Genomic DNA, 115,343 nt, shown 5'->3' with positions numbered 1-115,343 from the left:
CCGCCCTTCACAAGCACAATCTTCTGGGACAATTTTTTACCTTGGATTACCGGCTTTTGGGGAGACTTCAAAGCTGGATGCATCGACAAAAACTCACTTTCACACTTGAACCGAAGGTAACAACCAAAACAAAAAAATAAAGCGAACCTGAACTAACGAAAAAATACACAATTTATAGCAGGGGATACTTTCATTATAGTGTTAATATTTTAATTGTTATACTCTATTCGGTTGATTTCACTGGGTTTTTAGAATTTCAGAAATCTGACAAGTGAGTGTCCATGCTTAAAATTGGCGTTATCGGTTTTGGTTATTGGGGCCCCAATCTGGTGCGAAACTTTCACGCCGTGGAAGACGCGCAGGTGGTCATGATTTGCGACCGGGACGAACGCGCCCTGCAGCGAGCCCACAAGATGTTCCCCGGCATGCCCACCTGCTCGGACAGTGAGGATTTGCTACACTCGCCGGGAATCGACATCGTGGCTATTGCCACCCCGGTTTCTGCCCATTATCATCTGGCCAAAGAAGCCCTGATAAATGGCAAGCACGTTTTTGTGGAAAAACCGTTTACCGCCAATTCTCGTCAGGCGGAAGAACTAATCGCCCTGGCCGATGCCCGGGGACTGCTGATTATGGTGGATCACACCTTTTTGTTTACCGGCGCGGTTTGCAAGATTAAAGAACTGCTGGATGACAACGTGATTGGGGACGTGATGTATTACGACTCATCCAGGGTCAATCTGGGATTGTTCCAGTCGGATGTCAATGTGGTGTGGGATTTGGCCCCGCATGATTTTTCGATTATCAATCACCTGATGCCGGACGCACCGGTGGCTATTTCGGCGCAGGGCATGGACTTTTTCTCCGATGGTAGTGAAAGCGTGGCCTACGTGACCGCTCATTTCAGCGGCAAGCGTATTGCCCATTTCAATTTCAACTGGTTTTCCCCGGTCAAGATTCGGCGCACCCTGATTGGGGGAAGCCGAAAGATGCTGGTCTGGAACGATCTGGTTCCCGATGAAAAAGTCAGAGTGTATGACAAAGGGGTCATTCTGGATGTTAATGACGGAGACCTGGCCTCCATTGTGCAATACCGGACGGGCGACATCTACGTTCCCAAGCTGGATGGGCATGAGGCCTTGCTGAAAGAGTGCGAGTATTTTATCGCCTGCATCAAGTCGGGGCAAAAGCCCATCAATGATGGCCTTGCTGGCCTGAAAATCGTCAAAATGCTGGAAGCCTGCGACGCTTCCATGAAACGAAATGGACTGCCCGTTGAGCTGGATTTGGCCGGTCTACCGCTGTAGCCCGTGCTTGATAGATGGTGATTGATTGCCATTAAGTGAGCCCCTGAATGGGAGTCGCCACGCAGTTAATGTTGGGGCTTGAAAAATTTTGGACTGAGTCGGCGCACGGTGGAACCTGAACAGTCTGCCTTCGTCAAGGCTGAGAACCCTGCTTCGTATTGCCCCCTCGTCAGCCAAGGAGTTCCCCGCATGCCTGAATTATGGCTTGAGACCCTGTCCGTTGCCGCTCACTGTTCCGCAGACTGGGAGAAGATGACTGGCGATCATCAAAAGCGCTTTTGCCAGCAATGCCAGTTAAACGTCTACAACTTGTCCGGCATGACCCGAGACGCCGCCGAAGCACTGATTGCAGACAGTGAAGGACAGCTGTGCATCCGGTTTTTCCGACGGGCCGATGGCACCTTGCTGACCCGGGATTGCCCGGTCGGGCTGAAAACGTTGCACCGAAAACGGTTCATGAAAAGGTTCGGGAAAATAGCGGCGGTGGCCAGCATGGTGACCGTTGCTGGACTGTTTTATGTGCGACCCGCCTCGGCAGTGGAGCCCAATCAGGGAAATATGACCCTGGGGGAAGCGCTTACACCCCGCAAAATGGAGGCAACTCAGGGCGGCATGGCCTCAATGAAAGCTACTGAGCCCAAAGGGAATATCCCCACTTCGAAAAAGCCCTGCAAACTGCCCCCAAGACCCAAGAAGCCTGTCCCCGGAACATCGGTCACCCCCCCGCTCAAATTGTCCCCCGCCGCTGAACCCCACCAGGTGATAATGGGGAAAGTGGCCGCCCCCCGGGATTAACGCCTTTCAGTCATTCTGAACAAACCATTGGCGAGCCAATGCATCCTGGCGTCAGGTTTTGGCGAGCTAAACACTCGTTCTATAATCGTTTTATTAGGCTTTTGTCTGTGTTTGACATGCAAAAAGCACTTATTGTACGGTAACCGTAGTATTTAAAGCGGGCTCTCTGACTCTAAACCAGACTTTAAGCGCTCTCTACTTGCATTTCGCCGATGGGCGACCCATCTTGTCACAGGTATCTTTCTCTATGTTCACTTTGGATTCCCATTCCCCGTCACTTCCGCTCCGGAAGCGATTTTCTCCGCGCTTTAAAGGACATCAGGCGGAAAACAGAAACCGCCAATTTTCCAGCGAGCAGGCTGAGGCTCTGGCCACGTTGGTGCTTCAGCAGGATGCCACGGCCAACCCCTTACTGGATCACCAAAAGCCGCGTGGCTACGCAAAAATACCTGTGCTGCTTGAAAAAGGCGGAGAAAAACTCTCCAGCATGACGGCCAGCGTTGATTTTTTACCGCATCACGTATCGGCAACCACCCAAAGTCTCCTGCAGTGGGCTCAGAAAAAAATCAGCCCCTCCAGCCGCAGGGACGAGTTGAAAGCCGCCCATGAAGAACAAAGAATGGCTGATATCGAGCGTTTACTGAAAGCTGTGGAGCGTCAACTGCCCTTGGCAGACCTGTACGATCTGGAAGCAGGGATGCCGACGGCCGAAACCAGACGACTGCTGACTCAGGCTTTTAAGGACGAACCCAAACTGATGACGGTGATCAACAACGCCCTGACCCATCCGGCCATCGCCACGTTGATGTGGCCAGTAGTGGCCAGGCCGGATCTCCGGCAGAGTCTGGAAAGTATCGTAGCTTGGCAGCAGGAGCGAGAAAGTCACGCCCTGCCGCAAGATGACCAGAGCCTGCCTGAATCTTCCACCCTGCCCTTGGCGGCTGCCTCGTCCGAAGGTGGTTCAGCCCCGGAAAGCGGCGCTGAACTGTCCCACCGTTTACAAGCGGCAGCCGCCTTATCGGCACGAGGGGGAAAGGCACTGGCCCAAAAGCTACGGCAGTCCGAGTCCTTTCAGCTTCGCCCCATGTCCGATGCCGAGTTGAAAGCGCAATACTTCCAGAAAAACCAGTATCCGCCCCTCAAGGATCCCCACGAGTTTATGGTGCTGGAACCGGGAGAATCCAGGGTCAAGGTGACCAATCGACTGCCGCAAGCTGCGGAAGCCCATGCGGTTCAACCGTCCTGGTTCAAGCGCTTCCTACCCCATCCCAGAGCGCTGGTGCTGGATCATGCCCTGCCGATCAAGGTCACATCCAACGATCCCAACGCCCAGCTACTGATCGCCGCCTTGCTCAAGGATCAGGATTTACCGCCCATACAACCCAACACCACCGTGGCCTTGCGTTTAAGAAATGAGGCTCACTTCAAGCAACACGTCTTTCGCCCCATTGTGGATACCTTTCGCATCAGCGAAGAGATTGAAATCCGGGACCCCGGCAAACCGGGCGCGTTTAAAAAAGTGCAATTAAAAGAGGCCTGCCTGTGGCCCTTTATCGAGGCTGTCCTGCTGAGAGGGAAGGCGGGCCTGGGCCCCAACTGCAAGGTAAAAGGCAGCCAGACTCCTTGCTTCGACCTGTTGGCGGACGCCGATATTTATCAATTTACCGCCTCCGATCCGGCAGTCGCCAAGCTGCTGAACGATCGACTGCACAATAAAAACGATCCCAAATTACGGGAACTGAAAGCGAAACTGGCGGCCATTCAACTGGCGGGACTGCAATACGCGGAACAGGTTGATGTGCTGGACACGGTGGCCACCTTCTCCAAGGGGTTTGCCGCCGGGGTGGCCGGTGAACAGATTGCCAGCCACATTGGGGGAGAGGCGCAGCCCGGTGAAAACGTGTGGAAAAACCCGGCCATGTGGATTCGCTTGGCGTTTTTGAGTCTGGTGGATACCATTGATAACTGGTACGGGGAACATGGTGTGCTGGAAGCCGATTTAAAAGGCATGGACCTGAATAACAGTCACGAAGACGTTTTCGGCAACGCCCCGCCGGAGGATCCGCTGCCAGCCAGTCACTATTTTTCAGCCCGACACGCCACCCATCTGCCGGGCTGGCTGGAATCCCTGCGTCGTCGGGTTCTTCTGATGGGCGCCGGTGATGCCGACGGAAAAGCGTCTCAAGCCGTGGCCACCACCTATCGCTCAGTCGCCATGGGTGGGCTGGGAGGCATGGCCGCCTCCCTGTACGCCGCCAAGACCTTTACGGAAGCGCAACCCAAGTTGTACGAACAAATGCTGTCCACCTCCATCGGAACGCTGGGCGCCTTTTCCATTCCCATCAATTTTGGGCTGACCCTGCCCCGGGTCATGAGTTCTTTCAACGAACACCTGGAGGCCGGTCGGCTCAGGTTGCCGCCCCACGTCAAGGCCGATGATGAGAGCGCCGTTCAGACCTATATCCGGGAAATCGCCATGCAGGAAATGATGTCCAGAACCGGGCTGCAGGCATCCCTGAAATCCTACACGGTCATCCCCGCCTTGGGGCTGGTGTGGCCCGCGCAACTGGTTATTCCCCGGCCCATTTTGCAATCGGTTCTGGCCCCCTTTATGCCGGTGGCGGAAAATTTAACCCGCATGGGCATGATGCTGCACCGGGTGGATCGATCGTTCCCCAAAAGTCTTGCGGATACCGAGGGCATGGTGCTGACCGCGTATATCAACGATGAAGCGAATCTGGATCGCTATCAGCATGCCATCCGTGGGGCCTTCAACGGCACCTGGTCTCAGGTCACCGCCCAGGGCATGAATATTTTCACGTATCCGCTACAGTTGGCCATGACCCATCGAAAACACATTGATTTTCATGACGGGCCCGAATAACAAATCGAACAGAAAATACCAGGTCACCCGAATAGATTGAACCCAATTTTTTTCAAAATTTTTAAGGACAGTCAGCCTTCCCATTTTTAAAAACCCTGCAGGCAGGATAAGGCCCGTGTGGCGCATTGGTTCTGAGTTTGAGGTATGCTAGTATTTCCGGTATTCAATGACTGAGGTGAGGATTATGGATTTGGTAACCGGTGGGGCCGGTTATATCGGCAGCCATTTTATCAAGGCTTATCTGGATCGTTTTCCCGAAAGCGAGCTGGTAGCGGTAGACAACCTGTCGCAAGGGCATGCGGAAGCCCTCTCATTTTCACCTCGTATTCACTTTGAAAAAGAAGACATTGGCAATACAGAGGCTATGGTGGAAATCCTTCGAAAATACGAGGTCAAAACAGTCATACATTTTGCGGCCAACTGCTATGTGGGAGAGTCTCAGGAAAACCCGGCCAAGTATTTTCAGAACAACTGCGTCCATACTTTAAACCTGTTCAAGGCTATGCAAATTTGCGGCGTAAAGCAAATCGTTTTTTCCTCCACCTGCGCCACGTATGGCAACCCGGTTTATTCGCCTCTGGATGAGCAGCATCCGCAAAATCCCATCAATGTGTATGGGTCCACCAAGTTAATGATCGAGCAGGCGCTCAGGGCCTATTCACTGGCTCAAGGCTGGTCTTACGTGGCCTTGCGCTATTTCAACGCAGCCGGTGCGGATGAAAGCGGCCTGATCGGTGAGCGTCACGATCCGGAAACGCATCTGATTCCGCTGATCCTGCAAACCGCCCTGGGTAAACGCAAGGCCATCCAGATTTACGGCAATGATTACGAGACCCCGGACGGAACATGCATTCGGGATTACATCCACGTCAACGATCTGGCATCAGCCCATATCGCGGCGATTCAATACCTGAGAGCCAACCCCGGTGGAGAGATTTTTAACCTGGGCAGCACCCGGGGTTCATCCGTACTGGAGGTGATTAACACCTGCCAAAGCGTGACGGGCCGGGAGATTCATGTGGACTATTCCGCCCGCAGAGCGGGAGATCCCCCCATGCTGGTGGCCAATGCCGAAAAAGCCCAGCGCTTACTGGGATGGACAACCCAGTACGACTTGCGGAAGATCGTTGAAACCGCCTGGCAGTGGGAGCAGCATCCTCAATTCCCGAGCGGACGATAACCGCCAAGTGACGGTGTTTTCTCGTCGAAGCCCGGCATCCAATTGCGCTTAATTGGGCTTAAAAATTTCTTCGTTTTGGGCATAAGCACTGTTGATCGCCGAGAAATTTTACAATTTGAATTCGCCTGACCGGTTGATGCTAAAATATCAGAAAATTGTCTGGAGACTGCCACTGTGACTGTTATGACCCCACTCGATACCTTGTCCGCCATCGAACAACGGCGATCCGTTAAACATTATGATCCCGCCTTTGTCATGCCAGACGATCACAAGCAGCGTCTTCTGTCCCTGGCCTTACTTTCTCCCAGTTCATTCAATATCCAGAACTGGCGCTTTGTGGTGGTCGATGATCCAGAAATTCGTCAAAAACTCAAAGCAGCCGCCTGGAATCAGGATCAAGTGACCGATGCGTCCTTGCTGATTGTGCTGTGCGCCAACCTGAACAGCTGGGCGGAACAGCCCGAGCGCTACTGGCAAACCGCTCCCGAAGAAGTTCGTCACTTTTTAGTCACCGCCATCACCAATTTTTATGCGGACAAACCCCAAACCCAGCGGGATGAAGCAATGCGTTCCTGCGGAATTGCCGCCCAAACCCTGATGCTGGCCGCCAAGTCCATGGGTTATGACGCTTGCCCCATGGTGGGTTTCGACCCGGAAGCAGTGGCCCGGATTATCCGCCTGCCGGAGAACCATGTGATTGGCCTGATGGTGGCCATTGGCAAGGCCGTGCAGCCCGCTCGCCCCAGAGGTGGCCAGTTACCGATGGACGATGTGGTGATCCACAATCAATTTCCATAGTCGTCTCATGCCGTTCAGCCCATTTTCTATGATCCCGACCCAGCGGTGACCAACGCGGGCTCTGGGGCTTGATCCGGACGGCTTGCCGGAGACCCCAAGCGGCTTGCCAGAGGCAAGGTATAGGCCACAAAGGATTTGGTCATTCCCAGACAGCGCTCCTCATACAACTGGGCGTCCGGGAAAAAGCGCCGAACTTTGCCCTCATCCAGCAAACGCAACGAATCGACACGTTGCAGGCAGGTGTCCCAGGACTCACACGGCAGGCGATTCACCGGCTGAAGGGTGAGGCGTTGTTTCCAGGTCTCCACTGTACGGCCAATCCCGCCGCCAGTCAGATCAAAGTAATACAATAAAAACGCCTGTAGCGTTCTGGGCAAAAACTGATAGAACGGATAACAGGAGTGAGATTCTATCGGAAAATACAAATTGGGTGTTTGCACAAAATAAGCCTTGCCCACCCGGCGAATTTCCCGTGCCATTTTCAGTTGCTGGGCATCATCCCCCACGTGTTCAATCACCGAATTGGAAAAGACGATATCAAAGGCCTCATCCTCAAACTGGGACAAATCCGTGACATCGCCCGCCATACTGACAAAGGCGGGATGATGGCTTGGTGCGGCCTCCAGATTCAGCAACACAATCTCCAGTCCCTCGGTATCCTCGAATCCCATACTCTCCCAGAAGGACAAGGTTCCACCGGCATCCAGAATTTTCAAGGGTCGGGGAAATTGCGCCAGCCAGGCTTTAAAAAATAAAAATCGCTTTTGTCGCATTTTCCAGGCCAGACTATTGGGATTATAAGAGTCAAAAATTTTCTCTCGCAGAATATTCATGGGATGATCTCAAGCCTCACAACACTATTTTTCCAGGATGCCCAGCGGCACTTTCGGTCACTAAAAGTCTATTCAAGTGTTCTGTTCAGGAGGCATGTCTGGCATTGCAGCAAGCAATTCACACAAGCCCGTTTCTATTGTTCCTGAGCCAGCCCATGAAAAAAACTGTACAGGTAGCCAGACACCGCAGAAAAAACTAGACGCCTCGGCTAGGCAGCCTGGTGAGCATATGGGCCAAAACACAAGGGACGCAAGGCTGTCATAGATTTCCTGAATTCGCTATGCTTGCCCCCAAAAGTTGGCTGAACGTTTAACCCGTGAAACAGGCGGCTGGTTGGCCTATCCCTTCTAAAGTGATATGGTATGAAAGTGAAATTCCCCAAACCCTCCCAGTCACACAAATCCCAGAGAAAAGCCCCAATGTCCCGCCCGATTGATCCTGAAACCACCGGCCTCCGCTGGAATTTTGACAACAGCTACTGCCAGCTGGCACCCTGCTTCTTTACCCGGCAAGCCCCTAACCCCGTCCGTGACCCACGACTGGTGATATTCAATCATTCCCTCAGTCAGGAGCTTGGGCTCTCAGGTACCACAGAAACCGAGCCCTCGATAGCGCGAGAATTGGCCGGAAATCAGATTCCAGTGGGTGCCGAGCCCATTGCTCAGGCCTATGCCGGTCATCAGTTTGGGCATTTCGCCATTTTAGGCGATGGGCGGGCGATTTTATTGGGAGAGCATCTCAGCCCCAGCGGACAGCGCTTTGATATTCAACTGAAGGGCGCTGGACAAACGCCTTACTCTCGGAGAGGCGATGGGCGGGCCGCCCTGGGCCCCATGCTGAGAGAGTACATTATCAGCGAAGCCATGCATGCCCTTGGAATCCCCACCACTCGCAGTCTGGCCGTGGTAAGCACCGGCCAGCCCGTCTACCGGGAAACCCCACTGCCGGGAGCCATCCTCACCCGCATCGCCGCCAGCCATATTCGGGTTGGCACGTTTGAATACGCCGCCACCCAAGGGGATCTCACCCTGCTTCACAGCCTGGCCGATTACACCATACAGCGCCATTACCCCGAATGCGCGGAAGCCGAAAATCCCTATCTGGCCCTGTTACAGGCAATTTCCGAGGCACAGGCCCGCCTGATTGCCCGCTGGCAGCTGGTGGGTTTTGTTCACGGCGTCATGAACACGGATAATATGAGCATCGCCGGAGAAACCATTGACTATGGCCCTTGCGCCTTTATGGATGCCTATCATCCCCAAACAGTGTTTAGTTCCATCGATCAACAGGGGCGCTACGCTTACGGCAATCAGCCGTTAATGACTCAGTGGAATCTGGCCCGACTGACCGAAGCTCTGCTGCTCCTCTTGCACCCCGATCGTGAAGAGGCCTTGGCGTTGGGACGCACAGTGGTTTTTGAGTTTCCAGAGCGCTTCCAGCATTACTGGCGAATCGGGATGAGCGACAAACTAGGCCTGTTTACAGAAGAATCTTCAGACCAGGCGCTGATCGAAACGCTACTGGCCTGGATGCAAAACACGGCGCAGGATTTCACCCACACTTTTCGCAGTTTGGGTTCGGAATCTCTGGCCGATCAGCCTTTTTTCCAGGATGCCGCTTTCACCGACTGGCACGATGCGTGGCAAGCACGATTGAGCCGACAGCCTCAAACACCCGATCAGGTTCGCGCACACATGAATGCCCACAACCCGGCCATTATTGCCCGCAACCACCTTGTGGAAGAGGCCTTGCAAACTGCCAGTGAAAAAAACGATTTGAGCCTGCTTCACCAATTGCTGGAAGCACTCAGGCAACCTTATCGGGATCTACCCCAGTTTGCCACCTATCAAACACCACCGCCCCCCAGCGTAGAACCTTACCGTACTTTTTGCGGCACCTAGTTCCAAAAGCGTGTTGTGAAAAAAAATACTCGTCTGAATTTTATTTTTCTAATGAGCGCCAAGGCTGCTATCTGCACTGGCACTTGGTTTTCCCAAAAAGAAAATCAACCACATGGAAACCAGAAACACCACGCCCATAAACCAGAAAATATCGCCGAAAGACAGAATAGCCGCCTGCTGGTTCAGCATGCCATCCAGCAAGGCATAAGCCTGATGCTGGGCCTGGGCCATCGAGCTACCTTGCTGATGCAGATACTGAACCATGCCCTCAAAGCGGGCACGGGTGGCCGCGTCATACAGGCTAATGTGTTCACTTAATATGGTCCGATGAAAATTTTCCCGCTGGGCCAGCAAGGTGGTCAGCAAAGCGATGCCGATACTACCGCCAATTTGTCGGGTTAAGTTGAAAAAACCGGAAGCGGCGGCAATATCCGCTTTTGGGATGGGCCCCAGCGTGGCCAGCGTCAGAGGCATAAACATCAAGACAGTACCTGCCCCACGCCAAATCAATGGCCAGTAGAGGCTTTGCTCATTGGTATCCGGGTTGATGCCAGACAAGACAAACATGGTCACGGCCAAAATACTGGACCCAATGGCCACCAAAACCCGAGCATCGATCCACGTGGTTAATTTGGCCCCTAAAATCATAAACACCGCCGAGGCCAAGGCTCCCGGGAGCAACAAAAATCCGGTTTGTTCCGCGGTGTAGTGCAGCATGGACTGGGCAAAAATGGGCAGGGCAAAAAGCGCCCCATACAAGCTCATCCCCAATACCATGGAGTACAAACTCCCCGCCATCAGGGAACGGTGCCGCAACACCCGTAAATTGACCGCCGGATAATCAATACTCAACTCCCGCCAGATGAACAGGGCCATGCCCACCAAACTCAGAATCGCCATGGTTACAATAAAAGGCGAGGCAAACCAGTCATCCTGCTGCCCCTCTTCCAGCAAGGTTTGAAAACAGGCGAGGCCCACAGTCAGTAGGCCAATGCCCCACCAGTCCACCCGTCGGTTCATCTCTTTATTGACACGATCCGGGGCGAAGAAGATGTAGGCCGCCACCACAGCGATAATGCCAAAGGGTATATTGATAAAGAAAATCCACCGCCAGCCCAGGGCGTCGGTTAAATAGCCTCCCAAAGTTGGGCCCAGTGCCGGCCCCACCATGACCCCCAACCCAAAAACGGCTTGCGCCAAACCCTGCTCGTGCGCCGAAAAAGTTTCAAAGATAATGGACTGCCCCTTGGCCAGCAAGCCCCCGCCCGTCAACCCCTGAATCACACGCGCCACAACGAGCATGGACAAACTGGTGGAAAGTCCGCAAGCCACCGAGGCCAGCGTAAACCCGATTAGGCAGAAAATAAAATAGTTTTTCTTCCCAAAATAATCGCCCAGCCAGGCACTCAGGGGAATCATCACCACGTTGGCGATGGCATAGCCGGTTACCACCCAGCCGATTTCCGAAAGCGTGGCCCCCAGATTACCCTGCATTTCGCTCAGAGCCACGTTGACGATGCTGGTATCAATGACCTCCAGCAACGCTCCCAGAGAGGCCGTAATGGCCACTGCCCATTTCCACCAGGCCGGTCTGGCCGAGGGCTGATCCTGAGTCATGGCCATTACATCGGCGGTCATCGCATCTCCTTTTCATGGCCAATGGCTTGGGAAGGAGAAAGCCCCTGAATAAAAACTGACAGCGCCGTGTGCAGGTAATCATCCGGGGTGAAGTGGGTGGGCACCACTTTACGACGCAGCATAAACCCCATCAGCATACTCACCAGCATTTCTACCAGTTGCGTGGAATCCAGCTCCGGGCGTACTTGCCCCAGTTCTTTTGCACGATCCAGATAGCTGATTAAATGATGTCGCACCGGCGTCCAGGCGGCACAGGCAATCTGGTGGGCCGCTTCAGGCTGGCGATGGGCCTCCCCCACCATCATGCGCACCATGGGTTCATGCTGATACAGGACCTCCTGATAAACCGTGGCGTAGTAAGTCAGGTCCTGACGCAGATCGTTATGGCCCATATTGGAGCTTTCCAGCGCCTCTCGAATCTTTTGCGCGGCTGACTCCACCAACGCCTTCAGCAGCAACTCTTTACTCTGAAAAATACGAAATAAAGTGGTTTCATTCACACCGGCCACCTGGGCGATTTCCCGGGTGGTGGCCCCTTTAACGCCTCGCTCGGAAAACACCTGCAAAGCCGCTTGCATGAGGCGATCTCGGGTACTCATACCACTGGACTGGGCAGACATTCGAGGCGTCATTTTTTGTCTCCTGCGCCTTTGGCGGCGGACTGATCCGGCTTGTACCCTACATTCACGGTGACCAGCGTTGACATGCCTGGCACCAACAGTTGCTCATAGCCCTTGAGGGTATCGGCACTCAAGAGAATTTTGACCGGCACCCGCTGTACGATTTTCGTAAAATTTCCGGTGGCATTCTCCGCCGGAAGCAAGGCGAATTCGGCGCCAGCGGCCGGAGAAAAACTGGCGACCACCCCCTTAAAGTGGTGTTGAGGAAAAGCGTCCACCTCGACCTCCACCGGCTGACCGGGCCGCATGCTCCGAAGCTGTGTTTCCTTGTAATTGGCCACCACCCACAGTTCAGGGCTAACCACAGCCATCAGTGGTTCTCCAGCCTGAATGCGCTGGCCCACTTCCACCGTTTTCTTGCCAATGCGTCCAGTGACAGGGGACACAATACGGGTGTAGGAGAGATTCAACCTGGCCTGACGCACTTTGTCCTCTGCCATTTTCACGGCCACCAGCGCCGCTTCATACTCCCCTTGCGATACCCGCACCTGCATGCCTTGGGCCTGGGCGCCCTGAACCACCCCTTTGGACTGGGTCAATTTGGCGTAGTTGCCATTGAGCATACTGCGCATTTGTTGCGCTCTGGCCTGGGATTGCTTCAAAGCCGATGCGGCGGCGGCCTCAGCGGCCTGCGCATTTTTCAGCTGCGTTTCAATGGCGTCGCGTTGCTGAGCGGATACCGCATCGGGGTTGACCCCCTGATAGCGCTGAAAATCACTCTGGGCTTTATGGAGTAACACGGTTTGCTGCTGTAGTTGAGCGTAGGATTGCTGCACGGCAGCCTGAGCCTCTTCCAATTGTTTTTCCACCTGAGAAATACCAGCCCGTGAAGCGCTGAACCCTCCCAAGGCCTGAGTCAGTTGAGCGCTACTCTGCTTTTTGGAAAACGCAACAGCGTTGCCAGCCGTTTCAGCCCGGACCTTGGCATTCAGGAATTCATGCTCAGCCTGAGCAAGGGCCAGTTGATAATCCTGATCATCAATAATCGCCAACAACTGTCCTTTTTGAACGGGAATGTCATCATCAACCAGCACCGTCGTGATGGTGCCGGGAATCCGGGCCGCCACCGGATGAATGTGCCCTTGCAGGCTGGCGTTATCGGTTTGCTCGTACTGACTGCTGTGCCAGTACCAAACCAAACCCAGCAGGCCAACCCCCAGTAAACCAGCCACCACAAGGCCAATGACCTGAGCAGAGGCGAGCGCTTTGCCTGAAAAGGCTCTGGGGGTTTTGACGGCGGGAGGAGAAATCGTATTCAACATGATTGAAGCCTCATACTTATAAATCGCGGTGTGGATGGCAGGCCTTAAAATCCACCGCCCAAAGCCTTGTATAGGCTGATGGTGGCAATGGCGGCATCGGCTTTCTGTGCCAATAAGGCTTGCTGATACCGATTGAGTTCACTTTGGGTTCTCAAAACATCCAGCCTGGCAATCAGCCCCTGTCGCAGCAGGGATTGATTCAGCAGCCATTTCTGCTCAGTGACTGTCATTTGCCGCTGGGTGGCATCCTGTTGAGATTGCAGGCTTTTTAATGCGCTCAAACTGTCTTCTACTTCCTTCAGTCCCGTCAATACAGCCAGACGATAATTTTCCAGCGCTTCTTTTTGTTTGGCCTTTTTGTAATTCAACTCCGCGCTCAATTGTCCGCCGCGAAAAACCGGTTGATTGAGCAACAGATTCTGCACATTAAACACATTGGACCAGTCCCACAGCTTGCTGAATTGCAAACCGGCCGTGCCCACCAGCGATCCTATATTCAGGGTGGGCAAAAAGGCCTTGCGAGCCACTTTGACATCAATCCGGGCGCTTTCCAGCAAGGCCTCTTGCGCCAGAATATCGGGTCGACGGCTCAGCAGTACCGCGGGCATACCAGCGGGTGTTTCCGACGGTAATTCCATTTGCGTAAGGGTTCGGCGCTCCAGTTGCCGGGCCATCGCCGGGGGTGACCCCGTGAAAATGGCCAGTTGATGACTCCACAGCGCTTGTTGAGACTGCAGGCGCTTGACCGTATTTTCCGCCGCCAACGCGTCTCTCTCAGCATCCAGCACAGTTTTCTGATCGGTCAGTCCCGCTTCATACCGAGAAGTTTCCAGGGTGGCGATTTGCTTTAGCAAGGTCACTTGTTGTTGCTGGTGATCCAGCAGTGCATCAGTGCGCAGCAAGTTGATATAGGCGCCGCTCACCTCTCCCAGAACGGCGGTAACAGCGGCCTTGCTCTGTAGCTCAACGGCTTCAGTTCTTTTTTTTGCCGATTGCACACCATCCCAGTTTTTACCAAACCAGTCGACTTCATAAGAAAGCTGCAGTGGTAAATTGTACAAAAACTGGTTGCGGCTCAAGGGCAACTGCTGGGTGAGATTGCTCGGCAGGCCCAAGCGGTAGACGCTGGGGCTCAGGTTGACGCTGGGCAGTTCTTTGGCCACTGCCTGGCGCACCAAAGCCCGGGAAGACTCCAGTTGATGCAGGGCTATCTGAATGGACGGACTGTTTTGAATGGCCGCCTGAATGTAGACCGTCAGCTGCGGATCGTGGAAGCTCTCCCACCACAAGCGATCCGGAAACTGGTTGCTGAAGGTGTGAGCGGACTGATGCTTCCCCGAATGATCCAGAACCGGATTTTCCAACTCTCCCCAGGATTGATAGACCTTGACGCCCGCTTGCTTGACCTCGGCCATCGCCGGCTGAAATAAGGAAGATAAGAATAAGGGAGATAAAAGGATCAAGGCCGAAACGGCGCCAGCAACACTTGCAACTTGTTGAACAGACCTTGCCCCTATGCGGGAGGGATTTAACATAAATCACCCTTTGGGTTACGTGAGGATGCAAAATCAGGTGGATACCAGTGACACGGAGCATCTTGCTGGATGTGGAAACGAGTCATTTCATCACCGATTGATGAGGTATTTTCACTTTAAACCCACCCGTGTATAAATGCAAGCACTTGCTTGCATTTAGTTTAAAAAAATCTTCCCTCTCTAAATGATAATCTCTGACAAGCACAGACCCGCCCCCTGCCAGCAGACCCGAGCAATCACGCCCCGAGACGTTCCGACAATAAGGCGTTCCGAAATATCCGCCCAGACCGGGCTTCTCCGTTGGGGCTTTCCGTTCGAGCGGCGGCTGCGTTGGCACGATACTCAGCGTTGATATTGCGCCGCACCGATATCGCTCCATCTCAGCGCCTTGCTTGCGCTGTGCGGGCAAGATTGTTGCAACCATACTGCCAACGACGATCTAAAACTGTTCGGGTCGTCTCTAGTGACTGGCAGGTTCATGGGCCTTGCGCAATGCCGCAATATGCTCATCCGTCAGGTGGGCCGTATCGAATATGGAAAACCCCTGCGCGCCCGAGGCGTGTGCCTGCTTGATCTGCTCCATCAGGATTTCAGGGCCGCTGCCATTAAACGGACTAAAAATACCGGACACAATGGGCACCTTATCACTGGTGTACCCCTTCACAAAAGCGGTGTCCTGACCCACCACCTTCACGGAACTGGTCAGCAACATGGGCGCGAGAAAATCGATCCAGCCCTGCTCGGCCCACAAGCGCCAATCCTCGTGCTTTTTCACCTTGGATTCCAGCAATTTGGCAAAGGCCGTGGCCGACACCGGCAGGCCGGGCTTGCGCTGTCGGACCGTCTGGGCGGTCAGTTTGACGAAGCGATTCACCTGTTCTTCCTTGAAAGCGGACCACTGCCCCCAAAGCACGACATTCTGCGGGTTCAAGGTAGCCGGGTCCACGCCAGTGCGCTCCTGAAACAGGCGGCGGGCAGTGGGCGTGTACCCCCAGGTACTGCTCAGAAAACTCGTACGATCCGGGGACAGACTCAATGGATAGTCCATATAATCCAGTTGCAGGCCATCAATGTCGTAGCGGGTCACAATTTCATCGATCAGTTTGAGCAAAAAGGCCTCAGCCTCGGGGTTGGCCTGATCGGCAAAATAAGCGCCTTTCTCAATCGTGGAAGGCGTCAGGTGAGGCTGAGCCATGCTGGCGTATTGGACATTGGCCCACTGCGGGTATTGCTTCAAAATAGGGCCGGGGCCATGGAAGGAATCCGTTCCCACGTAATAGGACTGATACCAGACATGCAGCTTCAGCCCCCGCCGATGGCACTCCTCTACCCACACGGCCAGGGGGTCCCAACCGGAAAATTTGGGGTTCTGGGTATCACTCAAGCCATACAGCTTGTACGTATTGGACGGAAAAATCGTGTAGCCGTGGAAAAAAGTTTCCAGAAAAACCGTATTAATCCCGGCTTTGGCCAGACGATCCAGCGTGGCCCCCACCGCACTGGGGGATTGCTCCACGGGGCGATGCCAGGCGCCCCGAATGGCCGTGGCGGGAAACACATTGTAATGCCGCCAGGCTTCGCCATCCAGTCGCTTCATGGTCTCTTGTATCCGGGTCAGGGCCACGTCCTGCGGCATCCGCTCGATATTGCGAATCAACCACTGGGATTCGTCCCGCAGTGGTAAACTCACCAGATCCTTGAAACCATCCAGCTTTTTGGCCAGTTGATAGGCGTAGGTTTTCAGGGTCACATCACTGATAATCACCTGTCTGTCGGTATCCACCTGAATGCTGGCGCCCAGCGGGGCATGCTCAATCAGCCACTGTCTGGCGGTACCATGACCACTCAACACGTAGCCCCGATCGTTTGGAATCAGCGAGTCCGAGCCTTCCTGCTCCACCACCCGGCCATTAATCACGGTGACCTCAAAACCAAATTCATTAGTCTCCGTGCGGGGCTTGCCGTAGGCATGGCTATACAGAATCAGTTGATTGGAGGCCCGATACCCGGGAAATCCACTACCCGTGCTGTTGTTTGTGGAGGATGGGTTGATTACCGAAATCGGAAATTCCGACCGCGCCAACGGGGATTCCTCAGCCTGAACCGGGACGCCCCGCAACACACCCAAAGCCATCAGCCCGGCAGTACAAACAAGCAAAATTTTTCGGTACGACATGAATCTTCTTTCAGCTTAGTCACCAAAGCGGACGCTGGCAATCCCGTTTGAGTCCAGCCCGGTCGAGCTTGGGCAGTTTGGGTGATGCGCCGTGGCGCTTGATCCATTTGCGTTGGGGTCGCTCACAGCCAATCATCCTGACTGAACCATTCTACGCCAGTTTCAGTCAAAATGCCCCAAACGGTTCAGGCAACCTGAAATTGCAATGGCTCCAGGGCTGTCCAGTCATTTTCTATCCACTGAAAGGTCTTGCCGCTGTCGGGGTCAAACACCGTCAGGTGAATCCATTGATTCTCAACCAGATTCCGAACCGCCGCATGGGCGGCCACAATCTCCTGAACCCGGGCCAGAGGCGCCTCCACGAAAACCATCAGGCGCTGCGGATAATGATAGGGCGTGCCGTCATTGTCAAAAAGGGATTCATACGGCAAGCCCAACTGCAAATCGCTGCCGTTGCCAATGTAGGTCCCAAACAGACCCACCACGTTGTGCAGATACTTTTTTCCACTGCCAAAGCGATGCTGGTTCAGTGTTGAAAAATTGTATTGCAGGTTAATCCAGGCGCCCACCACCATGGGGGCGGTCATAATGGTGGTCAGGATACTGGCGTCAGCATCGCTTTGCCAGTCGTAGGAGTGCAGGAAGCATCGTCCCTCCAGATCCAGGGATTTAATGGATTCACGATTGCAGATCACAAAGGCCTGATTTCTGGACAAGCCCCACTCCGGCCGTGTTTGTGACCAGTCAAAACTCAACTCCTGGGCCTTGTTGGAATCCGGTCGGAAACCCGGTGTGCTGAAGCGTGTTTGCCGATTCATGCTGTTCAGGCGTGTGGCCTGTTCAAACACTTTTTTCAGCGCCAGAAAATGCTGCTGCTGCTGGCTTGGAATCACGTCCTCATTCAGGAAGGCAACCTCGTCCGTGGTGGTGTTATGCTCGGCGGCGATAAAGCGGGTATGCTCCGGGATAGCCCAGCCCGAGAGAATCAGGGCCTCCCGCACGTCGGGATGATTGAGAATCTGGCACAAGACCAGCGCGTTATACCCGCCGCCGTTGGCTCCGCAGGCACCACAGTCCAGAGCGGAGGCATAGGGGTTGTTACGGCTTCGGGCGTTGTGTCCGCAAATAATGACGAATTCCGCAAACGGTTGACGCAGTCCCAGCAGTTTGAGGATTCCCCGGGCCATTTCCACCTGCTCGGGAATGGCCATCCCCACGGTCAGCGGAGAATGCGAACAGGTTTGCACCTCCAGCTTGGGCATCAGGCCCAGCAGGGGGCTCAAGGTACTAATGACCGATTGCCGGACCTTGCCCAGCGGTGTGGCCCAGAAGGTATCCTTCAGCAATGTGGCGGCATGAATCAAACCAAAACTTTCTACGTAGGAAAAAGTGGCAAAGGTGTCCCGCTTGATTTTTTTCAGGGCGTAAATCCACTGGTTCCGCAGGGGAATGCCCTGTCTTAACCACTGGCCCAGGGGATTTTTCTCCAGAAAGGGCGAGGGGGATTCTGGAATCGTGTACTGAGGCTCTAGCAGGATGGGGCAAAGGGGCACAGCCTCGCTGCTGGCGTAACTGATTTTTTCAATGGGCAGGCCAAAAAAACCGGCGAAGCCGTAGGTTTGAATGTTTCCGGCACTTTCCAGAAATTTTCGATAGGGCTCTGAACGAACATCAATACAAAAGACCGCTTGCGCATCCGGGTGCATACGCACGGCATTACCCGTCTGCTTGGGCTGTTTGAATTGCTGGGTCAGGCTGGCCAGTAAATCACGGTTCTGGGAGAACTCCAGCGTTCGCATCATCAGCGTCAGGACCTGAAACGCATCTACCGTCTCACAATAATCCAGTAGCGCCGGGACAAGCGCCCGCCAGTCCTGCTTTCCCCCGGCGGGCAAGTGCGCCTGAACAGACGCGGTTCGACTGAGAACGCTGATGCGGTCGGCATAACGCTGAACCGACGCAGAAACCGTGGCCTCTTCCGAAGCGCCCCGGGGCCAGTCAGCCTCGACACAAGCGCAATGATAGAGAAAACAGATCAGCAAATAGTCAACCAGCAAGTCCTGATAATCCGGATTCTGGGCCTGGCGGTACTGCATGTAACCCACCCAGCCAGGCATCTGCTTTAAATGGAACTGGATGTAACGTTCTTGTTCCTCAACGGATAAACCCACCTCCTGGCATAGTTTTTCCAGACAGCCAATGCCTGAGTCGGGCGCTTCGGCATCCAGTATCAACCGCTTGACTCGGGCCCGCAGTGATTTTTTCACGGCGCCGGGCATGCTGTTGTCGTGCAAGGTCAGTCTGGCCCAACTGGTTCGCAGGGGCAGCTTCTGATTGGGCATCATCCAAATGGCCTGACCTTCATCCAGATAGGCGGCCAGCCACTTGGTGACCTGCTCATGAATCCAGCGACTCTTCACGGGAGGAAGCGGCTCCGGCTTTTCCAGCGCCTCCGCTGGCAAAGTTTCCGCCAGCGCCGCCATCATTTCCGCCCGACTGGCCCCACTTAACGGGATGGCCTCCCGATCCGCGAGAAGGGTAAACAGTTCCTCACGCAGCAACTGCTTATGACGAATGGACTGATTCCCCAAACAGAGCCTGCCATCCAGCCCTCCTTCAGACTCTGCCGCATCCAGAACCCGTTCGATGTCGGCCACGGAAAAGACCTGTTTTTGAAATAACCGCCGAAACACGTCCTGAGCCTGACTGACCGAGAATCCGCCATCCAGAGACGCCTCCTTCAAGGCCTGCGGAAAGGGCAAATGCTCCGAGGCCGCCAATGGGTTACAGGCGTTAAACGTTTGCAGGGGCCACAGTTTACCGTACTTTGCGGTGTAGCTCTGAATCAGGGCCATCAACGATGCGGATGCTTGCGAGTGACTCATGGGAATTGCTCCTTTAAGAAGTCAGAAAACTGGTTCTAGAAACGGGCCGAAAAGGTGCTGCGCTGTGGATTGCCACCAGCGGCGTTCAGCAGCAGCACGTAGCACTTTTCTTTCAGAGACGAGGGGATGGGCAACAGGTTTAACGAGGCCAACCAGGCCAACAAACCAGCCGTCAGAAAGGCCACGTTGGTCAGCGCCAGCATCATTGGCGGATCTGAAACTGTTACCTGATGAAAAACGGGGAGGGCACCAATGGCCAACCACTCATACATCAGGTAGGCCACCACCAGCAAGACACTGAACAGGGTGGCAACGCCCAGACCTTTGAAACCACTGCCCTTGGTTTTAATGATAGTGGTCTGGATAAACAGTGAAGACAATACCAGCACGCTCAGCAACAACGAGGGCAGTTGAGTCACCAGATTTCTCAAGGCTTCAATTTGCAGCAGGAACAGCCAGCTCACCGCAACGCTACCCGCGATAATCCCGGCGGTTTTGAGGCGCTGGGAAACGGTTCCCTGTGTGCCGCTCCGTTGAGCCTGCTCGCTTTTAACGTCCCGAATGGCCTGCCGGTACTCAATGACACTACCCGCGGACAGGAAGAGGCGAGCCTTGAAAAAACCGTGAACCACCAGGTGGAAAATAGCCAGATGAAAAGCGCCCAATCCGCACTCCATCATCATAAAGCCCATTTGGCCCACCGTGGAAAACGCGAGATAACGCTTGACATCCGATTGGACCAGCATGGCGGAACTGCCGTAAAGAGCGGACACCAGCCCCATAAACAGAATAAAGGCCAGAACCACCGGCTGCGAAGCCAGCAAGGGCGCCAGCTTGGAAAAGAGAACAGCCCCGGCGTTCACAAACCCGGCGTGCATAATGGCCGAAACCGGGGTAGGGGCCACCAGCGTGTGAACCAGCCATTTATGAAAAGGAATAATGGCCGTTTTGGAGAAAGCCCCGACACTCACAAACAGCAAAGAGATCAACAAGGTCAAGTTGTTGGGCTGTGCCGCCAGACCGTACCAGTCGGAGAGAAACAGGCTATCACTCAGGTTAATCAGGCCCGTGACGCCGATGACCAGAAACAGATCGCCCAGTAAAAAGCGGTTGAGGGCCATGCGCGCCGAGTTGATGGCAGCGGGCGTTTTGACGTGGCCGATCAGGAAGTACATCATCACGCCGGAAAACATCCAGCAGCCCACCGTAATCAGGGCGTGGTTACTCAACACAAAAAGCAGCAGGGAGGCGATCAGCAACTTGATTTTCAGAAAAAATAAGGGATAATCGGCATCCGTTTGCAGGTAATGGTAGGCAAAACGCTTGACCAATAAGCCCATTAACAAAATGTAGGGAACCAGCAAGGCCTGAAGGGGCCCATTTAAAAAATAACCCGTTGAAACGGGGGAAGCCGTGGTAAACGACTGAAAACTCCATAAAATTCCAAGAAACAGGGCCATCCAGGCGGAAATTTCACTCCACTGGCGCACTTCCGTACAGGGGCCTTTGGATTTCATCAGGTATAAAGCCAGGGCGCTGATTCCGTACAAGGCGACAATAGCGACTAACAACAGGTTTAAAACCATTTAAGCCGGCCTCAAAAGTAATTAACGAATACCCACAGTATGAATCAAATCAATCAATAAGTAAAATTAATGATTATTATATTTTTCATAACAAATTCTAATGAAAGGTATCTATGGCAGCCAGGGAGTCCTGAATAAAATCCTGAAAAGCCTGAATAGCCTGCGAAGGCTGGGGTATGGCCAGTAACTTGATCTGGGTGGCCTCCAGCGGTGGAAGTAAATCCTGAGCGTGTGAAGAATGTAACAATTCCGGGGGAACGCTGGTGATGGGTAAAACGGTCACACCCAAACCACCCCGGACAGCGGCAATATTCCCGGCGATACTTTGGCTGGTGTAGACCTGCTCCCAACCGATATTGTGACGTTCCAGGGCTTCAATGGCCCGGGAACGGTATACGCAAGGCTGCGGCGCCAGAACCAGACGAACGTTGCCAGCCTCCAGGGCCTGTTCCAGATTGTATCGCTTGCCCTTGACCCAAACCAGTGGCTCTTCCCACAGGGAAACGGCCCGATCCAGCTGATGTGACGGCTCCTGTTTAAAAACAATCAGGTCATAGTCCCCTTGTTCATAAGCCTCCAGCAGCTTCAGGGTCAGCTCACAATTCACCTCCAGATGCACCTGCGGGTATAGATTGGTGAATCGGGCCAGAATATTGGGCAAGTAAGCGGTGGCAAAATCTTCGGGGGAGCCGAAACGGATACGGCCCGCCACATTGCTCTGGTTGAACTCACTGATCAGACTTTCGTGCTGCAGTAACAGGTTTTCCGCCTTGACCAGAAAGGCTTGCCCCTGCGGAGTCAGGTTGACGTTTTTCCGGGTGCGATCGATCAGCGCAACACCCAGCAAGGCTTCCAGCTTCTGGATTTGCTGACTGACCGCGGACTGACTGAGGCCCACCTGATTGGCCGCCTTGGTGAACTGACCGGCATAGGCCAGCTTGACGAACGTATAAAGCAATTGCGGATCAATAAATTTCATCGGGAAATTTCATACAGGGGCGGGGCCTATGGGACTTGCTTTTCCATCTGACCGAGGGTCATTTCCGGTCGAGCCTCTTCCTCAAGCTGGGCAATGATCGTGGACAGAGGCTCCGGCTTACAGGAAAAAGGATCAATCAACATGGTTTCACCCGTTTCCAGACGGTATTTCCAGCCGTACAGGTGGAGCTGCCCTTTCGCCAGACGACTGGCCACTTCCGGGTAACTCCTCAGGTTCTGTAACTGTTGAATAATATTACGACGAATCAGCTCATTGAGCGCTGCCTCCAGATCCTGCCGCTCTTCCAGCGCATCCAGCACTTTGGCGTGGGGGGCCAGCCACTGATGGATGGCGGACTCCCCGGGCATTCCTTCCAGATTGAAGAGCGCCTTCAGGGCAGCGCAATCGGTATGCCCACACACAATAATGTGATGAACATCCAGCACGGTCAGGGCGAATTCTATGGCCGCGGCTTCGCTGGTGCTGGCCCCCGCCTGATATTCAGGCACCAGATTGCCCGGATTTTTAACCATAAACAGCGTGCCGGGAGGCGACTGGGTAATAATGGCAGGCTCCACCCGGGAGTCACAGCAGGTAAACATCAGGGCCACCGGGTGTTGTTCCTGGGACAAAGGCTGAAAAAACGCCTTGTTCGGGTTAAAGACCTTGTCTTTAAAGACAAGGGTGCCTTTCGCCAATCGCTTCATGATCGACTTTTTGCCTCTTGATTCGACAGCCAATGGCTCAATCATACAACGGTCGAATCGTAAACGCCCCCCAGCCTGGCTTTCTTTTCTGCTGCTTTCTCGAATGCCTTGTGAGACACCATTAAAATAAAAGCCCCTTCAGAGCGAACCCTTGGGCGTCCCTTCCTAGCGGCTCGTTCTCAGCAGCCATTCCGCCCTGAACCGCCTTCGCATTGTGCCATTTACGCTTCAGAATCCGCCAGACGTTGCTGGTAAGTGGCCAGAGCCAGAGAGACCAGATCCTGAAAGGCCGCCGAGGCTTTTTGCGCGCCGTAGTTTTCGTGGTACTCGGCGGTAAACAGACCAATCAGGCCAGCCAAAACTTCAAACACGGCCTGGGTGTCAATTTCATCATCCTCGTCGGTGCAGTTTTCCAGCAGAAGCGGGTACAGCTCCTCCATGATGTCCAGGGCCAAATCACTCTGAAATTCGGGAGCTTCGGGTGTGGCCCGAGAGGCGGCTTTGCGGGCGAAAGCGTTCTCGGCGGGAATGACCCGGGCGGTCACCGGTCTTGGGGCTGAAGCCTTCTTGTCTGTGCCCTTCTTGCCTGTCGCTTTGTTGTCTGCCGTATTCTTGTTTTTCGTATTCTTGCTTTTCGTATTCTTATCTATGGCCTTCTTGTCTGACGCCTTTGGATGGTGCTCACCGGTTTTCTCCCCGGAACCGCCTCCTTTTTTAACAGCCATGGCCGCCTCCCCTGTCACAATCATTTTTGTCAGTGTACCTGTTTTCGGGCTTCCGTGCCAGCCCTGAGCCCCCCTCCGTGATACAGTCCTCGGCAATACAGCCCCCCCTGTTTTAAAATCACCTGCTTCAGACTGGGCGTTCAGGGCATCAAGCCGGGAGTCCGGCCCGCTTCCTGAATAAGCCCCTGCAATTCGGCCTCCGTCCAGCCTGCACTCTGCGGCAGATTCCTTAAAAAATTAGCGTAGACCAAATCATCGGTACTGCCTGCGTGACTGGCGCCCCACTCAAAGGCTTGCTGAGACATGGCCAGACGTTCCGGAATCCAGCCAAGCTGAATATGCGGGATTTGAGACCCCAACAGCAGACGAGCCACCGAAACCAGCTTCAAGGCGTCCAACTCAGTGGTGAGTCCGGCTTGCGCCCCGGGCACCGGCTGATGTGGGGGCTTGGGCCAAAGCTGAATGACCAACCGTTGGAAAGCACCCGGATGGGCGTCCTGAAAGGCCCGCAGCACCGCCAGATGCGCCACCCGTTGCTCCCAATTTTCCAGGGGGCCAGCTTCCAGCCGGGCAATGGTCGGTAGGCCCCGCCCCTGGGCCAAGGCCACGATTTCCAGCCACCGTTTGACCGTCAGCTTCTTGGGCGCCACCCGGACCCGGTGGGCGTCTTCCAGAATTTCCGCCCCAAAGCCTTCCAGCACCGCAAGCCCATGATCCTGAAGACAGTCCAGAATGTAGGACTCACTACGATCACTCACCACCGCTAAAAAAGCGATCTCCTCCGGGGAAAAGCCCCGAACCCGACAGAAAGGAGCCTGATCCTGAATATGGTTCAGCACCCGTAGATAGGTTTTCAGCACGGTGGGGGCCTCTAATCCGGGAATAACCAAGGCCGAATGAAAACCGCCCCCGCTCAGGGTCAACCACCGGGATTGACTCGATTTCGCCGCTTGCAAGGTGGCGTCAATGGCATCAATGGACATCACAGCCTCGTGAGCGTTACCCAAGCGGGCTGGATACGGATAAAGCGCCGGGGCCATTTCGCAAATACTGGTCAAAAACAGGGATTGTCCCGTCTCATAGGCAATGGCCTCACCCACCTGATGCGTTTTGCGGCCATCGGCGACCCACCGCAAGCGGGCGCAATCGGCGACCGTCGGCAGGGCCAGCAAGGCCAACGCCTGCGCAACGGTCAGGGGCTGGTCATCCTCAGCCCTATCGAGCGCAGCGGAAGCCCGCTCCCGAATGGCACGTGACAGGTCGGATTGTTCGGTCAAAGTCTGGGTCATCATACTGCTATTGTAGAAGAAACAGGGCGAGTTTAAAGGTTAGCTCCCTCCGGTCAGGCGGAGGCGCACCGACCCAGCGCAAAAAAAAGGCGGTTATCAAAACCGCCTGTATCTCATCATCATCATTCAGTGGGGGTCAAATCTTTCTCTCTATCCAATCAAGGAGGGGGTACTTGAAGACGAGCGTACTTGCCCGGTTCAGGCAATCCAGGCCGGAACGCCGTTGGGTGATTCCAGCTGATTGACGCCCACGCCGTTAATCACGGTGCTGAGAATATTGCCACGATCCACCACGGGAGTCTCGGGCTCTGCCAGCAGGTTCATCAGACTGTCCTGCTGCTGAAGCGGGAACACCAGCGCGCCACTGGCCAGCCCGAAGGGAGGGCCCGAGAATACGCCGGGAATCACACCCACCGGTTTTTCCTGAGGCTGGGTCACCCGAGCCTGACTGAGCAGGAAAGCCAATTGGGAAAGTGTCTGCTGGGCGTTTTTCAACTGAGCGGTTTTTTCAGTAATCTGGGCCTGCAACTGGGCGGCCTGCCCCTGCACCCGGGCTTTGTCCTCCTTGCCCGTCTGGTCAGTTCGCAACACTTGGTCCCGCGACGCTTGCAAATCGGCAATGTCTTTTTGCAAGGTGCTGATTTGCGTCTGCACTTGCAGGATAGCCAGACCAAGCTGGGTGATATTGCTGGAATTGCCCACCGGAGGCTGAGTGATTGGCTCCAAGAGCGGAGAGCCATTCAGGAAGGTATTGGGGAAGAGTTGGGCCTGCGAGGCCACAGGGGTCACAAAATTCTGGAAGGGCGGAATCACCGGTGTGAGAAAGGGATACAAGGGCGGCACCAGATTGGGTTGAAAGAGGCCGCTGCCACCAAAGATCTTGTTGGAAGCGTCCATGGTCCCCAGCAGCACGTTCAGGGAGTTGGGATTTTGCCAAATCAGGGGGTTAAACTCCGCCAGGTCTTTGTTCAGGCTGGGAGAAGGCGTAAGGATATTGCTCCCGAAGCCGGCGGAGAAGATATTGCCGATCAGTCCGGTGGTTCCGTTTAAAACACTGACCGGGTTGGCGTTTTTGGGGATGGGGTTGTTTCCCAGTAGCAGAAACGGAGCGTTACCGCCGCCAGCGGAAATACTGCCGGAGAAATCATTGACGGAGCCCAGAATATCGCGGGGATGTAAAAAGTCGTTGCCCCGGCCATCGAAAACATTGCCGGACAGAACACCGGCATTCACCGTGGTGCTGGCAAAGGCGCGCGGGTTGGTGAACGGGGTAAACGAACTAGACAGAGTCGACATAATGCGGTGTCCCTTCTGATGATGAAACTCACTGAGCTTGAATAACTACGGGTGAGTGCCGAAAGCGATGGATGAGCGAATTTTACTGGCGTGAAAGCGGTGATGAGGAAAAAAATCAAATGGATCGGGGAATCAAGAATTGGAGATTAAAATGCCGGGAGGGATATCTGAAACTTATCCCTTATGAATGAATAAAAAATCCAAAGGATATAAAATTGATCCCATTGCTCGATATTGCTCAATATAGTTACAAAAGTTCACAAAATACCTGAAGAAAAGCGAGCGCAGGACGTCCCAGCGTCCATTCGGGAAACGTGACCCTAAGCTGGGTTGGCGACCCTATGCTTTCTTCTGCGGTTTCACCATTTCAAACAGTAAAATGGCGGTGGCCGTAGCCACGTTCAGGGAATCCACGGTACCGTGCATGGGAATTTTGACCAGAAAATCGCAGTTCTTGCGAACCAGCGAGGCCAGCCCTTTACCCTCGCTGCCCATAATCAGCAACAGGGGCATTTGGTAATCCTGCCGGTGATAATCCACGGCCCCGGTATCATTGGCCGCCCCGGCCACCCAGAAACCGGCGTCCTTCACCTGTTGAATGCCCTGATTGAGATTGGAGACCACGGCGATGGCCACGGTTTCCTCCGCCCCGGAAGCCGTTTTGGAAACCGCCGGGCCAAAACCGGCGCTGTGCTGCTTGGGGATAATCACCCCGTCAATACCAGCGGCATCAGCCACCCGCAAAATGGCCCCAAAGTTCCGAGGATCGGTCACCCCGTCCAGCATCAACAGGCGGGGGTGTTTGCCCGTGGCCTTTCTGGCCTCACAAAGCTGGAGCAGGGCAGGCAGGTTCAACAGGGTTTTGGGAGCCACCGAGGCCATGACCCCCTGATGGCTGATGCCACCCTCCTCCCGATTCTCAGGAAGGTCAGGATTGGCTTCGGCCAAGGCGGCCTCCTGTCCCCGCAGCATCTGATCCAGCTTTTGGCGGGGTACCACCTGCACCGGAATTTTGGCTTGTCGGGCACTCTCCTGAATGGCCTGCACCCGCTTGTCGGGCTTTAACCCTTCCGCCAGAAACACTTTGAACACCTTGGTCGGGCTGGTATCCAGCAGGGCTTTAACGCTATTTTTTCCGTACACATACCGGGAGCCACCGCTCATGACAGACCTTCCTTTTCAGTGCTAACGCTTCGGGGTTAGGGCGTTCGGGGGGGATGAAGCAGAGTTATCATAACTGAAAGGATGGCGGATGCGTTCCTTCAAGGATTTCTTTTGCTCCGCTTGGGGCGGCGCTGGCACCGGGGCGGGCAACCAGCCATTGGCAGCCACGGCGGGGGCCATATCCGTCAGGGAAAGCAACTGGGTGCGCTCACTGGACACATCGTAGCGCCACACGCCCAAAAACCTTTTTTCCTTCAAATCGTAGGCCCAGGCCTTCAGCAGCACCCCTTCATCGCTGTTGGGCTCCCACCCCAAGGGCTGGATATCCCAGCTCAGTTTTTCCAGATGCGGCAAGTTCCCGTGCTGAGCCCAGTAGTGCTGGATGATCCGCTGTACTTCCGGGTAAATGGTCACCGTCCCCCTGGCCTGATCGTAAATCAGGATATTGGAGGTGCGCACCCCCAGGTGCAACGTACCGCTGCGCTCCTTAAACAGCAAGCGGTTGCCCGTATAGGACCAATCCACCACGGTCAGGGTTCTGAAATCGAAGCGGTTGACCCGTTGAAAACCCACATCGGCAATAGCTTTCCGAATGCGGGTGGTCTTGCGGGGGTCAAAGCGGGCCGCATAGGTCTCAAAGGCCACCGGAGGCGCGGGCTTTTCCTGCGCCGCCTCACTGGGCAGTCGCTCCAGCGGGCGTTGTGGAAGCGGAGTGACCGGCACCCAGTACAATTTGGAAAAGGTCTGGCGATCATCGGGGGTAAACATGACCTCGGTGTAAACGAAGGCGCTTTTGTCCGGGGTCACCACCGGCGGGCTCTGGATCAGGCGACGCCCCTCCAGATTCCACAGATCCAGTTCTCGGGGAAAGGTGTTGTAAGGCTCGTAACGAACATAATCGGGGATATTGGACGGACTATCCACGGACAGCAGGGCGTTGCTGGCCGGTACGCCATAAACAGGAAGCGTCTCCGGGGCCACGGCAGGCGAGGGGGTAACCTGAATGGGCACCCCCGGTTTTTTGGCGGCCTCCACCCAGCTCAAAGCCAGGACAAGGATAGCCATTAGCCCACACACGCTCCAGCGCCAGAAACGCTTCATCATCGGAATACGCATAGCCTCATTGTGGCATGGCGGTGGAATGTCGCCGTCCTCAATTCAAAGGAACTTCTGGCCAAAGGCTTCACAATCCGGGAGCATCGGGGTGGAAGAACTGACAAGAAAACAGAAGAAAAAAAAAGACCTCTTTTTACAGAGAGGTCGATCCATTTTTTTGGTTGGGAGTGAGGGGGAAAGTGAGTGTTTTTGTAGGGATGTTAGTGTGTTACTAACTTTTGATAGCAATATACCGCTTCAAAAATCGCAGGCAAGAAAATCTCTAGCTCAACCGTCATGTTGTAATATTTCGTTACACTCCTCAAAAGTCCAGCAGACCAGAAAGCGTTTGAAGGCTGAAAAGTCAGGGCGACAACGCTTGGACGAGCAAAAAAAAAGACCTTCTAACAAGTTAGAAGGTCGATCCAATTTTTAGGTTGGGAGTGAGGGGGAAAGTGAAAGATTTAAGAGTTAGATCTAACGCTCAAACAACTGGTTTTGCTTTGCTATTAGGCTGAAAGCGCTGCCGTGTTTGAATGTTCAAGTAGAATATCGCTTCAAATTTCGGGCGCAACTGTTTTCGTATAATTTGACCCCACGTGTTTACAATTATTTACATAGAGTGTTCAAATCACACTAAAACCGTCGCTTTTCGATTTCAGCCGAATCGCCATTGACAGCCCTTTCCAATCAGGGGCATTTTGACAGCCGACTAATTGACAGCCGCCCTAAATTTTCTCCAGTGAGAAAATCGCACCATGACGGGTAAGTGTTTCTAACACACGGGGTTCTGGCTGTTACATTTGCTTACAGAACGGCCAGCTTGGTGTTTTCAGGACACGGACTCGGGCAAGCCGCCCCGCCCACCGGAACTTTTGCCGAACCCAGAGCCCTCGACAACGCGAAGGCCACCAAAGAAAAGTCGAACCAGGCTGGCCGGGGTGCGCTAAAATAAGGCATCAAGCAAGAGATTGACGAACCCCATGGATTTTTCTGGACAAACCATCGTCGTAGCCATCACCGGGGGCATTGCCGCCTACAAAGCCTGCGATCTCATTCGGGAACTATACCGCCGGGGCGCTCACCGGGTGCTGGGCATCCTGACCCCCACGGCGGAAGCCTTTCTGCCCGTCCTGACCGTGCAGGCCCTGACGCGTTACCCGGTGTACACCTCCGAATTGTCCGTGGATGATCACGGGGTGCCCATTCACATTGTGCTGGCCCAACAGGCCGATGCCCTGCTGATTGTCCCGGCCACCACCGATACCCTGGCCAAACTGGCCCACGGTCTGGCCGACAATCTGGTGACCACCACCGCCATTACCTTTACCGGCAAACCCGTCCTGATGGCCCCGGCCATGAACACCCGCATGTGGGATCACCCCCTCAGCCGCAAGAATCTGGAAACCCTGCAGGCCGTTCCCCATTACCATATCATTCAGCCCGGCTCGGGCAGTCTGGCCTGCGGAGAAGTGGGGGAAGGCCATCTGGCCGATCAGGAAACCATTTTACAAGCCTTGTACGCCGCCCTGCACCCTCAGCGAGGGTGCTACCGGGGTATCAAAGCCCTGGTAACCGCCGGAGGCACTTCTGAGCCCATTGATCCGGTGCGGGTCATTTCCAATCGCAGCTCTGGCAAAATGGGGCTGGCTATCGCCGATGAACTGGCGGCCATGGGGGCGGAAGTCACCCTGATCACCACCCGCCCGCCCAGTGGCAGGCGCTATCCGGTTATTACCGTGCAAACCGCCGCCGAGATGCAAGCGGCTGTGGAAGCCCAAGCCCCGCAGAGCCAGTTGATTCTGATGAGCGCGGCCATTTCCGATTACCGGGTGGACAACCCTTCCCCGCAAAAACTGAAGCGCACGACCAATGAGCCCCGACAGCTGGCCTTGAGTCCCAACCCCGATATTTTAGCCGGTCTGGGCGCCAAGAAACCGGGCGGGCAAATTCTGGTGGGCTTTGCCGCCGAGTCGCAGGCCCTCATTCATCACGCCACCCAAAAGCTGCAGGCCAAAAACCTGGATGCCATTGTGGCCAATGATATCAGTCGCAGCGATATCGGCTTTGAGGCCGATCACAATGAGGTGACGGTCCTGTTTGCCGATGGCCCGCCACAAATTTTATCCCGCAGCAAAAAATCAGACATCGCCCGGCAACTGCTGGTGCTTTTGCACGAACGCTTTTTCACCCAAACCCACAGCCCTTCCCGGGCAATCTGAATGGGGATTGCCTGAAAACGGCTGTGAGGAAATACCGCAGGGGAACCTGAATTCTTTCGGCCCCTCGCTTAAGTGTACAGGCTTCGCCAAGCCTCATCCGTGCCACGGGGCTGGGTCTCGAACTTGGCGATCATCTGCTTGTAAAGGTCTGCCATGTCCTCACTCACAGAAGGCTTGACCGTTTTGAGGGCCTGCTTCAGGTGGGCGTCGGAAATTTTAGCCCGACTCTGCAAAGCCAGCCGGGCCCCCTGATTGACCAGCTCCCTCAAATCGGCGATGGAATAGCCCTGCGTTTTTCGGGCCAGCCCGGCCACATCGATCTGTTCATCCAGCACATGGGCGGCCCGTTTCTGGAGATACATCCCCAAGACCTGCTGGCGACTGGCTTCATCGGGCGCTCCCACGTAAATTTTGGCGTTCATACGCCCGGAACGCACCAGGGCCGGGTCCAGCATATCCGGCAGGTTGGTGGTGGCCACCACAAACACGTTTTTACGGGCGCATTCATTCAACTGGTTCAGAAATTCGGCCACCTCCTCGTTGTGATGCAGGTTGACCGATTCCCCCTGTCGCTGCGGGGCCATGGCATCCACCTCGTCAATCAGTAAAACGGTGGGACGTTTGGTTTTTTTGGCCATTTTGGCGGCGGCATCAAAGGCCTCCCCAATAAACTTGGAGGTCTCGTGAATATAAGGGGAGGCGATGCTGGAGGGGTGAATCTCCAGAAAATTGGCCCCGGCCTCCTCCGCCACGGCCTTGGCGAAAAAGGTTTTACCATTGCCCGGCGGCCCATACAACAGCACCCCGGAGGCGGAATGCTCCAGCCCGTAATCCTTGTAAATTTGAGGATGCTGGATCTGATCCACCAGCAGACGATTCAAATCCGCCTTCAAACCCTCCATGCCAGCGATTCGCTTGAAACCCAGCCGCTCTGCCCCGGGGCCAAAGGGACTTTGTTTGTAGGACACAACCTGAATCTTCCCGGAGCCTCCTGCGTCCTCACTGTCGGAATCGCTCGATTCAGGGCCATTTGGGTTAAAGGCCATGGGCGTTTTTAAAAAGTCGGCAAACGCTTTATTCACCGTGGTTCGCACCAGCAAGCGCAAGTTCGCGTCATCCGCCACGGGTGGCGCGTCCGGCAGGCGTCGGGACGGGGGCACCGTCGTCGCCGCAGAATCCGCGGGCGGGGCAGGCTTTTGGGTCACTGACGTGTCCACTTTATTTCGTTTTCGCAGGTTATAACGGTGCCCCAAAAGGTCTTGATTGCTCTTTTCATCACTCAAGGACCCCGAGCTGAACGAGTATTCCCGAGACGAGGAAGTCGAGGGGCTTGCGCTTTCCTCGGCGTCATAACTATCCCCTGAATCACTCTCGCTGGGTTCCGGGGTGCGCTTGCGACGCCCTGCGAAATGAACCTCATCCCGCTGCAAAAACGGCCATAACGGCGCGGACTTTGCCAAACGCCCCGGTTCAGGATTACTTTTTTTCAGGGCGATGCCCTGAGGCTGCTTGCCCAAAACGGCACTCGAAACTCCAATCATTAACGCTCCCCTTCCCTTATCTTGAACTCACTTGAATCAATATGACAGTCTAAAACAGATACGCGAATGGCAAACTTGCTGCAAACATCGGCTTTTCAGAGAATGAAAAGCAAAAATACCTGGCGCTGGTTGCGACCGGTTAAAAACCCACTTCGAAATTCACTTTAATATACTGGAAACAAACATACACCAAAAAACACAAAACTCAAGTCTGGATCTGGCACCCCGTTCAAAAGCACCAGAGATCACCACCCGACCAAAGAAAACGCCCGGTCAATGGGCCGGGCGTTTTCGACTTTGAGGCGAATGTCCTAGACGGAACCAGCCAGTTCCGGCAGCACGTCAATGAATTCCGGCTCGATTTTGTCCTGAATCACCCCAATGGCCTGTCCCCGCCAGAGCAGCAGCTTCACGGCCTTGCGGATTTCCACATCGGCATCCAGGGTCATCTCGTTCACGTACATGCCCACAAAGGCGTCCGCGGTCTTTTTATCCAGACCCCGGGCGAATTGCAGGGCGTATTCCAGCGCCTCTTCCCGGTGCTTCAGGCCATGCTCGATGCTGCGCTTCAGCACCCGGCCAATTTTCTGGATCATCTCCGGGCCCAAATCCCGACGGATGGCGTTCCCCCCGAGGGGCAGGGTCAGGTTGCACTCTTCAAACCACCATTCGCCCAAATCTACAATTTTAACAAAGCCCTGTTGCTGATAGGTCAGCTGGCCTTCGTGAATGATCAAACCGGCGGCAAACTCACCGCTTTCCACCCGTTCCATGATCTGATCAAAGGGCACCACGGCGGTTTTCAGTTCCGGCATCCAGATTTTCAGGGCCAGGTAAGCGGTGGTCATTTCACCGGGGACGGCCACCGTAATCTGCGTCAATTCATCCCGGGTCAGGGGCTTTTTGGCAATCAGCACCGGGCCGTACTTATCCCCCACGCTGGAGCCGACGTTGAGCAAGGCGTACTTGTCATGCAAATGGGCATAGGCGTGATAGGAGATGGCGGTCAGCTCGTAGGTGCCCTTCAGGGCTTCCCGGTTCAGGGTTTCAATGTCGGTCAGGATATGCTCGAAGGTCAGTCCTTCGGCATCAATCTTGTGGTGCGCCAGCGCCCAAAACATAAAGGCATCGTCGGAGTCCGGGCTGTGGGCAACTCGAATGACAGCCGGGGCGGGTTTGATTTCGCTCATAATTAGCACTCTCCAGTTAAAGGGTAGGGGGATCGAACTTGATAATAGGGTACCCCAAATATCCCCAGACCCAAAGCACCAGCCTCACAGCATCGGGTTAAGTCTTTTCGATGGAGTCGAAAATTGAAAAACAAGCGCTGCCGTTTTCGATTTCGCTTGCTTTTTGAGCATTAACCGGGTAATACTAACTGAAATTGGATTTTTTGGTTCAGGTTTGTTTTTCACTATGGCAACGGGCCTCATCTGGAAATCTGGTTGTATATATCAAGTAATTTTTGAGGTTCCTAACATCGTGACCGTAACCGAACTCATTTGCGTCAACTGTGGCACTGGTTTTCCCTTTACCGCCGAAGAGCAAGAATTTTATCAATCCAAAGGGTTTCAGCCCCCCAAAAAATGCAAACCCTGCCGGGATGCCGCAAAGCAAAGCCGTGGCGGCGGTTACGGTGGTGGTAGCAGCTATGGCGGTGGCAGCCGTGGTGGCTACGGTGGCGGCGGTTACGATCGTCCCCAGCGCCAGATGTACGACGCGGTTTGCGCCAGCTGCGGCGTAAACACCCAGGTTCCGTTCCAACCGAACGGCAGCAAGCCTGTGTATTGCCGTGATTGCTACCAAAATACCGGCTCTTACTAAAATTTAGGCAATTCTCGATATGGGGGTGGTTTGTTCCATTCAGGAAAACCATCCCCATATCCCTGTTTATCCATCCTCCGAAAAACCGAGTGGAAAAATCCGATAGTCGTTACTAACCGTGGTTAACACCTGCAACGTGTGATGAAAGTCTGATTTTTACTCTGTTCATCGAAAAAATCAGTACCAATCACCAATTAAAGGTAACCACATGACAGCTATCCAATTTCAGGACTTGCCGTTGAGCGAGTCCCTTCAAAAAGCCATTGCCGATATGGGCTTTGAAAACGCTTCCGACATTCAGGGGCAAGCCATTCCGCCCCTGCTGGAAGGCAACGATCTGATCGGGCAAGCCCAAACCGGTACCGGCAAAACCTGCGCCTTTGGCATCCCCATTGTGGAGCGCATCGATCCGCTCTCCAAAAACGTGCAGGCGCTCATTCTATGTCCCACCCGCGAGCTGGCCGTTCAGGTCTCCGAAGAGTTCAAAAAACTGCTCAAGCACCACAAACAGATTTCTGTGGCCACCTTGTACGGCGGCGACCCCATGCCCAAGCAATTGCGGGCCCTGCAAAAGCGGCCTCAAATCGTGGTGGGCACCCCGGGCCGGGTCATTGATCACCTAGGCCGCAGAACCTTGCGCATTCAGGCTTTGCAAACCGTGGTTCTGGATGAAGCCGATGAAATGCTGAACATGGGCTTTGTGGATGATATTGAAAAAATTCTGGCCTACACTCCTAAAGAGCGTCAAACAGTCTTTTTCTCAGCCACCTTGCCCCGGGCCATTCTGGAACTGAAAGATCGCTACCAGCGCAACCCCATTCACATTAAAGCGGCCCACCAGGCCAAGACCGCAGCCCTCATCGATGCTTCCTACTACGAAGTGCATCGTCGCAAGAAAGCGGAAGCCCTGGTCTTTTTGCTGGAGCAACACCAGTTCCAACTGGGTCTCATCTTCTGCAACACCAAAATGCAGGTGGAAGAACTGGTGGATTGCCTGCAAAGTCAGGGTTACCCGGCTGAAGGACTGCACGGTGGCATGCCCCAACGCAAGCGGGATAAAGTCATGCAGCGCTTCCGCAAAGGAGCGGTTCGCTTCCTGATTGCCACCGATGTGGCCGCCCGGGGCATTGACGTGCGGAACATCGACGCGGTGTTCAACTACGATTTACCGCTGGATCAGGCCTTTTACATCCACCGGGTCGGGCGTACCGGACGGGCCGGACAATCGGGACGGGCTATCACTTTCGTGGAAAAAAGCCAATTGCCACGACTGAGAAGCTTCCTGCGCTGCCCGGAAATATCCCTGCGCAAGGAGCAACTGCCTCACGCGGCCAACGCTTAGGCTCATTCCTTCATATACTTTCAGGGGGCGTCCCCAGAGTGCAATCTCAGAGTGACGCCCCCTTTTTGTCGCCTTGGTCTATCAGGCCGGTAACAGGGCCTCCAGCGGTGTAAAAGGCAAGCCGTGGGCTTCCGCCACCGAGGCGTAGGTGATATGCCCGTTCAGGGCATTGACCCCTTTGGCCAAGGCGGCATTCTTGCGCACCGCCCTATCGAAGCCCTGATTGGCCAGGGCCAGCACGTAGGGCAAGGTGGCATTCGTAAGGGCAAAGGTGGAAGTCCGGGCCACGGCGCCCGGCATATTGGCCACCGAATAATGAATCACCCCGTGTTTCACATAAGCCGGATCGGCGTGGGTGGTGACCCGATCGATGGTCTCGATGGAGCCGCCCTGATCAATGGCCACGTCCACAATGACCGAGCCCGGCTGCATTTCCTGCACCATGGCTTCCGTCACCAGCTTGGGGGCCTTGGCCCCGGGAATGAGTACCGCCCCAATCAGCAAGTCGGCCTGCCGAGCCTCTTCCCGAATGTTAAAACTATTGGACATCAGGGTTTTCAGACGCCCCTGAAAAATATCATCCAGATGCCGCAAGCGATCCAGATTCACATCCAGCAGGGTCACATCGGCCCCAAAGCCCAGGGCGATTTTAGCGGCGCTGGTGCCCACCGTCCCCCCGCCCAGAATCATAACCCGGGCCGGATGGGTGCCCGGCACCCCGCCCAGTAACATGCCCTTGCCCCCATAATGCTTTTCCAGCAGCATGGCCCCGATTTGCACGGACATCTTGCCCGCCACCTCGCTCATGGGGGTGAGCAGGGGCAGGGAGCGATCCGGCAACTGGATGGTCTCATAGGCGATGGCCTTGACCCGGTTGCGAATGAGGGCCCGGGTCAGGGCCGGTTCGGCGGCCAGATGCAAAAAGGTAAACAGCAACTGATTTTCCCGCAGCAGATCATATTCCGGAGCCAGCGGTTCTTTCACTTTCACGATCATCTCGGCGTTGGCATACACCTCGGACGGCGTGGAGACTATCTGGGCGCCCACCTGCTCATAATCGAAATCGTTAAAGCCGCTGCCCACCCCGGCGGTACTTTCCAGAAGCACCGTGTGTCCCTGCTTGATCAGGGCTTCCACCCCGGCGGGGGTCATGGCCACCCGATGTTCGTTGGGTTTAACCTCTTTGGGAACGCCAATGCGCATGTTTTGCCCTCATCACAACGTGTCGCCAACGGTTTATATAGTATCAGGCCCCACCCCCGGAATAAAGGAGCCCGCTCAAGAAGCGGGAAAACATTCCCAAAAACGCCACTTATGGGCGACTTTCAAAAAACGCCTTGACCGCCTGAACCACTGCCTCGGCCTCGGCCATGCGCAGTTCCGGGCAAATGGGCAGGGATAAACACTGCTGACTCAGGGTTTCCGCGTTAGGAAAGGCCCCAGCCTGATAGCCCAGATGGGCAAAGGCCGGTTGCAGGTGCAACGGAATGGGATAATGAATGGCCGCCTGAATGCCCCGGGCGTTTAAGAATTGCAGCAAGGCGTCCCGCTGGGCGGTTTGCACCACGTATAAATGATAAACATGCGTGCGATTCGCACCCACCCGGGGTAATGTCAAGTCGGGTAAATCGCTCAAGGCAGCGTTGTAAAACGCGGCTATCTCATTGCGACGGGCGTTCCATGCATCCAAATGCCCCAGCTTGGTGAGCAGAACAGAGGCCTGCACGGTATCCAGCCGACTGTTGACCCCTTCCACGGCATGCTCATACTTGCTCAAGCGGCCATGGTTAGCCAGCATACGGATTTTGTGGGCCAAGTCGGCGTCATTGGTGGTGATGCCGCCCCCATCCCCGAAGGCCCCCAGATTTTTACCGGGATAAAAACTGAACGCGGCCGCTTGCCCCCAGGAACCGATGCGTTGCCCGGCGAATTCCGCCCCGTGAGCCTGAGCGGCGTCTTCAATCAGAAACAGGCCGTGCTGATGGGCCAACTGCTGCAGGGCGGCCAAATCGGCAGGCTGACCGTACAAATGCACCGGTAACAGCGCTTTGGTTTTGTCCGTAATCAACCGGGCCACTTGCGCGACATCCAGCGTGTAGGTCAAGGGATCGATATCGGCAAAGACCACCTTAACGCCCAGCGGGGCGAAAATCTCGGCGGTGGCAATAAAGCTCATGGTGCAGGTAATCACTTCATCGCCCGGCTGTAGGCCCAACGCCCTGAAAATGAGGTACAGGGCATCCGTTCCGTTGCCCACCCCCACGCAATGCTGCGCCCCGCAATACTGGGCAAAGGCCTGCTCAAACTGCGTCACGGCGGCCCCGCCGATGAAATCGGCCCTGTCCAGCAAATCGGTAAAACTGGCCTGAAAGGCGTCTCGGTAAGTCTGTGCCTGACGCTGCAAATTCACCAGAGGGATACTTGTTTTCACCGCCATACCGCTGCCACTCCGTCTTGTCCGTCTCTCAATCCTATCTTACCCCACGATACGGATTTGATGATAATCCCCAAAAAACCCCAGCGAATTGTTCGGCCTGAACAGCCTGCTTTTCACCCGATCCCGGTACTTTTATTGCTCGAACCACCCAACCGGCGGATCAATTGGTGGCCCCAGCAGGATTCGAACCTGCAACCAACGAATTATGAGTTCGCTGCTCTAACCGTTGAGCTATAGGGCCTCAATCTCACAAAAATCAATCACTATAATAGCCTGAACCGGGCCCAATTGAAAATGGCTGGGCTCAAATCCGTTACCCTGCCCCCGCCCGTTGGCAATTGACCGTCTCTCTTCCCGGCGGAATTCGATATAATAGAAGGGTCAGCCATTCAGCCATACCAGGGCAACCACGGCATGACATTCCTCAGGCAGGCATTCACCCAAAGTCAAATCAGACGGAGAGGGCGCAAAAACCGTGTTTAGTATTTTTTGGCCTCTGAATCTGGCCAAGGGATTGCTGGGCTTTGTCCTGAACGGGCTTGTCTTTCTCTCTTGCCTTCTGACGGCCATGGCCCTGATGGGTGACAAAGGCTGGGTGTGGAGCCTGACCACCCACTTCCGGGTGCAGTACCTGTGCGTGCAAGCGCTGGCTTTTCTCTTCGCCAGTGTCAGTTACTGGCAAAAAAGCAAGCCGGACGGCCCCCGCAAGATCGATCAGTGGGTCAGCCTGATTGTGCTGGGAACCTTTCTAGGCATCAACCTGTCCGCTGTGCTGCCCTACTACCTGCGGCAACCCAGGCCGGATTTATCCCAAACCTCAGGCCGCCCCCTGAAACTGATGCACATCAACGTGTTTGGCAACGTCAATTCCAACACCGAAGCGGTCATAAAGACCATCCAGACCGAACAGCCGGATATGATTGACTTTGTGGAATACACCGAACGCTGGCTGCAGCAACTGGAGCGGTCATCGACCCTGAAACAGTACCCCTACCGCCTGTCGGGCCGGGGAAATATGGCCCTGTACAGCAAACGCCCCCTGATCAATGCCCGACTGGTCTACGCCGGACGCCAAACCGTGGCCAATCAGGCCAACATCATCGCCAAAATCTGGCTCAACGGGCAACCGGTAACAATATTGGTGGCCCATCCGGCCTCGCCCATCCGGCCATCCCACTTAACCTGGCTGCAGGAGAGCTTTGGCACCTGGATTAAAGAGCGTCCCCGCCTGGGAAAAAACCTGGTGGTGGTGGGCGATCTCAACACCACGCCCTGGTCTGTGGAGTTTAAGACCCTGATTGAAAAAACCGGCCTGCGGGACAGCCAGCTGGACTTCGGGATTCAGCCCAGCTGGCCCATGCTGCTACCCCTGATTGGCATTCGCGCCGAATCCAACTGGCTCACCCAGCTGATGCAAATTCCCATCGATCACGTGCTGGTCAGTGAGCGTTTGGTGGTCACCGACCGGCATACCGGCCCCTTCGTGGGTTCCGATCATTTGCCGGTGGTGGTGACACTGGCCGTTGGCCCCGGCCAGTCACCCCCTCAAAAAACCCACGGCCTTTAAAATGGCGAGGCGGCCTTCAGTACAGGCCTCTTAGGGCCTGAATACGGCTCAACAATGCCCAATACTCCTGGAGCTAGCCTACAGCACAAACAGGCTTTTGACCATGTGCTTCATGTAAGCCACCCGATCGGAACGCTCGGTCATAATGCGATTGGCCGTCTGGGTGCCCACCTCGTGCAGCAGAAACAAAAAATTCATGGCATGCTGGGCCCGGGCCTTGGGATGAGGCGCCTTAGCCACCGCCTTGGCCAGCGATTGAATGGCCTCTTCCTCCAGCACCACCAAATCCTTAAAGCCAATGACCTCTTCCACCAGTTTATGCTGATCCTTCAGCGATTTTCCGGCAATCACGCTGTCGGCCAGCTTGCGCGCGGTCTCCCGATTCAGTTGTCCGTCTCCGGACAGATCCCGAACCGCCGGAATCCGGGGAACCATTTCGGACGGTAAAACCTTCAGCACGTAAGCGGCCATGACCCGTTTGCCATGCCAGGTTTTCATGGCCTGATTGATCACGCACTGGCCCACGTTATCCCGCAGAAACAGGGCCCGCATGTGATTTTGCTTGACCTGCTCCGGACTGCTCCCCTGGTTGGCTTCATCCAGCGCCTCGGCAATGGCCCGATCCGCCGTCAAAATATCCCAGGGTGTTTTGACCTTGCTCATCAGCTCGGGGCGCTCCGGGAAATGCTTGCCTTCAATGGCGCTTTTGGCCAGACGCAGGGCCTCCCCATGATTTAACCGGCAATACGGATGCGGCTCCTCATCAATGGAGCCATCCGTGCGGCAGGCAGGCCCACTCATGGTGAAACCGGAAGCCGCCTTTGCCTTTTGAGAAGAACGAACCTCTCCCTTCTTGCCCGATTGGTTCCAGCCAGCCTGATTGAAAATCTCCAGCCCGCTGGATCGGGATTCCTGCTTTTGTGAGAATGTTCGCGCCCTCTGCAGTGGATTTTCGCTTCGCAAGCGCAGCGGGCGGATAAACCCGCTCTTCAGAACGCCGGGCGAAGCCTCTCCCCCTTTGGATTGCCTGGAGCGCTGCTCTGCGGACTGCTGATACGGCACACTTATACGTGTTAATACGTTCATATCAATGAAACCCTCCCTCACAAAACTTCAAGAGCCCCCAACGTCGTTGAATGAATCCCAAAACTGATAAAAAGAACCCACTTAACTATAGAAAGAATGACTACCTGGCTACTTACGATGAGAAAAACGAATTATAGCACAAGCAACGCAATGTCAACATTATTCAGAGGGGATATGCAACCAACGCGCTCAGGGCGACCGATCCTGAAACAGGACGGCCACGGCGTCCCGGCGCAGCACCAGAACGGCGGACAAGCCCAGGATAAAGCCCAACGGCGGCAGGCACAGGCACTCCGCGCAACTCAGCACCATGCAGCTCAACCGATTTTTGCGGCGGAACAGGCACCAGCCATTCAAACCCATCACACTGACCTGAATTAAGCCCAGCAGCAAGCCCGCTAGCAAAAGCTGGGGGGCTAGCGGCTTGAAGATGCCCATCACCTGATAGTAGCCGGGCCCGATCAGCAGGGGCAGGGCATACATCAGCAGCACCAGCAACAGAAAGCCACCGGTAATGACACCATGATAAAGTCCCAGCAGGCGCAAATGCTCGTCATTGCGATCGACCAGTTGTGCAAGCGGTTTGGAGGGATGGGACATGACTGTATCGAATGAATCCAATCTGTAGCGGGCCAAAAGTCAAACAAGAATCAAACAAGAATTCACCTGGTGAAAAGGGGAGGAGCAACAAAAGGAAAAATGATTATGCCGAGTGACAGTCCTTTTGCTTCTAAAGTATCACAAAGGGGCCTGTCCAGACACAACAGCCTTGGCCTCGGGCCTTACAACTGGGGAATGGCCTGATCCACCTTTTTAACCTGAGCGATATGCCGCAAATCCAGCCAGATTCCCTTGGCCTTCAGGAAAAATTCCACACTGCGGGTCAGGTACTTGCGACTCAAATCGGCAGGCATATCCTGGGCCAGCGCTTTGTAAAGCTGACCGATCTCAAAGGCGCAAGCCGCTATCAACGGTTGCCAGCGAGCCTGAACCACTTGCGGCCACAAGGGCTCCAGCACCTTGCCAGCTTCCTTGGGTTGCCCCTTGGCCAGAAGCGCCCGGGCACACAGCAGGCTTAACTGAATCACCTCGAACCGGTTCTGAATATCAGGCTTTCGGGCCACTTCCAGGGCCTTCATGGCGATTTCATAGGCCACATCAAGATTGTTCAGGGACAATTCGAACTCGGCCAGAAAGCGCCATCCCAACAGGGCTGCGGAGGCAAAACGATATTCCGAACTGAGCCCGATGGCCTGCTCCATTAACTGGCGACCTTCCCGGATTTTACCCATACGCCCGGTAATATACCCGGCATAGGCCTGTGACAGTACCCAGGTGAGGTAGTCCCGAGCCGCCTCGGCCTTGGAAATCACCGTCAGCACCAACTGGGAGGCACTGGTCCAGTCCTCCTGCTCGCAGTGATACATAATGGCCAGCAGTCCCCATTGAGCCAAAAACCAATCGGAGTCCGGCATTTGCTCAATGGCGTTCAGCAAACTGTCCGCTTCCCGGTTGCAGCTTTCAAAATGCCCATTGCGCAAATGCGCCTGCGCCAGGATCAGGCGCAGGGCAATGCCCAACTCCTCCTGCCCAGAAAATGCCGCCAGCTGCCGGGACGCTTCCAGCTCGGACAAGGCCGAGGGATCACACTGAGCCAGTAAAATCTGGGCCTTGAGCAAGCGGGCCTGCATAAAGGCTTCCATAAAATCCGGATGGCCACCGCCGTGGGTTTGAACCATCGGCTCCAGAATCTGCTCCATAATCTCGCGGGCCTGATGGAGCCGTCCCAGCGTGTAGAGATATTCCATACGGGTCATCTGCAAAGAGGCCGCCTCCAGCGGATAAGCGGCAGCATCAATCAGCGAGATCGATTTTTCCAGTGTGGACAGCGCCTGCGTGTAATCCCCGGCATTTTCACAAGCCGATGCCAGAAACCCCAGCGGCTCCAACTGCTTGATGGGCTCGCCTTCCTCTTCCCGGGCCTCACACACCCATGTCAGCATCCGAACCGCAAAGTCGGCGTCCTCATCCATATTGAGAACACCGGCGCTTTCCAGCATCCGCAGGGCCAGTTCCCGGTTCTCCCTTCTGGTTTCCTCCGTTTGGGACATGAGATCCAGGGCGTGAAACAAAGCCGTGTTCAAACCGGTCAGCGATCCTACCTGACCACAGTAAATGCCGGTCAGATTCCAGTAGGTAATGGCCCGGTTCAGCAACCCGCCCTGCTGGGAATGGTGGGCCAGCAGGGAGGCTGGCACAGTAAGCCCCCGGTTGAAGTCCCCTTCCAGGGCTTCGCTGATCAGCTGGTGCATTTGCTCCCGAAGCCCGTCCTCAATGCCCTGATAAACCAGGGACCACAACATGCCATGACGGAAACGACCGCTATTGGCCGCGTCCGGTATCAGGAAGCCGTGGTTGAACAGCAGGGTCAGGGCCTCGTTAAACGCCTCCTCGTCCATTTGGGCCAGGGTATACAGCAGGTTCACCGCAAATTTTTCGCCCAGAATGCTGGCCAGTTGCAGCAGGTACAAGCTCTGCTCACTCAGGAAGGACAGGCGTTCGGCAACCACCTCCCCAAGCTGATCGGACAAGATCAGATCCGCCGGGTTAAAGTCCGGGTTCACCAGAAACTTGCCCGTATCGGGGTCCACAATCAGGGCTTCTTTCAGGTGCATCAACCGCAGGGCCTCTTCCAGGTAAAGGGGAAGCCCCTTGGCCTGACGGGTCAACAGGCTCGTCCACTGGGAAGGCAGTTGGGACAACTGGCCGCCCAGAGGCCCATCATCCAGAAAGCGCTCCATGGCGGGCGAATCCATACGGCTCACCACCCATTCGTGATAGGCCGATTTCTGGAAGCATTCCGCCAGACGCCCCTGAGCGTAACAATCTCGAGGATGGGTCAACACCAGATAGACAGGCAGCTGAAGCAAACCCGCCTCCAGCAGTGTTACCAGCAAATCGAGACTGGGCGGATCCGCGAAATTTAAATCCTCAAACACCAGAATGAGCGGACGTTTGGTGGTAATAATCCTGAAAAAGCCCAGAAAGAAGGATTCTATGCGCCCCATGAAATTCCGGGTTTCCGCCCCCAGCGGTTGGGGCGGCTGCACCAGCAAAAAGTCCTGCAAAAAAGCCACCACGTCCGGTGGGGGGCTGCCCTCGTAGACATAATCCAGAAACTTGTCCAACGCCTGACGAACATCCGGGGAGGGGTGCCCCTCAAAGACCAGACTCAGGAGGTTTTGCAGCAATTCCAGCCAGTACAGCAAGGGCAGACCGGGAGGATGGAAGCAGCGGTAGTTACCCCCGCCCATCCAGATGCCCCGCTGATTCTCAGGATCGGACTGGGCACGGGCCATGTGAATGATGCTGGACTTTCCCAACCCATCATCGGCGCACAGGGCCACGATTTTACCCTTCAGGGTCATGGGATTCTGGGACAGGAAACTGTTAAAGTCAGCGCTCAGTGACTCAACCAGCTGATTGTAAGTGGTGTTTTCCGGCCGTGGGGATTTTAAAACGGTGAGGGCCGGCGGACTGTAATCCGGAAAATTGTTTAGGGGGAGCGATTCTCCCTTGACCGGCGGTTCAAGGGCCTCCGACGGGGAGAGTTCAGAAACCGGTGCGGGTCCACTCAGATCCACCGGGCCTTCCCCCACGGGCAACGCAGTAGGCGGAGAAAGTGGAACCGGCGAAGGCGGCGGCAGTATGGCCTCAGGCGGCCTGCCCGTATCCAGGGAGGTCACCGTGGGGGTGGCAGTGCCCGGTGACAAGGTCACAGGCGTGGCCGCCATGGCTGGTGGGGCCTGATCCGAAGCAGGCTGGGCCTTTGCCAAATCGGGTGCCGACAGGGCCAACCGATAAAAGGTTAAAGTGCGGTTGCCAACCGTCACCGGGCCAACCGGGGCAAAGGAATAAACGGCTTGTAGCCGGTCATACACTCGCTGACTGACGGTTAATGAGCCGGGCTCTCCCATGGAACGTTCCAGGGTAGAGGTTAACGGGTTACGGGCCTGGGCCAGCTCCAAATCCAGACCGATTCTCAACTGAAGGGTGCCCGCCCCTGACAGGTAGGTCTGGGTCAACAAGCGTCTGGAGACGTCTACGGCCTTTTTAAGGGAGGTCTCCGGTGAGCTTTCCCGCCGGAAGGAGGCAAACAGCACCCGGTTCTTGCTGGCGTTAATCTGCCCGCCCGCCGCGTGGATCTGATCGGCAATGGCCGTCATCACTTCCGATTGATAGGCCTGTAGCCCCTGGGGATTGGCGGACTCCGCCAAAGCCTGCTGCCAATTGGCCACTTCCAGTGAAAGCAGCGCATAAGTCTCCAAGACGCTGGGGGCCACCGAGGCTGGCGTTCCTGACTGAACTCCTTGCGGCTCAGTCCGTACAGTGTCAGCGGCAATCCCACCCGGCAGGCCTTCCGAAACCTGAGCCCCACCCAGCGCCCCATCGGCCAGCAGTTGCTTGCCGCAACTCCCGCAAAATTTTTGCTGCATCAAATTTTTGAAGCCGCAATCGGGGCAATTGTTATTGAGCCGATTGGCGCAATGCCCGCAAAAAATACTGTCTTCTGAATTGTAATTGCCGCATTTACCGCAAGGCTGCATTCAACACCCTCTCTGGCACCCTCTGTGGAGGACAGACAAACGCTCTCTACCTTTGAAACATCAGTATAGCGCAATTCCCCCAAATAGAGTTGAAGGTCAAGACAAGGGTTACAAAACTATAGGAATCCGAAACCCGTACCCACTGAAACCGGGCCTCGGCATCTGGGGCCAAAAGCACCGCTACACCAGTATTTTTTGCCAATCCTGTTCCGTTTTTTCAAATAAAAGCCCCACCAGGGTATCGTTGGTCTGCTCGGACACGGAAACAACCCGAACCGGGGCTGACTCAGTGGCAGCGGGCTCCTCGACCTCCGCCGCCATCAGGGCGTTCTGCGGAAAGGCTTGCGAAAACAGCTCGCAGGGAAGCCCGAACAGTCCCTGCCCCACACAGGTCGCCTCCAAAGCATGCCCCGTAGAGGTCAGTATATGAGCAATCAGCGCTTCTATGGACTTTCCGGTTCCGGCACAGGAGGCCAGCATTTGCCACAAGGCGGGTTGGGCCAGCATGCCCGGCAGGGACTCCTTCACCCAGAAGTCCCCCTCATCCACCAGCCACCGGCTGGTTTTGAACACCGTCTTCCGAAATCTGGTCACATCGCCTGAAGCGGACAGGCAGCGATTATAGACCATGCGATCGCAGGGAATTTCATCCATCACGGCAGCCTGGCCCTGCACAAAACGAAGATTATCGCAGTAGCCCACAGCGGCCCGGGCCGCTTCAATTTTTCGGGCATCGGCATCAATGCCCACAATTTCCACCTGCGGAAACAGCAGGGCCATAGCCAGTGTAAAAGCGCCGGTTCCACAGCCAATTTCCACAATACGCCTGAGCCCGGGCGGTGCGGACAGTACAAAGGCGGGCGGCACCCCGGATTCGGCCAGCCAGGACTGCGCGCCCCATTCGGAAGGGCCCAGACGCTCGCAGACGTTGGCCAGCCACTGGCCCAGCCCTCGTGGCTGGTCCGTCCAGTCGACCAGGTTCCACAGGGCTTGTCTCCAGTGACCCTCAGGCATGACAGGCCCTCCCGAATTCCTCTCAGTCAGCGCTTGCCAGATACCCATTGCCATACACGCTCCCAAACCACGATCCAACGGGGGCAACCCCGCACAGGGGAAATCATAGCAATTGCAAGGCGTGGCAGGCTCCCCTGAATGCAGGAGCTTGGCAAGCCCGGGGAAAGACCAGGAATAGTCCGGTCAGGCTAAAACACGTGGACTTTGCGGTCGGCGGGGTTGAGAAATCGGGTGATGCTGTTGCGGAACAGCAGGGAAATTTCCCCGACGGCCCCGTTCCGGTGCTTGGCGATGATGATATCGGCGGTACCGGGGCGCTCGCTGTCCTTGTTGTAATATTCATCCCGATAGATAAACATCACCAAATCGGCATCCTGCTCAATGGCGCCGGATTCCCGCAAGTCGCTGAGCATGGGCTTTTTGTCCTGACGGCTTTCCACGGCCCGGGACAACTGGGACAAGGCCATCACCGGCACTTTTAACTCCCTTGCCAAGCCCTTCAACCCCCGGGAGATGGCCGAAATCTCCTGGGTACGGTTGGCATCCGTACCACCGCCGCCGCCCGGCCCTTGCATCAACTGCAAGTAGTCAATCACAATCAGGCCCAAATCCCCGCCGGATTCCATCTGCACTTTGCGAGCCTTGGCCCGCATCTCCATGACCGTCATGCCGGGGGTGTCATCGATGTAAATGGGGGCATCGCCCAGCTTGCCCATGGCTTGGGTCAGCTTGGGAAACTCGTGTTCGCTAATTTCACCGGTTTTAATTTTCTGGGCGTCAATTTCCGCTTCGGCGCACAGCATCCGCAGCACCAACTGCTCCTTGCCCATCTCCAGACTGAAAACCAGCACCGGGCGTTGCTCCCGCAGGGCCACATGACTGACGATGTTCAAACAAAATGCGGTTTTCCCCATGGAGGGACGGGCGGCCAGAATGATCAAATCGGACTTTTGCAAGCCGGAGGTGTAGTTATCCAGATCGTAAAACCCGGTGGACACGCCCATGAGACTACCCTTGTTGGCGCAGCGCTCCTCAATCTGCTCCCAGGATTCCGGCAAAATATCCTTGATGTGGGTCAAATCGTTGGGAATGCCGTGCTGGGCCAACTGGAAAATACTCTGCTGGGCCATGTCAATGGCCTGCTCTGCGTCGTTGGTCTCATAGCAATGGCTGGCAATCTCGTTACCCGCTGAAATCAGGGAACGCAACAGGCCCTTGTTGCGAATGATCTTGGCGTAGTAAACGATGTTTTCCGCCGTGGCCACGGACATGGCCAAATCCATCAGGTACGGACGGCCCCCGGCGGCTTCCAGCACCCCTTTGTCGCTCATCATCTCGGAGACGGTAATGATGTCGATGGGCTCGCTTTTGTTATAAAGCTCGGTCATGGCCTCAAAAATGTGCTTGTGCGGCCCCCGATAAAAGTCATCGGGACGGATCAGCTCGATGATCTTGTTGAAAGCCTCCGGGGAAAAGAGAATCCCCCCCAACACCGATTGCTCCGCTTCCACGCTGTGCGGCGGTAACAGGCTTTCCACCAAAGCCAAGCCGGGATCTTCGGCATTGTTGTAATTGGAGGGGTAATTCCGTTTGGTGGCCATAAAACCTGACTCTCTTTAACTGAAATAACTGGCAGGGCTGAAGAAGAACCACGGGGCAAATCGCCATCCGGCCACGCCCCGGGCCAACTCTTTTTAAATGCGGGAAAGGCCGTTGGAATCTTCTTACGTAACGGGGCCCATAATGCTCTGTTTGTATCATAGCAAAATGAAGGGCTTGCGCCGAATACGAGGATCATAGTTTTTACACAGCCACTCTCATTACCACAGTGAAAAATCCCATTGAGTGAGACGGCCCTCAAAACCCGTTTACAACTGTATGAGTCCAGCGAGTTGAAATGAGGGGCTGGGGGCTGCCTTGCCCCTAGCCTTTCCGATGATTGCCCGATCTGCACGCAGTTTTGTAAATGGGGTTTGAGGGCTGTCTCACTCAATGGCAAAATAACGAATTTTTCCCGTTGACGTTGCCTGCTGTGCAGGGGGTTCCCTCTGTTATAGAATGCAGGAATTGTATCCCCATCGTCCGCTGAGATCATTTTTTCATCGGCTTTGGTGAGCATTCAGCCTGATTTTCTCTCCGACATCTCTCTCCGATGCCTCTGTCCCCTATCTGTGTTTGATTTGTGAAAAGGATTTTCGCCATGGCCAAACTGGAAATTGAACAAGTCTACTGGCTTCCCTATTGCAGCACCTGCGTCAAAGCCGATCAGTACCTGAGGGACAAGGGCGCCACCGTCAAGCAATACATCAACGTGAAGGAAGAACCGGTTTCCATTGAAACCCTGAAAACCCTTTGCGAGCGGATGGGCGGGGTGGATAAACTGTTCTCCAAGCGGGCCATGAAGTACCGGGCCTGGGGCTTGAACGAGAAAGAACTCTCCGATGAGGAGATGCTGCAGTACATGCACGAGGAATACACCTTCATCAAGCGCCCCGTGGTGGTGACCAAGGACAAGCAAGTCTTGGCCGGTTTTTCCGCCAAGCAATACGATCAGTTGTTCCAGTAAGCGCCGCCGAATCGGTAGGCTGACCCGGGGTTACACAGCGCTGACCGGCTCACGGAAAAAATAGGCCCAGCATTTAATGCCGCCGCATTCCTTGCACACGGCAAACTGATTCATAAACATCAAATCGGCAATAAACTCCCGTTCGCCCACGGTGACCACTACCTCGTTAAAGGCATTGGCGGAAACGGTCACCTGACCTTGCACGTTTGCCTGAAGTACCAGCTGAAATTCCGTACCCTGACATTGCTTACACTTAAACATGCTCACTTCCTCTACCAGATCCTGGGCCATACCCCCACGGCCCGGCCTGACTCCCTTGTTTACGCCTCAGTATGCTTCTTCAGTATATTTTTTCAGAATTTTCTCCAGTCTGTTCCTCAGCCTATCTCCCGAGGGCGGTGAGGATGATTATTGGAATCGAACATCACACGCTTCTATGATACCCTTTTAGCGGTTCATGCATAGAAAAAACAACAGTTATTTTACAAAATATGACAGAAGCAATCGCTCTACTCGGCTCTACCGGCTCCATCGGCACCCAGGTGCTGGATGTGGTTCGTCGCATGCCGGATCGCTTTCAGATTAAAGTGCTGGGCGCCGGAAAAAATCTGGAGCGGCTGGCCCAACAGGTGGCGGAATTTCGCCCGGAAGCCATCGCCATTCAGGCGGAAAGCGATCGCCCGGCCCTGGTGAGTTTACTAAAGGCGCGGGCCCCCGAATTTCAGGGGGAGATTCTGGTGGGGACAGAAGGGCTGAACGCCCTGGCCCTGTGGCCGGGTATTGACACGCTTATCGTGGGTCTGGTGGGCCTGATTGGACTGGAGCCCTCTCTCTTGGCCTTAAAAGCGGGTCGCAAGCTGCTGACGGCCAACAAAGAGACCTTCGTCACCGGCGGACATCTGGTACAACCGTATTTGTCCCAAGTTGTGCCCATCGATAGCGAGCATGTGGCCATCCACCAGTGCCTGAAGCAGGAACCCCCGCAGGCCATCTCCAAGCTGTACCTGACCGCATCCGGGGGCCCATTCAGAACCCACACGCGGGCCCAGTTGAATCATGTCACCCTGCAAGAGGCCTTAAAGCACCCCAACTGGGTGATGGGCCGCAAAATCACCATCGATTCCGCCACCATGATGAACAAGGGGCTGGAAGTCATTGAGGCCCACTGGCTGTTTGGGGTGTCCTACCCTCAAATTCAGGTAATCGTCCACCCGGAAAGCATTATTCACAGCGGGGTGGCCTTTCAGGATGGGTCAATCCTGATGCAATTGGGGGCCCCCGATATGCACGGCCCCATTCAGTACGCCATGACCTATCCCCAGCGCTTGCCCAATCAGGAAGCCGCCGTCCATCTCGATCTGATGAGCCTGTCGCAATTGAATCTGGAGCCACCGGATCTGGATCGCTTCCCCTGCGTGCGGCTGGCTTACGAGGCCGGAAAACTGGGCAGCGGAGCCACCTGCGTTCTCAATGGGGCCGATGAAATGGCCGTTCAGTTATTTCTGGATGGCAAAATCGCCTTTATGGACATTGCCCGCCTGTTGGAAGAGACGCTCATCGCCTATCAGAAACAAGGGGTTGCCAGCCATCCAGACCTCAACGAAATCCAGGCGCTGGATCGCTGGGCACGGGAATCGGTGTGCCGACTGGCTGGTTTAACAGAAAGCACTCTGTCCGCCATTTAAGGGCGACCTTTGTTCAAATGAGGTTGACACCTCCCCTTTTTAAAGCGCCAGCCTGTGCCCGGATTTGGCACATCCTCCGTTGGGCGGAGTGCTTTTCTAATGGGTATTTAAATTTGACACAACCCAGCAATCAAAGCCCTGCCGTGAAAAATCAGGGCTGGCAAGGCCCTTCAGAAAATGACATTCCACAGGTGGTGGAATTTTTCAAAAACAAAATAACCTAATTGTTGTAAAAACAAAAAAGACGTATAATAAGTCTTGTAAATGTATACCCCTTCGATTGGCCGGACTTTTTCCGTAAAAGTCCGGTTTTACTTTTGGGTTAAAATTCAAATCTCCCGAAGATTTGAATTGAAGCGCCGCAGTAATGCCCACTCTAGTGCGTTTCTCCTTGTTGTAAAGCCCTGCGACATCATTACCGACTGTGCTAGATGTCATTCCCGGGCAGGTGTATGCTTTCGCGGGAATGACCGGGAATGACAGAGTGAAGCGGAAATAAAAAATGGTAAGGCAGCCTTGCCTAAAAAATTCCAAAAAGAAAGCCGGAGGGGACTCCGGCTATTGAATCAGCTTCATAGGGGGTTACGCTTTTAAAATCCGTTTAATACTGGCTAAGGTAGGGCAGCAATCTGTCCACCCGCTTGGGTTCGGGATGTCCCAGTGTCTTGAGCAAAACCGGCACCACCTTGTTCATCTGGCACACAAAGGAATATCCGCCCTTGGGAATGGAGCAATTACCACAATCGGCATTGGTCACGTAGCACTTGATGGCCTGATCCGTCCAGGTTTGGGTAATAGAGGCCGATACTTCCTCATCCAGCGGTTGTGTCCAGAAAACACTGCCGGTCGTTGTTGTTGCCGTTACCATGCCCGCAAGCCTCCTCGCTCTATCCTCTTAAAGAACCAAAGCCCATTTTCAGCCCGCCTTGAACCAGCTTGGGCTCTCTTTAAAATCCACTCACCACAAAAACTTCAGTGTGTTGTAACCGTTGTAACCATGGTAAGCGTTTGGGTGTCTCTTTCCTTCCCCCGAATAGAGGACTTTGTCGGGGCGATCCTCATTTTTGGCAGCTTGCCGATCTCAATTTTTAAACACCTGAAAATAGGCGCGCATTTTCATTCAGGTTTTTAACCGGGCTGCCGAATATGCCTACATCCCCCCTGGCAAGAAGAAAAATATAAAGCCTGGAAAAAAAATCCTTCCTGTCTAGCGCCCCCACCGGGTTTCCCCGTTTTTCGTCCCAATGGCAGAGGTTCCCCATGTTCAAAATCTTCTCGGTTGAATCGATAGATAACCAGCATCCGGGTTTGTGCGAAATCTACCGGAAATTGCAGGGGCAAGGCTACCAACTGGTCTCTCCACGGGGCGAAACAGGGCTGGTTGCCGAAATCAAAGCCGAACAACCCGACCTGATTCTGGTGGACCCCATTCTCTCCGAGCAAAAAGGAACCCAGGTCTGCCAAGGCCTCAAAAACGACCCGGAGACCGAGAATATCCCCATTATTTTCATCCACAGCCAGCTAAGGCCCAATACCAAACTATTGGCAAGTCTGGAAAACGGAGTCAGCGACCTGATTTCCATCGAGACGGAAGAGGTGGAGATTCTGGCCCGGCTCAAATCAGCCATTCGCAACAAACGGCTGATCAGCCAGTCCGTGCAACTGGCCGCCCAGCTCAACAAAATGAACACGGAGCTGTATGAGCGCAACTTGCAAGTGGAAAAAGAGTTGTACGTGGCCCGTCAGTTGCAACAAAGCCTGCTTCCCCCCTTTTTACCGGATGCCACCCTGCCCGCCGAGGATGTTTCCGCCTTTAGCAAATGCCATTACCGAAACGACAAACTGAAAATTTCCGGTGTTTACCTGCCCTGCGACGCCCTGGGCGGGGACATCTACGATGTCATTCAGTTCCCCGGCGGCACGGTGGGGGTGGCCATTGCCGATGTGTCCGGACACGGGGTTCCGGCGGGCTTTATTACCGCCATTTTCAAGTCATCCTTCTACCGGATTACCCACAACCACGATTGCCCCGCCGACATCCTGTACCACCTGAACAACGAGCTGGCCGATATCATCAAGACCGGGGAGTATGTCACCGGCATCTACGGACGCATTTTCACCCCGGAGGATCAGCCGCACAAGCAGGTCTTTGAGTTTTCCGGGGCCGGACATCCCTACCCGCTTTACTACAAGGCATCCGAACACAAACTGTACCGCCTGAAAGAAAACGGCACCCCGCTGGTGTGGATTAAAAACATGGAATATCCGCTGGGCCGGGTGGATTTGGCACCGGGGGACAAGATATTCATGTTCACCGATGGGGTCAGCGAAATGCGGAACATCCACGAGGCCATGTACTCCGAAGAACAGCTGGAGCAGACCTTTATAGCCCTTATCGAGCAGAAGTCGCCCCGCATCCTGGATGAGATCATTCAGCAACTCTCGGATTTCACCGAAGGTCACCCGCTGGAAGACGATCTCAGCGTGGTGCTGATCGAAGCGCTGTAAGATTAATCTTAATTATGCCTTGTCCAGCTTGGCGAACTTGGGATCGAGCAGCTTCTTTCCGGCGATGGTGTCAAACTGGATGCTGTAAATGGCCTTGTCGCCATCGCCCAGCACCTGACTGACCGTACCCTCCCCGAATTTGGCATGAGTTACCCGATCCCCCACCTTGAAGGCTGCCGCCGAGGGGGCCGGTTGCGGGCGATTGGAACCGACGGTGGGCAAGGCGGAGGGCGACGACTTTTTGGGCGTGACATTCCGCAAGTGCGAACTGACATTGGAGTACCCCGAATTACCGCTGCCATACTGGTAGCCACCGCCGCCGGATCGCCCGGCCGAGGACTTGCCGGATTTAAAACTGCTTCCGCCGTAATCAGAATCGGTGAACCGCTCGGACGAGTACCCGCTACTACGCCCCTCAGAGGAAGAACCGCCCCGGCGCAGGTCGTCCACCGCCTCATCGCTGTAACGATTGGTGCTGGTCGATTCCAGCGTATAAAAGCCCGAGAGATACTCTTGCGGGATCTCCTTCAGGAAGCGGCTGGGCTGGGAGTAGCGCAATTCGCCCATAATCAGTCGGCGGCGGGCGTAGGTCAAAAACAGGCGCTCCATGGCCCGAGTGACGCCCACATACATCAAGCGGCGCTCTTCTTCCATCTGGGTAGTGTCGTTCAAGGAACGGAAATGGGGGAACAGTCCCTCTTCCAGGCCGCACACGGCCACCACCGGGAATTCCAGCCCCTTGCAGGCGTGCAGGGTCATCAGCACGATCTTGTTTTCCACCGGCTCCGAGGTATCAATATCACTGAGCAGGGACATCTGGGTTAAAAATTCGGCCAAGCCCGGCTGGCTGTCTTCGGTGGGCGGGTTTTCAATCATAAACTGGCGGGCCACGCTGATAAATTCCTGCACGTTGGCCTGTCGCCCCTCCGTATCGGTGGGGTCTTCCAGCTTCAGTTCATCGAAATAACCGGTTAAATCCAGAATCTGGGTGACCAGTTCATCCAGACCCACCTCGGTGGCCAGCCGTTTGAGGCGTTCCATGACCGAGACAAAGCCCTGAATGGCCTTGACCGCCTTGGGCTTGAGATCCGGCACCTGATCGGCCTGACGCAAAACCTGATAAAGTGAAGCGTTGTGCTGGGCGGCGGTGGCTTCCAGATACTCGATGCTGGTTTTGCCCACTCCCCGCTTGGGCACATTCAGAATGCGCTTGACGCTGTAGCCGTCCTGATCGTTGAAAATGACCGTGAGATATGCCAGAACGTCCTTGATTTCCTTGCGCTCGTAGAACTTGAGGCCGCCCACCATGTTGTAGGGAATGCCCCGAGAGATCAGCACATCTTCCAGCACCCGGCTTTGCACGTTGGTGCGGTACAAAATACAGCAATCGCCGGGCTTGTAATTGCCGGTGTTAATCATCTGCTGAATACGATCCAGAATGTAGAACGCCTCTTCCCGATCGTCCTTGGCCTCGTAGCAGTTGATTTTCTCCCCGGCCCCCCGCACGGAAATCAGCTCCTTGGGCAAGCGCTCCTGGTTTTGCTCGATGATGGCGTTGGCCACTTCCAGAATGTTGGCCGTGGAGCGGTAATTGTGCAGCAGCTTGATGACCTTGGCACCCACAAAGCCGCTTTGGAAGTTCAGGATAATGCGGAAATTGGCACCCCGCCAGCTATAGATAGACTGATCCACATCGCCCACCACAGTCAGGCTGCGGTTCAGCCACAAGGCCTGTTGGGATTCCGGGGTGCTGTCCTCTTTCAGGCAGCCTTCCGCCAGCAGGCGTACCAGCTCGTACTGGGCATCGTTGGTATCCTGAAACTCGTCCACCAGCAGGTGCTTGAACTGATCGTGATACCGCTGCAAGACATGCGGGTTCTGTTGCAGCAACTTCACCGTGATCATCAGCATGTCATCAAAGTCCATGGCGTTGTTGCGGGCCAGTTCGGCCTCGTAGCCATCATAAATCTGGGCCAGCTTCTCGGTGCGGAAGTCCTTGGCCGTGGTGGCGTAATCGTAGGCGTCCAGCATCTGGTTTTTAAAGCCGGAGATGGAATAGCGGATGTTCTTGGGGGCGTACAGCTTGTCATCCAGGTTCAGGGCCTTGATCACCGTTTTCACCGCCGCCATGGACTCGGTTTCATCGTAGATGACAAAGTTGTTGTTCCAGGTGCGCCCGGCCTTGGAGGTGTAGTGGCTGACATCCCGGCGCAGAATACGCCCGCAAATGCTGTGGAAGGTGCCAATCCACAGGCTGCGGCCATTGGCCTCTCCCACCAGGTGCTGCAAGCGTTCCCGCATTTCCCGGGCCGCCTTGTTGGTAAAGGTCACCGCTAAAATTTCCGCCGGATGAACGCCCGATTCAATGCGATGGGCGATTTGGTGGGTCAGGACTCTGGTTTTACCGCTACCGGCACCGGCCAGAACCAGCAAAGGCCCCAATTGATGAGTCACCGCCTCTAGTTGGGCCTCGTTTAAATTCTGGAGCAAACCGTTCATTGCTATCGCCTAACCTCTCTAAAACGTCATCATCGACTCAAAAATTCAGGATTGGGGATTTTCCCGAACATTTCCGGGGAAATTCTGTGAAACACAGGGCCCCCTAGAATAGCACCCATAAGAAAACATGTTAAAAACAAAACTGGACAAAAACAAAACGCAAGCTGCCAGCATGAAAGGCGGATCACTCGGGGTTCCTGCAAGTCGGCAGATGGGGAGGCGGGGCATCACGGTTCCAGCGTCCGCAAGGCTGACCCGATGAGACTGACTTGGTCAGGGTGAATCGGTGAAACTGTCCTGAGGAGACTGACTTGGGCAGCGCTTGAAATGCGCCCGATAGGGGTCAGAGGGGGCCGTGCTTAAAAAATCTGAAAAGAAGTAGCACAATCAGCGGGGTTTTATATAATATAATGTTCAAATCAGTCGCTTGTCGATGGCTTGTTGGGAAAACGTGGGATTGCACAATCTTACGGGCGTTAAAACAAAGCCCAACGGGTTGTTTCATGGCAAGTTGACCCTGAGCATTTACACCCATTTTCCAATCGAAGCCCCCTAAAAAGCGGCAATCTCAACCCAGGCAAATTTCGTTTTTTGAACATTCCAAAAGGATGGAAGGGACCCCATGACTGAGCATTCCTCGTTTGAGGCCAAAGCACCCGCCGCCATGGCCACTGTCGGTATCCGCAACATGTTTGACGACCCGAAGCAGGAACAGACCATCCTGGTGCCCATCATGCCCAAGGACGAGCTGGATCAGGACACCCCCGATCCCAACGACGACCTGGCAGCCGAGCTGAGCATGTTGCAACAAAAGTCCAAGGCCATCGCCATCATCGGCAGCCGGAACATTCCCCTGCCCCATCAGCAGATTATCGAGATGCTGGCCTTCTCCCTGACCCACAACGGCAATCAGGTCATCACCAGTGGGGGCTCCTCCGGGACCAACGCGGCAGCCATTCGGGGAGCCATGAAAGGCAACCCGGAACTACTGAAAGTCATCTTGCCCCAAACCATCGGCCAACAGCCTTCCGATGTGCAGGATCAACTCATCGGCATTCCCAACATCGTGGAACACCCGGAATGGAGCATGATGAAGCTGGCCGATGCCAGCCGCCTGTGCAACCGGGAGATTGTGGATGAGTGCCAGCAACTGATTATTCTGCTTTCTCACGACAGCCCCACCCTGCACACGGCCATTGATTACGCCAATGAAAACCACAAGCTGGTCACCTGCCTGTATCTGGACTAGCTTCCCGGTCATCCGCAAAAAGTTCTTTCATAGAGTGAGTCTACCCGGCTCACTCTATTCGCATGTACCTATATCCGTCCATATCCGTCCACCGGGTAATTATCTCTAGCCGTTTGGGAAATACCAGAATCATTTTTAATCCAATATACTCAATCATTAAAAACCAGCTCTGTCATTCCTGACTCTGCCGATCCACAGGTTCAACCACCATCAGGCCCCGGCCTGAAAACCCGACTGTGCTTCAGCCCGACATTGCATTCCTGAACCTAGCCCGAACGCCCTGAAGCACGGAATCAGCAGGGGCGCAAACCCGAAAATCACCCGACATACCGGTTTGCCAGCACCTTACCAAGCCAATACAAAACCGGATAAGCACAAAGCAGACAGATCAGCGCTGGACGCCCACCGCGAAAGGCAATGAGCGACGCAAGCCGGAACAGAAAGACAGGGAAGGAAAACTGAGGAGAACAATCGAGGAGGGATATTCCATGCAACAGTCTATGGTTTCGGGACTGATCATAGCAACAGCCATCAGTCTGGGCATCTCACTGAGCGCGTTGGCCGAAGACACCATGAAAACGCAGACCAACAGCGTCACCCGCACCAGCCAGTACAGTTCAGAGCAGACCCAGGGCCCTGTGGTCGCCCAGCCCGGGCTGAGCAACCTGGCGCTGAGCAAGCAATTTGGCTATACCCAGGACGCCATCATCATTGGCAGCAGCGATGGCAGCAGTCCCATGTTCCTGCCCAAACTGACCATTGGGGAAGGCAATACCTCCATTCTGGCCTTAAACCCGACCCCCCGCCCCGTCAGCCTGAGCATTCCGCAGCTCAATTCAACCATGGTCATTCCGCCCAACGGCGCGCGGGTCATTCAGCTGGATAAGTCCCAAACCGCCAGCTTGACGCCCGGACAGGAGGTTGCCTATTATATCAATGACGCCGATGGCAATCAGATCGCTTCCAGCAACTTTGTTAATACGCAGGAAATTGTGTCCATGATTGACATCAACACGCAGATAGCCAGCAGCACCGAGGAAACCCGTACCCCCATCCGTAAGCCCACAGAACGCAAATCCACCGTGCGGGGCTACTGGTAAATCGCCAGATCTTCGGTTAAAACGAGGCTGGCCCCTGACCACCGACTCCGGGACATTCATTATGCCAGTTCGTTTGATTCAAGGTTCATTCATTTCAGCACTCACGCTAACGCTGGGCTTGTGCCTGGGACTAGGCGTGGGTGCTGAACCCCTTTCCGCGCAAAAGACCCCGCCAGCGGACAACGGAAAATCTGCGGCGGCGGTCACCCCGGTCAGTCCCACCGAACCTATTCACATCAAGATCAATATCCCCAGCCGCACCCTGTGGGTTTACGAAGGCGACCGCATCATTCGCTACTTTCCAGTGGGCGTCGGTCGAGTCGGCTTTCCCACCCCCCTGGGCCGCTTCAGCATCATTCGCAAGGTGGAAGATCCCGGATGGGAAAATCCCTACATGGCTTCCGGGAAAATGCGACTGTCCCCCGGCCAGAACAATCCTTTGGGTACCCGCTGGATGGGCTTTCTGAGAGATCCCGGCGGCGAGTACGGCATGCACGGCACCGATAACCCGGCATCGGTGGGCAAGTTAAGCTCTCATGGCTGTGTCCGCCTGCGGGTTCCGGATGCTGAGGCCCTGTTTGAGCTGGTGGATGTGGGCACCCCGGTTGAAGTGGTCTATCAACCCGTGGTCATCCGTCGGCACGCCGATGAAGTGAAGGTGGCCGTCTACGGGGACCCCTTCCGCAAGGGCATGCCCTCCGTGGAAAAAGTAAAGCAGGAGATTCAGCAGCAGTTCCCCAACGCCCGGGTCGACGAAGAGAAGCTGAGAGAAGCCCTGCGTACCCCGCAGGAAAAGTATGTGCTGGTGGGTTCCATTGCGCCGCAAAGCGCTGAGAATTAACCCCCTCCCGCTGCAGTGCCTGCCTCCCATTTTGCTGGTAGAGCGCAACATTAGATCCAGCTCCAGATCAAGCTCCCAACACTAGCGGCCAGTTATATATCCGACGCTTTTTACAGGCTCCCGTTTCCAGCGTCAGGCAATTTCTGTCAATAAGCTGTTTTTATTTTATTGTGGAATTTTAAGCCACACCTCCCGCGCAAAATTATCATAGGAAAGCTGAGAGAGAGAAACAGCCATGTCTCAAACATTTGCCGGTTCCTACACCAACCTGTTCAGCCAAAGCCTGCTCAGAGCAGTCATGCAGATGGCGATGACCAATCCTCAGGCTGCTGCCATATCTTCCCCTATGGTCAATATGATGGACATCAGCCTGGCTCAGAGCGTACTATCCGTGGATGGTATGTTATCAAGCGTCGGGGTCAGCCTTAGTGCGGGCATTCCCACCCCACAAACACCAGTTTTCGGCGGGATCGGGGTAATCGCCTGAACCCTTTGGTGCATTCATCCCACGGCGTTCATCATTTTTCAAACCCTGCCGGGTGAGTGGCTTCAGGCCTCGCACCTGGTTTGTGCTGTTTGCGCCTGATTGCGCCAGAGCCAACCACCCGCTTGTGTTCCCGTTTTTATTCCGTTGATTCCGCTTTGCTAGCCAGAAGGGCGCTCTCCATCTAGCCGATAGGCTAATTGAACCATTATCAATGATTGCTTAATGTATAGCTGTATTAAATAGCTGGGTCAGGGAATTAACAGCTACCGTCAGTCCAATTTAACTTTTCCACAATAGCGCCAAACCCATGGATGCCCAAAAAAATTTGGCATTGGGCTTTGCTATTTTGGGTTGAGGGTCGTTTGGCAACGATTGAGACTGGCAAGGTTTCCGGATAATTACCGGCTTTTTCGCCTGTCAGCAAAAGGCAAGCCTTTGGCTGGCCAGACCGGGCACACCCGCTACATACACGAGAGTTCACTGAAACAAAGGAGTACCCACATGAAAAAAAGTAATCTGATTACCCTGTCGCTTACATTGGGTTTGGCCTGCGGTATGGCCTCTGCAGCAATGCCTCCTGCCGATATCAGTGGCAACTGGGCTCAAAGCGACATCAACACCATGATGGACATGCAGGTGATGAGTGGCTTTAATGACGGTAACTTCCACCCGGACGCCTGGCTGACCCGCTCCGAGTTTTCCCAGATGGCCGCCAGAACCCTGGGCCTGGAAAGCAAGAAGGCCAACAGCGTCCCCAGCTTCAAGCAGGTCTCTCAAAACGGTTGGGCCTTTGGCAATGTGGAAAATCAGGACTGGATTAACAACTACCCGTCGGGTGTCTTTCGTCCCACCAACCCGGTACGGCGGGTAGAAGCCCTGGCCGCTGTGGGCGGCGCCCTGAACAAGCCGCTGCTGAGCGAGGCTGAAACCAACGCCGTATTGAGTAAATACAGTGATGCTGATCAGGTGCCCAACGCGGCCCGCCGTCAGGTGGCCACCGCCATTCAGTACGACTTATTTGAAATTGATCCGGCCAGTGGCCCCAACAAAATTGAGCCACTTCGCCCCATCAACCGGGCAGAAACAGCGGCACTACTCAACGATCTCTACCAGAACCGGGATATCGCCATCGTTCAGAATGGAAAGGTGCTTGCCCAAACCGAACAAGCGCCTTCCACCGGTACCAGCGCCGTTTCCGGCGGGTACAGCACCACGGAAAGCACCGAGGCCGAAAAAATCGGCTATAAATCGCCCCCGTTCAGGAACAGTGCCGACACCATCGTGGAATTCCGCAAAGTAAACACCACAACCACCCCCACCAACCTGGAGGCGCAGGGGCCCATCAGCCTGCCCGCCAACACCACCTTTACCGGCACCGTGGCCAAGGCCCTGTACTCGGAATTCAACAAACCCGGCGATCCAGTGATGCTCATTCTGGATCACCCCCTGTTTGACACCAATGGAAAAATCATTGCCCCGGCGGGCAGCAAGGTGCTGGGCGTGATTAACAGCGTGATTTCCAAAAATCAAACCAATGACAACGCCCAACTGGGAATTACCTTCAATGGCTTTATTACCCCGGAAGGACAACGGATTCCCATGAGCGCCACCATTGCCAATACCGACGGGATTCTGAAAGCCACCGAACTTCAGGGGGTCGTCTTTCACCCCGATCGTTCCACGGCGGCCTTGTCCCGGGAAATCAGCACTTCCGCAGGCGCCCTGTATGGCACCAAAATCGGCAAGGCCGAAGTGCTGGATGAACCGCTGGTTCAACAGCTCAGCAGCAAGGAAGTGGACCCGCTGGACAAGCGCAACAGCAACATCGTAATCGGGGTGGGAGATCGGTTGCAAATCCGCATTGAAAGCCTGGGTGTCAGCACCACGGGCACCGGTGCCGGTCGCACGCCATAATTTTTATATAGAGAGCGGTACGACGATGCACCCGGTCGGGAGACCGATCGGGTGCTTTTCTTTTGAGAAAAAAATTAGATGGCACAAAACGGACATCAATTGTTTTTATGCTCATGTACAAATAATCAATGGTTGTACACATTGGGACAGGCTGATTATTCTTGACACTGAGCGGGCAGGACACTGAGCGAGCAGAATACTATGCAAAGTTCAGTCTGAATGGCCGAAGCAGGCCGGATGAATGACACAGGCCCGTTCTCATCAAGATTTCAGACTCTCAACAGTCAGACTCTCGAAAAAAAAGGCGTTAAGCCTAAACCGTGGGGCATACAGGGGGACAGAATGACTTCACCGTATATCAATACTCAATCCGTGAGCTATGCGGCCACTGGCGCGGGAAGCCCAGTCAGTGGACCAGCACCCGGCGGCACGACCGACCCAATGCTGGCCAAATACTTCGGGGGCGGCGCTGGCGCATCACCGCAATCGGTCAGCGCTTACAACTATGCCTGGGGCGGCAGTTACGGTGGTTACGGTGCATACCCTTACGGCTCCTACGGCGGAGCGTTCCCCTCCTCACCCTGGGGCAGCTACCCGCCACCACCGGTCGGCGGGCCCTGGCAACCACAGCCTCCTCTGAACGATAATACGGCATTGGCCCGGATTCAAAGCATTTCCGGCAAACTGGACGCCCAGAACGCCGGGCAGGGCGATGGCATGATTAACGTCAACGATTTGCGCAGCGCCCTGGATGACAAGAGCGGCAAATACTCCAAAGCGGACAAAGACGCCATTCAATACCTGCTGGACAACCAAAACGGCTTACGGGGCCGGGTGGATCACTTTGATGGCCAGGATGACGGCCAGTTCAGCGTGGACAGCCTCAACAAGATGGTGGCGAATCCCGGCGCCCAAGGGGTATTGCCTTTGGATCAGAAGATGACCAACACCCAGGCACTCATGGCGCTCCAGAGCTTCATGAAGGATCACAACTGGGGCATCCTCAATCGGGAAGGCTTAAGCCACATTGCCCAGTACGGGGACACCGAAGAGCAAAAGGCCGCCGCCAAAAAATTGCTGAACAACGCAGACCTGTTCAAAGCGGCGGACACGGGTGAAAAGAATGATGGCCGGTATGATGGCAAAATCGACCACGCCGATTTAAGAGGCCTGATCAACCGGGCTGACGTGGATAAAATTGGGGCCAGCAGCGCCCCTCCACCGGCGATGACGCCCCCCTACTCGCCAATCTATTCGGGCAACTATTATGCGGACGCCTATTACAACAACATGTACGCCAGCACCCTGGGCCCGGCCACCGCGTTGTACCAGAACGCGCCCGGCGCGCCCCCCCGATAATCTCCGGGTAATGACTGGCATCAAATCTTCTGAAGCGGCGCTGATTGCAGTGCCGCTTTTTTACGCCTGCCAGCCGTACAAATAATACAACAGGGTGCGGACGCCAAAGCCGGTGCCCCCCTTGGGCACCTCCGGCGTATCACTGGTGGCCCAGGCCGGGCCCGCAATATCCAGATGCGCCCAGGCCCGCTTTTTGTCCACAAATTCCTTCAGAAACATGCCGCCCGCCGACGAACCCGCTTGTCCCTTGGCCCCGGAATTGATCAGGTCGGCCACATCGCTTTTTAAAAAGGCCTTGTACTCGTCGTACAGGGGCAGTTGCCATAGTTTTTCTCCCGCCTGCTCCCCCGCGACCCGCAAGCGTTCAATCAGGGGGTCGCTGGTGCCCATAATACCGGCGGCCACTTTGCCCAGGGCGGTCACACAGGCTCCGGTCAAAGTGGCGATGTCCACCAGCTCATCCGGATCCACCTGTCGCTGGGCGTAAGTCAGGGCGTCACAGAGAATCAGCCGACCTTCGGCGTCCGTATTATTGACCTCAATGGTCTTTCCATTCATGGCCGTCACGATATCGCCCGGCTTGCTGGACACCCCACTGGGCATATTCTCGCAGGTAGGAATAAAGCCATGCACCTCAATGTTTAAATCCTTCAACGCCGACACAGCCTTGAGAGTGGCCAACACCGCCGCGGCACCGGCCATATCCATTTTCATCAGCTCCATGGAGGCCGCCGGTTTGAGCGATAACCCGCCGCTGTCAAAGGTAATGCCCTTGCCCACCAGGGCCACCTTGCGGGAGGGGGTGCCGGATGGCTTGTAACACAGGTGAATGAGGTAAGGCGGTTGCTCGCTGCCCTGAGCCACCAGCTGGAAAGCCCCCATACCCAAGGCCTTGATGGCATCAAAATCCAGAACCTCACACTGCAAACCTGGAATGCCTTCGGCCTGTTGCCTTAAAAAGGTGGGCGTGACGTAATTGGCGCTGTCATTCACCCAGTGACGGGCCAAATTGGTATGCTCCGCCACCACTTGCCCCACCCGTAACCCCCGCTGGATCGCCTCCAGACGGTCTGCCTGCGGCTCAACCACCGTCAGCACGTCCAAATCGGTCACGCCATTGGCAGCCGATTCTCCATTGTCCTCACCGGCCTTGCTCAGGGTTTTACGAAGGTGAAAGTCGTATTGACCCAACAGGGCCCCTTCCGCCAACAACCGGCAGGCCGCCTCCGGCCCCAGTGCCCGAATTACCGGCTCCGGCAAGCCCATGCCCAGCGTTTTCGCTTTCAGTTTCTTGCAAGCCCGCACGGCGGCGGCAACAGCCCGACGCCACTGATTGCTTTTCAGTTCCTCCACCTTGCCCAGGCCCACCAGCACCACGTGCGCCGCAGGAAGTTTTCCGTAAGTGGGCAGGGTCAGGGTTTCTCCGGGCTTGGCTTTAAACACGGACGTTTCGGCGTTCAGGCAGCCGCTAATATACTGTCCCAATGCGGCATCAACCACCTGAACAGTGTCCTCCAGAGCCGGGCTGCCCTGCGTGATGCCCAGTACCAGAACCTCTCCCGAAAACTGGGCCACTTGCCCGGTAATTGCTTCAAACCGCATACAGCCTCTCCTTTGCAAAAAACGCTACTTCCATTATACGTGAGGGGCTCCATCCGCAAATCGCAGGCCATACACACAAAGAACCGAAGAAGCGCACCCGCCCCGGTGTCATCTGGTACCGGAAATCACAGGCATTTCTCTGCAGGCATTTCTGTACCTGCTTTGGTTTTCACTGTTTGAGAACGCTTGCGTCATGCGGATTGTCTTGAGTCACAGTTTTTTTTCAAGTTTGGTGTTGATTAATTCTGTTGACCGGGCACCATGATGACGTCCGATAATGACGTTCGTTGCTTGCCCCCATGAACCAGAGAAAACTGTCTTGAAAAAAGCCCCTTCCCAGTAATCTAAACCACCCGGCAAACCTTGCCTTGGACAGCCCCAATCAGCTTCCTCCCATCGGACTCATCCCTTATTTGTATTCCTTATTTATTAGCCCTTCATCCCTTCCGTGTTCCCTTGTGAACCCACTCAGCGAGCCCCTCATCATGCACATCACCCCGACCTTACCCCGCCCCCGAAAGCCCAAGAACAAGATTCTCCCCAAGCCGCAAGCCACCTTGAAGCAGCCCCCTCAACCAGTCCGGTTCGCCGGAGGGCCCACGCTGGAAACCGTCGATCCCAATAACCTGGAACAAATACAGCGACTGCCAGCCAGCGCGCCCCTACGGGCCATTGCCATGAAAGTAGCCCCCAAAACCAGCAGCCCGCTGGTCATGCAGTATCTGGCCCAGCAATTTAAACAACACTTTAACGATGTGGATTATCCGGTCAACCCCATTCACCAGCAAACGCTACTGCATATCGCCGTCTCCGCGGGTCGCCCCAAACTGGTGGAAGTGCTGCTGAACGCAGGGGCAAACCCCTTAACGGAAAGCGCAAACAAACAGGATGCCCTGGATTGGGCTGAAACCAAGATGAGCCGGACCAGTACACCCGCCGATCGGGACGCCATCCGGCAAATGCTGATTAAACGGGTAAAGGCACTGTCCAAGCAACAACAACAGGGCGCTGGGCCTTTGTCCGAACCCGCTGTCCAAAGCGGTCCCGATGCGGCAGCACCAGGCAAAACAACGTCCTGGTTCAGCGGTTGGGGTCTGGGCACCTTGTTCACGCCCCAGCAAAAAGCTGATAAGGCATCTGCCGATCCCCTGCCCACCGAGGTCGACGCGACGAAACCCGACAGCGCCGCCCCTCACCGCTCACCGCTCTCCCGACAAGACTCCGGCCTGAAAGGCTCGGATCACCCTGAGTTGGCCCAGCTTCAGCAAGCCCAACAGCGATTGCAAACCCAGCTGGGCACGGCCAAGGAAACCATCCGGCAACTGGAGCAAACCACCCGACAGGCTTTACAGGACAGCAATCTGCTGGCGCAAGAAAAAGCGGAACTGGAGACAGCGCTGGCAGAAATCCGGGAACGGATCGCCCGCTCGGAAAAATCGGTCAGCCAGAGTCAGACCGACCCAGCGCAGACCATAAAGCGGCTCTCTCAAAAAGAGGAGAGCCTGAGAAAGCGGCTTGAGCGAAAAACCGAAGCGCTGCAACGCGCGGAACAAACCTTCAAAGCCGAACTAGCGGCCCGGCAGGAGGACCTCAACGCCCAGCAACGCGATTCCGCCGCGAAAATCGCCCAATTGAGCCAGCAGCTGGCCTTGGCTCATACCATCAAGGCCACTCCCGCTTCATCAACCACGGAAGCGGCCACCCAAACGCTTCCCCCCACCGAAGCGCCATCTGGCCACCCAGAACGAAAACAGGACCGAAAAAAAATTGGCAAAATGAATGCCAAAATCCGGGAGCTGCAAACGGAACTGGATCGGGTCAACGAACAAGGCCAGCACCTGAGCGAGCAGCTCACCCTGGTTCAGGAACAGTATCGGGACTGGATTGCCCGCTTACTGAGAGAAAAGGATTCCCTGAATTTTCAACTGGCCCAGACCCAATGGCAACGGGATGAAAGCCCCCTGATTCTGCCGCAGGTGCATCAGGTCAACAAACAATTGATGGCCAATATGAACCATCAGGGCAGGGAACTACAAACCCTGCGGCAGACGCTCCATCAGCAACAGACAGCGCTGTTAGCCCAGCAAACCCAACTGGTCCAGCAGGCAACCCAACTCCAAGCGCAGGCGGAGATCATTCAACAACAAAAAGCCAAGAAAAATACCCTGTCCAAGACCGTGGCCCACTTGATGGCGCTCAGCACGTCGCATCGCAGTGAACTGCAACGGCAGGAGCTGAGTACCTACCAGAGCGTGCTGGACCTGGTGGCTCAAAAACAGCAAGGGGCCTCCAGCGAGCAACCGGCCTCCGATGTCCTGACCTCCCTGGAAGCCGACTTGAAAACGCTCATCAACTACCGCCGAAAAGAACTGGAAAGTCACACGGTACTGTCCACCGCCATGGCCTCCCTGCACCCCTCGGAAGCCGAAGGCTCCTCGGAGCCGGACAGCCCGTTGACAGCCCGACGCTTTCCCTTGCGCTCCAAATCTTTTCGCTAGCCCCGCGCCACCAATAAACGGTCAATCACTGTTTGCTGAGGGCTGACAAACAGGGTTTGCTCCTGCCTGTAATTCACGTGCCCCGGGTAGGACTGGGGAATTTTACGCACGTATTTGCAAGCGGTATAAATGACCGGCACATTTAAACTATGCCGGGCGGAACTGTAATAGACGGCCAACATGGCCGCCTCCAGCAAGGTATTATCCGGCACCGGCTCCTTGCCCGAGCGAATGAGGACATGGGAGCCGGGCATCTGATGCACGTGCAACCACCAGTCATCCGATCGGGAGAGCTTGCCCACAATGGCATCGTTGCCCTGGGCGCTTTTGCCCACCAGAATTTCCAGTCCATCCGAAGATTGCAGGGTCAGGACGCCCGCCTTCTCGTCCGTTTTGACAGTTCCCTGTTTTTGCTTTTTGTCCGCCAGCAGTTTGGGCGAGGCATTTATGAAGCCAGCCGCGATCATTTCCGCTTCCAGCGTGTCAAACTCGGCCAGAGTCTCCGCCTGAGAGACCAGTTGCCATAAACTGGCCAGATAATCCCGCTCCTCGTTGAGCTGGCTGAGCATTTGCTCAGCGGCATGCTGTCTGGCCTTGGCCTTTTTGGCCCGACGATAGTACAACTGGGCGTTTTCCACCCAGTCCGCCGCCGGATCAATCTCAATGGGCCACGGGCTGCCATCGTCGTAATGGGTCAGGATCACCGTTGTCTGGCCGGGTATGGGATGGGCGGGTACTTCCCGGGCGCTGAAGGCGGACAGCAGGCGATCCCCAGTGGCCTGAAAGCTGCCAATCTGTTCCTCTGAAACCGGAGTCAACTCTTTCTCTCTGGATTGACGGCGTTTTTCTCGCTGATCCAGCTTCAGCAACAACTGCTCCCGCCTGCGTTGGAGTCGGAGGGCCTTGAGGTGACCGATGAAGTAGCGTTCCACCAAAGCGTTCACGGACTCACAGGGCACCACCTCTTCCGCGGCGTGAATATGTCCCAGCAGGCCAAAGCGCTGCCCATCCCCGGAAATCACGGGCTGCAAGGCCTGGACGCTATCCAGCGTTTGCAATTGCCCATACAAGGTCTCTTCAGAGCCCTCCGCCATGGCCCAGGCGTCTTCCAGCATGCGCAGTCCAAAACCGGCCAGATTGGCGTTCAAAAAGCGCAATAGTGGCTCATCCGCTGGTTTGTGCGCCAGCAAAGCCGCAAAATCGACAAAGGACAAACTGGCCATCAATCGCTTTCCGGCAGGCTGAGGTGGAGGCGCGTAAGGCAAACCCGCCGCCAGCTCCCGATGACTGCTCATGCGCTCGCCCACCCCATGGGCCACCGCCAGAATCTCGCCACGCGCATCATCGTAAAAAATCATGTTGGTGTGCTTGCCCATTAACTCCAGAGACAAGACCAGTCGCACCGGCTCCCCCAGCTCATTGAGATTCTCGAACACCAGATTCAGCACCCGCTCTCCCGGTAAGGTTTTCACTTGCGATAGATTGGCTCCCTGCAAGTGCTTGCGCAACAGCATGCACAGGGCGGTGGGCTTGGCGAAACTGTTCAGTACGGTGTCCTGCCGGACTCTGGGCCGGGTCAGCACGCAAAAGGGGGCTTCCGGGCTCAACTGGATGTAAAACAGGTTGAGCTGTTCCGGGCGAGGGGCCCCACCCCAAAAGGTAAGCAGAAACTCATGCGGGCTGGGATGCTGAACTTTACTGACCTTGGCGTTGCGCAGCAGGGCATCCAGCTCCAGGGCCAGTGCTTTCAGGGAAAGGGCATCCAGTTGTTGCATAAGTGATGGTGTCGATTTCTAGCGCCCGGTGGTGGGCTGAGCGGCAGCGGCCAACCGCTGCTGGATGGTCTCAATGACCGAGGAGGTTGAACGGTTTTCCACCATGGGCACAAACTTGACCTGCGTGCCAATTTTACGCAAGGTGGCCATCTCCGGCAAGTTGCCTTCGTTGTACTGGGCCCCCTTGGCGTGAAAATCGGGCACGATTTTTTCCAGCAAAGGCTCCGGGGTGTCCTCGTCAAACAGCACCACGTAATCCACGCAGCCCAATCCGGCCAGCAGTTCCGCCCGATCCGCCTCGGTGACGATGGGCCGCTGCGGGCCTTTCAGGCGACGAACCGAGGCATCCGAGTTCACCAGCACCACCAACGTTTCCCCCAGGGCCTTACAGCCCTGTAGGTAGCGTAAATGACCCACGTGCAGGATATCAAAACAGCCGTTGGTGGTCACAATAGAAGACTGGCCCCGCAAGGGGGCCAGTGCTTCCATCAAGGTCGTTAGTGAGACGACTTGTCCCATGGCTACTGGTGTCCAGCGGCGCTTTTGCCAGCGTCAGCCGATTTTTCGGCAGGCTGACCGGCAGCCGGGGCGGCACCGGTTTCAGCGGAGGCGCCCATTTCAGGCTCTTTGGGTTGGTAGGCTTTTTCCACGTCGATTTTGGCGGCAGCCCGTTGTTGCTGAGCCCACTGTTGCAGGAAAGCCTGTTTTTTCTGCTGGGACATTTGCTCCCGAATGGCGGCTTTGGCCTCATCAAAGGTTTGCTGATGGGCCGCCTTGCGGTCCAGTACCTTGATGATGTGATAGCCGAACTGGCTGGTCACCACACCCGGATAGAGCTGCCCTTTCTCCGTTTTTTCAGCGGCGGCCCAGAAGGAAGGGTCCACGGTGCCTTCCGGCATAAAGCCGAGATCTCCGCCTTTCACGGCGGACATGGTGTCTTCTGAATTTTTCTTGGCCACTTCCTCAAACTTGGCCGGGGTGGCCTTGACTTCCTCATACAGCTTTTCGGCTTTGGCCTTCAATTCCTGCTTTTTGGCGGCCACCCCTTTTTGCAAATCAGCGTCCGAGATTTTCTCGTTGGCCTTTCGCAATTCCTGCTTCAACTGGGGTTCAATGGCCTTCACCAGAATATGCTCGGCCCGGATGCTTTCCGGCATCTTGAACTGCTCCACGTTTTTATCGTAGAAGTTTTTCACTTCGGCATCGGTCACCTGAACCTGCTGCCCGCCTTTGGATTCCATGAACTTGTTCAGCAGCAGATTTTCACGCAGCATGGCGTCAAAATCGGATTCCTGCATCTTGTTCTGGCTGAGGAAGGCTTTGAACTGCTCTTTCAGAGCCGGATCGTTAAAGATCTTGTCCTGTTTGTACTGCTTCACTTCTTCATCGGAAACCTTGATACCCGCTTTATTGGCTTCCGTATTGATCAGGGTCTGCAAAATCAGCTTATTCAGGGTCATTTGCTTCAGGTAATCATCCAGCATGCCCTTTTGCGCTTCAGGAACGTTTTCCAGGTGGAAAGACTTCTGGAACTCGCTGTAGGTCTTGTCATACTCTGCTTTGGAAATCACAGCGCCATTGACCGTGGCCACTTTTTGCCCGCCAGCCAAACCGCCACTGGCGCAGCCGGATACCATTACGGTAACGGCCAGCATACCAGCCAACAGGGATACTTTCATTTTATCCATGGAATACTCCTTAAGAACTCGGGGTTGACTCTCTCACTATAATACGGGCTTCAAGCGGCGCTCACTGTGGATGAAATCCGGGCGAGGGGCGACAGTTATAAAGTCAAAACAATCATTGCCTCAAAAACACGTTGCCCAATGCTGTAGAGGAACCTCCTCCAGATTTCCACTCGCGTAAAAACTCCCTCCTATTATATACAAAAATCCCCTATAATGAAGTGTATGGAAGATGCTGAAGCTGGACAGAGAGTTGAGAAGACCATTGAGAGGCCCGTTCAGAGGCCCGATGTTCAACGCGTCCATGACTTTGGGCTGGCCCGCTTTGAGGAAGGCGCCGAAGCCTTTTTCAGTTACCTGGATGTCACCCGTGGATTATCGCCGCACACCCTGCGGGCTTACCAGTCGGATATCGCCGCCCTGCTGGACTGGCTGAATCGATTCGTCCTTGAGAAGCAGGGCTTTGAAGTCCAACCCCAAACGTTTTGGCGAGAGATTCCCACCGCCTATATCGCCCACCTGGGCGCCCAGCAACTCTCCAAAACGTCCCTGGCCCGAAAAGGTTCTTCCATGAAAACCTTTTTTAAATTCCTGATGAAAGAGCGCTATTTTGAGGAGAACAGCCTGCCGCTGGTCTTCCACAGGCCCCGGTTATCCCGTCGGCTGCCCAATTTTATTTCCCCTTCCGAAATTGAGCAACTCCGGAAGGCCGCGCTCCTGGAGCCGGAATCCACGCTGAAATGGCGCAATCTGGCCATTCTGGAATTACTCTTCTCCTCCGGGGTGCGGGTGGGTGAACTGTCCTCCCTGAATCTGGGACACGTCAACTGGGAAGAGCTGGAGCTGCGCATTCAGGGAAAAGGAGGTCGGGAACGGCTGGCCTTTTTCAGTCAGCGAGCCCTGCAAGCGTTATTGCAATACAAAGCGTGTTGGTCCGCCCTGTGCCCGGACCCAATGACCGCCGAGAGCCCCTTGCTCCTGAATAAAAATGGCACCCGTCTGGATGTGCGCAGCATTCGGCGGGTTTTACTGGCGCTGGGCCAACAGGCCGGGGTGGATAAGCCCCTGCACCCGCACGTCTTTCGTCACAGCTTTGCCACCCACTTGCTCAACAGCGGGGTCGATCTGCGGGTTGTGCAGGAGCTGCTGGGCCATGTCAGCATCCGCAGCACCCAGATTTACACGCACGTTAGTACGGAACGCCTGAAACGGGCCTACATGAAAGCCCATCCCAGAGCGGCTCAAGGCGGAGCCGCCCAAAGCGGGGCTGGTCAAAACTCCCGGACAGAGCAGGGAGGCAGGGTATGAGCATCCCCCATCGTATTCGTTTAAATACCGGAGTTACAGGGCCTCATGGATAAAGGATTTTCCCCCCGGGCGTTTCTGCCCGAATTAACCCTGTTTGCCATTATGGCCCTGTTGTTGTTCATCAACCTGGGGGTGTTCGACATCGATCCCTTCAGCGAGTTTTTCCACCTGGAATCGGCCAAGGAGACCCTGAGCCTGAACCGCTTCTGGATTCCGAGCCTGAACGGGCACGATTATGTGGTACGCGCGCCCCTGTGGACCTGGCTCACCATGATCAGTTTCAAGCTGGGGGGCATTGGGCTGTCCGTGGCCCGTTTGCCCGCCGCCCTGCTTTCGCTGACCGCGCTGGGCGTTACCTACCTGATGACGATGGAGCTGACCAAAAGCCGGTTCTCGGCCTTGTTCAGCACCGGTTTGCTGGCAGTTAGCTGGGGGTTCTTTTACCTCGGTTCGCTGGCTACTGCCGACATCCTGACCCTGACTCTGGATCTGGTTTTTTTGTGGACTTTTTTAAAGTGGAAGGATCAGGCCTCCCGGCGGAATAACCCGGCAGAGGAAATGAACCGCAGTATGCTGCTGATGGGCAGCGTGCTGGGGGTGCTGCTCCTGAACAGCGGCAGCCTCAATGTGTTGCTGATGATGGCCATCGCTTCCCTGTACCTGATTTTGGGCCAAAACACCCTGCTGTTTAACCGCATGAATTTCCGGTCACTGCTATTGCCAGCGATCCTGATTCCCTTGCCCTGGCTGCTATGGGTGTCCATTCAGCCTGGACAAAGCGGGTTTATGCTCAACTACCTGCTGGTTTATCCCCTGCAGAAAGCGCTGGGTCTTGGTCTTTGGGCCAGCCTGAAAGGGGATTGGCTTTTTTACGCCAAACGCCTGTTGTTTGAGCTGTTGCCGTTCTGGTTTCTGGTTCCGGCGGCTTTCCTGGACCCGGAAGCCAATACCGTCAATACCCGGCATCAATCCACGTCTCCCACACTTTGGCTTTTAAGCTGGTTCTTGGCAGGCTTTGCCGTCTGTTCGCTGTCCGCCTTTCAGGAACCCACCCTGATTTTGCCGTTTATTCCACCGCTGGCCATCATTGCGGGCAGTTACCTGGCTCAGGTGGTGGAGGCCTCTCATAATAAAACCCACGCCTACTATGAAAAAGTCCTGATTGCCTACATCATGCTCCTTCTGGTAGCCGCCGTTCTAATGACCATTGTGATTTTTCAGGTGGTGCCCAGCAATTACGTGGCCGGGTTCTGGAAATTACCGGGCATGGCCGTACTGGAATCCCTGACCCTGAAAGACAAGGTATTCCCCCTGCCGGAAGCCTTTCCCCTCTGGAAGTTCTGGCTGATTCCGGGGCCCTTTATCTTGCTGGTGGGCGCTTTTTCCCTGTTCTTTCTGCAAGTCTCCAGAAAACTGAGCCTGACCCCGCTGGCCCTGACCAGTTCCCTGCTGATTTTTATGCTGTTTCTAAAGGCGGTCTATTTGCCCATTATGCACCGTCCGGTCAATCAGTTTCTGGCCCAGCAGCTGAACCACAATCTCAAGGCCGGGGATCGGGTGTTGCTTTTCTCCCTGCACCCCGCCGTCAAACGCATTCTGTTTTACATTGACCCGCAACACCGACCGGCCGTTCACGTAGTACACTCCGGCCAGCAGGTGGCCCAGGCCCTGGAAAATGGCAACGGCATCATCTACGGGGTCATCCGGGAAAAAAGCTACTTCAACGAGCTGGATTATTCCTACAGAAACCTGTTTCGGGTGAACCAGTACAACTGGCAATGGGATCTGGGGAATCTGGGTGAAATGGGAAAACTGCTGACCGGTCGCCTCCCGGAGTTCGACAAAATGCGTTCGGAAATTCTGACCTTGCAAAGCCTGCCCGCCGATACGCTTCGGGTGATTCAGCAAGAAGAGCAAACCCGGCCTGAAAAAAAACGGAGAGAAAGCCGACGCACTCGAAACTAGCGTTCTCCGGCCTGTTGTGAGAATGCGATGCCTGTTTTTGCCACAGCCCCTCTTTCAGCCCCGGGAATTTAACCAGAATTTAGTCATTGCGCTTCCGGGTTCAGGCCGTACTATTAACGGATAATAATTCGCAATGGGACAGCAATCTTGCTGGTTCATCAAGTGGTTTTCGTCGATCTGAAACAGTGGGAGGGTCTGCATTATGCTGTCAGGGGTTCAAGCACCCATCAACGCCGCCGGGAATATCCGAAACGTCAAAAGCGCCACAGGTTCCCCCACCCCCTACCCGGCAGCAGGCCGACCGAAGAAATCGCAACGGGCTGGCAGCCCGCTTTCCTCGAAATCGGGCCTCTCTCAGCTCTCTCCGGGTAGCAATAAAAACCTGTTTCAGCGAATATTCAACACCCCCTGGATCAAACGGCCCGGGGCCTCTCCCGGCAGTAAACGCAACCAGATTGTCGCTGGCGCTCAGCACGATCGCAAGGAGCCCCGCAACCCCATTTCCTTCGAGGCGCTGGATAGCATGTTGAAAGAGCTGGACAACGACGTGGACCCCCGCATTGGCTCCATCCTGAAAAATGGCTACGCCAGCGGGCTGAGACATCTGCTGAAAGTGGGAAACCAGATTATAAGCGAGATGAATCAAGTGACCGCCCCGGGGCAGCCAAAGCCCGAACTGGTCATCTATTACGATCACCCCGCCCAAGGGCACCTGAAAGATCCCTTTAGCGCACGGCGTTTCGCCTACGAGATGGCGCCCGAAACAGAAATCCTGTGCGAGGTGTTGACCCCTCGGCGTCTGCCCGCTAAATTCAGCGCCATGAACCACTGGTCAAACATCGCCCGGGGCAAGCAGGGCCTGAGCGAACTGGAGTACCTGGAATTCAGTGAGGGCGACCTGAAGCGAATGAAAGACACCGTGCGCCAGCACCACGCGGTGCCGCCCAGTGAGCGCTTCAACCTGAACAACAAGGAAGAGCTGGCCGATTATGCCTTCCAGCTGTTTAACATGCTCTACAACCTGCATCTGGCCAGAGAGGAAATGGCCCTGCAATTCCAGCGGAACCCTGCCCATTACAAGGTGGGCATTGCCACACGGCACTCCGGGGGCGACACGAAAATCCACGATCTCAGTCACCTGTTTCCGGGTTGCCACCTGAAGGCCGCCAGTCATCATCCACAGCCCGGGAACGCCGAGACGCCGCTGCCCCTGGAAGCGCAACGCGCTTTACTGGAGCGGCTTTTCCGGGGCGATACGCAGCCGTAAGGAACGTTCAGCCGCAACGTTGGCTGGGGATGGCGCGTTTTTCAAACCCGATCGATGGATTCTATTTTAACGCTTGGATTATTTTGTTTTTAATTTATAATGCCGTTTTGAAGGTGAGGTTATCATTACCAATCGGCAGGGGAGAACGCTTGTGATCGTACAAGGGGTATTTTCGCATTCAAACCCGTTAAGCGGGATACATCAAACCACACGGGCAAAGGCAAACGAAGCCACAGTTCACCAGTACCCGGCACCACCATCCGGCCAGGATAAATTTCAGCGGCAGGCAAAGGGACTGACATCAGGGCTCCCGCCCAAACCATTCCTGGGGCAAGTCTTATGGCCCCGTCAGACAGAATCCCCCAAACGTCAGGTCACTGCCGGAAAGAGCCCCAAGGCCAGTGCGGAGAAGGCCGATCCACAGCCCATACCACCAGCCCCTCCCCTTAACCCCATTGCCTTTGAGCGGGCCAAGGCCCTGCTGAAAGCCCTGAGTACAGAACACGCCCCCACCGCCCGGGCCCTTCTGAAAAACGGCCATCCGGAAGGACTGAAGCAACTGCTGTTGATCAGCAACCGACTGGTCAGCGACGTGAACGGCCTGCGCAAACAGGGCCGCCAGAACATTCGCTTTGTATTCTATGTGCATGATCCCGCCCTGAAGGCCATTCGCGATCCTGAATTTGATCAGCAAAACCCGGAACTGTCCGATGATCTGTCGCTGCGCTACTACTTCAGTAAACCGCAAATTCTGGCCGATCAGGATCGACTGCACCCGCCCTTGAGATATCACGGCCCAAAACCGCTGACGCCGGTGGTGGATGCCAAGAATCGGGATAACGGGCTGAGCCATTTGGACTTCACCCCGGAGGAACTGCAAACACTGAAAGCCACCGCCCGCAGCGCGGGTTTTACGGACAGCGAGGCCCATTTTAACGAGTACCTCAAGCAACTCTTTAACCAGGTGGAAAATCTGTACGCCCAATGGCTCACCCTGTCGCAACAGGATCACGGCATCCAGCCCCTACGGCTGGGCCTGTACTCCGATAATTTACCCACCATGCGCTACATTATCCGGGGCAAGCGAAAAGAACCGCCCATACGAGATCCCAAAGGCTGGCACCGACTGGATGATCCCCGCCGACACTGGCAAATCCATGAGGTCACCCAGCTCTTTCCGGCCTGTGATGTCCAGGGCTATCACAAGGCCCCGCCGCAGGCCCGCCTGAATCTGGAAAGTAAAATGCCCTTCTGGTACGAGCGAAAGCAGCCCAGGCAATAAGGGTCAGGGCTTGGGCTTGCAGTTCTTTTTCAGGTATTCCCAAAGCTCGGCCGTTTGGGCGTGGTTGGCCAACTTGACGGCATTGTAAAAAATCTTGGCCTGTCCATAGTCATCCGCCGCACAGTAGGCCGCGCTCAGGTTGTACTTGGCCTGAACGATATTACCCGGGTCCATAAACCCCGTCTTCAGGGAGAGGGCCTTGCGGGCATTGAGGAATACCTCTTCCCACTGGTGCTTGAGCAAATAGGTCGAGGACAGGCCCACATAGGCATCCGCCAGTTCGGGATTCTTGCGAATGGCCTGCTGATACTCCAGAATGGCCTCTCTCAGCTGGTTGGCATGACCATAATAGCTGGCCCGGTTGTAGTGAGACAGGGCCTCCTGATGCTTGCCAGAAACCACCACGATGGAAGCGGGTAAATAAGGACGGTAACCCACCGGATAAAAGCCCGCTTCCATCGCCGATTGGGCGGAGCGGGTATCGGCCAGTTCTTGCGGAAAATGCACCAGCGGCTTCTCACCGGAGGAACGACTCGCGGGGGCGGCCACGGCTTGCAGGGCAAAGGCGTCCTCCTCAAAGAGAAGACCATTTTGGGGCGTGGCTGACAGGTGGAGAGGATGATTAGGGTGCAATGCGGGGGCTGCTGACCTGGCAGGCTGGGCTGCCGGTGTCATCACGCTGGACTGCCAACTGGGGAGACCGTCGTGCAAATGACTTTGCGGCTGTGTGGAGCGCTGTCCTCGCACCGGTGCGGGCTGAGCGGGTCTTGCCTGCGGGGAATCGCTGGGCGCCTTTTTTTCCGGCTGCCAGGACACCGGAACCAGATCAGAATAAACCGACGGCGGGGGCGTGTGGTGAACGCGATTGTCCCGCTTTAAATCCAGCTGGGGAGCCAACAGGGGAGAGGGCTTGGGAACTTCCGCCCTCGTCCGGGGCGTCAGCCGGGGTGACTTGTGGTACAAGGCTTCCGCCTGCACCCGAATCAGGCCAAAACACAAGCCGTACAACAGAAAACTGAAGGCCCAAAACGCAACCGAATGCTCAACCCGCTTCAATCTCACCGGAAAAACTCCCTGCCATTGGGGCAAGCGCTTCCGGAAAAATCACGGTTCAGTCAGTCACTATTCCCACTCTACCGTGGCCGGGGGCTTGCTGGTAATGTCATATAACACCCAGTCTACATTGGGTTGCCCGGAAAGTTCCTCGGCCAGATTGCGGATAAATTCCACGGGAATGTCCGACCCAAGGGCGGCCGGGCGAGCGGTCATGTAATCCGTGGTAATGACGGCCCGAATGACCGCCGAGTGCCGCAACGGGCGATCTGCCTGCGGATCGCTATCCACCGGCAGCAACACGGTAAAGAGCTGGCTGATGTGGTCATGAATGCCCTCGGCCCGGAAGCCATCGGTGACCAACTGATCCAGCACCCGCAGTTTTTCAAGCGAAACGGGGCTTAACAGGGTGGGGGTAATGGTCTTCAGCTGCTTGGGCAGGGGCTTGTCATTCAGCAACAGGGCCACCCGGTTGATGGCATGAATGCGGTTGGGGATTTTTTGGACTACCGACCGGATTTGCGCCCAACTGAGCTGCCCCAAGTCGCCCTTGATGGCCGCCAAATAGCGATAACTACGGCTATCCCCTTGCACGCCCACGCTTTGCACCGGCACCAGCACCGCCTCAAAGCCATCGGCCTCAGCCAGCTCTTGCAGCTCGGCGTTCACGCAGGCGTAGTCCTCGGTTAAATAAGGCCTTTGGGCGCACAGCACCCGAATCCCCAAACCCGGCCCTGGGAAGGGATGCCGCATCACCAGTTCTTCCGGCAGGCCCAGCATGCGGCCCACCTTGCGCACTTCATCCTTGTGCCAGTCCCGGTTGGGCTCAATAATCAGGCCCTTTTTGCGCTGCTCCTGAATCAGGGGCACATCGTTGTGATGGGTTTTAATGGTATGAGCCTGACTGCTCACCTCCCGGTTGCCGCTTTCAATCAGGTCCGGGCGCAAGGTGCCCTGGGCGATAAAGGTTTTATCCAGATCCAGCCCGCTTTTGCGGATGGCGTCACTAATCAGATGGTAGAAGACATCCCCGATAATGCGGCGTTTGGCCTCGGGATCGGTCACCTGATTCAGCGGCCCCACGGTTTGCCCGTCAATCTCCGTGGTGGCGTTCAGGAAAATATCCTCGGCGTCAATGCGCTCCAGGTGGCGCAGGCCAATGGCCTTCAGGGCTTCACAAACCAGATCGCTCTCGTTGGCCCGCATCATGCCGGAATCGATATGCACGGCGAACACCTGTTCCGGGCGCAAGGCCTTGACCAGCAAGGCGGCGGTCACCGAGGAATCCACCCCGCCGCTGACCAGCACAAATACGTTTTGATCGCCCACGGTGGCCTGAATCTGGGCCAGGGTGTCCTCCAGCCGATGGGACAAATCAAAGGCCCCGGTCAAGCCGCAGGCTTTATACAAAAAGTTCTCCAGCATTTTGCCGCCGTTCACGCTCAAGTCCACTTCCGGGTGGAATTGCACCCCGTAAAAGCGCTTTTCCCGGTTCTCAATGGCGGCCACTACCTCGTGCTGATGGGTGGAAACCGATCGGGCCACCACTTCAAAACCCTCTGCGGGCTGGCCCACGCTGTCTCCATGGCTCATCAGCACGTGTTGGGCAGGCTCCAGCCCGGAAAACAGCACACAGTCCGTGGAGACGGTCACTTCGGTCTCCCCGTACTCCTTGGTGGGAGAGGGCAGCACCGTCCCCCCGAAGGTGCGGTTCATCAGCTGCATGCCGTAACAAATGCCCAGCACCGGAATGCCCAGCTCAAAAATGGCCGGATCGCACTGGGGGGCGTTGGCCTCATACACGCTGTTGGGGCCACCGGACAGAATAATCCCGGCGAAGTCCCTACCCAAGTCAGCCGCTTTCACATCCACCGGAACAATCTCGGTGGCCACGTTCAGCTCCCGCACCCGGCGATCGATCACTTTGGTGTACTGGGCGCCACAATCCAGCAGGGCCACTTTTTCCAGGGGCTGTGCGGATTGTGTTTTCTCGGAGGGAGCGGGTTGTTCGGCGAGTAAATCCTGAGACATGGGGCGACATCCTTCTTTGACGGGTCAAGACTCAAGGGGCAAGCGGGTTCCAACGGGGAAAGCGCACGAATCACGAATGGGGTAAAGCCAGAACGAATAGACCTGTGCTGCGCATAATGCCTGATTATAGCCCGAAGAAGACGGATTGTCTGTGGGCGGGCAAGGCCAGCGGGTTTAGCGGGCCAGCAACACCTGATGGCGGGCCAGTTTGGCCAGAAAAATCAGGGGGTTCCCATCCCGGTGAAAGGCCGAGAAGCGGGGAATCCTGAACCGATGATCCGTAGCCTGCCATGGCCGGGTTTCCACGGTAAAGGCCGCCTGATACGGCGTTTGGGTCAGGGCCTCCACTTCCCGGTCACTGTGCGTGCCCCAGGGATAGGCGAACACGGGCAAAAAGCGCTCCCCAAACTCCGCTTGCAACAGGGTGTAGGACTTCATCAGCTCCTCCCCCAGATCCGCTGGCGCCAGTTGGGTCATATCCCGGTGCAGCATGCCGTGGCTTCCCAGTGCAACCCAGCCGGACGCCACCATCTGGTGCATTTGCCGTACGCTCATCAGGCGATCCCGACGCGATTCGGGCAAATGACCCTGATCCCAGGCGTTGGTGCCGCCGTACCGTCCCGGCAGTACAAACACGGTGGCCGGACATTGCTCCGCTTCTAATACCGGCAAGGCCTGCAGCAAATTGTTTTCATAGCCGTCATCGAAGGTCAGCAACACGTTTCGATTGTCATTCAACTGCTGGGGGCTCATGGCCAGGGCCTCACTCATGGACACCAGTCTAAAACCCAGCAAGCGCAGGGTGCGAATCAGGCGGCTCAAGCCCACCGGACTGATGCTGATATGCTTGCGCTCCGGGTGCGAAATTCGGGCTTCCACGTGATGAAAGTTGAAAATCAGCATGACAGTATGTCCTTTAGGTAAGGGCGGGCGGCGGGCGGTAACAGGCAAGACAGGGGAATCCAGCGGGTGAGGGTTTGCACCAGCGTGCGGGCCGCATAAAGTACATTCCAGCCGGTACGCACACTGAGCAGGGCCAGTTGACTTTTGCGACCCTGAAAGCAGGCCTCCCACAGGCGGGCATCCGGCCCTTGGGGCTTCTCTGAGCAAAGGGTCTGGTACAGGCGCTGGGCCGATGGCAGGTAGCCATACATGAGGAATCGGCACATTAAATTGCGGCGCTGTTGCAAGGACAAAATCGCCAGTTGTGCGGGGCTCAGGCTGCCCTGCAGGGTTTCCACAATGGAGAGTTCCGCAGTCAGGGCCGCCGGGTAATCTTTCAGCACCGAGCGACAACGACCGGATTCGCTTTGCCGGTACAACACCAGTCGTTGCCCAGTGGCGTAAACCGGAAACTGCTGGCTGGCCTGAATGAAAAAGACCCGATCCTCATGGTAGCAACGGGACTGAAATCCACCCACCGCCACCATCACCGAGCGATGCACCAACGTGGTGCTGGGCAAGAACAGCCCCTCATCCCGCAGGGCCAACTCACCCACATCCCCCTGATGGGTGCTGATTTTGGGCAAGTTCAGCAGGCGGTTTCGATCATCCACGGCGTAATAGCTGCTATAGACCAGACAGGCCGGTTGCGCTGGCTCAGTCTCTCGGCGAACGACTTTCAGTTCCTCGCTGAGCTTATGGGGCAACCACACGTCATCCGCGTCAATAAAGGCGATATAGTCGCCTGTGGCCAGTTGAAAGGCGTGATTTCGGGCGGCGGCCACCCCCTGATTGGGTTGGGACACCACCCGCACCCGGGCATCGGAAATCGTGGACAACACTTGCCAGGTGCCGTCGGTGGAGCCATCATCCACCACTATCAATTCCCAGTGGGAGTAGTGCTGGTTCAGCACCGACTGCACGGCCCGCAATACGCAATGGGCGCCGTTGTATACCGGAAGTATGACGGACACCGAAGGGATGAGGTTTTGATAAACAGCCCCTAGGGTTTGCACGGTGGCCTCCAGGGTGAAGTGCTGCGCCCGGTCGCGCAGGGCGCTCTTTAATGACTGCTCCTGTTGTGGCTGTAAGTGCAGCCACGCCTGAACCCGATCGGCCAGCGCCTGCAAATCGCCCAGCGGCACCAGACAGCCCTCCGTTTGCGGTGTACCCAAAATCTCCGAAGCGCCCTCGCTGGCATAGGCCACGCAGGGCACGCCAGCGGCCATGGCCTCCACCAGCCCCAACCCGAACCCTTCCCGCCGGGATGGATAAACCAGCACGTCACTCAAAGCCAACAGGGCGGGCACGTCCGCTCGGTAGCCCACCACTTTCAGGGCGGGCAAGCCCTCGGCCCAGCCCTCAAGCTGTGTTTTCAAGGGGCCATCCCCCACCAGTAAAAACTGAACTTGCGGATGGCTGCGGGCAAAGCGCCGGGCCAATTCAACAAAATCAGCGGGATTTTTATTCTCATCCAGCCGATTGATAAACGTCACCACCGGACGATCCGCATCCAAGCCCAAACACGACCGCAGCGAGTTCAAGTGGCTTGCATCCGGCGGGGCCTGAAACTCAGCCAAGGTCACACCATTGTGGATGACTCGTGCTGGGGCCGATTCCGCCAAAAAGCCCTGAGCCAACAAGCGCTGACGTTCCGCTTCACTGACCACCAGCAGGGCGTCCAGCCGAACACTGGTGAATCGAAACACGGCGGCCACCATGCGTTTGAACCAAGCCTTGCCGCCTGCAGACTGCTCAGAGAGCGCGTACAAACTGCCGTAACCATGAAAGGTAAACACCACCGGAAAGCCCCACAGGCGGGGCAGCAGGGTTTCCATCAGTCCAAAATGCACATGGACGATATCGGGTCGTTCCGCTTGTAGAATCCGCCGGAGTTGACCCCAGGCCCCCCAGTCCAGCGTTCTTAAAAAAGAGGGCTTGAAGAAGGCGGGACTTTTCAGCCCGTAAACCGTAAAGCCCCGCTGCTGAAGGCCCTGATACAAGGCCCCCCCGGCGGAACACACAAAGACCGGTTCAATATTGCCCCATTGAGCAAGCCCCTGTCCCACTTGGAGCAAATAACGCTCAATGCCCCCCATTTGCCCAAAATCCTGATAGAAAAAAAGCACCTTACGCCGCTCGGCAACCGACCCACAGCCAAGCCCCCGATCCGCGGTGGGCTTGGCGTTCTCTATGTGGTTCGCGGTAGGCAGGGGGATCATGGGTGCGGGGTGGGTATCCACGGTTGGGTCTGGGTCATCTTGCGGTTCTAAAACCGGTCACAAAAAATCGGGAACTGGCACTGTTACAGGACTTACTCAGTTAAGCATCATGAAAACAGGGCAGCCTTAAAATTGCCCGGCTCCAGTCTCCTTTGCCCTGCCCCGTTCATCTATAAACTGTCATGCCCGCCCATCCTCTGGATTCTGTAGTGTGTTAAAAATCAGGCCGCCTTGCCAAAAATAATTCGCTAAGCAACTTTTAATCTGGAGTGGATTTTAGTAAAAACAGCAATTATTCCCTTTGACGGGTCTTATCTTTTTATCGCACCTGTCTTCTCACATCTTTCTCTTATTCACATCTTTCTTATCGCAACTTTCTTATTGTATCGTTCCCCTTACCTCCACTTTCCCCTTCTAATCATCAGGAAGTCCAGCATGTCAAGCCGAGCGATTCGCCGATTCCAACGTATTTTGACCCCATGCCTCATGCTTTTCGCCTTGATAGGGCTGCTTGCTTGCCATCCAGACAGTGGCCATGCCGAAAACTTTACCGGACAGCTGCAATTTGCGGAAGGCAGCTACCGCATCAACGTCGGCGATGTGCTGAGCGTCAACGTCTATAATCAGTCCGACTTATCTGCCAACGGCATTCTGGTACGCTCCGATGGCAATGCCTCCTTCAACGGCATTGGGGAAATTCAGGTGGCCGGTAAAACCATCCGGGAAGCCACCCAACTGCTGGAAAGCCAGGTTCGGGAACTGGTTCGGGAACCCCGCATCAGTCTGACGGTCAGCGAAAGCAAGCCCCCCAGCGTCTATCTGGCCGGGGCGGTCATGCGTCCGGGCATGTTACAAGCGGGTAACAGCACGGCCACCCTGAGCAACACCAGCAACAACACAAGCGGACTGCCCGGCGGCAATGGTTCGGCCACTAGCCAAAGCGGCAACGGGCTGTCCGGCAACCGCATGGATTTCCGCCTGTCCAGTGTGCTGTCCGCTGCGGGCGGGGTCAAGCTCTCCGCTGATTTGGCCAACGTCACCGTAACCCGAGACGGGCAACTCTACAAAACCGTCAACTTGTGGGAACTGTTAAAAAACGGCAGCAGTGACAATGACCTGATGCTGCAAAACGGCGATTCCGTCTATGTCCCGGAACTGCCCCATCAGGCCCTGGATGACGCCACCTACCAACTGCTGCTCAGCTCGGCCATCGGGCCCCAGATCTTTCCGGTGCGTATCATCGGCGATGTAAAAACGCCGGGCGTCTACGACCTGAACAGCACCAGCCCCTACCTGAACTCCGCCATCGCCAAAGGCGGCGGCTTCAATTACGGGGCCAACATCAAGGTGGTGGCCATTCGACGCTTCAGCGGCGAAAACAAGTTCAGCACCCTGATGGTCGATCCCAACCGCCACGATTTTATGCTCCGGCCCAACGATGTGGTGTATGTCTCCGAGCAAAAAATCTACAAAACCGGTCGCTTCGCCGACAACGCGGCCAAAGTGCTTTCACCCTTCACCAACATGGCCTCCGCCGTGTTCGGACTGGCGGTTCTGGGAGGCATCCGCTAACACCCCCCGCTTCCCCTCCCTCTGCCCAAAAAGACTTCACACCCTGCTCCCACTTGCCGATCCCCCTGATAAAGGACATCGAGATGGCCCCTGTATTTTCCCCCGCACACCTCAAACATCACGCCCTCCCGGAGCCCCCGGAGCGTCTGCTGCCCGGCGTGGCCAGCTTCTGGCGACGGAACACCGCCCTCATTGTGGGGGTGGGTCTCTTTGTGTGCTTCTGGATGCTGATTTACACCTTTTTTGTGTTCAAGCCGGGTTATGCGGCCAAAGCCATGGTCATCATCAAGGATTCGGCCATCACCAGCCGTTACGTGGAGCCCGATCAATACTACGCCTTGCAAACCACCTCTTCCAGCTCCTCCAACCCGGTGCTGAACACCATGGGCATCCTGAAGTCCTCGGCCATCAGCGAGGCCCTGTGGCAGTTTTTTCAAAGCAAACACCCAGAACAGCTTAAAAAACTGAAAATCAAAACCCCGGCGGACTGGAAAGCGTTCTATCAGGATGGCTCCGCCTTTATTAAAGCCAAAAACCAGCCGGGCACCGACCTCATTTCCGTGCAATTCAGCTGGAGCGATCCAGTCATTGCCAAAGAGGGACTGGGCGTTGTTTTAAAGGCCTTTCAGAATGCCAGCCGGGACTTGAACCGCTCGGAGCAAAGCACCCGCACCCAATTTTTAGAGGGTCAGGTTCGGGAACTTGAAGCCCAGCTTTTAGCGGTGCGAAAACTCAAAAGCACCTATCAAATCAGCAACAAAACCGTCAGCGTCCGCCGGGAAGGCGATGATCTGGCGGGTTCCCGCATGGAGTTGAGCAACCGGCTCAGCCAACTGGAAGCCCAGGCCCAGGGGAAAGAACGGCTGGCCCGTCGCTATCAGCAACTGTTGGGCATGAACCCGGAAAAAGCCCTGAAGGCCTCCGCCCTGGGACAAAACGCCACCATCGCCCGGTTGCAGGATGAGCTGTATCGCCTTCAGCAACAGTACGCCCTGCTCAGCGCGTCCCTGACCGAAAGCAACCCCAAAGTGCGCGAAATTGAAGCCCAAATTGCCCAGGTCAAAGCCAACCTGAGCGCCGAGCAATCCCGCACCATGGGCACCGCCAACAACACCCAAACCGTGGTCGCCGACACCACCCGTGGCGATCTGGTTCGCAACATGCTGCTGGCCAACGGAGAAGCGCAGGACTTGCGGGCTCAGGCGGCCATTATTCGGCAACGCCTGGGGCAGATCAATGTGGATATCAGCCAATTCCCCCAAAAGGCGGAAGGGCTGGCCCAGATTGAGCAAAAGGAAGCCTCCCTCAGCGTGGCCCTGGATCATCTGCGGCAAAAAGCGCTGGAAGGACGGGTGAAAGAAGCCCAAACGCTGAGTAACGTTTTCATTGTGGATGAGCCCAGCCTGCCGCAAAAAGCCCAGTTCCCCAACCGCACCCACCTGATTGTACTCAGCCTGCTCATGGGGCTGGGTGTGGGCATGGCCACCGCTTTCGCCAAAGAGCAGCTCAGTGGCCCTTCCGCGGGTTACAGCATGCCGGAGTGGATGGAACCACTGGAAGGGAGCCAGACCACGGCAACCATGGAAGAAGTGGCAGAAGTGGCAGAAATGCCAGAAATGCCCGAAACAAGGCAGCCCTCCACCCGTCCAGCCGGGCCCCGGACGTTTGAACCGGAGCCCGCCGAGTTAAGCGGAGGAGCCACCCCCTTTTCTCTGGCCCATACCCTCATGAGTGAGCCAACCTCCGAAAAAATGGGCTTACCCGCAGCCGGATCGCTGTTTGATTCCCTCATTCCCGTGGCGGGCCCCATTACCCAGCAATACCCCACAGCCGCCACTTTTCGCAGCGATTTGACCCAGCCCCTGACGGCGGAGTCCGTGCGTCCCTCCCCCAGCCAGCAGACCGAACGTAGCAGCAGCAGTCCGCATCGGCTTCAGCCCCTTTTGGCGCATCCCCTGGAAAATCCCGAAGAAATGCCAGTCCCCCCTTCCGCCATATCGCCTGCCGCTTCGGTGCGGATGGCCCATGCGCCCACCCCGCATCAATTGGCGGAACTTCAGGCAGCACACCTGCAAAAAACAAATCCGCCGCTGACGGAACAGGAAGGGGTGCCCGTGCTGCATGCGCCACCCGTTGCCGCCGAGGTGATCACGTCCGATCTCAGCGCCTCTGACCTCCCTCTGGACTCTGAAGATCCGTCGATGGCGGAAAACCGACCCATCACCCACGAACCCATCCGCTTCAAGGCCCCCTCACAGGTCACCGTGCAGGCGGAAGCACCGGCCCCTCACTCCGAAAGTATGTTGGAGGCCGCTTACGATTCCCCTTCCAGCGCTGAGCATTCGGAACCCCAAAATTCGCTTTCTCAAAACTCCCTCTACGATCAACAGGCCCTGAAAATGCCCATGCCCCGTCGCAAGCGGGGAGTACCCGCCTTTCTGCTGAGCGATGAGACCCAAAGCAACGGACAGAGCCAAGATGGCCACAATAGCCTTGACGGCTACGATCCAGAGGAAACCGGCTTCAGCCAGCCCTATACCCTCATCCCCAAAAAGCAACGCCTCAGCGCCGATGACAACCTGCTGGAAACCGTGGCGCCCCTATCCGCCCCCAGCCCGGCGGCCCCGGCCAGTGAAAACCTGCCTTTCCCCGATCTGTTTTCCGAAACCGATCTGGCGGAGACTGACAGCAGACCCCGCCCGCCCGCGTTGAATCCGCCTTTAAACCCCATGTGGATCAGTCGAAAACCGTATGAGCATCCGGAAGCCTACTTCGGGCTGGGCCGCCGCAAGAAAAAGCGGATGGAACCCTCCACCTCCCTCAACCGGCTGATGGCCGCCCTGCAACAACAGGCTGGCGTCCGTAAGCCCTGAGCCTTGACGGGCCCAACACCCTACCCTCCCCCTTCCAACCGGATGCGCTGACCATGACCCCCTCTCCCCCCACGGACTGGAAATCGGCACTCCCCAGTGGCAAGCCATTGGTGGCGCTGCTGGCCGGGCTGGGCATGCTGCTAGCGGTTCTGGTGTATTTGATCCTGCCCGCCCTTGGACTCTCCAGCCTGTCGGAAAGCCTGAACTACCAGCGACTGGTCCTGTTGTTCGGAGCGGGCGTCGGGGCTATCGTTTACTGGCAATACTGGCGCTTCATTATCCCCCGGCCTCAATTGCTGGTGGCCTTCGTGATACTGGGGTGGCCGCTGGCGGCGCTGGGCAATGGACATCTGCTGGCGTTGGGCGTCAACATTCGCTTCACCCCCCTGCTGATGCTGATGCTGATGTTGCCCATGCTTCGGATTATCGTGCCCCACATTGGGCTGCTGTGGCGGCAATTGCCGTGGCTGAAATACTACGCGGCCTTTGTTGTCTGGCTGGGGCTTTACTACGTGTTCTACAACGCCAACGCCACCGATCCTCGCCTGAGTGGGGGAGAAAGCGCCATGGGCGATGGCGCGGTCAGTCTGGTTCAACTGGTGGCCTACGTCTACTGCCTGCTTTGCGTGGCCTTATCGGCGGTGACCGTGCTGAAAATCAGGAATTTCCGCGGCTTTTTTGACGCCCTGAATCAGGCCCTGCTGTGGGTCAGCGCCCTGGAGTCGCTGGTGACCATCGCCGGTTTTCCCTTCCAGCTCACCAGTATGATGCTGGACGGTTTTTTACGGGCCATCGGTATTTTTTCCCACCCCAACCCCTTTGCCCATCACATGGGCATCTTGATGGTGTACCTGCTGGGCCTGTACTGTTATTATCAGGGCGATCGAAAACACCGCATGCCCACGGCCCTGCTCTGGGGCGGGCTGGCCATCAATCTCGTGGCCTTTTTACTGGGCCTCTCCAAAACGGCCATCAGTGCCTTTGCCCTGTGTGCCCTGATCATCTTTTTGCTGAACCTGGCCGTGCCCGCCATCCGTCGCAGCTTCACCCGGATCGCCATCAGTCTGGTCACCCTGCTTCCGTTGGGCCTGTTTATTTTTGAGGCCCTGTCCGGTAAAAGTTTTTTCGGCATTATGGAATCCCGAATCAACGAAACGGAAAGCATGAACTGGCGGGCCATGGTGTGGCAGGACTTGATGGCAGACATTGATCTGACCACAATCTGGCTGGGCCACGGCTTTACATCGGCCAACCAAACCGTGTTTAACCTGACCTTCAACGACGCCAAAAACGCCAATCCCCTCATGATGGTTCACAACGCCTATATCGCCCTGCTCTACGATCTGGGGCTGATGGGCTACCTGATGTTTGTGGCCCCGCTGGGTTTAATGCTGCAATCGGCCCGGGGCTGGATGAACGCGGCAAAACCCGCCTTGCGCACGGAGCATACCATCATCATCGCCCTGACCGTGTACTTTTTATTCGCCTGCGGTTTTGATGAAATGTCCTACATGTTTGACGCCCCGCAACTGTACTGGACGCTGGTCAGCATCCTGTCCTGCATGGCCCTGCGAGAAACCCGGGAGTGTCCGGCATGAGCCTGGGGCAACGTTCCTTGCTGGGCATGCTGACCGGTGGCCTGAGCGTGGTCATTAAAACCGGCCTCAACATTATTCTCATCCCCACGTTAATCGCCACGCTGGGCCTGGATGTCTTTGGCCTGTACGTACTGCTCATCGCCATTTTTGAAATTTCCACCCTGCTGGATTTGGGCATTACCGACGCGCTGGTTACCAGCCTGAGCGGTAAAGCCCACAACCCCCAGGCCAAGAACAGCTACCTGACAGTGGGCCACCTTTTGTACAGCGCGCTGGCCCTCCTGTTTTTGCTGGGCGGGGCTGCCGTATATCCGGGCTTTTCCGGCCTGTTTCACGTTTCACCACAGTTAAAACCGCTGGCCCAAACCGGATTTTTGCTGATCATGCTGGAATCCGTACTCATGGTTTACGGGGCCTATTATCAGGCCATTTTACTCTCCCATTGCAGCCAGCAATGGACCAATCTGGCGGATAGTGTTTACGCCATCCTCAGCAACGGAGGGGCCTTGCTGGCCCTGTGGCTGGGCGGGGATTTAACCCTGATCTTCGGGCTGCGCCTGTTGGCCGCCCTGCTTCGCCTCAGCATCATCGTGGTGCGGGCCAACCGAGCTGAGCCCCGGCTGTGGTGCAGGAACACCCCCTTCTGCCTGCAGACCCTGCAAAAACTGTTTCGCTTGAGCGGCCATGCCATGATGATCAACTTCAGCATCATCGTTTCCCATAAAATCGATGACATTGTCATCGCCAAATTCCTTCCCATCAGCGCCGTGGGGGTGTATGAAATTGTTTTCCGATTTCTGGGAGTCACCCTGCAAATCTGCCTCAAACTACAAGAAGGCATTTACCCCCTGTTTGCCCGCATGGCCGCCCTCAATCAGACCGCAGAAGCCCGGCAACTCTTTTTAAGGGCCAGCTGCTTCCTGAATTTTGTGGGAGCCTCCACCCTGATGCTGATCGTCCTGTTTTATCCCGAACTGTTCGGTATCTTCTCCGCCGGAAAAGTCCCCCTTGCCCAAACCCTGCCCATTCTGGCGCTGGCCGTGCCCTGCGTCCTCAGCGGCATTCTGCAAATGCCAGCCAACGCCCTCCTCTTTACCTGGGGACAACACCGCTTCCTGAGCGTCACCAGCATTCTGGCGGCACTGGCCAACCTGGGTCTCAGTTTTATTCTGGTGCAGCACTGGGGCATTGTGGGCGTGACCCTGGGCACTCTCATTCCCCAGCTCCTTCAGCACCAGTGGGGATTGATTGGTCAAGCCTGCCGCACCCTGAAAATTTCCGCAGGCGACTACCTGAAGTCCGTTTACGGGGCAATTTTCTTCCCCCTTCTTGTTTCTTTTGGTTGGGCCCAGCTGGGTCGCTTCCTCATGAGCTTCCGCCCCTGGGCCAATGAAGCCATGGCCCTGGGTATCATTGCCCTGATTGCCCTGAGCGCCCTGGGCCTGGGAGCCTGGTTGTGGCTCCGCCGAAATACCAGCGCACAGGAAAAAGCACAGCTGCGCCAGTTCATCGCTCAAAAATTTTTCAGACAAAAATTTTTCAGACAAAATGAAAAAAACACGCCAAACGCCTTAACCCTGGATTCCCTGTCATGACCATCGTCCCCCATCCTGCATCACCACCCACCACACCCGAGCAGGCCCTGCCGCTGGTTTCCATTATTATGCCCACCCACAACGCGGCTGCCTATATTGGTCAATCGATCCAATCCGTGCTGAATCAAACCTACCCCAACTGGGAACTACTGATTGCCGATGACGCTTCCACTGATGAGACCGGGCACATTGTGGCCTCCTTCAACGATGTCCGGATTCATTACCAAAAACTGGCGCGGGTGGGACATCCGGCCGGGGTGCGCAACGCGGCCCTGCGCCATGCCAAAGGAGAACTCATCGCCTTTCTGGATTCCGATGACTTGTACTACCCGGACACGCTGGCCAAACTCTCGACTCCCCTGTTAAACAACCCGAATCTCATCTCGGCATACGGGTTTGCCGATCAGATCGATCATCAGGGGAACCCCTTGCCCAACCCCATTCAGCTGGTGGAAGCGCCCCCTGAAAAAAGTGGGCCCGAACAGCCAGCCCAGCCCCACCGATACCCCGCCAGCCACTACGCCCACAGCTGGGATCGCATTGTCACCAGTCAAATCAGTTGCCTGTTGGCCGGACTGATGATCCGCCGCAGCGCCTGGGAACAGATCGGGTATTTCAATGAAACCCTGTGTGGCCCGGAAGACTATGAATTTTATGTGCGCATGTTTTTACACAACCATGCGGGCGTCCTGTGCCTGAACGACTACGTGTACCAGTACCGCATTCACGCGGCCAGCCTGACCAAGGCCCCGGAACACTATGAAAAATTGCTGAGCAGCTGCCTCAAAATCATGCACTGGATGTTCACGGAAGCACCCATCCCGGCTGAGGTGCGACCGCTGAAGTCGAAAGCCTATCTGGGTTGTTACCGCTATCTGGCCCGGGAGCGCCTGTTGCAACATCAGCCTCACATCGCCCGCAAACTGGCGCTGAAAACATTCCGGGAGCCAAACATCAAACTCGGGGACGCCCTGTTGGGATGCGGCCCCTTGCTCATCCGGTCTTTCCTTCCCACCGGGCTGGATGACTTACTGGTGTCCTTGCGGCGGCAAGCACGCCTCTGGAAAAGCCGCCTTAAAACCAGCCCCATCAGTCCTTTATCCGCAGGTTCCCCATGAGTTCAGCCACCCCAGTCTCAAAAATCAACCCGGCCCCGACCTCGTGTCCCGTGGCGCAGCCTGCGGATTTCCGGGTTCAGGTCATTCGCTCGCTCGCTGAATTTTTACCCCTGAAAAAGCAATGGGACGACTTCCTGAACATAGCTGGCGTGGAAAACCTCTGCCTCACCCACGCCTGGCTGACCCAGTGGTTGCAGCACTTCCCGGCTCAGGAACTCCTGATTATCATTGTTCAGGATCACCGGGAAAACTGGTTGGCCGTGGCCCCCTTAAAAATCAGTCTGGGGAAACAGGGCTTCACTTGCAAGCGATTGAGGCACCTACAATTCATTGGCACACAGCCCAACGTCTACGACTGGATGGAAATCGTCATTGCCTCAGAACAAAACGAACTTGCCGTGCTGAATACCATCGCCAGCGTCATCCGTGACAGTCGCTGGGATGTTCTGGATTTGCTCTTCATGCGAAATCGCGCCCAGTGTGAGGCCTTGGCCCAGGCCCTGGCCCCCCGGCAGGTCGAATCGGCCATCCACACGGAAACCGTGATGCCCTGCTTGCCCCTACCCGACTCGGTCAAGGCCTATGAAACCACCCGGCGTAAAAAAACACGTCTGGAGGTCAACCGTCACAACAACCGCTTTGAAAAAGATCGGGGAAGCCGCCCTCAGTTGACCTTCCACACAGAACCGAAGGTCAGTGACGTTCTGTTGAAAGCATTTGTGGACAACCACAAACAATATTGGGCCAGCCGGGGGCAAAAAAGTGATTTTGTGCGCTATCCCGAGCTGCATTCCTTTTACCGGCATATGCTGGAGGAAGCGGCTGGCATTGATATAAAAAGTGAGAAAAACGCCCCCAGACTCTTGCTCTCCACACTGGCAGCGAATGATATAACCTTAAGCTACCAACTGGGCTTCTGGCAGGGCAGCAGTTATCTCAGTCACCTGACCAACTTTAACCAGAATTTTAGAAGCTATAGTCCCGGCACCTTGCACATGGATGCCCTGGTGTTCCACGCGGTGGAAGCTGGCGCCACGGAATTTAATTTCGGGCGGGGGGATGAACCCTACAAACACCTCTGGACCCGAGAAAAACACCCACTATGGAACCTGCGACTGTTTCGGCACCCGCTGGCCAAAGCTCTGTGGGCTCTGGATCATTTTCTGAAAAAGTGCCTGAGAAAGACCGCCGGATGACCCACGAGACCCTCACCCCACAGGCCCCCTCCATCGAGGCCATGAACACCGCCCCCAACCCGGAACTGCCATCCGCAGAATTGTCAGTGTCTCAACAGCCTGAAAACGACGCTCCCTTTGAAATGTCGTCCTTTCATCAGTGCTGGTGGCGTTACCTGTCCCCCCGCTTTGATATTCCCGTTAAAGGGCAAGCCTTGCTAATCCACAGAAAAAAAGTGGCCCGAGGATTTCTGACACTGAAAGAGGCACGGGTTTCCGGGTGGAATACGGCCTGGCATCAAACGCTGAACGCAGACCGAATCTCCGAATTACACCGGCTGCAACAGACCAGCGCCTGGGATTATTTCCAGGTACGTCTGAATACTGACCCCGATCAGTCTGATGCCATCCAGCAACTGGCCCTGCCGGATTTTCCCTGCCTGATGGTGCCCGCCCCCTTGCAATACAGCATTGATCTCAGTCAAGGAATGGCGTCCTACTTAAAAGGACTGAGCCACAACAGCCGCAAGAGCCTGAAAAAGAAAACCCGACTGGCGCAAGCGCTGAATCCCACGCTGGTAACCGTCTCGAAACCCCAAGCCGTTGAGCGATTTTTAGAGGAACTCATTCAGCATCATATCCAGTACTGGGATGAGAAAGCGGGCCACAGCTACCTCAATCACCCCGAGGAGCAACAGTTTCTCTATCACTGGGCAATGGCCCTGCACCAAAGCGGGCAACTGGTTCTGGAACGTCTGTTAATGAATGAGCAAACCGTCAACCTGAGTGTGGGTGTGCGCAACGGTCCTGCCTTTTACTGGCTGTTTACCGTCAATACGGGCTTGCACAGGAATTACGCCCCGGGCATTGTCGGCCTGAATTTAAGACTGGAGGCTTGCGCCCGACAAAACATCCAGCACTTCCACATGGGCCCGGGCGATTACTTCTACAAAATCCAAAGCGCCAATCTCACGTTGCCGTGTTCTGATCTCTACATCATCAACCCCACTTCCTGGAAAGGTCGACTCTATCAGCAATGGCTCCAGCGCAAGCACGCTCAGGATATTCAAATCCTTCATCCCAAAAATCAGTCCCCTGCCCTGACTTAAAATCCGGTTTTGGAGGCTTGTAGGGGTTTCCTTTAAAAAAGAGGCTCACTCTAAAGCCTTGGGATCTTTCGATAGTACTGAGCCGCTGTCACAACAGTGCTGAGCGGCAGTCGTCAGTGTTCAGGGGGATCAAACTGTTTCCCGCCGCCAAAACGATCGAAAGATTTCATGTCCTGAAACTTTTTGTGAGCAGCCAGTGTATATAAAATACAAGGCTGATTTTTAAGATGTGTTGAATTCATCAGCAGTGTTCACCCTCAATGTTTTTGGAGAGTCTTATGACCATGAATTTGAAATCCATCCAGCAATTTGGCCTGATGAGTCTGGCCGTGATGACCGTGATGAGCGCAGTACCCGCTGCCTTTGCGGAACCGGCCACTCCCAGCGGAAAGTCCGGCCCGGGAGAGCAGCACCAGCACAAAGGCGAGCGATATAAAAAGTACGCGGAAGAACGTCAAAAATTCATGCAGGAATTAAACCTGAGCGACGAGCAAAAGGCCAAAATGAAGGCCGCCCATGAAGCGTTTCGTCAGGAAAACAAACCTGCCATGGAAAGCCTGAAAGGCAAATACAAACAACTGAAACAACTGGGAACCGACTCGGCCAACGATGCCCAGCGTCAAAAACTCAAGGCGGAAATCCGGCAGGAGCGGGAAGCCTTGATGGCCAAGAAGAATGCCAGTATGCAAGGCATTCTCACCCCGGAACAGCAAGCCAAGTGGGAGGCCAAACGGGCCGAACGCAAAGCGCAATGGCAGCAGAAACACAAATAAACCAGGCCTCCCCTGTCAATCAAGCCTGAGGTTTCTCTCATCGCTGTACCGCATTGACCTTAAACTACTCAACGGTCACGGGCCAAAGCCCGTGACTTTTTTTTGCCGCTCACAGGCACAGCCGCCCCAAGGGCCCTCTGCGCTGCCCCGATTGGTCAGGCCGCTTTCAGTCGCTGGTGGGCGCGTACAATATGGGGATAGGCCCAAAAATAGCAGGCGGCGCCCATTATGGTTAGCATGCCCCCCAGCTGCAAGGTGCGCGATACCCCCCAATGGGCGCCCATCCAGCCCACCCCCAGACTGCCGATGGGGTACATGCCGATATAGGCCAGTGTGTACAGACTCATCACCCGGCCCCGCTTTTTGGGATCGGCCAGTGTTTGCAGCAAAATATTGCTGGAGGCAAACAGCAGCATCATGCCCAGCCCTAACAGGTACAGACAGGCCATGGCCAGCCACAGGGAGCGCACCCCGGAGAACAGCAGCATGATGAGCCCAAAGCCCAACACGGCAAAGGGCAGCAACTTCAACAAACGCTCCACCGCCTTGTGAGACGCCAGATAAATGGCCCCGGTCAGGGCGCCGGCCCCCACCGCGCCCATCAGCCAGCCCAGGGTCTGCACGTTGCCCTGCAAAATATCCTTGGCGTACACAGGAATCAGCACCGAATAGGGCAGACCCACCAGACTGGTCAGGCCCACCAGCCCCAGAATGGCCTTCATGGGGGGATGTTGATACACGTACTGCAAGCCCTCTTGCAGGCTTTGCCAATACCCCATGGGCCGTTCAAAGGTCTGCTCCCGTTGAATCCGAATGGCCGCCAGAGCCGCAAGCACGGCGCAAAAACTCAGGGCGTTCAGCAAAAAGCACATCCCTTCTCCCACCCGACTGATGAGCAAACCGGCCAAGGCAGGCCCCACCAGCCGGGACCCGTTGAACACCGAGGAGTTAAGCGAAATGGCATTACTCAAGTCCTCGGGTCGATCCAGCAAATCCAGCACCAGCGACTGCCGAATGGGAATATCCAGACCGGTAATAACGCCGGTAAAGGCCGCCAGCACCATGATATGCCAGGGCTGAACCCAGCCGCCCAGGGTCAAAATGGCCAGAATCAGGGCCTGAATCAGGGCCAGCGACTGGGTGGCCATCAGCAAGCGCCGTCGATCGTAGCGATCGGCCATTAAACCGGCCACAGGGGCAATCAACACCCCGGGCGCCTGATTCAGGAAGGCCACCATGCCCAACAGCCAGACCGAATGCGTCAGCCGGTAAACCAGCCAACTGATGGCCACCTGCTGCATCCAGGTGCCGGCCAGCGAAACCAGCTGACCACCAATAAACAGCCTGTAGTTTCGACTGCGTAGAGCCCGGAAGGTGTCTTTAAACAGCGCTAACAATTCAATTCTCCCAGGAAAAGCAAACCAACCGACACCATGCATGAATGAACGGTATCTTTCTCAGCCTCGACTGTGGCCCAAGCCCTATTATTATAGGCACACAAACGAACAAGGCCCAAACGAAATCAATCCGTCCGAGCCTTGTAGGGTACAGGATGTCTGAACTAGAACTGCTTGATGGCCTCAATCAGTTCGCTGTTAGGCGGCAAGCCCTGTTTGGCGTACCGGATAACACCCTTGCCGTCGATAATATAGACCGTTCTCTGGATGCCCTGTCCATCCTCTTTAAGCGCGTGGTAGGCCTTGGCCATGGTGCGTTGGGCATCCACGGCGATGGGGAATTGATAGCCCTGAGCCTGGGCAAACTTCTCGTGGCTTTCCATAGAGCCCGGATTGGAGCCCAGAAACTCCGTGTTCAGCCCCTTAAAGACTTCCGTGTCATCCCGCAGGGCGCACAATTGCTGGGTGCAGCCGGGGGTTTGATCCTTGGGGTAAAACACAATAACCAGATTTTTACCGGCGTATTGGCTGAGCTGCACGGATTTTCCGCCGGTGGCCGGCAAATTGAAATCCGGTGCGGCGGTGCCCACGGGCAGGGGTTGATAGATATCGATGGTGGTTGACATTGGCTTACATCCTCCCATTACAAACAAACTCAATAAACCTAACAAAACAGAACTACGCAGCATCGTTGGGAAAGTGACTGTTTCAAACACGATAAACGCCTGTTGGTTAACGCTATGTCAAATGGTTATTCTTGAATACTGAACTCAATGCTAAAGATTGTGGAGTGATTGTTTCAGGATTCATACGGCCATCACTCTGATTGGATCGGTTGGAACAAATAATAGAAACAACTTTTTATTGTCGGGGTATCCTATCACAAAAGCCCAGCCGGGTACAGAACGCGATTATAGGGAATCCTTCCGGTGTTTCAGGCCCCCGGTTTTTCAGGGCAAAATCCGGGGTGTTTTAAAGACAGGCTCAAACACAAAAAAGCCTCGTTCATGAATGAGACGAGGCTTTTAAGGTTTAAGTGGTTGCGGGGGCAGGATTTGAACCTGCGACCTTTGGGTTATGAGCCCAACGAGCTACCGGGCTGCTCCACCCCGCGGTGGAAATAATAAAGGCAATGATGAGGTGCGCTTTAAAATTGAGTGTGGATATAGAATGCCTGAAAGAAAAACACATTGCAAGCCCCAGTTTCAAAAAACCAGTCTCAAAAAATGTAAACCCCATCGTATTGGGCAGGACAGCCTTGGGTGATACAATCAGGCAGGTCTGCAATCCCCAAAAACTCCCAGAACCACAGATCCTCAATCCACTGGAAAGGCTTTGCGCATGCTCAATCTGTTATACTTGCCCGTTGGCCTGGCACTCGGCTACTGGATCGGCTGGCTTTACTCCAATAGCAAGGCCAGCCAGGCTTCCAACGAGCTGAAAAACCAGCTCTCCAAAGCCGAAACCGAAAACCAGCTGCTGAAAGCTCAGCTGGAGGGCTTGCGCGCCACGGAAGATTTGCTGCGCATGGAGCTGAACGAGGTCAGCCTGTCCAACGTACGGCTGGAAACATTGCTGGAAGAGAATAAAAAGCTGACCGAACAGCAGCAGGAACAGTTTGAGGCCTTGAGCCAAAAAACATTGAAGCGTCTGAAAGACGAACTGGAAGAGAAAGCCAACCGGGAATACCAGCAAAAGCAAACCCAGCTGGATGAAAAACTGAGCGCCTTGCTCAAACCCTTGCGAGAGGTGATTGAGCAAAACGAAAAAAAGGTGCGGGAAATCGAGAAGCAGCACACCGAAGACACCGCCTCCCTGAAAACGCACATTGAAATGATTGTGGCCGAAACCGGCAAGCTGGTGGGGGTGAAAAACAAGCTGGCCGAAGCGCTCAGCAACAGCAAAGGCCGGGGCGACTGGGGAGAGATGGAGCTGATCCGCCTGTTAGAACACTCCGGGCTGATGCCGGGCGTTCACTACGAGGCCCAGAAAGTGCAGGATGGCCTGCGTCCCGATATCACAATCAAGTTGTCCAACCAGCGGGTTCTCTACGTAGACGCCAAAACCATCCTGATCAACCTGGAGCGCCTGCTCAACGCGGAAGACTCCGAAGCGGAAAACAGCGAACGCAAAAAGCACGCCGCCGCCCTGGAAAAGGAGATTTTATCCCTGAGCCTGAAGGCCTACGAAACCCGCTGCAAGGAAAGCATCGATTTCGTGGTGCTGTATGTACCAAGAGAATCCATGCTTCGGGCGGCGCTGGAAGAACGCCCCGCCCTGATGGAGCAGGCTTTTCAGCGCCGGGTCATTCTGGCCAGCCCCCTGATCCTGATGTCCATTCTCAAAACCGTGGCCTACGGCTGGGATCAGGCGCAACTGTCTCAAAAAGCCGATGAGATTCATCAGCTGGGCAAAGATCTGCACAAGCGAGCCGCCACCTTTGTGGAACGCTTCCTTAAAGTGGGCGATCGCCTGGAAGCCCTGGGTAAGCAGTTTGAAGAGGCTAAACTGTCCCTCGATGGCAGACTGGGACTGGTGCCTCAACTGCGCAAGTTTGAGGAGTACGGCTGCAAGTCCGAAAAAACGCTGCCCCCGCCCACGGCGGAAGAGAGCAGTCAGGCACTGCTACCGGAGAAAAACGGGAAAGCCCGGCAACAGCAGATCGTGGACGTGCCCGCTTCCCTGCTGACACTCACCGAGTAACCCGCTCCCATCAGCTCATCCCTCGATATTGCTGCCTGTGCCAGCAAACGCTATCCCGCACGGCCCCGGACGCTGGCTCGTAAGGACAGGGCACCTGGCGTCCATGGATGCAAATCCTGCAGCCCGCATTCATTCAGCCCAATGTCATTCAGGCGAATGAATTTGAGTGGCCTGTTCGCAAAATTTGCCCGGGATTCCGGTACGATTAAGTCAGCGCCTGAAAGGCGAGCGCCCTCCCATTGACCGGGTGCGGAGTGAACGGATTTCATTAAAGTCTGCCAGGAATCTGCCGAGACACTATTGGTAAGTATCATTCCTCTGTCTTGATACGGCTGAATTGACCTTGAGCGTGAAGAGTAGCAGTGTACAGACTCATTAAAAACATAACGCAATGGAGCATTCTGGTTCTTCTATGGTGCCGTTATTTTACGGCCCTTTGGGACCCGTTGGCTGGCAATCAGGATTTATCGGTGGGTATGGCCCCCTATCGGGACTGGCGCCCCCTGATTGACGGCATTTACACCGTCAGTAGCTACTTCATGTGGCCGATCAACCTCCTGTACAATGACCTGCTCATCCATGTTTTCCCCCCGTCCGACTGGTTCCCGGGTATTTATATGGCCAACCTGCTGGCCCTGTTGCAGGGTGCCCTAACCGCCGTGCCCCAGGCCCAGGCCATTCTGACCTCAGACAGCATTCAGCAGGCCATGGTGGGCTACCTGGACTTTCTGCCCTTGCTGGCCATGGGATTTTACCTGCTGCTAGGGCCGCTGTTGGATGTCTGCATCGACTTGTTCAAAACCCTGTTCTGGAACCTGTTCATTGAAATGTCCTTTACCAAGCGCAAGGAAGGCCGTTACCAGGAAGCCCTGGAAAAGCGAGCCGCCGATCTGGTGAAGCTGAACGTGGAATTCAAAAACCTGTCCAAGGAAAACAGCGCCCTGGCCCAGTCGGTTATTACCGACGAGTTGACCAAGGTCTACAACAAGCGCTTTTTCATCGAAAAAATCACCTACGAATTCAATCAGGCCAAAAGTAAAAAACAAATTCTGGCCATTGCCATGGTGGATATTGACCACTTCAAAAAACTGAACGACAACTATGGTCACCTAATGGGTGACAAGGTGCTGAAAGCCGTGGCCCAGGTGGCCAAGGGCAGCACGCCCAACGACTGCTTCTGCTGCCGCTTTGGGGGAGAGGAGTTTTCGGTCATTATGCCCAAGAAAACCCGGGAAGAGGCTACCGCCATCATCGCCAAAATCCATCAAAGCCTTCCCCTGCTGCGCTTTGAGGAAGATCCTAACTTGCGAACCAGCGCCAGCTTCGGGATTTGCGTGGTGGATTTCAAATCCCCCGAAGGCCAAGCCCTGACCTCCTATGAGGATCTGCTGAAGCTGGCCGATGACGAGCTGTACAAGGCCAAGCTGAACGGACGGAACCGGATTGAAAGCGTTTCCGTGGGCGACTAGAACCTGTCAAAACGCGGCCTTTTCACAGGATCCGGTTTTTTTCCTTGCGAACAAAACCCGAAGCGGCCACAAGGCAGGGACTCACCGGGCTGCCGCTTCGATGAACGCCTGATTCAGAATAATCTCTATTTAAGATTAATTCCTATTTAAAGCCGACTCTTCATTAATGACAAAATTGATGTAATTGATTTCAGGGAAGGCTGCCTTGCCCCCATTGAATCAGGACAGCACCGCCGCTTCGGCATTGACGAAACCGGCCCCGTAATCGGCGGGGCCATAGCCTGGCGCCTGAACCGCCGTGGCCTGCAGCTTGGCTTTCACCTGCTCAAAGGTCAGCCACGGGTTGCGTTGCAACATCATGGCAATCACCCCGCACACAAAGGGGGTGGAAAACGAAGTCCCTCTCACCACCAAGTTATGGCCTAAATGCCCCTGTGGCAAACTAATCCCCATTTCCTCTCCGGGGGCGGCAATGGTGGGATTTATCCAGTAACCATCACCCCGGGAAGAGAAGTCAGCCACTTTATAAGCAGCCCGATTGCCGGGTTGTTGACGGGTGTTGGCCGCCGCTACCGTGATCACATAAGGACTTTCCGAAAAGAAACCAATCTGCGATCCGGCTTTCCATGAAACTCCAGGTAAATCAAACTCACCTTCATTCGCAGCGGCTCCCACCAAAATCATACCGGCATTGGCGGCCCGACGGGTCGCATCAATGTATTGAGCCTTGACCGCTTGAGCCACCGGGTTCTGTGTCAATATTGCATCAACCGCATTAACCAAAGCCTGCATTTTTTCAGCTTTTGAGCCCATTAAAGCTGGCCCCAAAAGAGTTTGGCGTAACATGGGGTATTTGTAATACCCGTTTTCATCTTGTTTCAATAAAACCCGATGATAAGTATGCCCATAGATTTCGCTGTGACTGAGCCCCCAAGTCGCATTTAAAACCCGCAGGGCCGGATCTCGTTTGGCTATCAAAGAGTTCAACAAATCAATCCGTTCCTGCATCATTGTTTTGTAGTCTTCCACCAGGGCATTTGAGAAAGCCTGATAATTATCCGCAGCCAATTTCAGAGGACCATCCGTATAAGGCCGTCCAAAATCTTCTACCTGGGCCCCAGGCGCCACGCCCCAGATGGGATCGTTGATAATGGCACCCACCACCCGGGTATGAGGGTGCTGCTCCCATTGATTATCTGGACCGGATCTCCTCTGGCCATCCAGAATACCAATCTTAATGCCTGCCCCGGTCAGCCCCCTGTTGGTCAGTAATTGCCGAATCCGGGGAATTTCCGAACCCACTACAGCCCTGCGTCGCTGAGTGGCCTTCAGGGCATTTAAAAATGGGTTCGGCGAATCCGGCAATTTCATGTTTAACCAGGAATCCTGAAATAAATTTCCCCGAATGCCATTGTTCAACTGGTAATTGCCCAAGGTGTCCAACTGCCCTTGCGCTTGCGGGCCCAGAACAGTTTCCGTCACAATTTGCCCATTATCCAGTAGCTCCGCTGAAACCGACGCCGCTGTAGTCCCCAGTGGAAAGATCTCGACAGGGGCTATGGCATGCCAGGCCACCCGGGCCTCCGGGGTGTCCTTGACCGGTCTTTTAAGAACAGGGGATGTACTGGCATTAACAGCGCGAATACTGGGGCTGAAAGTGGAAACGGGATAGACCACGATGGACTGCGCCTTATAAAAACGATGCGCTCTTATTAAAACCGAAACAACCTTGTTTTTGCCCACTGCGGAACGGGAAGTGGTTGATATCGCATGACTTTGGCAGTAAGACCTCGCCCGGCTGCTTACAGAGTTCTCTTGTAGTATTCACTGGGTACTGGGCTCTGGCGCGCCGGTTACTTGTGATAGGATCAGGGGGAAATTTTAAAGTATCAAAGCCCAGCGCAGGTGTTTCCCCCATGAGCATTCAATCCGATATCGCCGACGTTTCCGCCGAAAAATCCTCTGTCTACGGGCCGGTTCACTCCTGGCGGGTGGGCTCCTCTCTGGGCATTGATATGCTGTTGGAAACCTCCACCTGCTCCTTCAACTGCATCTACTGCCAGTTGGGCGATATCCAGCTGAAAACCGCCGAACGTAAAATTTATGTGCCCACCGCGCAACTGGAACACGACTTGCGCCGCAGCCGCTGGGAAGAGGCCGATATTATCACCTTCAGCGGCAGTGGAGAGCCCACTTTGGCCCTAAATTTAGCCGAAGCCATTCATTTGGTGAAGGAATACACCCACAAACCGGTCATGGTGCTGACCAACGCCACCCTGCTGCATGATCCGGCGGTCATTCAGGATTTACAGGAAGCGGATATGGTTTCCTGCAAGCTGGACGCCGCCACGGAAGCGGGCCTGAAGCAGATGAACCGCCCGGTGCCCGGGGTCAGCCTGGACAGCATTGTTTCCGGTATTCAAAACCTGAAGGCCCATTTCAAGGGAAAAATTGCCCTACAGTGCATGTTTATGCCCACCAACCGGCGGGAAGTGGAGCAAATGGCGGCACTGATCAACGAGATTCAGCCTGATGAGGTGCAATTAAACACCCCCAAACGGGCCTACCCGCTGGAGTGGCATCTGGATTCCCGGGGAAATCACGGGGACAAACCCTACCCCACCCGTACCCTGCGCACAGTCAGCCCGCCGGAGGCCGAAGAAATCGAGACCTTGCTGCGGGATAAAACCAACGTGCCCATTCTTTCCATTTACAAGAAAGACGCCAGCTGAATCGGGGACGTGAAAATTACCCCCCTGAAACAAGGCAAAGTCTTGCGTGGCCTTGTCAAATTAAAACGGTTTCGGTGAATGCCTGCTCAGCTTGTCTTTATTTAACTTATAATAACAATAATTATTGACCGCCTGAGTTTCTGCTAACTCAGACCTGATTCAAGCCTGAGTTCAAGGAGAAAGCGGCCCGCACGGTAACAGTCGGCAAAAACGGGAAAACCCGGCATCCTCCAGAGCCCTGAGGCGGAGCTTCCGGTCTGCAATTTGAGGAAGCGACTTCCAGACGAGTGAAATCCAGCGCATGCACAACGTTGATAAGTCCTCTAACTTCAAATACAAATATTCCAAGCTCCCGCTACGACTGCGGCGCCTGACGGATGAAGCCGTCGAGATCATCCGGGAACATCCAACCGACTTTAAAAACAGAATCACCCACATCAGCAACCGCAAAGAAGGCGCGCTCTACCGGTTTCGGCAACCCGGCTGCTATTTGATCTATATCGTGCCAGAGCCGGAGGTAGAGGGAGAAGCGGTGACCATTATCATGATGGATCTCAAGGCCCTTTAATCGCGCTTTAGGAAGGTGCCATGACGGTTCTGGAAAATACCTCGTGCCGGATATCATCGGTAATGGGATTAACATAAGCCGATGCTGCCACCATGGCCGCGTTATCCGTGCAAAAGGCCAGTTGCGGCAGGTAGAGGTGAAAGTCGGGATTTTCCCGCACAAAGCGCTCAAAGCGGTGTCTTAATCCCCGGTTGGCGGAAACCCCACCGGCGATGGCAATGGTCTGGAGGCCGTGATCCCGGGCGCAGGAGATTGTTTTTTCAAACAGCGTTTCCACCACGGTATGCTGAAAGGAGGCCGCCATATCCCGCTGAAGCGCTTCAAGCCGGAGCGGCCCGTCCGTAGCCACATCCGCCCCAAGCTGGGTACGGGCCTTTTCAAACGCTCGGGTGGTGGCCGTTTTCAGCCCACTAAAGCTGAAATCGTAGGGGCCTTCCACCGTGGCTCGGGGCAGGGCAAAGGCCCCGGAGTTGCCCTGCGCGGCCAGTTGATCCACCACGGGGCCGCCGGGATAGGGCAATTCCATAAACCGGGCCACTTTATCGTAGGCCTCCCCCACCGCGTCATCCAGAGTGGTACCCACAATGCGCATGGAGGCGTAATCGTCCACAACAATGAGCTGGGTATGCCCGCCACTGACCAGCAAACACAGAAAAGGCGGCTGCAAATCGCTTTCCAGATAATTAGACGCCACGTGGGCGTAGAGATGATTCACGCCCAAAAAGGGCTTGCCGGTGATGAGGCTCAAGGTTTTGCCCGTGTTGGCCCCCACCAGCAAAGAGCCGATCAGCCCCGGCCCCAGGGTGGCCGCAAAGGCATCCACATCCGCCAGACGACACCCGGCTTGATCCAGCGCCGCCTGCAGGGCAAGGTTCACACTCTCGATGTGTTCACGGGCGGCCGCCTCTGGCACCACCCCGCCAAACTGGGCGTGAAGCGTGGCCTGGGAGGTGATAACGCTGGCCAGCACCCGGCGACCATTTTCCACGATGGCCACGGCAGTGTCGTCGCAACTGCTTTCCAGGGCTAAAATTTTTCGATAGGCAGGCATCATGTGGGTTTTCCGGCTTTCCTCAGCGCATTGGAAACAGCCATTTCCAGACCAGGATTCATCAGGAATTACACAAAGCCTGAACAAGGGTCTGGAACAGAGGCTGGATTTTAGGATACAATACACCTTACGTCAGGGATAGGCAGAACGCATGCAAATCAAGCGCATTTTTTCCAATCAGCCAAGCATCATTCGTCGGGCTATGCCTTGGATTACCTTGTTTTCCGTTTTTCCGGCCATTATCGTCGTTAATTTGCTTTTTTTAAAATACTTTCCGAGCCCCAACGCTCCCCGGAGCGACGCCCTCCAATGGACGGACGGCCTGAATCCCGCTCATATCCAGCCGCAATCCCTGTATATTTACAATACCAGAGACACCAACCAGCTGTTTGGTAACTTTTACTACACCCTGGGTACCCAATTGGCCGCCCGGGGGCAAATCAGCTCGGCTGAGACGATGCTGGCCAAGGCTGCCAAGCTCACGCCCAGCAATCCGTATGTGCATATGAATTACGGCATTGTGCTGGAGGCCCTGCAAAAAAGCGAAGAGGCCCTGAGTCAGTATCAGGAAGCGCTGAAGTACGCCCCCAAACTGGTGCAGGCTCACTACAGCATTGGCTTGTTACAGGACAAGCTGGGGCGCATTGATGCCGGGGTGGCCAGCCTTAAAAAAGCCCTGGAAATCACGCCGGACAACAATTTTATCAACTACGATCTGGGCGTACTTTACGCCAAGAAAGGGGATTACCCCAATTCAGCCATCTACTCCCAAAAGGCCTTTGAGGGGCAGGGCAGTGACTTTGCCGAGGCCTACAACAACTACGGCTACGCGCTGGCCCAAATGGGACGCTACAGCGAAGCGCTGGAAGCGGTGGAGCGCTCCCTGACGCTGAAACCAGACAGTGCGGCCACGCTGGACAGTAAAGGCTTTGCCCTGTACGGACTGGGACGCTACGAAGAAGCCCTGACCGCCTACAACGAAGCCCTCAAAATAGACCCCACCATCGGGGAAGTCTATCTGCACCTGGGCCAGACCCAGGAAAAGCTGAAAAAATACGAGCAGGCGGTAAAATCCTATGAGACATACCTGCAACTGACTCCGGACGCTTCTGACAAAAGCCAGGTGCAGGCCAAGATCGCGGAGGTCAGGAAGAAATGGATCGCCAATCCCCCCTCCTCAAGCAAGTCTCTCAAGTAGAAAACGCCCAAACAGCCCTAAAGTCAGGGCTCAGCGTGCTTGCCTGTGCTTTATTCATAGCCGGTGGTTTGCTTGTGACCCCAGCGGCCCGGGCAGATAGAAGTATTCAGGCACAAACAGCGGGCAGCAGTGTTGCGCCCCCTGCAAGCAACATTCTCGCCCCCGGAAAAACACAGGGCGGCGGCAATAACAAGCTCAATACGGGCCCAAAGGCCCAACCCAGGCCCACCATCCAGTCAATCCCCACTATCCAGCGACGTGAACCCATCAGCCCCAGATCCTAAAACGCTGAAACCCAGCCGCATTTACCTTACCGGCTTTATGGGAGCCGGTAAGTCCACCATTGGAAAAATTCTGGCCCAGCGCATGGGGTACCGCTTTTACGACACCGACCATTTGGTAGTGAAAGGCTTCCACAAGCCCATGTCCGCTATTTTTGCGGAAAACGGGGAGGCGGCCTTCCGCAAGGCGGAACTCATGGTGCTGAAGGAACTGGCCCAGCGCCATCAGGTCATTATTTCCACCGGTGGCGGCACGCTGGTGCGGGATGAAACCTTCCAGATTGCCCGCCAGAGCGGACAACTGATTTACCTGCGGGCCCCCGTGTCCGACCTGTATGAGCGGGTTATTTTCAGCCCCAAGGATCGCCCGCAAGTGGATGTCCCCGAAGAGGAAGCCACGTTCCGGGCTTACTTTGAACAACGCCGCCACTATTACGAGCAGGCCGACCTGACCGTGGACACCGTGCATCGCAAACCCGACGATGTGGTACAGGAAATTCTGCGGAAACTCAGTCTGGAGGCCCTCGATCATGCCTAGTCCCGCCGGTTTGGGCAACTCCAGCCACGCTCCCATTGCAGTGCGCTTAACCGGGGGAGAGTCCCGAGCGTATCCCATTATGGCCCAGGCAGGTCTCTTGTCCCAGCTGGGCCATGCCTGCCGACAACTGGGCGCTTTGGGCACAAAAGTCTTGATTCTGACCGATACCAACCTGCAAAACCGCTACCTGAGCCAAGTGCAAGACAGCCTGCAACAGGCCGGGTTTGAGGTGACGTCTCTGGTGCTGGACGCCGGGGAACGCAGCAAAAGTCTGGATCAAGCCCAGGGTGTTTACCAAACCCTGATCCAGCAAGGCTTCACCCGAAAAGACACCCTGTTGGGCCTGGGCGGTGGCGTGATTGGCGATCTGAGCGGTTTTTGCGCCTCCACTTACCACCGGGGCATGGCCCTGATTCATGTGCCCACCACGCTGGTGGCTCAGGTGGATTCGGCCATTGGGGGTAAAACGGCGGTCAATCTGGGGCAAATCAAAAACATGGTGGGCACCTTTTACCAGCCCAAAGCCGTTTTCACCGACACCGACACCCTGAACAGCCTCCCACCTCGGGAATTTGTAGCCGGGATGGCTGAGGTGATCAAATACGGCCTGATTGAAACTTCTTGCGATGGGCAAACCGGCTTTTTCGAGTGGCTGGAAGCCCATGCCAGTGATCTGCAAGCGGGCTTGCCAGCCATGATTCACCGGTGCGCGGCCATCAAGGCGGCCGTGGTCATGGCCGACGAGCTGGAAACCAGGGGGCTGCGCTTTTTCCTGAATCTGGGCCACACCTTTGGCCATGCTTACGAAACCCTGAGTGAATATGGCATTTTACACGGGGAGGCCGTGGCCATTGGCATGCGGCTGGCCGTTCGGTTGTCCGTGGCGCTGGGTCTGGTTGATGCCACCCTGTTACAGCGTCTGGATGCCCTGTATCAACAGGTGGGCCTGTCAGCGATCGTACAAAATGCCCCGCGCTTCCCGGCGACCGAAGTGCTGGCTGTGATGAAGCACGATAAAAAGAACCAGGACGGGGGCATCAAGCTGATTCTTCCCCATCAGACCATTGGACAGGTCATCGTACGGGATGACATTCCCGATGCCGCCATTCTATCGATTTTAAGCAATGAAACCAGCCCTTGACGTTTAAAGTCCATTCACCTCAACAGAACTCCGTCGGGGGTCGATGAGGGGCACATCGGTTTCCAAAATCTCCCGGGGAAACAACATTCGGCTGCGAAGGGCTTGCTGTTCGGCCAGACTGTGTAAACGCCATAAAATTTCCGCCAGATTTTCCGGCTTCCGGGCCGGGTCCTGAAGCAGTACCGGCTCCCTGAGCTGGAACTTATCCACGGCCACCGCTCCCGCCGGAGAGACGCATCCCATCAGCAGAGCGCCTATACAAAGCAAGCGCCACCCATTTCGCATCGGTCAATGACCCCTTCTGTTAATGCCCCACACATCCGCTTGTACCGTGGAGCTTTGGCCCGGCTTCCAGATACGTACAGTATAGCCAATTATCCCGGACTCCTGTATCGTCCGGTTGACGGGATTTTGTTCAACGAGCCCGAGCAATCACACCCCTGCGGGTTATACCGACTGTCGCCCCTGCAGGGCCCGGGTAATGGTCATGCTGTCGGCGTATTCCAGATCGGCGCCCACCGGCAAGCCAAAGGCAATCCGGGTCAGCTTGATGCCCAGCGGCTTGATCAGCCGGGACAGGTACAGGCTGGTGGTATCGCCCTCGATGGAGGGCGGCAGGGCCAGAATGACCTCTTCCACATCCGGGTTGGACAGCCGGGCCAGCAGTTCCTTGATTTTCAAATCCTCCGGGCTAATGCCCTCCAAGGGGGAAATGAGGCCTTGCAGCACATGATAAACGCCTTTGAACTCCCCGGTGCGCTCCAGGGCGTATAAATCCTTGGGTTCAGAGACCAGACAAATGGTCTGCTGCTTGCGATTGGGCTGCACGCACAATTCACAAACGCTTTGGGCGGACAGGTTGAAACACTGCTGGCAGTACCCAATCTTGTCCCGGGCTTCTAATAAAGCATCGGAGAAAGTACGCACATCCTCCGGGGGCTGCTTGAGAACATGAAAGGCCAGGCGCTGGGCGGACTTGGGGCCAATCCCCGGTAGTTTCTGAAACTCTTCAATCAGGCGGGCCAGCGGTAAGGTGTAACTCATGGGGGGGCTTTCACGGCAAATTGTTCAATACAAACCAGAGAGAATACTGTTCTTATTGTACCCAAGAAAGCCATGCCTGCGGAAAGAACGACTTTTCGCAGGCACAGCAACTGGGAAAACACTGGAAAAACCAGTAAGCGTCAGGACGATTTAGAAGCCAGGGAGTTTCAAACCGGGAATGTTCAGCCCGGCGGTGATTTTGGACATTTTCTGCTCCATGGTGTCGGTCACCTTGCTGCTAGCGTCCTTCAGGGCGGCCAACACCAAATCTTCCAGCATGTCCCGATCGCTCAGGGCATCTTCCTTGATTTTGACGGCGGTAAACTCGTACTTGCCGTTGCAGGTAATGCTCACAGCGCCACCACCGGCGGTTCCTGTAAATTCGGCCCGTTCCATTTCGGTTTGCACGTCCTTCATCTGGTCCTGCATTTTTTGGGCCTGTTTCATCATTTGCTGGATATTGAACATGGGGATGCCTTTCTCTGCACTCAAACTCAAAATCGGGAATGGACTCTGCTCTGACCTGCAAACAGGTCGGGAAAAGCGGATGAGCAAACCACTTACCCAATCAACTGCGGAAATTATACCCCAAAGGGCCCTCGGTTCCAAAAGCGCGGCCCTGCCCCTCACCGGCCGCTTAACCTGTTACAGCAATAACATGTAACAAGATCTTCAAACACTGATCCTTCGGCATCGATCCCTTGGACGATTCCAAGCGGAGGCCAAGCCCCTACAATAACAGTATCCCGCTGAGCGCAGGGCGCCCGTCCGGGTTTGTGGTGATATTCGTGGAATTGGTTAGATGACCCCTTCTCCAAGGGAGCTGTGGAATTACGATGAGCTTAAATGAACAGCGGCAAGCCACCCAACCGGGGCTTCGATACTCCAGCAAGCTGATGACCGCCCTGAACCGGTTTACCGGCGGGCTGGCCACTGAGGTGACCAACCCCTTGAAGGTCAAGTACGGCAAAGCCTACGACTACCTGATTTCAGGCGATACCCATCGCTACCGCGAAGAGATTGACACGGCCATCGCCCAGTATCGTCTGGCCCTGAAGCAACGTCAGGATTTTACGGAAGCCTACGTGGGCATTGCCAAGTGCCTGCGTCGCAAAGGGGATAGTCTGGGGGCCATTCAGTATCTGGATCAAGCCCTGTCCCAGAATGGTTTCCGCAAGGAATTGCATCAGGATATCGCCAAGTGCTACGCCGAATGCGGCTACACGGCCAAGGCCATTTACCACTACGAACGGGCTATCAAGCTGGATCGTCAATCCGTGGAAGCCCGCTTTGGCTTGGCGCTGGTGGTGGAAATGACCGAGGATTTTGACTACACCGTGCGCTTGTATGAGCAGATTATTGCCATTGAACCGGAATTTCTGCCCGCCTACAACAATTTGGGCAGCATCTTCATGCGACTGGGGCGCTATGATGAGGCTGAGGCCCTGTTTAACACACTGATTACCAAAGCCCCCGACTTTACCCGTGGGCATTTGGGGCTGGCCATTACTCTGGACAAAGCCGGAAAACGCCAACAAGCCATTGACAGCTATACTCAGGTTCTGCGGCTGCGTCCCAGTGGCAAAAACAGTGAGTTTATCGAAAAGCGCATTATCAACCTGAACGCCGAGTTGGGCCGGGTGAAATCCAGCAAAAACACCACTTTGGTACGTATTAAGTAGTGGCACGTACCAAGTGAACTGGGCATTTTGCCCACGGCTACAATCGGCAATAATCGGGATAAAAAATTGGGCAAGGCTGTGTCTCACAACAATAAGCGGCCTCTGCTTGCTGAAGCTGTTCTGGGTAGAGACAAACTGATAAACGGTTGTTTGCGGTTGTTCATGGCTTACTAGCATCAAATTGCTTTGACTTACGTTCGTAGTCATGTGCTACGTGAACGGAGTTTTTTATGTTGAATACAACCAACATCCATTTTGGAACGAGCCAAACCCAAAAGTATCAACTATCGCTTCATCAAGCTGCTGCAAAGGGCTACAGCTCCGTTGTCAGAGATAAAGCGGCCATGGAACCAGCTTCCATCAATTCAGCCGATGCGCATGGATTGACCCCACTGCATTGGGCGGCGAGTAAAGGACACGCAAAAACCTTGCAGGCGCTTCTGAATCCAGAGGGCAGATTATTGCGTATTACGCCCGATCTCAACGCCAAAGATCGCCAGGGAAAAACGCCGCTGCATTATGCGGCACGCTACGGACAGCCCAAGGCCATTGCTGTGCTAATTCAAGCGGGCGCTGATACAAAAATAAAAGATTATACGGGTAAAACCCCATTGGACACCGCGCGAAAGTTCGGTCAAACAGCCGCTGTTGAAGCCTTTGAGAACCCTGAAGCAATTAAAAAAAAGAGTTCGCTCAATCGTTTCTTCGGGTGCTTTGGATAAACTGCCGACCCTGGACTAAATCCTAATCATTGAAAACCGGGAGGCCAATGGGCGCTCCCGGTTTTGAGTTTAAGCGGTTCCAGGATTGAGAATTTTAGGACCGCTACTTTTCCTGAATCCAGACTTCTTCCAGATTGTGAAAGGCTTCCAGCGGGGTGGGGTCCACGTTCTGGATGCGGGTGCGTACCGCCAACACGTTCAACGGCGAGTACAGGTAAATAAAGGGAGCCTGATCGTAAACCACCTGCTGCAATTGGTCATAAATTTTGTGGCGGGCCTGCACGTCAAAGGTTTGGGAACCCTGCTCGATTAAGTCATCCAACTGCTTTTCCCACGGCAGGCGATCGCTGATATCGGTGGGCTTTCCCGCCTCAATCTTGCGCTGGTTGAACATGTGGATAGAGCCGTCACTCCGCCACACGTTGGCCCCACTGTGCGGCTCCAGCTGGCTGCCGGTCAGGCCCATGATCATGGCCTCCCAGCTGCCGTCCTTCAGGTTGCCAATGAGGACGTTAAAATCGATGGGCTTGAAGTTCACCTTCATGCCCAACTGGGCCAAATCCTGCTTGATATTGACCCCGATGGCCTCCCGCTCGGTGTTACCGCTATTGGTGTACAGATTAAACTCCACCACATGGCCCTGCTTGTCGTGCAAAATACCTTGTTTATCCCAGGTAAAGCCGCTTTTTTTGAGCAATTCCCGGGCGTAGGTGGGATCAGCTTCAAAGCCCTTGGCCAGTTTCTGGTTCAGGTAGATGGAGGCCAGCGCCTCGGAGGTGAACAAGGGCGCACCCACCCCTTTCAGGATGTTATCCACAATATCCTGCCGCTTGATGGTGTGGTTGATGGCCTGACGAAAATTCACATCCCGGAACCAGGCCGACTTGATGGGATCCACAAACGGCTTGCCCTGATCGTTCTTGCGGTTGTTCAGGTTGAGGGTCATAAACACCGTGCCGGAAGCGGGCCCCAGATTGTACAGGCTAAAATCGGGCTTTTTCAATTGCCGCAAATGGGAGAGCAAGTTGCCCGGCACGTTGTACACATCCACCTTGCCCTGCTCAAACTGCAAGCCCTGATTGTTCATGTCGCCCACAAAGCTCATGCTGTAGCGATCCATATAGGGCAGGCGACGGTTCTGGGCATCCACCATAAAAAAGTTGGGATTGCGCTTAAACACAGCCTTCTGCCGAGGCACGTAACTTTCCAGCAGCCACATGCCGCCGGATACAAATTTCTCAGGGGTCTTGGCCGCATCAGACACCCCCATAAAGGCAGAAAAGGCGGCATCCCCTTTGGCCACGACGGGCTTGAAAATATGGGCCGGGGCAATGCCTTCCCCCAGATTTCGCAGGAACGGGGCAAAAGGCTTGGCCGTCTTGAATTGAACGGTTAAATCGTCTAAAGCCTTAACTTCCGGGAACTTGCCGTCCACCAGCACCACATCCCGATGGCTGGCGTTACCCAAGCCGGCTTTGACAATCTCGTTCCAGGTGAACACCACGTCTTTAGCGGTCAAAGGCTGACCATCCGACCATTTCAGGCCCTTGCGCAAGGTGACCGTATAAGTCATCTTGTCATCGCCAATTTTCACGGATTTGGCCAGATAGGGAATGGGCTCCCCGGTGTAAGCGTCAGTGGTTACCAAACCAGCGTACAACATGCCGCCCAGAGTACTGGAAGTGGCATCCGTCGAGGCCCAGGGGTTGAATGTCTTGGGCCCGTCGCTGATCTGGTTATCATAAAACGTACCGCCAAACTGACCCACATGGCCCCGGGCCTGCATCAATTCGGCCCCATTTACCAGCACGGTTTGAAACGGCCCGCGTGGGGTCGGTTTTACACTGAGAATCGGCTTGCCCTCTCCAGCGATGCTTTTGCCATACCCAGCCGTGGAACCTCCCGGAGGCGGCGGGGCGCATCCCGCCATGGTTCCTAACACCATCACGATAGACAAAGCCGACAGGGTGCGTTTCATATCAATATACCGCCTCACAAGGACTAAAACGAAGATTCAAAGCCGACCCATTATAGCCTGAAAAGCCAGTGCTGACCAATCAGGCCGCTTTAAACACCGGGCATTGCACTTTTGGGCAGATGGCCTAGAATAAAGAATATAAAAACAAAAACATTGACCATCCGGTGGATGAGCGACCTTGAAGGATTTTCTACAATAAAAGTACGATCCAATTTACGTAACAAAGAGAGTGTGTGAAAGATGACCTTCCGAGAGCTGGCCTTCCAGGAGGATCTCAAGCTGTCCTCCGCCCTGCTGAACCAGGATCAGGACAAAAACGTATTCCAGGCGTTATTGGAAAATCAAAGCCCGGTGATGAAAGTGTGGTTTTTCATCATGCTCATTAATCTGGGGTTATTTTTAGTGGTCGTCCAGTAAACGGGTATTTTAGAGTTCAGCACCCGTTTTAAGCACAACGGGGTGCGCCCAGTGGAAACTTCAATTCAGGTGCAGCGCTATTGGTCATTCCCGCAACAGCAGGAGTCCATTGGACGCCGGTGGACGCTGGCGCTGGACTCTGTTCCCTCGCCAGTGGGGGTTACAGGGGGCAAAGCCCCCTTAAAAGCAATAGGAAGTGATGGAAAGATTCCGTTTGATTTAACTGCCTGACTTGCTAGGACTCAGCCACATAGAGCTTTATCACCACAGGCGCTTGCTGCTTAGTGAGAGTTAGCTGCAGATCCCACGGGCCTGCTTGCGGCAGTTGGGCTTCAATGTGATACACACCGCTTTGACCGGTCGTTTCAACGCTGGCCGGGATAGGCTGACTGTCACTGGCCAGCTTGGAACGACGGATGAACACAGCGCTGAGTTGCCCCTCCCAAGGGCTGCCAGAGGCCCGGCTTAGGATGTTGAGGGTCAAACGGCTGGTTTGTCCCGCTTTCAGGGGGGATGGCTGGCTTCGCCAGCGCAGCAGATAATCGGGGGTCTGAACTTCCTGAGTTTCTGTGGAATTTTTACTGGCGCTTTGGTTAAAACTGGGAATATCGCCACTGTTGATATTGGAGGCGGCGTTGGGAAACAGGACAAACACCAGCGCCGGAATGGTGCTGATCAGCAAAAAGATGATAAAAAACGGCATGTACTTTTTCATAGGCTCAGTCTAGATCAATCTCTGGCCAAGTTTAAGTGGGTTTCATCAAGTTGAGGACTTAAGGTGTAACAGCAGGCGAATGCGCATAGCGACCTGACTAATTTTCCTGAGCCTGCCAGGCGATTAAAATCGATAATCTGTTCGAACTTGTAAAAAACAAAGTTCATCGATATACTGATCGGTATACAGATTTCAAAAGGGTAATGGCTGTTATTAATAGATGGGAGTTGATGCACGATGGCGAACGCAATTTCTGAGAAAGAAACACACACCTGGCCGGAACTGGCCATTGGGTTGTACGACAAGCTGACTGGGCGTGGGGCCGAAATAACCTACCAGTTTGAAAATCTGGAAGTGTTTGTGCCCGCCAGCACCGCGCCGGATGCGTTGCAAGCCAAATGGAAAGTGAACGGCGTGGTGAAGATTACCACCCGCGACCAAAAGTAGGGCGGGCCCATGTTTGAGAATCTGCTGATTCAGGCTGATCTGGATATTGAGTTGGACAACGCCCAGCGGGTGCGCCTGCAATCCAGTCCTTCGCCGGACTTGAATGCGCCCGGTCTGAACATTCTGGAATTGAAAATTCCCAATGTGGTGGCCGGGGTCGCCTTGCTAAGGCAGGCCATGGCCCTGAGCGGACTGGCTACCGGCGGGCTGGATCAGCGGTTTTCTCAAATAAATACGGGGTTGGCCCAATGCAACACCCGGTTGGATGTATATTTCCTGAACCAGAAACTGGTGTCACTGGGGCAAGGGGGCAGCTCGCAAGTGCTTGAAAAGTTGCTGGCCGCTTTCCCGCAGGATCGTTAAGGCCGTCTGCAATCACGCAGTAACAAACGGGTACGGAAGGCAGCCTGACCTTAAAAATAAAAAAGACAGGCCGGGCATAATAAGAACCGTACTCACTTTAAGCACGCACGCATACGGTTCGCCTCGGCCTGTGCTTTATATGCTGATTGAATAAAAACAATAAATAACCCCAAATTGCCTGAACAACTTACCTGAATCATTTCAAAGGCCAGTCGTGCATCCAAAACAGACCCTCTTTAGTGTTCCCGTGGGCATTTTTGATGAGGGTTACTGTTTTTGCTTCAGGAAATGGGGCGGCACGGCAATCCAGCCCTCCTGAGCGTCTGGGGCAAGGGCTTCTGTGGCGTGGGGGATACCAAAATTTGCGTCTCGCTGAGTATAAGCCCAAGCGGCCTGTAGGGCGCAAAACACGGCATCCAGCGAATCTCCTGTAAAATCCTGCCACAGGGTGTCCGCATGCCCGTTCAGATCGAACGTTATGCCAAAATCTGCTTCCAGCCATTGGGCGCCCAGTTTCTGGATCATCTCTTTGCGGGTAAAGTCCTTGGCCGCTTTTTGGGCGGCGCTGGCAGGTGGGCTCTCATACTTATAGCCCTGCTTGGGGCAGAGCTGGCGGGCGATGAGGGCTGGGTAGCCTTCCACCACAATGCGGTGCGGATCGGCTTTGGCCCGTGAAGCGCCCTTCTTGCCCTGAGCCTGCTTGCTTTGAATGAGATGGCCCTGAAACGGCAGCACGGTTACCCCGGCCTCCAGCAACCGAAAAGCCCCCTGATAAAACATTTTACCCACCGGGGTGTAGTATATGGTCATGGGGCTACAGGCCCCGGCCAGCCGATCGATGGGCCGAAAGTGATGCTTTTTCCCGGCGGGCTGGTGGCGGCAGTAGTCGT

Annotated in this window: 90 protein-coding genes and 2 tRNA genes (2 of these 92 running past the window's edge); 44 read left to right on the top strand and 48 right to left on the bottom strand. The window is 55.4% G+C overall.

What is annotated here, in order from left to right:
- Positions 1-83, bottom strand: partial view of a glycosyltransferase family protein gene (locus tag DF283_RS08515; RefSeq protein WP_303674338.1) — the beginning only. Its footprint begins 1,153 nt before the window's first position; only the first 83 of its 1,236 coding nucleotides appear in the window; it begins with the start codon at positions 81-83; its stop codon lies beyond the left edge, outside the window.
- A gap of 198 nt (positions 84-281) precedes the next feature.
- On the opposite strand from DF283_RS08515, the gene DF283_RS08510 reads away from it, so the two are divergent.
- The 5 genes from DF283_RS08510 to DF283_RS08490 all read left to right on the top strand — a co-directional run bounded on the left by DF283_RS08510 (position 282) and on the right by DF283_RS08490 (position 6,964).
- A complete protein-coding gene (locus tag DF283_RS08510; RefSeq protein WP_303674337.1) occupies positions 282-1,307 on the top strand; it encodes a Gfo/Idh/MocA family protein in 1,026 nt (341 codons plus the stop codon).
- A 189-nt stretch (positions 1,308-1,496) separates the two neighbouring features.
- Entirely contained in the window at positions 1,497-2,102 is a 606-nt protein-coding gene (locus DF283_RS08505; RefSeq protein ID WP_303674336.1) for a hypothetical protein, read from the top strand.
- A 247-nt stretch (positions 2,103-2,349) separates the two neighbouring features.
- Entirely contained in the window at positions 2,350-4,986 is a 2,637-nt protein-coding gene (locus DF283_RS08500) for a hypothetical protein (protein WP_303674335.1), read from the top strand.
- A gap of 184 nt (positions 4,987-5,170) precedes the next feature.
- Entirely contained in the window at positions 5,171-6,166 is a 996-nt protein-coding gene (gene galE, locus DF283_RS08495; protein WP_303674334.1) for a UDP-glucose 4-epimerase GalE, read from the top strand.
- A 183-nt stretch (positions 6,167-6,349) separates the two neighbouring features.
- Positions 6,350-6,964 (top strand): nitroreductase family protein, encoded by a 615-nt coding sequence (locus DF283_RS08490; protein WP_303674364.1) that lies wholly within the window; start codon positions 6,350-6,352, stop codon positions 6,962-6,964.
- 26 nt (positions 6,965-6,990) lie between these two features.
- Here the strand turns inward: DF283_RS08490 and DF283_RS08485 are convergent, their stop codons facing one another.
- Positions 6,991-7,797, bottom strand: a complete 807-nt coding sequence (locus tag DF283_RS08485) for a class I SAM-dependent methyltransferase (protein ID WP_303674333.1) — start codon at positions 7,795-7,797, stop codon at positions 6,991-6,993.
- A 420-nt stretch (positions 7,798-8,217) separates the two neighbouring features.
- Here DF283_RS08485 and DF283_RS08480 point away from each other — a divergent pair, with 420 nt between their 5' ends.
- Positions 8,218-9,699 carry a protein adenylyltransferase SelO gene (locus DF283_RS08480; protein WP_303674332.1) on the top strand — a complete coding sequence of 494 codons (1,482 nt, stop codon included), beginning with the start codon at positions 8,218-8,220 and terminating at the stop codon, positions 9,697-9,699.
- 48 nt (positions 9,700-9,747) lie between these two features.
- Here the strand turns inward: DF283_RS08480 and DF283_RS08475 are convergent, their stop codons facing one another.
- The 14 genes from DF283_RS08475 to DF283_RS08410 form a co-directional block, all read right to left on the bottom strand.
- Positions 9,748-11,337 (bottom strand): DHA2 family efflux MFS transporter permease subunit, encoded by a 1,590-nt coding sequence (locus DF283_RS08475; RefSeq protein WP_303674331.1) that lies wholly within the window; start codon positions 11,335-11,337, stop codon positions 9,748-9,750.
- The gene (locus tag DF283_RS08470) at positions 11,334-11,969 is read right to left on the bottom strand and encodes a TetR/AcrR family transcriptional regulator (protein WP_303674330.1); all 636 of its coding nucleotides are present in this window, start codon (positions 11,967-11,969) and stop codon (positions 11,334-11,336) included. Before DF283_RS08470 ends, DF283_RS08475 begins: the two co-directional genes overlap by 4 nt.
- A complete protein-coding gene (locus DF283_RS08465; RefSeq protein ID WP_303674329.1) occupies positions 11,966-13,279 on the bottom strand; it encodes an HlyD family secretion protein in 1,314 nt (437 codons plus the stop codon). Before DF283_RS08465 ends, DF283_RS08470 begins: the two co-directional genes overlap by 4 nt.
- 44 nt (positions 13,280-13,323) lie before the next feature.
- Positions 13,324-14,694, bottom strand: coding sequence for an efflux transporter outer membrane subunit (locus DF283_RS08460; RefSeq protein WP_303674328.1), 1,371 nt, complete (start codon positions 14,692-14,694; stop codon positions 13,324-13,326).
- Positions 14,695-15,274: 580 nt separating this feature from the next.
- Positions 15,275-16,990, bottom strand: coding sequence for a glycoside hydrolase family 10-like protein (locus tag DF283_RS08455; protein ID WP_303674327.1), 1,716 nt, complete (start codon positions 16,988-16,990; stop codon positions 15,275-15,277).
- 185 nt (positions 16,991-17,175) lie between these two features.
- Positions 17,176-19,875: a putative inorganic carbon transporter subunit DabA gene (locus DF283_RS08450; protein ID WP_303674326.1), complete on the bottom strand. Its 2,700-nt coding sequence runs from the start codon at positions 19,873-19,875 to the stop codon at positions 17,176-17,178.
- 35 nt (positions 19,876-19,910) lie between these two features.
- A complete protein-coding gene (locus DF283_RS08445) occupies positions 19,911-21,461 on the bottom strand; it encodes a proton-conducting transporter transmembrane domain-containing protein (RefSeq protein WP_303674325.1) in 1,551 nt (516 codons plus the stop codon).
- Positions 21,462-21,558: 97 nt separating this feature from the next.
- Positions 21,559-22,440, bottom strand: a complete 882-nt coding sequence (locus DF283_RS08440; protein WP_303674324.1) for a LysR family transcriptional regulator — start codon at positions 22,438-22,440, stop codon at positions 21,559-21,561.
- A gap of 26 nt (positions 22,441-22,466) precedes the next feature.
- Positions 22,467-23,147 (bottom strand): carbonic anhydrase, encoded by a 681-nt coding sequence (locus DF283_RS08435; protein ID WP_303674323.1) that lies wholly within the window; start codon positions 23,145-23,147, stop codon positions 22,467-22,469.
- Positions 23,148-23,368: 221 nt separating this feature from the next.
- Complete coding sequence (locus DF283_RS08430) at positions 23,369-23,872, bottom strand: hypothetical protein (protein WP_303674322.1); 504 nt, start codon at positions 23,870-23,872, stop codon at positions 23,369-23,371.
- Between the two features lie 140 nt (positions 23,873-24,012).
- A complete protein-coding gene (locus tag DF283_RS08425; RefSeq protein ID WP_303674321.1) occupies positions 24,013-25,164 on the bottom strand; it encodes a hypothetical protein in 1,152 nt (383 codons plus the stop codon).
- Positions 25,165-25,359: 195 nt separating this feature from the next.
- Positions 25,360-26,457 (bottom strand): hypothetical protein, encoded by a 1,098-nt coding sequence (locus tag DF283_RS08420; RefSeq protein ID WP_303674320.1) that lies wholly within the window; start codon positions 26,455-26,457, stop codon positions 25,360-25,362.
- Positions 26,458-26,796: 339 nt separating this feature from the next.
- The gene (gene rlmB / locus DF283_RS08415) at positions 26,797-27,621 is read right to left on the bottom strand and encodes a 23S rRNA (guanosine(2251)-2'-O)-methyltransferase RlmB (protein ID WP_303674319.1); all 825 of its coding nucleotides are present in this window, start codon (positions 27,619-27,621) and stop codon (positions 26,797-26,799) included.
- 21 nt (positions 27,622-27,642) lie between these two features.
- A complete protein-coding gene (locus tag DF283_RS08410; protein WP_303674318.1) occupies positions 27,643-28,686 on the bottom strand; it encodes a hypothetical protein in 1,044 nt (347 codons plus the stop codon).
- A 1,013-nt stretch (positions 28,687-29,699) separates the two neighbouring features.
- On the opposite strand from DF283_RS08410, the gene coaBC reads away from it, so the two are divergent.
- On the top strand, positions 29,700-30,938 hold the full coding sequence (gene coaBC / locus DF283_RS08405; RefSeq protein WP_303674317.1) for a bifunctional phosphopantothenoylcysteine decarboxylase/phosphopantothenate--cysteine ligase CoaBC: 1,239 nt from the start codon (positions 29,700-29,702) through the stop codon (positions 30,936-30,938).
- A 68-nt stretch (positions 30,939-31,006) separates the two neighbouring features.
- On the opposite strand, the gene DF283_RS08400 is transcribed toward coaBC, so the two are convergent.
- Both DF283_RS08400 and DF283_RS08395 read right to left on the bottom strand, forming a co-directional pair.
- Positions 31,007-32,479 carry an ATP-binding protein gene (locus DF283_RS08400; protein ID WP_303674316.1) on the bottom strand — a complete coding sequence of 491 codons (1,473 nt, stop codon included), beginning with the start codon at positions 32,477-32,479 and terminating at the stop codon, positions 31,007-31,009.
- Between the two features lie 311 nt (positions 32,480-32,790).
- Positions 32,791-33,669 (bottom strand): menaquinone biosynthesis family protein, encoded by an 879-nt coding sequence (locus DF283_RS08395; RefSeq protein ID WP_303674315.1) that lies wholly within the window; start codon positions 33,667-33,669, stop codon positions 32,791-32,793.
- 292 nt (positions 33,670-33,961) lie between these two features.
- On the opposite strand from DF283_RS08395, the gene DF283_RS08390 reads away from it, so the two are divergent.
- Positions 33,962-34,303, top strand: coding sequence for a CxxC-x17-CxxC domain-containing protein (locus tag DF283_RS08390; protein ID WP_303674314.1), 342 nt, complete (start codon positions 33,962-33,964; stop codon positions 34,301-34,303).
- 208 nt (positions 34,304-34,511) lie between these two features.
- Positions 34,512-35,645: a DEAD/DEAH box helicase gene (locus DF283_RS08385; protein ID WP_303674313.1), complete on the top strand. Its 1,134-nt coding sequence runs from the start codon at positions 34,512-34,514 to the stop codon at positions 35,643-35,645.
- Positions 35,646-35,726: 81 nt separating this feature from the next.
- On the opposite strand, the gene ald is transcribed toward DF283_RS08385, so the two are convergent.
- From ald to DF283_RS08370, 3 genes are all read right to left on the bottom strand, one after another.
- Entirely contained in the window at positions 35,727-36,848 is a 1,122-nt protein-coding gene (gene ald / locus DF283_RS08380; RefSeq protein ID WP_303674312.1) for an alanine dehydrogenase, read from the bottom strand.
- Between the two features lie 109 nt (positions 36,849-36,957).
- Positions 36,958-38,082 (bottom strand): DegT/DnrJ/EryC1/StrS family aminotransferase, encoded by a 1,125-nt coding sequence (locus tag DF283_RS08375; RefSeq protein ID WP_303674311.1) that lies wholly within the window; start codon positions 38,080-38,082, stop codon positions 36,958-36,960.
- Between the two features lie 165 nt (positions 38,083-38,247).
- Positions 38,248-38,323, bottom strand: a tRNA-Ile gene (locus tag DF283_RS08370).
- A gap of 234 nt (positions 38,324-38,557) precedes the next feature.
- Between DF283_RS08370 and DF283_RS08365 the strand changes: the two genes are divergently transcribed.
- Positions 38,558-39,649, top strand: a complete 1,092-nt coding sequence (locus DF283_RS08365) for an endonuclease/exonuclease/phosphatase family protein (protein WP_303674310.1) — start codon at positions 38,558-38,560, stop codon at positions 39,647-39,649.
- Between the two features lie 78 nt (positions 39,650-39,727).
- On the opposite strand, the gene DF283_RS08360 is transcribed toward DF283_RS08365, so the two are convergent.
- The 5 genes from DF283_RS08360 to dnaB all read right to left on the bottom strand — a co-directional run bounded on the left by DF283_RS08360 (position 39,728) and on the right by dnaB (position 47,957).
- Positions 39,728-40,735 (bottom strand): hypothetical protein, encoded by a 1,008-nt coding sequence (locus DF283_RS08360; RefSeq protein ID WP_303674309.1) that lies wholly within the window; start codon positions 40,733-40,735, stop codon positions 39,728-39,730.
- A 189-nt stretch (positions 40,736-40,924) separates the two neighbouring features.
- A complete protein-coding gene (locus tag DF283_RS08355; RefSeq protein ID WP_303674308.1) occupies positions 40,925-41,335 on the bottom strand; it encodes a hypothetical protein in 411 nt (136 codons plus the stop codon).
- Positions 41,336-41,517: 182 nt separating this feature from the next.
- Entirely contained in the window at positions 41,518-45,342 is a 3,825-nt protein-coding gene (locus DF283_RS08350) for a double zinc ribbon domain-containing protein (RefSeq protein WP_333782280.1), read from the bottom strand.
- A gap of 180 nt (positions 45,343-45,522) precedes the next feature.
- Positions 45,523-46,356, bottom strand: coding sequence for a class I SAM-dependent methyltransferase (locus DF283_RS08345; protein WP_303674306.1), 834 nt, complete (start codon positions 46,354-46,356; stop codon positions 45,523-45,525).
- A 188-nt stretch (positions 46,357-46,544) separates the two neighbouring features.
- On the bottom strand, positions 46,545-47,957 hold the full coding sequence (gene dnaB / locus DF283_RS08340) for a replicative DNA helicase (RefSeq protein WP_303674305.1): 1,413 nt from the start codon (positions 47,955-47,957) through the stop codon (positions 46,545-46,547).
- Between the two features lie 599 nt (positions 47,958-48,556).
- Here dnaB and DF283_RS08335 point away from each other — a divergent pair.
- Positions 48,557-48,922 (top strand): arsenate reductase family protein, encoded by a 366-nt coding sequence (locus tag DF283_RS08335; RefSeq protein WP_303674304.1) that lies wholly within the window; start codon positions 48,557-48,559, stop codon positions 48,920-48,922.
- 30 nt (positions 48,923-48,952) lie between these two features.
- On the opposite strand, the gene DF283_RS08330 is transcribed toward DF283_RS08335, so the two are convergent.
- On the bottom strand, positions 48,953-49,183 hold the full coding sequence (locus DF283_RS08330) for a hypothetical protein (protein WP_303674303.1): 231 nt from the start codon (positions 49,181-49,183) through the stop codon (positions 48,953-48,955).
- A gap of 230 nt (positions 49,184-49,413) precedes the next feature.
- On the opposite strand from DF283_RS08330, the gene dxr reads away from it, so the two are divergent.
- On the top strand, positions 49,414-50,607 hold the full coding sequence (dxr, locus tag DF283_RS08325; RefSeq protein WP_303674302.1) for a 1-deoxy-D-xylulose-5-phosphate reductoisomerase: 1,194 nt from the start codon (positions 49,414-49,416) through the stop codon (positions 50,605-50,607).
- A 601-nt stretch (positions 50,608-51,208) separates the two neighbouring features.
- Here dxr and DF283_RS08320 read toward each other — a convergent pair.
- On the bottom strand, positions 51,209-51,475 hold the full coding sequence (locus tag DF283_RS08320; protein WP_303674301.1) for a hypothetical protein: 267 nt from the start codon (positions 51,473-51,475) through the stop codon (positions 51,209-51,211).
- A gap of 392 nt (positions 51,476-51,867) precedes the next feature.
- Here DF283_RS08320 and DF283_RS08315 point away from each other — a divergent pair, with 392 nt between their 5' ends.
- A complete protein-coding gene (locus DF283_RS08315; protein ID WP_303674300.1) occupies positions 51,868-53,115 on the top strand; it encodes a fused response regulator/phosphatase in 1,248 nt (415 codons plus the stop codon).
- A gap of 12 nt (positions 53,116-53,127) precedes the next feature.
- Here the strand turns inward: DF283_RS08315 and DF283_RS08310 are convergent, their stop codons facing one another.
- The gene (locus DF283_RS08310) at positions 53,128-55,614 is read right to left on the bottom strand and encodes an ATP-dependent helicase (protein WP_303674299.1); all 2,487 of its coding nucleotides are present in this window, start codon (positions 55,612-55,614) and stop codon (positions 53,128-53,130) included.
- 622 nt (positions 55,615-56,236) lie between these two features.
- Between DF283_RS08310 and DF283_RS08305 the strand changes: the two genes are divergently transcribed.
- From DF283_RS08305 to DF283_RS08280, 6 genes are all read left to right on the top strand, one after another.
- Entirely contained in the window at positions 56,237-56,863 is a 627-nt protein-coding gene (locus DF283_RS08305; protein ID WP_303674298.1) for a DNA-processing protein DprA, read from the top strand.
- A 488-nt stretch (positions 56,864-57,351) separates the two neighbouring features.
- A complete protein-coding gene (locus tag DF283_RS08300; RefSeq protein ID WP_303674297.1) occupies positions 57,352-57,963 on the top strand; it encodes a hypothetical protein in 612 nt (203 codons plus the stop codon).
- Between the two features lie 61 nt (positions 57,964-58,024).
- A complete protein-coding gene (locus DF283_RS08295) occupies positions 58,025-58,804 on the top strand; it encodes a L,D-transpeptidase (RefSeq protein WP_303674296.1) in 780 nt (259 codons plus the stop codon).
- Positions 58,805-59,039: 235 nt separating this feature from the next.
- Positions 59,040-59,291, top strand: a complete 252-nt coding sequence (locus DF283_RS08290; RefSeq protein ID WP_303674295.1) for a hypothetical protein — start codon at positions 59,040-59,042, stop codon at positions 59,289-59,291.
- A 501-nt stretch (positions 59,292-59,792) separates the two neighbouring features.
- A complete protein-coding gene (locus DF283_RS08285; RefSeq protein WP_303674294.1) occupies positions 59,793-61,205 on the top strand; it encodes an S-layer homology domain-containing protein in 1,413 nt (470 codons plus the stop codon).
- 342 nt (positions 61,206-61,547) lie between these two features.
- Entirely contained in the window at positions 61,548-62,564 is a 1,017-nt protein-coding gene (locus tag DF283_RS08280; RefSeq protein WP_303674293.1) for a hypothetical protein, read from the top strand.
- Positions 62,565-62,624: 60 nt separating this feature from the next.
- On the opposite strand, the gene DF283_RS08275 is transcribed toward DF283_RS08280, so the two are convergent.
- Complete coding sequence (locus DF283_RS08275) at positions 62,625-64,166, bottom strand: leucyl aminopeptidase (RefSeq protein ID WP_303674292.1); 1,542 nt, start codon at positions 64,164-64,166, stop codon at positions 62,625-62,627.
- A gap of 485 nt (positions 64,167-64,651) precedes the next feature.
- Between DF283_RS08275 and DF283_RS08270 the strand changes: the two genes are divergently transcribed.
- Entirely contained in the window at positions 64,652-66,664 is a 2,013-nt protein-coding gene (locus tag DF283_RS08270) for a hypothetical protein (protein WP_303674291.1), read from the top strand.
- On the opposite strand, the gene DF283_RS08265 is transcribed toward DF283_RS08270, so the two are convergent.
- From DF283_RS08265 to DF283_RS08255, 3 genes are read right to left on the bottom strand one after another with little or no spacing between them, the layout of a single operon-like run.
- Positions 66,661-68,439, bottom strand: coding sequence for an Rqc2 family fibronectin-binding protein (locus DF283_RS08265; RefSeq protein WP_303674290.1), 1,779 nt, complete (start codon positions 68,437-68,439; stop codon positions 66,661-66,663). The two genes, DF283_RS08270 and DF283_RS08265, sit on opposite strands and share 4 nt — an antisense overlap.
- An 18-nt stretch (positions 68,440-68,457) precedes the next feature.
- Positions 68,458-68,958, bottom strand: a complete 501-nt coding sequence (locus DF283_RS08260) for an adenylyltransferase/cytidyltransferase family protein (protein WP_303674289.1) — start codon at positions 68,956-68,958, stop codon at positions 68,458-68,460.
- Between the two features lie 2 nt (positions 68,959-68,960).
- On the bottom strand, positions 68,961-70,127 hold the full coding sequence (locus DF283_RS08255) for a peptidylprolyl isomerase (RefSeq protein ID WP_303674288.1): 1,167 nt from the start codon (positions 70,125-70,127) through the stop codon (positions 68,961-68,963).
- A 222-nt stretch (positions 70,128-70,349) separates the two neighbouring features.
- Between DF283_RS08255 and DF283_RS08250 the strand changes: the two genes are divergently transcribed.
- From DF283_RS08250 to DF283_RS08235, 4 genes are all read left to right on the top strand, one after another.
- On the top strand, positions 70,350-71,432 hold the full coding sequence (locus DF283_RS08250) for a tyrosine recombinase XerC (protein ID WP_303674287.1): 1,083 nt from the start codon (positions 70,350-70,352) through the stop codon (positions 71,430-71,432).
- A 45-nt stretch (positions 71,433-71,477) separates the two neighbouring features.
- Positions 71,478-73,397 (top strand): glycosyltransferase family 39 protein, encoded by a 1,920-nt coding sequence (locus tag DF283_RS08245; RefSeq protein ID WP_303674286.1) that lies wholly within the window; start codon positions 71,478-71,480, stop codon positions 73,395-73,397.
- Between the two features lie 202 nt (positions 73,398-73,599).
- A complete protein-coding gene (locus DF283_RS08240) occupies positions 73,600-74,664 on the top strand; it encodes a hypothetical protein (RefSeq protein WP_303674285.1) in 1,065 nt (354 codons plus the stop codon).
- Between the two features lie 151 nt (positions 74,665-74,815).
- Positions 74,816-75,946: a hypothetical protein gene (locus DF283_RS08235; protein WP_303674284.1), complete on the top strand. Its 1,131-nt coding sequence runs from the start codon at positions 74,816-74,818 to the stop codon at positions 75,944-75,946.
- 3 nt (positions 75,947-75,949) lie between these two features.
- Here DF283_RS08235 and DF283_RS08230 read toward each other — a convergent pair whose 3' ends face one another.
- The 4 genes from DF283_RS08230 to DF283_RS08215 form a co-directional block, all read right to left on the bottom strand.
- The gene (locus tag DF283_RS08230) at positions 75,950-77,008 is read right to left on the bottom strand and encodes a tetratricopeptide repeat protein (RefSeq protein WP_303674283.1); all 1,059 of its coding nucleotides are present in this window, start codon (positions 77,006-77,008) and stop codon (positions 75,950-75,952) included.
- 60 nt (positions 77,009-77,068) lie between these two features.
- Entirely contained in the window at positions 77,069-79,030 is a 1,962-nt protein-coding gene (guaA, locus tag DF283_RS08225; protein ID WP_303674282.1) for a glutamine-hydrolyzing GMP synthase, read from the bottom strand.
- Positions 79,031-79,204: 174 nt separating this feature from the next.
- The gene (locus tag DF283_RS08220; protein ID WP_303674281.1) at positions 79,205-79,933 is read right to left on the bottom strand and encodes a polysaccharide deacetylase family protein; all 729 of its coding nucleotides are present in this window, start codon (positions 79,931-79,933) and stop codon (positions 79,205-79,207) included.
- The gene (locus tag DF283_RS08215; RefSeq protein WP_303674279.1) at positions 79,927-82,215 is read right to left on the bottom strand and encodes a glycosyltransferase; all 2,289 of its coding nucleotides are present in this window, start codon (positions 82,213-82,215) and stop codon (positions 79,927-79,929) included. The genes DF283_RS08220 and DF283_RS08215 overlap by 7 nt, the downstream gene beginning before the upstream one ends.
- A 414-nt stretch (positions 82,216-82,629) precedes the next feature.
- On the opposite strand from DF283_RS08215, the gene DF283_RS08210 reads away from it, so the two are divergent.
- The 8 genes from DF283_RS08210 (at position 82,630) to DF283_RS08175 (ending at position 94,007) form a co-directional block, all read left to right on the top strand.
- Positions 82,630-83,766, top strand: a complete 1,137-nt coding sequence (locus DF283_RS08210) for a polysaccharide biosynthesis/export family protein (protein ID WP_303674278.1) — start codon at positions 82,630-82,632, stop codon at positions 83,764-83,766.
- A gap of 83 nt (positions 83,767-83,849) precedes the next feature.
- Positions 83,850-86,639: a GumC family protein gene (locus DF283_RS08205; RefSeq protein WP_303674277.1), complete on the top strand. Its 2,790-nt coding sequence runs from the start codon at positions 83,850-83,852 to the stop codon at positions 86,637-86,639.
- Between the two features lie 53 nt (positions 86,640-86,692).
- The gene (locus DF283_RS08200; protein WP_303674276.1) at positions 86,693-88,237 is read left to right on the top strand and encodes an O-antigen ligase family protein; all 1,545 of its coding nucleotides are present in this window, start codon (positions 86,693-86,695) and stop codon (positions 88,235-88,237) included.
- Positions 88,234-89,832, top strand: a complete 1,599-nt coding sequence (locus tag DF283_RS08195) for a lipopolysaccharide biosynthesis protein (protein WP_303674275.1) — start codon at positions 88,234-88,236, stop codon at positions 89,830-89,832. Before DF283_RS08200 ends, DF283_RS08195 begins: the two co-directional genes overlap by 4 nt.
- Positions 89,829-90,950 (top strand): glycosyltransferase family 2 protein, encoded by a 1,122-nt coding sequence (locus DF283_RS08190; RefSeq protein ID WP_303674274.1) that lies wholly within the window; start codon positions 89,829-89,831, stop codon positions 90,948-90,950. Before DF283_RS08195 ends, DF283_RS08190 begins: the two co-directional genes overlap by 4 nt.
- The gene (locus DF283_RS08185) at positions 90,947-92,146 is read left to right on the top strand and encodes a GNAT family N-acetyltransferase (RefSeq protein WP_303674273.1); all 1,200 of its coding nucleotides are present in this window, start codon (positions 90,947-90,949) and stop codon (positions 92,144-92,146) included. Before DF283_RS08190 ends, DF283_RS08185 begins: the two co-directional genes overlap by 4 nt.
- The gene (locus tag DF283_RS08180) at positions 92,143-93,234 is read left to right on the top strand and encodes a GNAT family N-acetyltransferase (protein ID WP_303674272.1); all 1,092 of its coding nucleotides are present in this window, start codon (positions 92,143-92,145) and stop codon (positions 93,232-93,234) included. Before DF283_RS08185 ends, DF283_RS08180 begins: the two co-directional genes overlap by 4 nt.
- Before the next feature lie 278 nt (positions 93,235-93,512).
- Positions 93,513-94,007: a Spy/CpxP family protein refolding chaperone gene (locus tag DF283_RS08175; RefSeq protein ID WP_303674271.1), complete on the top strand. Its 495-nt coding sequence runs from the start codon at positions 93,513-93,515 to the stop codon at positions 94,005-94,007.
- Between the two features lie 155 nt (positions 94,008-94,162).
- Here DF283_RS08175 and DF283_RS08170 read toward each other — a convergent pair whose 3' ends face one another.
- The 3 genes from DF283_RS08170 to DF283_RS08160 form a co-directional block, all read right to left on the bottom strand.
- Complete coding sequence (locus DF283_RS08170) at positions 94,163-95,404, bottom strand: MFS transporter (RefSeq protein WP_303674270.1); 1,242 nt, start codon at positions 95,402-95,404, stop codon at positions 94,163-94,165.
- 164 nt (positions 95,405-95,568) lie between these two features.
- Positions 95,569-96,030 (bottom strand): peroxiredoxin, encoded by a 462-nt coding sequence (locus DF283_RS08165; protein ID WP_303674268.1) that lies wholly within the window; start codon positions 96,028-96,030, stop codon positions 95,569-95,571.
- Between the two features lie 411 nt (positions 96,031-96,441).
- Positions 96,442-96,518 (bottom strand) — tRNA-Met (locus DF283_RS08160).
- 227 nt (positions 96,519-96,745) lie between these two features.
- Between DF283_RS08160 and DF283_RS08155 the strand changes: the two genes are divergently transcribed.
- Both DF283_RS08155 and DF283_RS08150 read left to right on the top strand, forming a co-directional pair.
- Positions 96,746-98,107 carry a DNA recombination protein RmuC gene (locus tag DF283_RS08155; protein ID WP_303674267.1) on the top strand — a complete coding sequence of 454 codons (1,362 nt, stop codon included), beginning with the start codon at positions 96,746-96,748 and terminating at the stop codon, positions 98,105-98,107.
- A gap of 476 nt (positions 98,108-98,583) precedes the next feature.
- Positions 98,584-99,576 (top strand): GGDEF domain-containing protein, encoded by a 993-nt coding sequence (locus DF283_RS08150; RefSeq protein ID WP_303674266.1) that lies wholly within the window; start codon positions 98,584-98,586, stop codon positions 99,574-99,576.
- A gap of 219 nt (positions 99,577-99,795) precedes the next feature.
- Here DF283_RS08150 and DF283_RS08145 read toward each other — a convergent pair whose 3' ends face one another.
- On the bottom strand, positions 99,796-101,253 hold the full coding sequence (locus DF283_RS08145; protein ID WP_303674265.1) for a S8 family peptidase: 1,458 nt from the start codon (positions 101,251-101,253) through the stop codon (positions 99,796-99,798).
- 239 nt (positions 101,254-101,492) lie between these two features.
- Here DF283_RS08145 and DF283_RS08140 point away from each other — a divergent pair, with 239 nt between their 5' ends.
- Positions 101,493-102,308: a radical SAM protein gene (locus DF283_RS08140; RefSeq protein WP_303674264.1), complete on the top strand. Its 816-nt coding sequence runs from the start codon at positions 101,493-101,495 to the stop codon at positions 102,306-102,308.
- 301 nt (positions 102,309-102,609) lie between these two features.
- Positions 102,610-102,876, top strand: coding sequence for a hypothetical protein (locus tag DF283_RS08135; protein ID WP_303674263.1), 267 nt, complete (start codon positions 102,610-102,612; stop codon positions 102,874-102,876).
- Positions 102,877-102,883: 7 nt separating this feature from the next.
- On the opposite strand, the gene tsaD is transcribed toward DF283_RS08135, so the two are convergent.
- On the bottom strand, positions 102,884-103,930 hold the full coding sequence (tsaD, locus tag DF283_RS08130; RefSeq protein WP_303674262.1) for a tRNA (adenosine(37)-N6)-threonylcarbamoyltransferase complex transferase subunit TsaD: 1,047 nt from the start codon (positions 103,928-103,930) through the stop codon (positions 102,884-102,886).
- Positions 103,931-104,078: 148 nt separating this feature from the next.
- Between tsaD and DF283_RS08125 the strand changes: the two genes are divergently transcribed.
- The 3 genes from DF283_RS08125 to aroB all read left to right on the top strand — a co-directional run bounded on the left by DF283_RS08125 (position 104,079) and on the right by aroB (position 107,085).
- Positions 104,079-105,125, top strand: coding sequence for a tetratricopeptide repeat protein (locus DF283_RS08125; protein WP_303674261.1), 1,047 nt, complete (start codon positions 104,079-104,081; stop codon positions 105,123-105,125).
- Positions 105,126-105,383: 258 nt separating this feature from the next.
- A complete protein-coding gene (locus tag DF283_RS08120) occupies positions 105,384-105,944 on the top strand; it encodes a shikimate kinase (RefSeq protein ID WP_303674260.1) in 561 nt (186 codons plus the stop codon).
- Positions 105,937-107,085, top strand: a complete 1,149-nt coding sequence (gene aroB, locus DF283_RS08115) for a 3-dehydroquinate synthase (protein ID WP_303674259.1) — start codon at positions 105,937-105,939, stop codon at positions 107,083-107,085. The genes DF283_RS08120 and aroB overlap by 8 nt, the downstream gene beginning before the upstream one ends.
- 3 nt (positions 107,086-107,088) lie before the next feature.
- Here the strand turns inward: aroB and DF283_RS08110 are convergent, their stop codons facing one another.
- The 3 genes from DF283_RS08110 to DF283_RS08100 all read right to left on the bottom strand — a co-directional run bounded on the left by DF283_RS08110 (position 107,089) and on the right by DF283_RS08100 (position 108,627).
- Entirely contained in the window at positions 107,089-107,328 is a 240-nt protein-coding gene (locus tag DF283_RS08110) for a hypothetical protein (RefSeq protein WP_303674258.1), read from the bottom strand.
- Positions 107,329-107,532: 204 nt separating this feature from the next.
- On the bottom strand, positions 107,533-108,129 hold the full coding sequence (recR, locus tag DF283_RS08105) for a recombination mediator RecR (RefSeq protein ID WP_303674257.1): 597 nt from the start codon (positions 108,127-108,129) through the stop codon (positions 107,533-107,535).
- A gap of 150 nt (positions 108,130-108,279) precedes the next feature.
- Positions 108,280-108,627 carry a YbaB/EbfC family nucleoid-associated protein gene (locus DF283_RS08100; RefSeq protein WP_303674256.1) on the bottom strand — a complete coding sequence of 116 codons (348 nt, stop codon included), beginning with the start codon at positions 108,625-108,627 and terminating at the stop codon, positions 108,280-108,282.
- A 338-nt stretch (positions 108,628-108,965) separates the two neighbouring features.
- On the opposite strand from DF283_RS08100, the gene DF283_RS08095 reads away from it, so the two are divergent.
- Positions 108,966-109,811: a tetratricopeptide repeat protein gene (locus DF283_RS08095; protein WP_303674255.1), complete on the top strand. Its 846-nt coding sequence runs from the start codon at positions 108,966-108,968 to the stop codon at positions 109,809-109,811.
- A 230-nt stretch (positions 109,812-110,041) separates the two neighbouring features.
- On the top strand, positions 110,042-110,533 hold the full coding sequence (locus DF283_RS08090; protein WP_303674254.1) for an ankyrin repeat domain-containing protein: 492 nt from the start codon (positions 110,042-110,044) through the stop codon (positions 110,531-110,533).
- Positions 110,534-110,636: 103 nt separating this feature from the next.
- Here DF283_RS08090 and DF283_RS08085 read toward each other — a convergent pair whose 3' ends face one another.
- Positions 110,637-112,511, bottom strand: coding sequence for an ABC transporter substrate-binding protein (locus DF283_RS08085; protein ID WP_303674253.1), 1,875 nt, complete (start codon positions 112,509-112,511; stop codon positions 110,637-110,639).
- 240 nt (positions 112,512-112,751) lie between these two features.
- Between DF283_RS08085 and DF283_RS08080 the strand changes: the two genes are divergently transcribed.
- On the top strand, positions 112,752-112,928 hold the full coding sequence (locus tag DF283_RS08080; RefSeq protein WP_303674251.1) for a hypothetical protein: 177 nt from the start codon (positions 112,752-112,754) through the stop codon (positions 112,926-112,928).
- A 235-nt stretch (positions 112,929-113,163) separates the two neighbouring features.
- Here DF283_RS08080 and DF283_RS08075 read toward each other — a convergent pair whose 3' ends face one another.
- A complete protein-coding gene (locus DF283_RS08075) occupies positions 113,164-113,631 on the bottom strand; it encodes a hypothetical protein (RefSeq protein WP_303674250.1) in 468 nt (155 codons plus the stop codon).
- 249 nt (positions 113,632-113,880) lie between these two features.
- On the opposite strand from DF283_RS08075, the gene DF283_RS08070 reads away from it, so the two are divergent.
- Positions 113,881-114,090 carry a hypothetical protein gene (locus DF283_RS08070; RefSeq protein WP_303674249.1) on the top strand — a complete coding sequence of 70 codons (210 nt, stop codon included), beginning with the start codon at positions 113,881-113,883 and terminating at the stop codon, positions 114,088-114,090.
- Positions 114,091-114,099: 9 nt separating this feature from the next.
- Positions 114,100-114,453, top strand: a complete 354-nt coding sequence (locus tag DF283_RS08065) for a hypothetical protein (RefSeq protein ID WP_303674248.1) — start codon at positions 114,100-114,102, stop codon at positions 114,451-114,453.
- Between the two features lie 267 nt (positions 114,454-114,720).
- On the opposite strand, the gene DF283_RS08060 is transcribed toward DF283_RS08065, so the two are convergent.
- Positions 114,721-115,343: the 3' portion of a DUF429 domain-containing protein gene (locus DF283_RS08060; RefSeq protein ID WP_303674247.1), read on the bottom strand. Its footprint extends 313 nt past the window's final position; the window shows 623 of its 936 coding nt (coding positions 314-936); its start codon lies off the right edge, out of view; its stop codon occupies positions 114,721-114,723.

This window comes from Vampirovibrio chlorellavorus, assembly GCF_003149375.1.
GTDB lineage: Bacteria > Cyanobacteriota > Vampirovibrionia > Vampirovibrionales > Vampirovibrionaceae > Vampirovibrio > Vampirovibrio chlorellavorus_B.
This window is presented reverse-complemented; position numbering and strand designations above follow the sequence as displayed.

What these genes read in the sequence shown, in the direction of transcription:
- DF283_RS08510 (WP_303674337.1), top strand. Translation starts at nt 282, where the DNA reads ATGCTTAAAATTGGCGTTATCGGTTTTGGTTATTGGGGCCCCAATCTG.
- DF283_RS08505 (WP_303674336.1), top strand. Translation starts at nt 1,497, where the DNA reads ATGCCTGAATTATGGCTTGAGACCCTGTCCGTTGCCGCTCACTGTTCC.
- DF283_RS08500 (WP_303674335.1), top strand. Translation starts at nt 2,350, where the DNA reads ATGTTCACTTTGGATTCCCATTCCCCGTCACTTCCGCTCCGGAAGCGA.
- galE (WP_303674334.1), top strand. Translation starts at nt 5,171, where the DNA reads ATGGATTTGGTAACCGGTGGGGCCGGTTATATCGGCAGCCATTTTATC.
- DF283_RS08490 (WP_303674364.1), top strand. Translation starts at nt 6,350, where the DNA reads ATGACCCCACTCGATACCTTGTCCGCCATCGAACAACGGCGATCCGTT.
- DF283_RS08485 (WP_303674333.1), bottom strand. Translation starts at nt 7,797, where the DNA reads ATGAATATTCTGCGAGAGAAAATTTTTGACTCTTATAATCCCAATAGT.
- DF283_RS08480 (WP_303674332.1), top strand. Translation starts at nt 8,218, where the DNA reads ATGTCCCGCCCGATTGATCCTGAAACCACCGGCCTCCGCTGGAATTTT.
- DF283_RS08475 (WP_303674331.1), bottom strand. Translation starts at nt 11,337, where the DNA reads ATGACCGCCGATGTAATGGCCATGACTCAGGATCAGCCCTCGGCCAGA.
- DF283_RS08470 (WP_303674330.1), bottom strand. Translation starts at nt 11,969, where the DNA reads ATGACGCCTCGAATGTCTGCCCAGTCCAGTGGTATGAGTACCCGAGAT.
- DF283_RS08465 (WP_303674329.1), bottom strand. Translation starts at nt 13,279, where the DNA reads ATGTTGAATACGATTTCTCCTCCCGCCGTCAAAACCCCCAGAGCCTTT.
- DF283_RS08460 (WP_303674328.1), bottom strand. Translation starts at nt 14,694, where the DNA reads ATGGCCGAGGTCAAGCAAGCGGGCGTCAAGGTCTATCAATCCTGGGGA.
- DF283_RS08455 (WP_303674327.1), bottom strand. Translation starts at nt 16,990, where the DNA reads ATGTCGTACCGAAAAATTTTGCTTGTTTGTACTGCCGGGCTGATGGCT.
- DF283_RS08450 (WP_303674326.1), bottom strand. Translation starts at nt 19,875, where the DNA reads ATGAGTCACTCGCAAGCATCCGCATCGTTGATGGCCCTGATTCAGAGC.
- DF283_RS08445 (WP_303674325.1), bottom strand. Translation starts at nt 21,461, where the DNA reads ATGGTTTTAAACCTGTTGTTAGTCGCTATTGTCGCCTTGTACGGAATC.
- DF283_RS08440 (WP_303674324.1), bottom strand. Translation starts at nt 22,440, where the DNA reads ATGAAATTTATTGATCCGCAATTGCTTTATACGTTCGTCAAGCTGGCC.
- DF283_RS08435 (WP_303674323.1), bottom strand. Translation starts at nt 23,147, where the DNA reads ATGAAGCGATTGGCGAAAGGCACCCTTGTCTTTAAAGACAAGGTCTTT.
- DF283_RS08430 (WP_303674322.1), bottom strand. Translation starts at nt 23,872, where the DNA reads ATGGCTGTTAAAAAAGGAGGCGGTTCCGGGGAGAAAACCGGTGAGCAC.
- DF283_RS08425 (WP_303674321.1), bottom strand. Translation starts at nt 25,164, where the DNA reads ATGATGACCCAGACTTTGACCGAACAATCCGACCTGTCACGTGCCATT.
- DF283_RS08420 (WP_303674320.1), bottom strand. Translation starts at nt 26,457, where the DNA reads ATGTCGACTCTGTCTAGTTCGTTTACCCCGTTCACCAACCCGCGCGCC.
- rlmB (WP_303674319.1), bottom strand. Translation starts at nt 27,621, where the DNA reads ATGAGCGGTGGCTCCCGGTATGTGTACGGAAAAAATAGCGTTAAAGCC.
- DF283_RS08410 (WP_303674318.1), bottom strand. Translation starts at nt 28,686, where the DNA reads ATGGCTATCCTTGTCCTGGCTTTGAGCTGGGTGGAGGCCGCCAAAAAA.
- coaBC (WP_303674317.1), top strand. Translation starts at nt 29,700, where the DNA reads ATGGATTTTTCTGGACAAACCATCGTCGTAGCCATCACCGGGGGCATT.
- DF283_RS08400 (WP_303674316.1), bottom strand. Translation starts at nt 32,479, where the DNA reads ATGATTGGAGTTTCGAGTGCCGTTTTGGGCAAGCAGCCTCAGGGCATC.
- DF283_RS08395 (WP_303674315.1), bottom strand. Translation starts at nt 33,669, where the DNA reads ATGAGCGAAATCAAACCCGCCCCGGCTGTCATTCGAGTTGCCCACAGC.
- DF283_RS08385 (WP_303674313.1), top strand. Translation starts at nt 34,512, where the DNA reads ATGACAGCTATCCAATTTCAGGACTTGCCGTTGAGCGAGTCCCTTCAA.
- ald (WP_303674312.1), bottom strand. Translation starts at nt 36,848, where the DNA reads ATGCGCATTGGCGTTCCCAAAGAGGTTAAACCCAACGAACATCGGGTG.
- DF283_RS08375 (WP_303674311.1), bottom strand. Translation starts at nt 38,082, where the DNA reads ATGGCGGTGAAAACAAGTATCCCTCTGGTGAATTTGCAGCGTCAGGCA.
- DF283_RS08360 (WP_303674309.1), bottom strand. Translation starts at nt 40,735, where the DNA reads ATGAACGTATTAACACGTATAAGTGTGCCGTATCAGCAGTCCGCAGAG.
- DF283_RS08355 (WP_303674308.1), bottom strand. Translation starts at nt 41,335, where the DNA reads ATGTCCCATCCCTCCAAACCGCTTGCACAACTGGTCGATCGCAATGAC.
- DF283_RS08350 (WP_333782280.1), bottom strand. Translation starts at nt 45,342, where the DNA reads ATGCAGCCTTGCGGTAAATGCGGCAATTACAATTCAGAAGACAGTATT.
- DF283_RS08345 (WP_303674306.1), bottom strand. Translation starts at nt 46,356, where the DNA reads ATGCCTGAGGGTCACTGGAGACAAGCCCTGTGGAACCTGGTCGACTGG.
- dnaB (WP_303674305.1), bottom strand. Translation starts at nt 47,957, where the DNA reads ATGGCCACCAAACGGAATTACCCCTCCAATTACAACAATGCCGAAGAT.
- DF283_RS08335 (WP_303674304.1), top strand. Translation starts at nt 48,557, where the DNA reads ATGGCCAAACTGGAAATTGAACAAGTCTACTGGCTTCCCTATTGCAGC.
- DF283_RS08330 (WP_303674303.1), bottom strand. Translation starts at nt 49,183, where the DNA reads ATGTTTAAGTGTAAGCAATGTCAGGGTACGGAATTTCAGCTGGTACTT.
- dxr (WP_303674302.1), top strand. Translation starts at nt 49,414, where the DNA reads ATGACAGAAGCAATCGCTCTACTCGGCTCTACCGGCTCCATCGGCACC.
- DF283_RS08320 (WP_303674301.1), bottom strand. Translation starts at nt 51,475, where the DNA reads ATGGTAACGGCAACAACAACGACCGGCAGTGTTTTCTGGACACAACCG.
- DF283_RS08315 (WP_303674300.1), top strand. Translation starts at nt 51,868, where the DNA reads ATGTTCAAAATCTTCTCGGTTGAATCGATAGATAACCAGCATCCGGGT.
- DF283_RS08310 (WP_303674299.1), bottom strand. Translation starts at nt 55,614, where the DNA reads ATGAACGGTTTGCTCCAGAATTTAAACGAGGCCCAACTAGAGGCGGTG.
- DF283_RS08305 (WP_303674298.1), top strand. Translation starts at nt 56,237, where the DNA reads ATGACTGAGCATTCCTCGTTTGAGGCCAAAGCACCCGCCGCCATGGCC.
- DF283_RS08300 (WP_303674297.1), top strand. Translation starts at nt 57,352, where the DNA reads ATGCAACAGTCTATGGTTTCGGGACTGATCATAGCAACAGCCATCAGT.
- DF283_RS08295 (WP_303674296.1), top strand. Translation starts at nt 58,025, where the DNA reads ATGCCAGTTCGTTTGATTCAAGGTTCATTCATTTCAGCACTCACGCTA.
- DF283_RS08290 (WP_303674295.1), top strand. Translation starts at nt 59,040, where the DNA reads ATGTCTCAAACATTTGCCGGTTCCTACACCAACCTGTTCAGCCAAAGC.
- DF283_RS08285 (WP_303674294.1), top strand. Translation starts at nt 59,793, where the DNA reads ATGAAAAAAAGTAATCTGATTACCCTGTCGCTTACATTGGGTTTGGCC.
- DF283_RS08280 (WP_303674293.1), top strand. Translation starts at nt 61,548, where the DNA reads ATGACTTCACCGTATATCAATACTCAATCCGTGAGCTATGCGGCCACT.
- DF283_RS08275 (WP_303674292.1), bottom strand. Translation starts at nt 64,166, where the DNA reads ATGCGGTTTGAAGCAATTACCGGGCAAGTGGCCCAGTTTTCGGGAGAG.
- DF283_RS08270 (WP_303674291.1), top strand. Translation starts at nt 64,652, where the DNA reads ATGCACATCACCCCGACCTTACCCCGCCCCCGAAAGCCCAAGAACAAG.
- DF283_RS08265 (WP_303674290.1), bottom strand. Translation starts at nt 68,439, where the DNA reads ATGCAACAACTGGATGCCCTTTCCCTGAAAGCACTGGCCCTGGAGCTG.
- DF283_RS08260 (WP_303674289.1), bottom strand. Translation starts at nt 68,958, where the DNA reads ATGGGACAAGTCGTCTCACTAACGACCTTGATGGAAGCACTGGCCCCC.
- DF283_RS08255 (WP_303674288.1), bottom strand. Translation starts at nt 70,127, where the DNA reads ATGGATAAAATGAAAGTATCCCTGTTGGCTGGTATGCTGGCCGTTACC.
- DF283_RS08250 (WP_303674287.1), top strand. Translation starts at nt 70,350, where the DNA reads ATGGAAGATGCTGAAGCTGGACAGAGAGTTGAGAAGACCATTGAGAGG.
- DF283_RS08245 (WP_303674286.1), top strand. Translation starts at nt 71,478, where the DNA reads ATGGATAAAGGATTTTCCCCCCGGGCGTTTCTGCCCGAATTAACCCTG.
- DF283_RS08240 (WP_303674285.1), top strand. Translation starts at nt 73,600, where the DNA reads ATGCTGTCAGGGGTTCAAGCACCCATCAACGCCGCCGGGAATATCCGA.
- guaA (WP_303674282.1), bottom strand. Translation starts at nt 79,030, where the DNA reads ATGTCTCAGGATTTACTCGCCGAACAACCCGCTCCCTCCGAGAAAACA.
- DF283_RS08220 (WP_303674281.1), bottom strand. Translation starts at nt 79,933, where the DNA reads ATGCTGATTTTCAACTTTCATCACGTGGAAGCCCGAATTTCGCACCCG.
- DF283_RS08210 (WP_303674278.1), top strand. Translation starts at nt 82,630, where the DNA reads ATGTCAAGCCGAGCGATTCGCCGATTCCAACGTATTTTGACCCCATGC.
- DF283_RS08205 (WP_303674277.1), top strand. Translation starts at nt 83,850, where the DNA reads ATGGCCCCTGTATTTTCCCCCGCACACCTCAAACATCACGCCCTCCCG.
- DF283_RS08200 (WP_303674276.1), top strand. Translation starts at nt 86,693, where the DNA reads ATGACCCCCTCTCCCCCCACGGACTGGAAATCGGCACTCCCCAGTGGC.
- DF283_RS08195 (WP_303674275.1), top strand. Translation starts at nt 88,234, where the DNA reads ATGAGCCTGGGGCAACGTTCCTTGCTGGGCATGCTGACCGGTGGCCTG.
- DF283_RS08190 (WP_303674274.1), top strand. Translation starts at nt 89,829, where the DNA reads ATGACCATCGTCCCCCATCCTGCATCACCACCCACCACACCCGAGCAG.
- DF283_RS08185 (WP_303674273.1), top strand. Translation starts at nt 90,947, where the DNA reads ATGAGTTCAGCCACCCCAGTCTCAAAAATCAACCCGGCCCCGACCTCG.
- DF283_RS08180 (WP_303674272.1), top strand. Translation starts at nt 92,143, where the DNA reads ATGACCCACGAGACCCTCACCCCACAGGCCCCCTCCATCGAGGCCATG.
- DF283_RS08175 (WP_303674271.1), top strand. Translation starts at nt 93,513, where the DNA reads ATGACCATGAATTTGAAATCCATCCAGCAATTTGGCCTGATGAGTCTG.
- DF283_RS08165 (WP_303674268.1), bottom strand. Translation starts at nt 96,030, where the DNA reads ATGTCAACCACCATCGATATCTATCAACCCCTGCCCGTGGGCACCGCC.
- DF283_RS08155 (WP_303674267.1), top strand. Translation starts at nt 96,746, where the DNA reads ATGCTCAATCTGTTATACTTGCCCGTTGGCCTGGCACTCGGCTACTGG.
- DF283_RS08150 (WP_303674266.1), top strand. Translation starts at nt 98,584, where the DNA reads ATGGCCCCCTATCGGGACTGGCGCCCCCTGATTGACGGCATTTACACC.
- DF283_RS08140 (WP_303674264.1), top strand. Translation starts at nt 101,493, where the DNA reads ATGAGCATTCAATCCGATATCGCCGACGTTTCCGCCGAAAAATCCTCT.
- DF283_RS08135 (WP_303674263.1), top strand. Translation starts at nt 102,610, where the DNA reads ATGCACAACGTTGATAAGTCCTCTAACTTCAAATACAAATATTCCAAG.
- tsaD (WP_303674262.1), bottom strand. Translation starts at nt 103,930, where the DNA reads ATGATGCCTGCCTATCGAAAAATTTTAGCCCTGGAAAGCAGTTGCGAC.
- DF283_RS08125 (WP_303674261.1), top strand. Translation starts at nt 104,079, where the DNA reads ATGCAAATCAAGCGCATTTTTTCCAATCAGCCAAGCATCATTCGTCGG.
- aroB (WP_303674259.1), top strand. Translation starts at nt 105,937, where the DNA reads ATGCCTAGTCCCGCCGGTTTGGGCAACTCCAGCCACGCTCCCATTGCA.
- DF283_RS08110 (WP_303674258.1), bottom strand. Translation starts at nt 107,328, where the DNA reads ATGGGATGCGTCTCTCCGGCGGGAGCGGTGGCCGTGGATAAGTTCCAG.
- recR (WP_303674257.1), bottom strand. Translation starts at nt 108,129, where the DNA reads ATGAGTTACACCTTACCGCTGGCCCGCCTGATTGAAGAGTTTCAGAAA.
- DF283_RS08095 (WP_303674255.1), top strand. Translation starts at nt 108,966, where the DNA reads ATGAGCTTAAATGAACAGCGGCAAGCCACCCAACCGGGGCTTCGATAC.
- DF283_RS08090 (WP_303674254.1), top strand. Translation starts at nt 110,042, where the DNA reads ATGTTGAATACAACCAACATCCATTTTGGAACGAGCCAAACCCAAAAG.
- DF283_RS08085 (WP_303674253.1), bottom strand. Translation starts at nt 112,511, where the DNA reads ATGAAACGCACCCTGTCGGCTTTGTCTATCGTGATGGTGTTAGGAACC.
- DF283_RS08080 (WP_303674251.1), top strand. Translation starts at nt 112,752, where the DNA reads ATGACCTTCCGAGAGCTGGCCTTCCAGGAGGATCTCAAGCTGTCCTCC.
- DF283_RS08075 (WP_303674250.1), bottom strand. Translation starts at nt 113,631, where the DNA reads ATGCCGTTTTTTATCATCTTTTTGCTGATCAGCACCATTCCGGCGCTG.
- DF283_RS08070 (WP_303674249.1), top strand. Translation starts at nt 113,881, where the DNA reads ATGGCGAACGCAATTTCTGAGAAAGAAACACACACCTGGCCGGAACTG.
- DF283_RS08065 (WP_303674248.1), top strand. Translation starts at nt 114,100, where the DNA reads ATGTTTGAGAATCTGCTGATTCAGGCTGATCTGGATATTGAGTTGGAC.